The following is a 115,343-nucleotide window of genomic DNA, read 5'->3' on the forward strand; positions in this document are numbered from 1 at the left end:
TTCTCCCAGAATGGTCTCTTGCAGCGTGGTGGGAATCAGCGAGACCTCAAAATAATTCTGTCCCAAGGCGCTGACGGTAAGCGACGTGCCGCTGACAGTAATGGAGCCCTTGTGCACCACATAGCGCGAAAGTTGGGGCGGCAGGCTGAAGCGAAAGACTTCCCACCGTTCGCCTGGGGTACGGGAGATCAGGGTGGCCACTGCGTCGACATGCCCTTGCACGATGTGGCCGCCGAAGCGCCCGCCGGCGGCCATGGCCCGTTCAAGGTTGACGGCATCTCCCAGCTGTAGCTGGCCGATGCTGGAGCGATCGAGGCTTTCCTGCATCACGTCGACACTGAAACCAGAGTCGTCATAATCCGTAACAGTCAAGCACACACCATTGACGGAAATGGAGGCGCCAGGGGTGGCATCCTCCATCACCCGAGTGCAGGCGATGCTCAACCGCACAGAATCTGTGCCGTGGTCAATGGCGGCCACGTGGCCGATTTCTTCCACTAGTCCGGTAAACATTTATTCCTCTCTGTCTATGAGAAGCCGGTGAGCCTGCGGCGAACGGGCGATGAGCAGCACGTCGGCACCAAGCACTTCGCTCGATTCAAGCACAAAGCGTTTCTGCTCGGAGATCGTTCGCGCCAACCCACCCCCGCTGATGCCGCGGCCGGAACCAAGCAGAGTGGGCGCGGTATAAGACTCCAGCGCATCCACCAGCCCAGCGCGGAGCAGCGAGCCCGCAAGGCTGGCACCGCCCTCGACGAGTACATCCACATGCCCACGCGCGGACAGATAGTCCAGTAGCTCCGGAATGCTGGCGCAGCGGTGGGCCCCACGTTGCGCGAGGTGGCTGTGCTCCGGCAGAGCACGACTACCCACCACGATCGGTTCGGGCTGATGGGAATACTCGCCGCCGTCCTCGGGGCGGGCGTTCAGCCGTGGATTATCGGCAAGCACCGTACCCGTGCCCACCACGATGGCATCGCGTCGAGCGCGGTCGGCGTGCACCCTGCGCCGCGCAACTGCCCCCGTGATCCACTGGCTGGTGCCATCCTCGGCGGCGGTGAACCCATCGAGCGTGTGCGCCACTTTGAGCGTGATGTGGGCTCGCCCCAGCCGGGTGCTGAGCAGCCACGGTACTAGCGGCTCGCTACGCAACTGCCCATGCTGCACCACCTTCACTCCAGCTGAACGCAGCCGTTCGGCCCCGCCACTGGCCACCGGGTTGGGATCGGAGTGAATATAGTGCAGCTCCGCGATGCCCGCCTGCAGTAGAGCCTCGGCACACGGGCCGGTACGCCCCGTGTGATTGCACGGCTCGAGGGTGACATATGCACAGCCGCCGTAGGCGGCAGCGCCGGCGGCCAGCAGTGCCTCGATCTCGGCGTGGTGCCCTCCTGGTGGCTGCGTGGCACCCTCGCCGAAAATGGCGGTGCCGGTGGCGTCGGTGATCACACAGCCCACCGCCGGGTTAGGTGCGGTGGTGCCCGCGATTGCGCGGGAAAGCTCGGTGGCGCGGCGCAGCAGTGCCGCAGGATCTAGCTGGTGCACTGACGCAGGCTTAGCGGGCCGCGGCGGCTAGGTCCCGGAGACGATCGACCTCGGCATCGGGATCCTCGGCACCGAATACCGCGGAGCCGGCCACAAACGCATCACAGCCCGCAGCGGCAGCCTGCTCGATGGTGTTGGCGCTGATGCCACCGTCGATCTCGATGAGCGTGGGCAGGCCACGCGAGTCGATCTCCGAGCGCAAGGCGCGGACTTTCTCCAGCTGCTCCGGCATGAAGGATTGGCCACCGAAGCCTGGCTCCACGCTCATCACCAGCACGAGGTCGAAGTGCTCGAGATCGCTGAGCAGCGGCTCGATCGGGGTGCCAGGGCGAAGGGAGAAACCGGCCTTGATGCCGTGGGCATGGATCTGCCGAGCCACGGCCACCGGATCGTCTACGGCCTCGACGTGGAAGATAATGCAATCCGCACCGGCCTTGACGTAGGTGTCGATCCACGTCTCGGGGCGCTCGATCATCAGGTGGACGTCTAGGTGGGCATCGGTGTGGTCATTGACATTGGCGGTAATGCCCGGGCCGAAGGAAAGATTGGGCACAAAGTGACCGTCCATGATGTCCACGTGCAGCCAATCGGCGTTGGCCACGCGATCGATCTCGGCACCAAGGGCGGTGAAATCTGCAGCAAGAATGGAAGGGGCGATGATCGGGGTGTTCATGCCCTCGATCATACGACACCCCTAGGACACACTCTTTTTGCGCACCACCGCGCAGAACATCGCATCGGTGCCGTGGCGGTGCGGCCACATCTGCACCGAGAGGTGCTCACCCACATCAGCCATGGGCGCAACGAGCTGGCGGGCATCAACCTCTTCCAACTCGGGATGGCGCTCGAGGGCCTGATCCACGATCTCTCGGGTCTCACGTACATCGGGTGAGCAGGTGGAATACACAATCACTCCCCCTTCGCGCACCAGCCCGATCGCGGACTCGAGCAATTCGGCCTGCAGCTGGGTGAGCTCAGCGATATCGGATTCGGTTTTGGTCCAGCGGGCTTCGGGGCGACGCCGTAGAGAGCCCAACCCAGAACAGGGGGCGTCGACGAGGATGCGATCATAGCCCGAACGCAGCCCCGGGCTGCGTCCATCAGCCTGGTGCACACGCACGGGCAGTCCCTCGGTGGCACCGCGCACGAGCTTGGCCCGGTGAGCGGCGGGCTCCACGGCGTCGACGGTAGCGCCGTCGATACCAGCAATTGCGGCAATCAGCGCGGCCTTGCCGCCAGGGCCGGCGCAGAGATCCAACCAGCGGCCAGTGTCTGTGCCTTCCAGCGGGGCTTCGGTCAAGGCCCGGGCGATCAGCTGGCTGCCTTCGTCTTGTACCGCGGCGAGCTTTTCCTTCACCGGCGGGCACTCGGCGGGATCCCCCTCGGGCAGATAGACCGCATAGGGACTATAAGCACCCTCCTCCCCGCCGCTGATGAGCGCTAGTTCCTCGGCGCTGATCTGTCCGGGCTTGGCCACAAGGTGCACGATGGGACGCTGGGAATCAGCCGCGAGGGCTTCCTCTAGCTCCGCGTTGTGCTCCTCGGAGTCGATGCCGAGGGCAGTGGCAAAGGAGCGGGCGATCCAGGTGGGGTGTTGGGCGCGAAAGGCGGTGCGGGCAATGCCCATGCTGGGGCCGGCCTCGTCTAGCCAGTGCTCCCGGTCGGAACGGCTGATGGTGCGCAAGGTGCCGTTGATGAATCCGGTGGCGCGCTCGTGGCCGAGGCCACGGGCCATGCGCACCGAGGTATCAAGGGCCGCGTGCGCCTCCACGCGGGTAAACAGCAGCTGGTAGGTACCCAACTCGAGCACGGCGAGCAGCTCAGGAGTGATGTCCTTAAGCGGCCGTGCGGCAGCGCGGGTGATGATGGCATCCAGCACGCCGCGGGCCCTCAAACTGCAATAGGCCAATTCGGTGGCGAAAGCGGCATCGCGGCCGGTGAGCGAGTGCTCTCGCAGCAGATTCGGCAGCACGAGATTGGCGAAGGCATCATCGCGGCGCACCGCCATAATGGTCTGTAGGGCCACAATGCGCGCCGCATCCACCTCGTGTTCACGCAACGCGGCCGCCTGCTGGCGCGAACTCAGCCCGCCACCGCTTTGCTTGGGCCCGCGCCGTTGCTCGCGGCCCCTACCTCGGCCCGCATCACGTGAGTGCGAGACCACAGGCCCGCGATCCTGACGCGCCGGACCACCAGCTCGCCCGCCACGAGCACGGCCTCCACGCTGCTCCTGCCGGGTGCCACGCGATGATTGTTCTCCGCGCTGCTGACGCTTGTCACGCCCAGTGCCCGTTGAGGTCTTCTTTGCCCGCGATCGGAAACCTCCGCCACTGCTCATCGCCACTGCATCCCTTCTGCATCTACTGCCTGCACGCCACGCGCCCACGCGGTGGCCTCCATCATCTTTTTGCCCGGCATTTGCACCTTCTCCACCACGAGTGGGGTTGTGCCTGTGCCGAGGAAGACGGCCTTCTTCGTGATTGCCACCGCCCCAGGCGCCAGGGTGGGTGCCGCGTCGGCATCCTCAGCGAGACGGGCCGCACCAATCTTGACTCGCTGTTCTGCCTCGTTAAGTACCCACGCACCGGGGGCGGGGGTGAAGGCGCGGATCGCGCGATCGATCGCCATCGCAGGCTGCTGGAGATCCAACTTCGCGTCGTGGGTAGTGATCTTGGGCGCATAGCTAGGCTCGCCCTGCTGCTCCCGCGCCTCCAGTGCTCCTGCCTCCAGCCCATCCATGGTGGCTACGAGCAGGTCAGAACCGGCGTAGGCAAGGGTGGTGAGAAGTTCATCGGCGTTGTCATGGGCGCCGATGCGCTGCGTGATCGTGCCCAACACCGGCCCGGTATCGAGCCCCTGAGTAATACGGAAGGTGCAGGCGCCGGTGATGTCATCTCCATGCAGGATCGCCGACTGCACCGGAGCGGCACCTCGCCAGGCCGGAAGAATGGAAAAGTGCAGATTCACCCAGCCATGCGGGGCCAGGTGGAGGAGATCCTCGGGGATGAGCTGCCCATAGGCCACCACCGGGATGCACTCTGGGGCCAGCTCTTCCAACCGTTGGCGTACCGCGCGGCCGTCCTCGCTATCGGCTTTCAAGGTGGCCGGAGTAAGAATCTCAATGCCACGTTCAGCGGCCAGAGCCGCCACCGGCGAGGGCTGCAGCTTCTTGCCGCGGCCGCGCCGCGCATCCGGCTGAGTGATCACGGCGAGCACCTCGTGCTCGGAATCGAGCAGCCTGGTCAAGGCCACAACGGCGGGTTCTGGGGTGCCGGCAAATACTAGGCGCATGGGCTGAGAGTATGTCCTTGGGGTCGTGGGGTTCGCGGGGATCAGTTATGCGTCGATAAGCATAGTGCAGTGCTGAGACACTGCGGGTTTAGAACCACTCGGAAGCGCGGATCTCCGCCATGGCTTCCTTGCGCAGCTGCGGGCTGAGGCGGGAGAGAAAAAGCACCCCGTCGAGGTGATCGGTTTCGTGCTGCACGCAGCGCGCAAGCAGCCCAGTGGCCTCGAAACTGATCTCCTCGCCGTTGAGGTCGAGGCCTGTACAACGGATGCGGGCGGAGCGCTCGACATCCTTGTGCACCCCGGGGATGGACAGGCAGCCCTCGTTTCCCAGCTCGGTGGCATCATCAAGCGCCTGCCATTCGGGATTGATCACCACCCCGCGGGCACCGGGGGTTTCGTGCGAGCAGTCGTAGACGAAAATTCGCTGCGTAATCCCCACCTGATTCGCTGCCAGCCCCACACCGTGGTGTTCTTCCATGGTCTCGAACATGTCCTCAGCGAGGGTACGCAATGACTCATCAAAGGTGGTGATCTCGTCGGCGCGGCTGCGCAGCACCGGATCGCCAAATAAACGAACCTCGCGAACGGTCATGATGCGGCGTGTCTCCTTAGGGTGTGAAGCAGGAACTAAAGGGTTGTGACTCCCCCACTATAGGCACGCGGTCGCAGCGCTGTGGTCGGCAGGCTATCGCTATGCCACAAGGTGCTGTGCGCTTATCGACGCCGTCGTCCAACGACACACACCCACCGCCTCTGGCTGCTGTGTGCACCAGCCACAACGCGATGGGTGAATGATTCCTTATATATAGGCCCTGTGGCGCTTTCCTAGCTGTGGGCCAACTGCTCGCTTTGGGCGGGGGTGATGGCCGCGATCGCGGAGGCCGCAACGATGCCGCTCGTGCGCTCGAAACGCAGCGGCTCGGGTACGCCCGCCGCCTGTGCTGCGGCCTGCAACCCAGCTGTACGCGGGGCGTGGCTATCTTCTGGGGCCTTCGCGGAGGAGTGGGAATGGGCGATCGCGAACTGGATGGCCTTGGCCACTAATCCGGGTTTGTTCACCTGCGCCCAAGAGAGCATGCGGGCAACACCATGGGTACTCATGCGCGCGGCGCGCTGTGACAGCTTCATTGTTAAGTCCTTACTCTGTGTGGGCACGCACTGCTTGAACAATGCTGTTGACTTCTTCATAGGCGGCCGTGCGGTCACGTTCCACAAGGCCGATGCGGGTGCGGCGGTCGAGCACATCATCGACTGTCAGCGCCCCCTCGTGGGTGACGGCGAAGGCGATTTCAGCGCGGGTGATATCCAGCCCGGCGACGCGATCCAGCGGGCGCTCGATCTCAGCCTCGGCCACCACCGCCGGGGCTTCATAGCCATAACGCTCCACCAGTGAGGCGGGCAGCTGGGCGAGATCGGCCTTGGCCACCCGCAACATCGCTGGGTGGTTGGGCGCACCCACATAGGGCAGGCTGCGGGTGCGGCAAGGCCCGGCCCGCAGGCCCTTGCGCTGCAGGATCTCATCGATGGCTTCTTCCGCCATGAGCCGGAACTCAGTGTATTTGCCACCGACGATGGAGATCAGCCCATTGGGTGCCTCGATGGTGCTGTGCCGGCGGGAAAGATCCGCGGTGCTGCCGTCTCCGCCGGTGTCGATCAGCGGCCGCAGGCCGGTGAAGGCGCCGATCACATCCTTGCGAGTGAGCTTGGTGCCCAAGCCTCGGTTGATGGCCTCGAGGATGAACTCGATGTCATCCTCTGGGGTGGGTGGTACATCCGGGATCGGACCCGGGGTGTCCTCGTCGGTCAAACCAATGTAGACGCGGTCGAATTGCTGCGGCAGCAAGAACACGTATCGGGAGATGGATCCGGGCAGCGGCACTGTGAGCGCGCCGGTGGGGTGCCCCACGGTGGCGGCATCCACCACAATGTGGGTGCCGCGGGAGGGGCGCACCTTGATCTCTGGGTCCACCACGCCCGCCCACACACCAGTGGCATTAACCACGGCTTGGGCAGAAATGCTGAATTCGGAGCCATCGAGGCCATCGCGAATGGTTACTCCCGTGCCGTGGGCCTCAATCACCTCGGCCTGGGTGATAATGCGCGCTCCCTCCCCGGCAGCAGTGCGGGCCACGGCTGTGACGATGCGGGCATCGTCGATCATCTGGCCGTCATAGTTCACCCACGAGCCGTGCAGCTTGTCGGTCGAGGCGGTCGGACACAGCGAGAGGGTCTCCTTCTTGCCTGCAAACCGAGAGCGCGGCAGCACCGAGGAGCTGGTGCCAGCGGCAATGCGCAGCATGTCACCCGCAATAAAGCCCATGCGCATGGCTGCTTTTTGCACCAGGTTGGTATCAGCTCCCAGCAGGGCCACCTGCGGAAGTGCGCGCACCAGGTGGGGCGCGTTATGCTCCATGAGCAGCCCGCGCTCCTTGGCGGAGTGCAAGGCGATACCTACCTCGAATTTGGCAAGGTAGCGCAACCCGCCGTGGGCCAGTTTGGAGGACCAGCGGGAGGTGCCGAAGCCGAGATCGCGCCGCTCGAGCAGCACAGTGTTCAGTCCGCGGGTGACAGCATCGAGTGCGATACCGACGCCGGTAATGCCACCGCCGATGACCACGAGGTCGATGTCTGTGGGGTTAGACGTGAGATAGGCGATGTCTTCCGCACGACGAGCTGCGTTTAAGGCAGTGTTCATGGCAGTAAGTACCCTTCTAGGATGAGTCGCAATTCTTGGTCCCAGGTGCCGCTGGGTTGATGGGCCCGAAGGATCGGGGCGAAGATTCGGGAGCTGAGGGCGGAGTGCTGCAGCATGGAGCAGCACATGGTGGCCAGAGCGTGCGCGCTGCGCGGGCAGATGGTTTCTGGGGCCTGCTGCTGCACCGTCTCGATCATGTGCTCAAGGGTGGCGATGATCCTGATCTGCGATTCGCCGAGCCGCCGGAAGAAGTAGGTGCCCAATAGCTCGGGTTGCTCCTCCACGATGGTGGTGATCACTGGGTGCACAGCCACCATGCGTGCTGCTTCGAGCAGGGCGTCTACCAGCTGCGGGCCGGTGGCGGGCTGGCGCTGCACCGACATTGTGACGTCGATGAGCTCGTGGGTGAGCAGCTTGCTGATCACGGCGTCTTTACCGGAGAAGCGCGCATAGAGCGTGGGGCGCGAAATCTTGGCCCCGCGGGCTACCGCGGACATGGTGGTTCCGCGAATGCCCGACTCGAGCACGAGCTCGCGGGCGGCCTGCATAATCGCCTGGTCAATATCGATCCCCATGGCCTCATTGTCCCCCGCCGCTCCACGGGGGTGTCAACAACACGCTCTTTACATGTTTTAGGTTGAGGGGAATTAATCGTCGATAAGCACCTGCTCACAGTACTTCTACACGAGTAGGCGTGATCTTTACACACCCCGCTCTGCGCGGCCTGTGGGCGGCTACACCCTCTTTCGGGGCCGTGGGAGCGCTTGTAGCGTGAGCGATATGAACACTCTGCCCACTCCCCCCATGTCCTTTTCCATCTGGGGTACTGAACAGGAAGCCAAGCCACTCAGCGCGAACCTGCAGTCGCTGGTGAGCAAGGTTGTCGGTTCCACCACCCCCCGACCCGCCCCGGCGCAGCCGGATGTGAAGATCACCGATTCAGCCCTCACCACCGCCCAGATCGAGCAGCTGGCAGAGATCGTGGGCTCCGGCTTCGTCACCCAAGTTCGTGAGCAGCGCATCCCCCGCGCCCGCGGCAAGTCCTACTTCGATCTGCTCGATTGGCGCGAGGATGCGGTGATCGATGTGCCGGACGCTGTAATCGCCCCAGCCACCAACGAGGAAGTCCTAGCCATTTTGCAGTGGTGCACCGAGCACCGAGTGGCCGTGGTTCCCTTCGGTGGCGGCACATCCGTGGTTGGCGGTGTCTCGCCCCTGCGCGGCGAGTTCGACGCGGTACTCAGCCTGGATCTGGCCCGCTTCGATGCCATCGAGAATGTGGACACCATCAGCGGCGAGGCCACCTTGGGCTCCGGTATGTCCGGCCCCCAGGCGGAGATCGCACTGGCCGAGCACGGCCTGCAGCTGGGCCACTTCCCGCAGTCCTTCCCCTACGCCACCATCGGCGGGTTCGCCGCCACCCGCTCCTCTGGCCAAAACTCGGCCGGCTATGGCCGCTTTGATGAGATGGTGGCCTCCATGGAAGTGGTGACCCCCACCGGCATCACCACCGTGGGCGATGCCGCACCAGCCTCCGCTGCCGGCCCAGACATCAAGGAGATCTTCCTCGGCTCCGAGGGGGCATTCGGCGTGATCACCAAGGTGCGCTTGAAGGTGCACCCCATCCCCGAGGCCAAGGAGTACGAGGCCTTCGTGTTCGATGACTTCGCCCATGGCGTCGCCGGGGTGCGCGCGGTGGAACAGCAGGGCACCGGCCCCACCGTGATTCGCCTCTCGGATGAGATCGAATCCGCCACCAACCTCACCTCCACCGACTCCATCGGCGAGTCCGACTCTGCCGCACCGCACGGCTGCCTCTGCCTGACCATGTACGAGGGCACCCGCGAGCATGTGGCCTCCCGTCACGAGGAAACCCGCAACCTGCTTCTGTCCATGGGCGCCACCTCGCTCGGCGAGGGCCCGGTACGCAAGTGGGAAAAGGGCCGCTTCGGCGCCCCGGTGCTGCGCGACGCCCTGCTGGATGCCGGTGTGCTGTGTGAGACCTTCGAAACCGCCACCACCTGGAGCAATGTATCGGTTCTGAAGAAGGCCATCACCGCCGCTGTTACCGCCTCCTTGGGTGATGGCGACTCTGTGGCTCTCGTGCTCTGCCACGTATCGCACGTCTACCACAATGGCTGCTCGCTGTACTTCACCATCCTCGGCGCTCAGAACGAGAAGCCACTGGAGCAGTGGGGCACGGCCAAGCGGGCGATTTTGCGGGCCATTACCGACAATGGCGGCACCATCACCCACCACCACGCGGTGGGTAAGGACCACGCCGGATTCATGGACAAAGAGGTTGGCGAGGTGGGCCTTGGGGTGCTGCGCGCCATCAAGAAGCACCTCGACCCGGCCGGCATTCTCAACCCTGGGAAGCTGCTGCCATGAACGAGATCGGCATCTATCAACGCGAGATCTCCCGGGTAGCGCTGCTCACCAACCCCGCCGCCGGCAAGGGCTTGGCGAAAGCGAAGGGCGCGATCGCCGAGCGCCGCTTTAATGAGCTCGGCATCGATGTGGTGAGTATCGCCGGCGCCACCCCAGCCGCCTCGGCAGAGCTGGCCCGCGAGGCCGTGGATTCCGGCGTGGATGCGCTGGTGGTGTGCGGCGGCGATGGCCTGATCAATCTAGCGCTGCAAGCCCAGGCCAACACGGATGTCCCGCTCGGGATTATCCCTGCGGGAACGGGCAATGATCACGCCCGTGAATACGGTCTGCCCCTCGATCCGGAGAAGGCGGCCGAGCTGATCGCCCGGGGTGTGTGCCTGCGCACCGATCTGGGCGTGATGCGCACCGATGAGGGCCGCGAGCGTTTCTTTGGCACCTGCGTGACCCAGGGCTTCGACTCTATTGTCACCGAGCGGGCGAACACCATTTCTTGGCCCAAGGGCTCTGCCCGCTATGTGGTGGCGATTCTGCTGGAGTTTCTCAAGTTCCACTCGATCCCTTGCACGATCTATCTTGACGGGGAGCTGGAAATCGATGAGCCCATCACGCTCGCCGCGGTCGGTAACACCCGCTCCTATGGCGGCGGCATGAAGATTTGCCCCGATGCCATCCACAGCGACGGCCTGTTGGATCTGACCGTGTTGGGGCGGATGAATCGCTATAACGTGTCCAAGAAGTTCCCGCGCATCTACACCGGCAATATTCGCGGCGTAGATGGGGTGCACCAGTATCGGGCGAAGACGATCCGCATCGAAATGCCAGAGATGCCCGTCTACGCCGATGGCGACCGCTTCGATCTGCTGCCGATCGACTACTCCGTGGCCCCCAACGCCGGCTTCTACCTCATCCCCACCCCCTAGCCGCCTCAACCCACTCCCCCTCCCGCGCAGCAGTCCGCTTCTGCAGGAGGGGGTGTGTGCTGCGCTTATCGACGCTCACCTCAGCCCACCCGTCGTCGTGCTCAGCTCCAGGACCTCGTCCCCCGCCGAGGCGTGTGCGGGCCCCTAGCTGCATGCTTTTCCCCACCCTCAGCTAGGCCCACCGTTAGGCCCACCGGCCACCGGTGCGGATGCGGAATAGCTGCTCTGGCAGGTGCTCCTGCTAGCTCACTCAGCACAAGACACCCCACCATCCCCGAGATTCATCGGGAAACAGTGGGGTGTTGCTTGAGGCTGGCCGCCGCAGTTAGCGGGCGGTGACGAGTTCGGCCTCCTCGTCCTCCGGAGTGGTGCCGTCCTCGGATTCCATCACCGCGGGGCGTTCGCGCCGCTTGACGATGAGTACCGAGATGATCAGGCACACGATGGTCATCACCAGCAGCAGGAAGGCGGAGCTGAGATAAAACGCCCCCGTGTCCCCTTCGACTGCACCGATGAAGAGGTTGCGCGCATAGGTCATGGGGTGAATATCGTGCAGCAGCCGCAGCGGCTTCGGGGTGAGCTGGATGGGCCAGACGCCACCGAAGCTGAACACACCATAGGCGAAGAACCCGAGGGCGAGGGTGCCACCGATGAGCCTGCCGAAGGCGATGCGCAGCAGCTGGAAGAAGGCGGTGCCGTTGGCGGCCAAGATCACCAGCCCGAGGGCAAAGGCGGTGCGGTTATCCACGCTAAAGCCCAACAGGGTGCCCAACCACGTGAGCAGGAAGAGCAGTGCGGTGTTCGCCGCGGCAACAATGGCGAATCCGCCGAGGACCTGCCAGAGTGGCCGGCGGTGAGAATAGCGGCCCAAGATGTGCGGGGCGAGCATACTCACCAGCACCATCATGAGGAAACCGAAGACCAGGATGAGGATGAAGGTCACACCACCGGAGAGCTGCTTGGAGGTGGGATCATTCAGATCCTTCAGCTCCTGGACGGGGTTCTGGTAGTCCTGCGAGTACACAACCGGCACGGCCATCTGATGCGAGGAGGCCTGGATATTGCTGATGGAGGGCGCTTGCTCGGAGCCTTCCACAAGCCCAGTGCGCAGCTGGGTGGTGCCGTCCTTGAGCTGGCGGACGCCGTCGTCAAGCTGATAGGTGCCATCGAGCATCTGGCCCATGCCCTCATCGAGCTCTACTGAGCCCTCACGCAATTGGGTGGTGCCGTCCTTGAGCTGCAGCACACCGGAAAGGTACGGGGCGTTGGGGTTATTCAGGTTGTAGCTCATTTCGGCGGTGCCGTCTTTGAGCATCTGCAGCTGGTTGGCGATGCCATCGGGGTTGTTATTGTCCAACCCCGCCACGATCTCTTGGAGCTTGTCGGCTTCCTTGTTCAGCTGGAAGGTCCGCAGCACACCAATCATGGGTTTGAGCTGCTCAGCGGCTGCACCGGCTTGGCGGGCGAGCGGGATGAGTTTATCGGTGAGTTGGCCCACGCCATCGTCGATTTGAGCGGCGCCGTCGCCGAGCTGGCCGGTGCCGTCGACAAGCTGGGACAGCCCATTATCCAGCTCTGCGGCGCCATCACGCAGCTGGCCGGTGCCATCTTTGAGTTGGTGGGCGCCATCGATGCCCTGCTCGGTGCCGTCTTTAAGCATGGTGGCGCCGTCGTCGAGCTGCACCGCACCATCGGCGGCCTCGTTGAGCCCGTCGCCGAGCTGGTTCATGCCGTCTAGGATCTCGCTGGAATAGCCCTCGGTGATGCCGGATTGGATTCCCGCTTGAATGCCTGGGATCAGACCGGAGGTGAGCAGCGGGGTGTTGGTGCCGTAGTGGTCGTTGTAGGAGATCACCACCTCGGCCTGACGGGGCTTATCGTCAATCACCGTGGCCACCCGGTCGGAGAAGTCGCGGGGAATGGAGATGGTGGCCATGTAGGTGCCTTCCTTCATTCCCTTATTGGCGGCGTCGGCGGAGACGGTATCCACGTTGAGGTAGCTGGTGTCCAGCAGACCCTTTTCGATATCGTCGCCGAAGCTGACCTTCTCGCCCTCCTGGGTGGTGCCCTCGTCTTCGTTGACCAGCGCGATTTTCACCTCGTCGAGGTAGTGGGAGGGGTCCCACATCGACCACATCCACGCCGCAGCTACCAGCAGTGGTGCAACAAGCACCACCACGATGGCAGAGCGGATAGCAATGCGGCGCTTCCGGCCGTACAGCGGGGGCTTGATTCGCCTTGTTTTCATTAGTGTTCTCGCCTCTACAACTCGCAGCGGACGGATGTCTCGGCGCGAACCCAGCAGCAGCCCGTGGGCGAGGAGCTGTAGTCGCACCGGGCTCTCACGGCGTTAAACCCACGTCGATGGCGGGTGCGTCGCTGTGTGACCCGGTACCACCACATCCCACACGATTCGGCTGGGGTGCGCACCGTTGTACTAGAAACACTCCCCTCCCAATGCGGGTAGCCCGTGCGGGTGCCGCATCCGGTGACGATTGCTCGCGGTGTCCACCACGCGCGGGCGCATCTGCGCACGTCAGATATGGGGGCGTTGTCTTAAATCCGAGGGTATAGAGCAGGGTAGGTGCTGGACAGGTGTTCTTTACACCTTTACCCAAATAGGTACGCACCGAGGGGTAGTGGAAGCGTCGGCGCAGGTCAGGTGCAAGTGTCTGGCACTGAATTGCCGGACAGTACTACCCCCGCACCCTTTACAGGTGGCGGGGGTAACCAAGACGATTCTCTTGGTGAAAGCGCCACACTTTCTGGCGCGGTGTGCTACGGATTACAGCCCGCTGCAATCAGGGCAGAAACGCGCAGGCCGATGGTTTAGCGGGGATCCTTCAGCCCTGAACCCTCGGGGGCATGAGCGGGATCCGCACCAAGGCTGATCTGGCGGTTTTCGGCATCGACAAACACCACGCGCGGGGCGTAGTCACTGAGTTCCTCCGCATTGAACTGGCCATAGCCGATGATGATCACGAGATCGCCAGGGCCGATGAGGCGCGCAGCGGCGCCATTGATGCCGATGATTCCGCTCCCCTCTTCGCCCGCGATGGCATAGGTGGTCAGCCGGGCGCCGGTGTCGATATCCACGATGTCGATCTGTTCGCCCTCATAGATATCCGCTGCGGCCATCAGGGCGCTGTCGATGGTGCAGGATCCGACATAATGCAGGTCAGCCTGGGTGACGGTGGCCCGGTGGATCTTTGATTTCAACATAGTGCGTAACACGAAGCGATAAGCCTACACCGCCATATTCGCCGCGCCTATGCGCTGCGCTTATCGACGCCACCCTCACACCCGCCACTACCCGCCCCCATAGGTGATCCGCGCTGCATTCACCCCGCGTGCAGTGTTTAGATTCGCCCCACTAGAACTATGATGAGTCAGCATGGGTGATGCAGTAAGTAGTGAGACCTATACGCCGCGACAGCGCACGCGCTATCGCCAACGCCTCATGGACGATTTGGAGGTGTTTGACCGTCACCTCCAAGACGCCGAGTTCATCAACGAAGGCACCATCGGCCTCGAGCTCGAGCTGAACCTCGTGGATGAGCAGATGCAGCCCTCGCTGTGCAACGATGCCGTGTTGGCTGAGTTGTCGGATGAGTACCAGTCGGAGATCGGCGCCTACAACGTGGAGCTGAACCATCTGCCGCTGTCCATCGCAGGTACCGGCTTGCAGCAGCTGGCCGATGGCCTCAACGAGCGGCTCGGTATCGTACGCGACGCCGCAGCTACCGCTGGGGCCGAGGTGGCCATGATCGGCACTCTGCCGAGCGTGACCACAGACTTTTTGCGCGGGCCGAAGTGGATGACCTCCGAAAACCGCTATAAGGCGCTGTCTCACGGCATTCTCGAATCCCGTGGCGAGCTGGTGCGCATCGAGCTTGAGCGCCAGGAGCGCTACAGCGAGGAATTCGAGGACATCGCACCGGAATCCACCTGCACCTCGATCCAGCTGCACCTCCAAGTGGCCCCGGACCGTTTTGCCGACGCGTGGAACGCCTCCCAAGCGATCGCCGGGGTACAGACCGCGCTGAGCGCGAACTCTCCCCTTTTCGCAGGCCACAAGCTCTGGCACGAATCCCGCATTCCGGTCTTCGAGCAGTCCATCGATACCCGCACTCCAGAGCTGATCCACCAGGGAGTGCGCCCGCGCGTGTGGTTCGGTGAGCGATGGATCACCAGCGCCTTCGATCTTTTCGAGGAAAACGTGCGCTACTTCTCCCCTCTTTTGCCCGAGGACCGCGTGGAGGCCGGCACCCCGGTAGTCACCGACGGCAAACCAGGCCTGCACTATCTGAGCATGCAGAATGGCACCATTTGGCGGTGGAATCGCCCGATCTATGATCCCAACACGGAACTGGCGCACATCCGCGTGGAAAACCGCCTGCTGCCGGCGGGGCCAACGGTGGCGGACATCGTGGCTGATGCTGCCTTCTACTACGGCATGGTGAAGTTCTTGGCCGATCAAACCCGTCCGGTGTGGTCGCGTTTGCCCTTTGCCGATGCGGAGCGCAACTTCTTTGCCGGTGCCCGCAATGGCCTCTACGCCAGCATGGCGTGGCCCACCTTCGGCACCATGTGCGTGGCGGATCTGGTGACCGAGCACCTGCTCCCCCAAGCCGAGCAGGGTTTGAGCCAACTGAAGGTGGATCAGAACCTGATCGATCACTATCTTGGCATCATCGACGGCCGCGCCCGCAGCCGCCAAAACGGAGCCACGTGGCAGCTGTCGGCGCTCGACAATGCCGTCTCGAGCATCATCGCTGAGACCGCCCGTTCGCGCCCAGCGGGTCAGCCGCACGGCGATTACCTCAACGCCCCCGATTCGCCGGTGCGCCGCGAGGCTATCGCGCAGATGCTCAAGGCATATATCCGCAATCAAAAGACCGGAAAGCCGGTGCACACCTGGTCCACCACCACCTCCTGATCGCCCCCCACCCAACGGGGGCGAGGCGCTGAGCTGCAGCTTTAACCTACGAATGCGTAGTGTGAGCGATCTTGCAGCTCAGCGCGCTGACTGGCGGCCTACACTGGGAGGGTGTGAGCTGTGTAAAGAAATTCCGGTCCTGTCTATCCTCCGATTCCAAGCCGAACTCGCCGCTGCGCTCTGCGCTCTGGGCCGGTGTGTTCGGCTTCGCCGGCACCATGCACTTTGTGCACCCGCATAACTTCGATGAGATCGTGCCGGAGGCTATCCCCGGTACCAAGCGGCAGTGGACCTACGCCAGTGGCGTAGCCGAGCTGGGGCTTGCCGGCGCTATCGCTGCCACCACCATTGCCCCAAGCCTGCGCCCCTACCAGAACAAAGTGGTGGCTCCTGTTGCCGCGGCTTTTCTCGCTGCCGTGTGGCCGGCAAATATGAAGATGGCCTGGGATTGGCGCGGAGAAAAGCCGCTGAAAAAGGCCATCGCTTTCGCCCGCGTTCCCGCCCAGATCCCCATGATCAACTCTGCCCGCAAGCTCGGCTCCTAGCCGTCTCCCCCTTATATTTGCCCGCCATAACCATGTGGCTTCAGCCGTCGCTGTGAAGAGAGCATCCTCCTTCCAGCGGCGGCTGAGCGCATTACAGGCCTCGGCGGCATCCCCAAGCTAGCCAGCAACACCTCACACGACATGCGTTGCCATTACCCCCGCCTGCGCGATCATCGTCTTAAGGGTCTTTGGACCTGCGTAGAATTTCTTAGCTAGTGACCCAGATAGATCGACATCGCGCCCCGTGTTTTCTCGGCATTGCCTAACCCAGCCCGGGCGCACCGGGTGGGGCGCGACATACATGAAGGGATCAACGATTCACCATGTCCTTGAGCCAGTCCCTAAAGGCAGTTCTTGCTAGCGCCTGCGCCTGTGCCCTGGCGCTGGCTGGCTGCTCCTCCTCCGAGTCCGACTCCACGGGCGAGTCCGCGGGCTCGGCCGATAGCAGCGCCACCGCTGAAGCCTTTCCCGTCACCCTCGCTGCCGGCCGCGACGGCGAAGAGGTGACCATCGAGAACCAGCCCACCGCGATCGTCTCGCTATCGCCCACTGCCACCGAAACGCTCTTCGCCATCGACGCTGGGGAGGCCGTGGTGGCCGCCGATAGCTACTCCTATTACCCGCCGGAGGCACCTACCACGGATCTGTCTGGGTTTACCCCCAATGCCGAGGCGGTGCTGGAATACCAGCCGGATCTGGTGGTGGTTTCCCAGGACTCCAATGACATCGTGGATTCACTCACCGCAGCGAAGGTTCCGGTGTTGGTGATGGGCGCGCCAGATGATCTCGACGGCGCCTACTCCCAAATGGAGCAGCTCGGCGCTGCCACCGGCCATGTGGCCGATGCTGCCTCCGTGGTAGCGGAAACCACCCGCGCCATCGAGGATGCTGTCGCCGAGGTGGGCGATAAAGCCAAGGGCCGCAGCTACTACCACGAGGTGGATCCCAGCTTCTACACCATCACCAATGACAGCTTCCTAGGTGATATCTACTCCCAATTCGGCATGACCTCCATCGCCGCAGACGGCGATAACCCCTTCCCGCAGCTCAACCCAGAGGCCATCATTAGCGCCAATCCGGATGTGATCTTCCTAGGTGATGCCGGCGAAGGCGGCGAGAGTGCCGCATCGGTGGCTCAACGCCCGGGCTTTAACACCATCCCTGCAGTGAAGGATGATGCCATCGTGGAGCTGGATCCGGATCTCTCCTCCCGGTGGAGCCCGCGCATCGCGGACTTCGTGCAGTCGCTCGTGCCTACCCTCACCGCACTACCCGCACCCGCCCACAGCTAGACGCTCACCCTCAACTATCTCGACCCAATGAGACGCTCCCTCACTGCCCCGCACCTAGCCGCCGCGGCCACGCATATCGGTGTGGCGGTGATTGTGTTGTTGGCCAGCATCGTCCTAGCCGCAGCCACCGGGCCGAGCTCGATTGGGATGCGCACCCTTCTCGCTGGGCTAGCCGATACTCTTCTTCCTCACACACCGCAGTGGGCGCGGGGCGGCGCGGAGCAGCAGGGGTTTATCATCTTCACCCAGTTGCGCTTGCCCAGGGTGGTGCTAGGTGTGATCGTGGGTGCAGCACTGGCGATCGCAGGCGCTGCGTTTCAGGCTGTATTGCGCAACCCGCTGGCCGATCCCTATCTCCTCGGGGTGTCCTCGGGCGCTGGGCTGGCCGTGACCGCCTGCATTGCGCTGGGGGTGGGCTCGGGTGTGATCGCTTCTCAAGCGATGATCGCCGGCGCGGGGTTTATCGGCGGCATCGCCGCGGTAGCTGCCACGCTCATTGTCAGCCGCTCAGTAGGCCGCGGTCACGATCCTCTGGTGGTGGTGCTCGCCGGAGTGGCGGTGGGCGCGCTGTGCAACGCGGTGCAAACCTTCCTCCAACAGGCTCACGACACCACGCTACGGCGAGTCTATTCTTGGATGCTCGGGCATCTGGCCACCTCCTCGTGGCTCGATATCGCCATTATCGCTGTGCCGATTATGAGCTGTATCGCTGTGCTTATCGCACTATCGCGCTATCTCGATGCTTTGTTGCTTGGCGACGTCGAGTCCGCGGCCCTGGGCCTCAACCCCGAGCGGGTGCGCCTGCTGGTCATCGCGGTGGCGACCTTGTGCACCTCCTGCGCGGTGGCAGCCAGTGGACTCATCGGCTTTGTGGGGCTCGTGGTGCCCCACGTGGTAAGACTGATCGCAGGGACTACGCATCAGCGTTTGCTACCTCTAACGGTGCTTTACGGCGCGGCGTTTGTCGTATGCGCCGACACCCTGGGCCGAAGCGTGCTCTCCCCTGCCGAGGTGCCCATCGGAGTGGTCACCGCCTTCGTAGGCGCCCCCTTCTTCCTTGTCCTGCTGCGTCGGAGCCGCTCATGAGTACTCCTGCCCTCGATTTTCAGCAAGTAGGCATCCGCCGTGGTGATCGCCCGATCCTCAGCGAGGTAAACCTGACCCTGCCCGCCGGCGGGTGGCTGAACATCATCGGCCCCAACGGCCAAGGAAAAAGCACCTTGCTTCACACCATTGCGGGTTTAAACCCGTGGAAACCTGAGGGCGATAACGCCCGCGCGGAGGTGTTTGGCCAGCCGGTATCGTCTCACCGCTCAACCATGGCAAAGCTGGTGTGTCTCTGCCCGCAACGCCCCACCGTGCCGGAGGGCATGAAGGTGCGCCGCTATGTCGAACTCGGTCGCCTGCCGCACCAGGGACTCCTAGGGCGCAGCGACGCCGAAGATGAGCGCGTGATCGACGAAGTGATGCAGCGGCTTGATGTGTCAGGCTTTGCCGAGAGGTATCTCACCGAGCTCTCCGGCGGCGAACTCCACCGCGTAGTGCTGGCCAAAGCGCTGGCCCAACAGCCCCGCATGCTGCTGTTGGACGAGCCCACCGCGGCGCTTGATATCGGTCGCGCCCAAGAATTCCTCGAGATCGTCGATTCCTTGCGGATCTCGACCGGGCTCACGGTGGTGATGACGGTGCACGATCTCACCCTCGCCGCGAGCTACGGCGATCACCTGGCGGCGCTGTCCGGCGGCCTTGTGTATCGCTCAGGCAGCGCGGCAGAGGTGATCACCCCTGAGATGATCGCCGAGGTGTACAACGCCACCGTGACGGTGATCGATGGGCCCCATGGACCGGTGGTGCTGCCGCTGCGTCGGGCGATGAGTGGGCGTCGATAAGCGTGCTACTTCCACGCATCCATCGCCCGAAGTGCTTCTGCTGAGCCCACGGCATCGGTGGTAATCACGGAGATCGTGCCATCGGTTTCCACAATCATCGCCGCGATTGCCGTCAAATCCCCCTGCCCAGCTGAGCGCGCCGCCTGGTAGATATCGGCCGCACCCACCCGCGCTTTCTTCATCCCGTCCTGCACCATCTGGCCCTCTCGCACCACCACGATTGGATCGGCGGTGACGATCTCGCGCAGCGTCGAGGAATGCCGAATCGCTCGAGCCACTACATATTGCAGACCCAAAAGAATCGCGATCGCCACGATGCCCGTGGCGTAGCTGAGGTCTTTGGTGACCATCGCCGTGGACAGAATCGAACCAATAGCCACCGTGACGAGAAAATCGAAGGCATTGAGCTTCGCCAGCGAACGCGCACCCGCTACCCGCAAAAACAGCAACAGCGTCGCGTAGCTGGCGGTACCCACCGCCAAGGCACGAATGATGGGAAACCAAGAATCAAACCACATAGACCTCAGTGTGCCCGAATAGACATAGCCTGTGCGACATCACCCCACCGCAATGGCGCTAAAGCCGAACCTCGTGTGGGTCAACCAACTCGAAACGCTGCATTACCACCGGGGTGCGATCAGTGAGCCGCCACGTAGGATCATTGAGCTCGGCGCGCAGCTCCTCGGACTCCCAGAACAGCCGATGCGCCCGCTCCCACTCGGCGATAGTACGATAGCCTTCGCCTTCGTCGATGCAGTGCTGCAGATCCACCTCGCTTAGAGCCACCACCCGCACCTCGGTGGTGCGGGTGACACACACCGGCTGCTCATCGCTATCGACTACCAGCTCATAGCTGCCAAGCAGATCATGAGGATCCTGCCCGTCGCGCTGATACTCCACCAACAAGCTAGTGGTGGCAGTTTTCTCACCGTTGAGGATCGCCGCCACGAGGCCATCGCGCACGGGACCGGGAAAGGCGTACTCGCCCACGGGGATACGGCCGCGAAGAGACTGCAGGGCGGAACGGGAGGTTAAGGCGGGCTGGGATCTGGAAGCTTCGGTGGTCACAGGCCCCATTGTTTCATAGCGTGGGGCGCACGAGGGTTCGCACACGTGGGCGAAGCAGCTACAATCGTGGACGGTTCCGCCCCAGAGTTATATGGGGTGGCTTCTTTCGTCGCTGCGCGGTGTACCCGCGCGCGTTCGTGGGTGACTCGCGCAGTACTAACTGGCGAGAGGACCACAGCGACAGGAAGGAGTTGTTGATGGCTCAAAGGCCTGAAGGCAAACCCGGTCGAGACGAAGATAACCCCGGAACCAGCCGAGATAACAGACTCACGCTGGCCACCGAGGTTCTACACTTCTTGACCGCAGTGGTGAGGCTCGTTGCAGCGATCTTCACCTAGGGTCTTAGTACCCGACACCCTCCCAGTGTTGCAGCACTGCGGGGGTGTTTTTAGTACCAACAAGGCGAGAAACCAGCCTTGCTGTTAGCTACGAGTATAAGACCCGTCCTTCCAGCGGTGCAACGAAAACCCGCGCGGACATCCCGCCCACCTCGTGTGCGAGCGCGGCACTGCAGGTGCTTTCAGGGGCTTAGCTTTCAAGGGCAAAGCCGCCATGCTTTAGGCGCCATCGCCCTCCTTGCGCTCTGATGCGGCCTCCTCTGCGGAGTCATCCTCACCGAGCTTAGCCGCACCAAGCGCACACAGTCGGATGAACCAGTGGAGGGTGAAGAGGATAAGCAGCAGCATAGTTGCAGCCCAAAGCAGAGCAATAAGAGTGAAAAAACCATCCCACTCCTTTTTCACCGCTACCACTCCGATTCCATATACAAAGACTGCTGTCAGGGCTGTTTTAAATACCCGCTTCAGCGCCGACTTATGCTTGCGACGGCGCCGCTCGAGCGTAGTTTCGTTGAGTTCCGCCGCTCGCTGGTGCTCTTTGAACTCTTTTTCTTCGGGGAATGCTACAGCGAACGCCTCAGCTAGGTGTTTATCGTCCTGCTCCTCGTCGAGGTTTTCCTCCTCATCCTTGGGTCTCTCTAGGACGGCCTCTTCGTCGTCCTCATCGTCTTCATCCCAATCGACATCTTCCTCGGCATCGGCGGTGTCCTCCCACTCGTCCCAGTCTGGTTCCTCATCGTCATCATCCTCAGACACAGAAGCATCGGAACGCTTCCGCAGCTGCTCGGCGAAGGAGCTCGTGCCCCACTGGTCATCACCGGCTAAAGGTTGAGCAGGCTGTTCGGTGTCGTGCTCCTCCTCGGATACAGCCCGGCGCGCCCGCGATCGAGGTGTGGTGTCGCTGGTGTTCTTCTCCGCTTGGAGTCTGGCGATCATTGCAGCGAAGGGTTCTTTGCCTTCGGGGTTGTCGGTGCTGGCGTGGCTACCGGAGGTGGAATCCTCTCCGTCTTGGGTGTCGTTGGCTTTTTCGCTGTGGGCCGAAGAGTTAGCGTCGCCGTCGCTGGGCAGGGAGAAGCGTTGGGGCGTGGCGTCGGAGATCACGCCCTGGGAAACCGAGTCCCCAGGTGCTGATCGGAAAGCTATCCGGTCCTTTTTAGTTGCTTCTTCGCTGTGTGTGTTATCACTTCTCCACTGCTCGTCGGGGCTGGTCCGGAAATGGGCGCCTTGGGTGTGGGTGGTGTCGTCCACGGGTGTGTCTTCTGTCTCGGAGAGTGCCTGCCATGCCGGAGCGAAGTCCCAAGCCGCGGTGGCGTAGGTGAACTCTGGGGCGCTGTCATCCCAGGCTTGTACAAGCTCTCCGCGGGCGAGGGCGTCGAGGAAGGCTTCGTCGTCGAGATCTTTTACGTTTTCGATCAGCTCTGGCTTGTCGTCTAGTTTGCTTTCGGCCCAGGCGGTGAAGTCTCGGGCGAGGATGAGTGGAGTGCCGTAGCGCAATGCGAGGGAGTTTTTGCCGTCTTTCGTCTCGGTGTCGTCGGTAACGAGGGCGTCGCAGCGGGTTTTGGACACTGCTTGTTTGTATTCCAAGCCGAGGGATCGGCATAGCTCGTCGAGCACTGGGCCGTGTGGGCGGAGTTCCCCGTGAACGTAGGTGGAGCCGCGAAACGCCACGCGTGCGCCTTCGTTGAGCAAAGCGGCTGCTTGCTGCGGGGTGAGAATCTGCTTCCCTGCCGGGGCTGTGGATGGTGCCTCCGCGGCGTTGTCGCGAGCAAAGCTGTGCTCGTCGTTGCCTGGTTCCTTCTCGTTTGAAAGCTCAGCCTCCCACGCTTCGTCCCACTGCTTGTCCCAGTTGCTCTCCGAGCCGAAGTCCCAGTCGCCATCTAGGGGCTGGGTGAGTGCGCTGGGCTTGCTCATGGTCTCCACCCGCATGGGCGCACCTAGGCCTTGATGCACCTCGGCTGGAGTTTCGTTTTCGCCGCCGGGCGTCTTGGTGGCGGTGTTGTCGCACCAGCGGTCGAAGGCGGCGAGTTCAATGATGGGGATCCCGAATTCGCGGGCGCGCTTGGCTTTGCGGGACGTGGAGCTGGGGTCGCGGGCGATGAGTACATCGCATTTTTTGCGGGAAACTCCGAGGCGGAATTCCAGCTCGCGAGCTTTGCAGAGTTTGTCGAAGTCGCTGTCTGTGCGTTTATCCTCGCTGCTGTATCCACAGCCGCTAAACGCCACTCGGGTGCCTGGAGTAAACAGGGTGTCTAGGTCGATGGTGCGGGGATCGACCTCGGGGAGCTCGATTTTTGCACGAGTGTTGGGGCGGGTTCGATCGAGGACCTCTCGGCGAAGGGCGTGGTCCCACACCCCGCGAGAGATCGCCCAGGCGGACAACAGCTCGGCGGTTTCTACAACCTCGTTGGGATCTTTGGCCCTGATGCTGCCTCCGAAGCAGCTAGCCCACGCATTATCGGAGTCAGTCGCATGGTTGTGGTCTAGTTTCATCGGCTGCTGCTCGGCCCAAACGGGCTGATACACCGCGCCTTCGGTGTGCGGGTTAGCCGGTGGTACTAGCAGGCCACGTTCGATATCCATGTCCCCGCGCTTGTAGCGTTCGTACATCTCCAAGCACCGCTCACGCAGGCTCGCATTTTCGAGCGTGATACCAAAGTCGGCGCAGTCGTATCCCACGCCAAGGTTAATGGCAAGGCCGCGCTCTTGGTGCCGAATGGCCCGCTCCAATACCGCGAGACGATCACCGACCACGAGCCCGCCAGCGGCTTGGCGAAGCAATAACGGCCAGAAGTCGCTGAGATCGGGTGCGAGGGCAAGTCCGCGTGGCGGCACCTTCATGCGGGCGCCGAATTCCCCAAGATCACAGTTGGGGTTGATCCAGCTACCAAAGTCCGCAACGATCTTGCCCTTGTTCGCAATCACCACGTGCATACGAGCAATGTGTTCACGAATGCCCAAGCTCACCCCGTCGAAGGCGATGAACACAAGTCGTTCGGGGTTCACGCGGGGGCTGAGGTCTCGGCGAACGCGCCGCATCACCGCGTTGCTGGCCTGCAGGTGCTTCGGTGTCACGGGGCTGCTAAAGCGCAGATGCTCCATGTCCACTGCCCGCGACAGCGCCACATACAATTGCCCGTTGGCTCCCATGTGATCGTGCAGATCGATCACACACCGAGGGATGGTTTTCCCTTGCGCTTTATGGATCGTCATTGCCCAGGCCGCCACCACTGGGAACTGGGTGACACTACCCACCGTTTCGCTCGCTAGCCGGCCATCGCGCATGATCGGCCGTGTTACGTTCCAACGGTGGCGTTGTATCTCCACGGTCTGCCCGGAGTGATCGAGCTGCACCGAGATCACCGCATCGGTGGCGTGGGTTACGGTGCCAAAGCTGCCGTCCTGGAAGCGCCCTTGCGTATCGTCGATCAGCATCATCACCCGCATACCGCGGCCATAGCGCAGCTCGTCTACCCCGCCGAAGGATTCCGCGCTCGCGGATCCCTCATAGGCCGCCCGCGATGTCAGCACTGGTCCAGCGAGGCTATTGAGATGCCGGTTATTGATCCGGTTCACTGTGCGCCGATAGGAACTCAGCGTCACCCACTGATCAGTATCGTCCTCATCGCGCAGCACGAGGGTATTCAACGCCGCAAGTACTCGCGGCCCCGCAGACCCCTCGCGGATCTGGTTGAGGATTTCCACGAACGTAGCATCGCTGTGGCGCCACACCTTATTCAGCGTGATCCACTCCAGCTGCATTCGCGCGTACACCTCAGAGGAGAAGAAATAAGGCGTATCCCAGTGCTTAAGAAAATCCTCGCGCTCGTTATCGCGCACCACCGGCGGCAGTTGCAACAGATCACCGACGAGCACCAGCTGTACCCCACCAAAGGGTTGCTTGTTCTCCCGCACCATGCGCAGCGCACGGTCCATCATGTCGAAATGATCGGCGCGCACCATGGAGATCTCATCAATCACCAGCACATCAATTGCGGCGAGGGTCTCCTGCACCGACCGTGCCGGCCGCCACGCCCCACCAGGCTGAACATCTTCCACACTGGTATAGGGCCGAAAACCAAAGACTTTATGAATGGTGTAGCCATGCACATTCCGCGCCGCCTCACCCGTTGGCGCGGTTACCATCACCGAGGTAACAGAATCCGCTCCAACATCTGTGGCGCGGTTGAGTTGCTCGAGATACAGGTTGAGCAGCGTAGACTTTCCGCTCCCAGGTTTGCCACTGATCAACACGTTTCTTCCCGCGCGCATCGCATCGAGCGCATAATGAAACTCAGCGGTCATAGTGATCGACATGCATAACACTTTCTGGCCAAAGTAAAACAACGCAGAGATTGATTTTAATCTCTTATCGCCACCCTGCCTGGAAAATCAGCCACGTTTTCCTGCCTGCGTGAGCGCTTTTCGACGCCTCCTCCCCCACAACCCCGCGCCCCACGAATTCCTAGCACCGCGTAGACACCGCGCGCTGCCTCACGTCCTTAGTCACGATCCTCCCCACGCTGGAACCAGATAGCCCCATCGGCGGATCGTGTTTTTTAAGCGATCCACCAGCGCATAGCCCGCGCGCGGGGTGCTAACGCCTATATACTGCTGGGGTATCCACGCCGCCCAGATAATCAGGAAGTGCCCTATGGATCTCTCAGATGTCACGACCTACTCGAAGAAGAGACTGTCCATCGTGGAGTCTCGGCTCTCTGCCCATAAAGAATTCAACCCAAGCCTTCCCGATGCAGACACCTTCGCTAAGTGGATGAGCTGGGCAGTGCCACAAAACCAATACACCGACGGAGTTCCACACGCTCTGAGCACTAAACTCGGCGGCACAAAGCGTTCAGCCAATTACGAGATGGGCGATATCCTCTGCCTTGATGAAGACAATCCAGACTACCCATGGAAGGCAGGCTTGATCAGTCTGATCTTTCCCATTCCCGTACATGCGTTACCGCCGCGGCAGCCCAGTGAGAATCCCTACCGCACCCAGGTACCAGGAAGCGGTTGGCATTGGGGGCGCTACCGGGGCACCAGCATCTTCGGCAGCATTCAGGACGGCAAGCAGGCAGTGCATAAGCACTTGGGATCTGGGGTGGAGCAATACTTCAACTCACTAGCATCCATGTTCGGCGAGGAGCCCAGCGCCGAACACATGACTGCTGATGCCTTTCCATTCCTTGATTCCTCTCCATTGACCTCAGAAGAGCTCGGCAGCGAAGATTTAGCAGAACTTCAAAATCACCTGCGCGACCGAAAATTCCCCGATGCTCACAGCACCCAGGATGGCTCGAGCCCCGAGGTACTCAACTACGTGCGCACTTTCGACCACGGGGCACCTGCAACCACATGGACATTGCGCACCGCTAACAACCCCTCAGTACGGTATAAACCTCTGGAATTGACACCCGAAATCAACGGGCATGTGGAACTGCGCGCCCTCGAGTTTCTTCAATTCAACAAGATCAAAGACTCCAGGCCCTGCGCAGACGGCGATACCGCCCAAGAGATAGCCCAGGCCTTTCTCGTCTGCCACCTGCAGTGCACAAATCTCACACACGCTGGACTGCGCATGGTCTCCACGATGCTCGACCGACCCCGCAACGGCACCACGATCCGAGACGGTCACGGCCCTGGTGTGATCATCGGCCCCTACGTGAGTCGAAGAGATACTACCCGCTCATTCACTGAAGCTGGTTCAGAAGACGAGCGCGAGGGCTACGCCCAAGGCTTTCTCCGAGACCTCTTTTCCATCGCCATCGACTCGATGGATAGCTACTTCCCCGAGGATAAACAGGACCTGCCCCTGTATTTCAGTCCAGGCGGTTTCATCTCATCTCGGCGTCACAGTGCAGAGTCATCTACTACGGAGAAATTCCGAGAGACGATCATGCCGTTGCGGATCATATCTCTCATTCCTAATGATTCCGCAGCAACGATGTGCGAGGAGGTTCAGGCCTGCATCGATGACAAGAGTCTCGATCTTCCACCGGGCGGTGACTATGAAGAACTGTGGTGCGAGGCTTGGGCAGAATCCATTATCAACGCCCAAGACCGCTTCACCCATGAGCTGAAGTCTTTGGACTCTTCTGCAGCACAGCATGAAGAAGTAAGCTCGTTTGCCAATTGGTGTTTCCGCTCGAGTTCGACATGCATGGTGGGGATCAAGCGACAATCAGATCTGCAGCACGATCTCTTCTTCGCAGGTCTTTGCCAGACTCGTTTCGTTGACGTGGGTCTGCTCGCCATGCGGCAATACCTCGGTCTGGTGCGCTTCCACAATCGCATGGAAGACGGAATTTATGATTTCCGCTCCTCACGCACCACTGATTCCGACCTCTCTGGTTTAGCGGTCGACGCCGAACGGCTCAAACGCGCAACCGACACATTCGATCTACTCACCCTCGATTACCTTGGCTTCCGAAACAAGGTGTGGCAACGCACCATCCCTAAGCGTTCCTTCGCTACAGCCCTGTTGCATGTGCTGCAAGATAGGCTCGGTGTCACCTCCCTGTCCGAGGAATTCGACAAGGAGATGGAGCTGCGCAAATCCATCCTCCAATCCCGTTACGATCGCGAGATGCTGCGTATCCGTGAGCGCGACGAGAAGCAAAGACGCAGGCAGCAACAACGTCAGAACGAGGCGGCACGCACGACACAAGTCATCTTCACTGTTGTCGCTTTAATTATTGGTGTTGTCCCCGCTTTCGAGTTTCTGCCACTTCCAAGCAATGACTCAGGAAACTGGGAAATTTTCCTCATCCAATTGGCACTAGCTGGCTGTCTCTGCGCATTCGTCTACTACTACGCGAAGAAAAAGAAAGACACGCCCACCAGCGGTGATGACACTTAGTCGAACACCTCGACCTCGCCGAGTGCCGAACCAGCAATCACGGATGTCCAGTCACCATGGTGCACCAGCCACACGCGCTCGGCTGGAGCAAGGGTTGCCAGCGCTGCTCGCTGGAAACCCTGAGACAGTCCACCACGCAGAGTCGAGCCTAAACAAAGAGCAGCCCTCATCCAGCGCCCCACCGAGAGCACGGCCAAGCTCCGGCATCCAGTGGCTAGCCGTAGTGCTGAACATTAAAGTGCTCCAGCACGGGAGACACAGCGGCGAACATCTCTCGGTCAGGGGTGTAGTCGCTACCTGAGGACACAAAACCCGCAGCGTAGAGCTTGTCGTCAACGATGGCGACTGCAGGACCGCCCGAATCTCCATGATCGGCTGGTGCATGGGCCTCGAACATAAGATCACTCACACCCTCGCGATAGTCGCCACAACTCAAGCCAGTGATCCAACCGAGCCGGCATATCTGGGGGCGGACATCATCCATCTGTTCCACTGTCAAGGATCCCACCAGCTTCGCTTTAAACGGTGGCGACAGGCGCCAAGCGGCCTTGACGTGAGTGACGTCAACCAAAGTCCAATCCGTCTTCTCTAGGGAGAAATCCGAGGCCACAACCTCACCAAGGAATGCCTTCTGGCCGGATCGATCCTTGGCGTAAATCTTATCGCCTTCATCCCCGCAATGGCCGGCGGTGATCATCAACTTACGACCGTTTTATGCCCAAAGAACCCCGCGGAACAACCACTGCCGGCGGTTTCGTTGAACACCTTTACACTGGGTACCACTGTGGGAGACTCAGACAGCCACTCCCAATTAGAACTGTTGTGGTAGCGTACCTTGCCCTCTAGCAAGGCCTCGGGTTACTTTTCGATTCTTGTGCCATCGTTCGGATCGAAGTTCTAGCTCGGACTTGCGGCTGAGGTCTCTGGACTCGGCGGCCCCTTCGTGGTGGAGGTGATGGTGGTGGTCCTTGTCGGCTTGTTCGACGTTGACTCGACTGAACTGCCGGATCTACTCGGCGAATCAGCCCCTCAGGCTGCGAGAGTTAGCACAAGTGCAGCCAATGCAGCCAGCACAGGGGCCCGATTCAGCGAGTGGCGAGTACTGGAGTATCTTTCAGCAGCCAAATTAATCACGGTTTCCTTCACATAAAGGGAACACACTCGAGAACTTTGATTCTGATCAAAGTTTCCCCATAAGAAAACGGCACATCGCCAGATTTTCCACAGAAGAATACCAGATAATTTGTCTAATACTCAGGACTAAGTAACTGTTCTCTAGTTTGTACCACGGGGTTTTGAAGTAGGTTTCATGCTTTGTTTGGCGTCACCGGCGCCCCTTCAGGCGGCAGTACCTTTGGATACTTCCTCCATGTCCCTTCTCCTGCACGCAGACTCTCACCTGATCCCTCGACGTTGGCGCGCTCACCACCAGCAACTGCTCGACCACTATTTCGGGAACTGTCCCCCACATTGTTAGCCGCGGACACTGCACCACCAGCTGCTCTCCCAGGAGCTGGATCCCAGTGTCCGTCCACGAGTTTCTTTTGGCACACCCAGCCGAGACCAAACAGTCCCGCGCCGATGACTGCCACGAATACGAGACCGAGCGCTCCACCGCCGCGAGAGCTCCAGCCAAGCAGCAGTCCAAGCCAACCGAAGTCGGCGTCGCCGAAGGTCGTGTTCTCATCTCCGAATGCTCCAAGAACGCCTAGCAGGAACGCTGGCAGGAACGTGATGAGTAGACCATTGGCGAATGCGCCGCAGACTGCACCGCGCCGGCCACCAACTGCATTGCCATACACCCCTGCTGCTCCACCGGTGAAGAAGTGCGGCACGAGACCAGGCAGAATCAGCGCGACTCCGAAGGCAGGGTTAAGCCATGCGGAGAGCACACCGAGCCCTACAAGCCCACCAACGAAGGATGAGATGAATCCGACGAGCACTGCGTTCTGGGCGTAGGGGAATACGATTGGTGCGTCAAGGGCTGGGATTGCGCCAGGAACCACCTTGGCGGCGATTCCTTGGAAAGCGGGGACCAGTTCACCCAAGATGGTGCGGACACCGAAGAGAATCACGGCCACGGCTACGCCGAATTGCAGGCCTTGGGTCAGTGACTGCATGAGGTAGTTACCTACTCCGGTCGCACCATCAGGGAAGGCGGTGTAGGCCTCTTCGGTGCCTGCTCTCACAATGAACAGCACTGCGAGCACGACGTACATCAGTGCCATCGATAGCGCGGTGGCCACCATGGAGTCGCGCAGGAATCGAAGGCCCTCTGGAAGATTGAGCTCCTCTGTGGAGGGCGATTGTTTCCGTCCGCGTCCACCTACGGTTTTTGCCACAGCACCTGAGAGCACGTAGCCGGCTGTGCCGAAGTGGCCGATGGCAATGGAATCATCCCCAGTTATCTTCCGCGTCCATGGGTGTGCGATCGCTGGCAAGGACACCATCACAACGCCCAGCAGGAGCGCCCCTGCTATCACCACGACCCATGGTGAATATCCGGCCGGGACAAGCACCATCACTAGAAGTGTTGCCATGAATAGCACGTGGTGTCCGGTCAAAAACACGTAGCGCATTGGGGTGAAGCGTGCGAGTAGGAGGCTGACAACGAAGCCCAAGATCATAATCCACGCGACTTGTCCGCCGAACTGATCTTGCGCGATGCCTACGATTGCTTCATTAGTGGGCACCACTCCGTGTGCGCCTGTGGCTCCGGCGATCATGGTGCCGAGCGGCTCGAGCGAGGCGGTCACAAGGCCCGCCCCTGCTCCAATAAGTAGGAAGCCGAGTGTAGCTTTGATGGCCCCACCCAGCACGGTGCCGATCCCTCGGCCCATCGCGGCCAAACCAGCCGCGGTGATGATACCGATGAGGAATGCGGGGACAGACAGGATTTCGTTAACGAGGAAGTTCGCTACATCTAGCGCTATCTGGGTCAATGAGCTCATTGATTGTGCTTTCCGGTACCTAGTCGTCTCATTCTCACGCTGTTAAATGTCGTAGAGCGATCGCAGCGCGGTGTCTACTTGCTGTGTTGATGTGAAGTCATCGATCACGTATACAGGCACGCCCACATCTCCTAAGGTGGCCGCGATTGCTCCGGAGGTGAGAAGGAAGTCTGCTTCCCCAGCGCGCCCCTTGGCTGAGATGGTGTCTGTGGCTTCCACGGTGAGATACGGCGTCCAACCCCATTGGTCGAGTACCTGCTCGAGTGTGTTTTTGAGAAAGAGTGACGTGCCGAGACCGTTGCCGCAGACAGTAAGGATCTTCCCCTTGGAGGGCACGGAGTCCTCGGATGGGGTGTGTTGTCTTGGTGGATGCGCGGCTGATTCGCTGGTGGTGGCGTCGTAGCGAGGCTCGCCGCTGAGCAGGGATCGCAGTGTGTTGTCGTTGTCGGCGTTGGTGAGTTCTTCGCGGCGAGTGCCTAGCAGCGTGGCGAGCTACTTCATGGCCGCTAGGTGGGCGCTGGAGTCTGTGGCAGCTAGGGCCGCGACGACGCGTACAGGGTCGTTGGTGGTGTGGCCGAAGCGTAGGGGTTGCTCCAGTCGTAGCCACGCGAGTGCAGTGTGGCGTACAGAGTCGCTGGGGCGAGCGTGGGCGAGCGCGAATCCCGGCGCGAGCACGATGTAGGGACCATTGTCCTCCACGCTGCGCACCATCTGTTCGGTGTAGTCTGCCGTGCTCGCGCCCGCTTCTTCGAGTAGGCGTCCGGCGGCACGGATGGCTTCTCGCCAGTCTCTAGCCTCGCCGTGGAATGCTGTGGCTTGTGGTACGAGCAGCGTTCCTAGGTGTCCCATGTGCTCTCCCTTCCTTATGCCTCTGAGGCTTAGGCTATATCACTGTTGAGCACATGCTTGTCGACGTTCACAGCCAGTCCACGCTTTTTGCCCAGGTTCAACCCTTTTGGGTGTGGAACGATGCTCCTTCTGCCGCACAGCTCACAGGATGAGCTTGCGGGCATGCTGGATGCAGCGCGCCTCGCGGCGCTAACGTGCACGCGAACGACCACGCCCGTGGCACGCCGATCCGCAGGGCTTAAAGGTTCGAAGTTCCACGCTCCAGAAACCATGAATCGGGTGATGCCACCGCAACGATTGCACCCCATGGGCGCTGCTCTCCCCTGCTCCAGCGTGGATCTGGGTGCCCCAAGGCCGCCGATAGCGCTGTGGAGAAAGGGGACGCCTTGGTTCTTTTGGCGCTGATGTTAGCGCTCTAGTGCACTGATCCAGGGCTGCCGGCTTGTTGCAGGTTCAGGCTCAGTACTTCGCCTGTGGGACCGAGCAGCATGCGCAGCACAGTGTTCGGATCAGCGCTGAGCGTCCAGTGTGCCTCGGTGGGGTTAATCCAGCGCAGGTCCTTGAGGGGGATAGATTCGCAACCGCGGAGGCATGCCTGCTGCAGCATCTCGCGGCGGGCGCTGCGTTCCGTGTCGAGGTCCATGTTGAGGGCAAAGAGCTCATCGGCCAAGCTGTCGTCCCAGCTGTGGATGAGGCGTTCAACCTTTCTGGCTGTGGCGCGCGCATGCTCGCTGACGGAAAATGAGTCCACCACTGGGCGCACTCCTTTGAAGGGTTTTCTGCCCCGTTGATAGTCGATTTCGTCAAGCCAGGAGTAGAGAATCTCTTCGGCGTATTTCTGGGCCGGGTAGTAGGTGATGTTGCCGGCGAGCACCACGCCGAGCTCCGTGGCTGGGTGCCACAGCATGTGGGAGCCGAAGCCGGGATAGCCGCCAGAGTGAAATACCACCTGGCCATATTTTTCGTCCTCGCGCACGTGCAGCCCATAGCCGTAGGCATCTGCCACCGCGCGCCCCTTGATGGTTGTGGCCTTCTCCAGGTTGACTGTCTGTTGCTGCTCGTTGAGCACTGCTGACCAGCCTGTGGTGGGGTCGTTCCAGGCAGCAATCATCCGCTGGACCCAGCAGGCGAGATCGTTCATGGTGGTGCACAACCCGCCGATGGGCGAAAATGCGCCAGGCCCTGTGGGAGTGACCTCGATCATCTCGTTCGGGCGGAGGCGGTGCAGGCCGGTAACGGGGATGTGGGAGGTGGCGTCGAAAAGCGAATGCTCTAGCCCGCTGGGGCGCAGGATGTGCTGCTCGACGATCTCGGTAAACGAACGCCCCGTGGCGTATTCGATGGCGCGGCCGATTAGGGCATAGCCCAAGTTGGAGTAGATATAGGTGCTACCGGGGGCGGCGGTGAGCATCAGTGGCGAGGTGACAAGGGTAGTGAATTCCTCGCGACTCATTGATTCGACGCGATCAGCCCACACATCATCGGTGGGAAGACCGGAGGCCATGCTGAGCAGTTGGCGGATCGTGGTGGCGTTGATGCTTGAGTCCGCGATGGGTATGAACTGCCCCACTGTCGTCTCGAGGGTGACGGGGTTGGCGGCAGGGATGAGGCCGTGGATAATGCCGAGCATCGCGCAAGCGGTGAAGGATTTCGTGATCGAGGCGACACGGAAGATGTCATCGGCGTTGTCGGCGGCGGGAATGTCTCGGCCGTTGATCAGCGCCCAGCCGGTGTGGGTGGCACCGGTTTCCTCCTTCGAGCGAGCAATGATCGCCGCGGCGCGCTCGGCGAGTGTCTCGGGAGTGGGAACAGGTGCGGTGGTGGGGATACTGGAATCCATGGCTCTCCTTAGAACTTAGCCGTGATCGCGGGTGGTGCCGGTGGTGCGGCGGTGCAGCTGATGGTAGCTATCGCCCAGCATCGCTGTGAGCGCGTGATGATCCTCCAGCTTGGAAGAGCCCACATACAAAGCGCCGCCGAGCAGCAGCCACACGCCGAGAATGATGTATTCGGCAGGCCAGACTAGCGAGGCGGGAGTACCTGGTGCCAGTGCCCACACCACAATCAAAATCGCACCGATCGCTCCGACGGCAGGCAGCCATGTCAGCGCTGACACATAGGGACGCTGCATCTGGGGATACTTTCTGGGCAGGGCATATTTGGCCCACACCACCATCAGCCACACCACGCCGAGATACACTCCGCCGGTGTCGAGGAACCACACCACAGCCCCTGGCCCCAACCATCCAAGAGCGAGGGTGACGATAGTGGTAGACAACAGCGCCACCGTAGGAGTGCCGTGCACTGGGTGAACGTGTGCGAGCACGCTGGGCAAAAGCTGGGCGCGCCCCATGGCCATGAGGATGCGCGAGGAGGCCACGAACAGCCCAAGGAAGCTTGTGAGCAGCCCCAAGATAGCGATAGCGTAACCACCCATGGCGAGGGTGGGATGGCCCGCCTCGGTGAAGGCAGAGATGGTGCCGAGATCCAGCTCCGCGGTGTGCTGCCACGGATGAACCCAGGCAGTAGCGGCAAGAACTAGGAGGTAGAAGCTGCCGGCGCCAAGAACTGTCACCAGCACGGCCACACCGATGCGCTTGGGCGGAAGATCGGCGTCCTCGGCTAGTACCGCCACCAGCCCAAAGCCAGCGAGGAAGGTCATGGCGGGGATAACAAACCGTAGCGCGTCGCTCAGCGCAGAAGAATCGGCATTGAAGGCTGGGAAGAAGTTCTCCGGCGAGCCGGTGCCGAAGCCAACCACGATCAGGGCCGCGCCGACGAGGATGATGCCGACAAACAGCAGCATCTGGACTTGAGCGCCGAGCTTCACCCCGAACCAGTTAAGAGCCAGGTAGATCAGCGTGAGCGCTACCCCGATGAGTAGCACGGGAAGATAGACAGTCTCGCCGTTGATCTCATAGAGCGGAATGGTGTTGATTGCGGGAATGAGCCTACCCAGCAAGAAACCGAAGGCGGTGACATAAAACGCGAGGGAGGATACATAGGCCCCCAGCAGCATCCAGCCGGCGATGAAGGCCGCCCCGCGTCCGAGCACGGTATAGGCGAAAACCACTTCCCCACCGGCCCGCGGAAACGCGGTGGTCAGCTCCGCATAGGCGATGGCCACACACGCGGCCAAACCGCAGCCGATGGCAAGCCCCACAAGTACTCCGCCGGCACCATAGGCGGCGAAGAACTTGGAATTGGTATAAATCCAGCTCGCCCCCACCACTCCGGCGACACCGAAGGCGATGAGCTGCCAGAGGGACAGGCTCTTTTTTAGTTCATCCATATTGTTTCCTCACACACGTGGGTTCACAGGCTTCGGGGCATCCCCCACAGAGGTGGGGTGCGTGGTGCCGTCCCCTTGGCAGCAGTTCTAGCAAAAGCCGAGCTCACCTGCACCGTGGGTGCGCGCTTGGGTGGGGGTTGAGCGGCTGGGAGGTGGCGTCGAAAAGCGGGCGTGGGAATCCCACCAGATGGGCGGAGCTTACTGCTACGCTGGGCAGCATTATTCACTTCCGTGACGCGGCTCACCAATTGCCCGTCAAGTGTTTATACCCGACACACAGAGAGGACGTGGGGCACACCATGCCAATCCGCCTGAATGATGACCTTGATCAGATCACCGATCGCGCCATTGCTCGAGCGCAGCGGTGGATGCGCGAAACCGAGACCGCTTCGGTCAGTAAAAGGGAAGCTAAAAATACCGCGCTGTTATCTGAGATGGTGCGCTCTGAAGGCGGCATTGATTTCACCATGGGATTCGTGGACCGGGTGGCGCGGCCGGAGGACAACGCAGTCTCGGCGCGGGAGCTCAACAGGCTGGCTAGCCCCCTCGATTCGCAGCGGCGCGCGAAAACCGCCATCCCGGATTTCATGGGCGTGGTGAATAAGTCGCTTATCACCGCCGGTTCCCTCCTCGCCCCGGCGATGCCGCAGGTGGCCATGCCGATCGCACGCACCAAGCTGCGCCAGATGGTGGGCCACCTGGTTTTTGATGCCCAAGGCTCCAAGCTGGATAAGCTGCTAGACCGCGCCGCCGAGCAAGGCTTTCAACTGAATGTGAATCTGCTCGGCGAGGCCGTGTTGGGCGAAAAAGAGGCTGATCGACGCCTCGAGCGCACCCTTGAGCTACTAGAGAATCCGAAAGTCACCTACGTCTCCATTAAGGCCTCCGCTGTGGTTTCGCAACTGAACCACTGGGACTTTGATGGCTCGGTAGCCGCGCTGAAGGAGAAAATCCGTCCCCTCTACCGCGCCGCCAAAGCACGGGCCGATCGCCCCTTCATCAACCTCGACATGGAGGAATACAATGACCTCGAGCTCACCCTGCGGCTGTTTACCGAGCTGATGGACGAGGAGGAATTTCAGGACCTCGAAACCGGCATCGTGATTCAGGCCTATCTACCGGACTCAGTAGGCGCGCTCGAAGAACTCGTCACCTTCGCCCGGGCGCGCGTGGCGCATGGCGGGGCCCCCATTAAAGTGCGCATCGTCAAAGGCGCGAACCTCTCCATGGAGCGGGTAGAAGCCGAGATGCACGACTGGCCCCAGGCGCCGTATATGAGCAAGGCAGAAGTGGACGCCAACTACCTGCGCCTGCTGGACTATGTGCTTGATGAGGATAATGCCGACGCCATTCGTATCGGTGTAGCCAGCCACAATCTCTACACCCTGGCCACCGCCATCGAATTGGCCGAAAAGCGCGGCGTGACCCGGCAACTCGACATCGAAATGCTGCAAGGCATGGCCCCAGCCCAAAGCCGCGTTGTGCAGCGCGACGCCGGGCGGATCATCCTCTACACCCCCGTGGTGCACAAAGAAGACTTCGACGTGGCCATCTCCTACCTCGTGCGCCGACTGGAGGAAAACGGCGAGCCGCAGAACTTCATCTACGCAATGTTCGCCCCCGACGTGGAAGGCCCCGATAATCGCACCCCACTCGAGGAACAGCAGCAGCGCTATCTCGACGCGGTGCGGCAACGCTGGGAGGTGCGCGATAGCGCGCGGCGAACCCAAAACCGCACGGAAGAGACCGGCACCTACCACCCCGGCGGGCCAGGGCAGTTCTACAACGAGCCCGACACTGACCCCGCCCTGCCTACCAACCGCGAATGGGCCCTCAATGCGCTCGCCCAGGATCCCGGCGCGCCTGTGTCCGCAGAGATCACCGATCCCGCGGAGATCGACAAGGCCGTGGCCACAGCGAAGCAGGCGCACCGCGGATGGGCTGCGCTATCCGGCGCCGAGCGGGCCGAGGTGCTTGATCGCGCCGCCGATGCCCTGGCCCGCTACCGCGGCCGGCTGATCTCCGTGGCGGCACACGAGGCGGGTAAGACCGTGGATCAGACCGACCCAGAGGTTTCCGAGGCGATCGACTTCGCCCACTACTATGCGGAATCTGCCCGCGCTATCGACGCCCATAGCGGCGCGAAGTTTAGCCCCTATCCCGTGGTGGTGGTGACCCCTCCGTGGAACTTCCCCATCGCCATCCCCATGGGTGGGGTATTTGCCGCCCTGGCCGCCGGATCGGCCGTGATCATCAAACCCGCACCGCAAGTACTCCGCTGCGCCGAGGTGGCCGTGGAAGCGCTGCGCGAAGCGGGCATTGGCGAGGACATTCTGCAGTTGGTCAACGCCGACGAAGGCGAAGCCGGTAAGCGGCTGATCTCGCACGAGGATGTGGACTCGGTGATCCTCACCGGCGCCTCCGACACCGCAAAGCTGTTCCGCTCCTGGAAACCCGAGATGGTGATCAATGCCGAGACTTCGGGAAAGAACGCACTGATTATCACCCCGGCCGCCGACCCAGATCTCGCCGTGTCGGATCTTTATCATTCCGCCTTCGGCCATGCCGGCCAAAAGTGCTCCGCGGCCTCACTCGCCATCTTGGTGGGCAGCGCCGGCGAATCCGAGCGCATCATCGGCCAGCTGGTGGATGCTGTATCCACCCTCAAGGTGGGTGTGGGTACCGACATCTCCACCACCATGAACGGCATCATCGAAGCACCTGGGGAAAAACTCCTCCGCGGACTCACCACGCTTGAGCCCGGTGAGCGCTGGCTGATTAAGCCTCGCAAGCTCAACGAGGAAGGAACACTGTGGAGCCCCGGTATCCGCGATAACGTTCAGCCAGGCTCCTGGTATCACACCCACGAGTGCTTCGGTCCTGTCCTTGGCATCATGCGCGCCCGCAACCTAGACGAGGCCATCGAATGGCAAAACTCCACTGGCTACGGCCTCACCGGCGGGCTGCACTCTCTCGACGAGGACGAGATCCAGCAGTGGGTCGAACGCGTGGAAGTGGGCAACGCCTATGTCAACCGCGGTATCACCGGCGCGATCGTGCAGCGGCAATCCTTCGGCGGCTGGAAGAAATCCGCCCTCGGTTCTGGCGCCAAGGCAGGCGGGCCCAACTACGTAGCCCAGCAGGGCGTGTGGAGCGAAACTGCGGCCGTCGACGTACCACCGGTATCGCTCAATCCGACCATCAACCGGGCGCTGCGTGATATGCGCGAACGCGCCCACGATAAGCGCCTCGACCTCAGCGCCGAGGACCTCGAGTGGCTGCAGCGCGCCGCATGTTCCGACCAGTACTGGTGGGAGCAGGAATTCGGCCGCAGCCACGACCGCGCCGGGCTGCAATCGGAGGCCAATATCTTCCGTTACCGGCCGCTGCTGGAGCCGCTGCAGGTGCACCTCGGCGAAGGCTGGGCGCTGCGGGACCTGCTGCGCATCCACCTCGGGGCGCTCCGTACCGGCACCACCGTGGTGGTCACCGGCGATGCGGCCGCCGTGGCCGAAGCCCGCGCCGCTGGGCTGCAGGCCGAAGAGACCGAGCGGGTGGCGCATCTGCGGGTGCGGGTGCTTGGCGATGCCAGTATGGCGTTACGCCAGCAGGTTGTTTCTGCGGGTGCGAGCCTGCTGGAGGCGCCAGTGCTCAGCGATGGGCGCCGCGAATTGCTGCCGCTGCTTCTAGAGCAGGCCGTATCGGTCACCACCCATCGTTTCGGGCATCTGATTCCTAACCCGCTGGGATAACCCCTAGCAGGCGAGCGGGCCGTGTACTCCCCGGTTGCACTGCCCGCACGCCATATGAGTCCTATGATAGAGCTACTCGCACGGCTCAACCCGCCAAACGTTCTCGCGCAGCACTTATAGCTTGATGCTTAGGATCGGATCCTACCCATATCCCCTCGGTGCTCTAGCAAGGACATTTCATGGTTGACATCCCCAATCTCTCCCAAAATGCTACTGTAGGCGGCACCGCCGCTGGCCTCGTAGTGTCTAGCACGCTGGCTTTCCTCTCTCGTAAAGCAAAGCCGCCCCTCGAGCTTTTCGTGATCGATAACGACCGCGCCTTCCTTGTTAACAACTGTTTTCGCACCGTTATCTTTGGCGATTCGTTCGCAATCGAAAAGGGAAGTGACATGCTCTTCCCCGTCGATGGGTTCAGGGGGAGCATTAGGGATATGCGGTGCTCCCCAGGAGATGGATTGGTAGTTGGTTGTGCAATCAATTTGGGAGAGAGTCTCTCGCTCACCTTCAAGCCTATCCTTTGGGGGCGACCCAAGTCCACGAAAATCTACCGCAGACAACAGAACGAAACCCAGCTAGCAGAAGTGATGGTAGTGCTCGAGAAGACCATGGCGTCACCATGGACCCCTCGTGGAATAGCAAAGAAGCTTCACAAGCACCGGAACTTTGAGTTTGGGCACTCTTCTCGTTTGCTGGGCTGGAAGCTCATCGAGCTACCTCTAAAACCTCGCTAGAAAGCACTGGGCGGCGCATACGCCAAATATTCGCGGGAAGAAGAAGTTTGCACTGAGCCCGCGACATAGCGGAACCGCCCCGCTAGATCTGCTCCCCGCGCGCCTGCTTGGCCAGGCAGGTGGCCCAATCGATCACCAGTAGTTGCTGCCGGCTCAGCCCGGTTGGTTCGCTGGGTTCAATCAGCTCGCCCAGATAGGCCTCCGGTTGGGCATGAAGAAGTGCGGCGGGATCAGGTGTCTCGAGATCGCCTTCTGCGCTGCTGCGTAGTAGCCCCATACCAAGCCCGGTGGTGGGCATCTGCTCGCTCAATAGCAGTCCGAGAACACCCGCGCCGAGAACAAAGCCTGGTAGATCCTGGGCGAAGCTGGAGAACTCGGTGGCAAAGATGTAGAGATAAAACGCCACGATGCAGCCTAGGCCGAGGATCTTTACTCCGAGATACACCAGCACATTGCTCACATAGAGTGCGCGCACCTCGCGGTGCTGCCACACCACCTGGGAGTAGCGCAGGAGGATGGCACCGGCGCGCACAACCACCGCGAGGCTGAGTGCGCCAAGGATGATGAGCGCGGAATCCCCGATTTCTTCGATATCGATGATCTGCACCTGTTCGCCCTGGCCGGCAATCGCAGAGACCACTGGGGTATAGCCCAGGCTGTAGATGATGAGCACGGCGAGAATCCATGGGGCACGAGGTGCTAGGAGGCAACGAATGCTGGCTAAACGCCGGCTCAATCCCCTCTCATCGGCGGCAAACAACTGACGGTGCACGGCTGTGGGAGTAATGAGCCGATGGAGTTGCTCCTCACCCTGGCGGCGGGCCATAGAGGCGAAAACATCGGTGAGTCTGTCGAATTGATGCAATAGCGGCACGGCGATCGACAACTGCGCACCCTGGCCGAGGATCACCGAGATGAGCTTTTGCCCAATGAGGTTGCTGTCTTCGATAGTGAGCACATAGCAGGCGGAAGCCAGCAGCCCGAGGCCGAGATTGATGAGTGTGATCAGCCGCCAGCCTTGGACCTCGTTGGTGAGGTGTTCGAAGCGTTTGAGTACCGCGGCACTCGGCTCGTGGAGCTGGCGTAAATCCCGCTCATTGTCTTTGAACCAGCCCAGCGAATAGATCGTGTTGGCGATCGCGATGGCCACCAGGATGGCCATGATGGCAAAGTACTCGGCCAGCCCCATCTTGATGCCAAGAGCAAAGCGTCCATCGTTGAGATAGATGTTGAGTGCCACGAGCAGCACCACGGCCACCGCATACAACTGGACGAGGCGCAGGAACTCCTTCAGATACGTCACAGCAAGGCAGCTTAGCGTCGAAAATGCTCAGATTCGGTGTTGCCCAGTGCCGGTGGTTTATATTCATCCAGATGCTATGCGGCTAGATTTTTCGTGCCAGACAGCGGGGAATTTCTCAGCTAAGCTCAGCTGAGTACTTCTGCCCTGCAATGTTTGGGAGGCGAGGCGTGTGGCTATCCGGCAGTTAGATCGAAAACGTATTGAGAAATTCTGCGAGAAACTCAACCACCCCGCGTACTTTAATGAGATGTACTTCGAGGTGGACTTTCACGGCCACCGCTACGCCGATCTCATGGAAGTCGAGCCACCTTTTCCTGGCGTCACCCCAGGCGATCGTTTTCCTCTCGCGCGGCTGCGCTACACCTCCACTACTGATCTGTGGGAGCTGTATTGGGTTGATAGCAACGATCGTTTTCACCGCTATCCAGATACGCCCGCCACTCCGCACGTACAAACATTGCTCGACTTTCTCGCCGGCAGAACCGATCCCATCTTCTTCGGCTAGCTCTCAAAGCCACCGCCCCATTAGCCGATGCGCAGCGGGCCCACCTGAACGCGCAGCGGCGGGTCCTCGGACCGCACCTCTCTTTTGATCTGGCCAGCCTTGAGAATCCGCCCCAGCTGCTGGGCGGGAAGACCGCCGCGGATAATCATCCGCTCCGGTGGACCGAAGGTGCGCTCATCCCACTCCCCCGGCAGATGCACCCCAGGGGGAAGATCCACCGGCCCGAGCACCTCAAGCTCCTCGGGCAGCTCCAATAACTCCACGAAACGATCCAAGCTGGCGCGCCCACCATCAATCACCGCCATGGTGGTCACAGGCGGCAAATGCACTTCGGCGCGTTCAGCAAGCTCACGCTGCGCGGCACCAATCGGATCCCAGCGCAGCAGCGCCTGCACCACCGGCACATCCTGATCGGCCACCACGATTAGCTGACCGTCCATGTCCCGCGAATCCACCAGCCCTGCAAGCCGCAGCCAGCTGGCTAGTGCCTCTTCACCGGCGCGTAGATCCTGCTTGCTCAACAACCCCCACGTATCCAGCAGCACACCCGCGCCATAGCGGCCGCCAGCCACGCGCGGCTCGGATCCTGGGGTGGCCACCACGATGCTCGGGCCCGGCTCGATCTGATCAACAATCTTCTCCCCGCTGGATGTCACCACCCGCACCCCGCTAAACGCGCGTCCTAGCTCCTCGGCGGTGCGATCAGATCCAATCACCACCGCCCGGATCTCTGTGGAGCCGCATTCAAGACACTCATGGTGGGAATCAATACGCCCACACCACCGGCACTGCGGAGACACCGCGACACTCGGATCACCCCCAGCGGGCAGCTCGAGCGGGCCATTACAGTGCCGGCAGCGGGCGGCGGCGCGGCAGCGTCGACACGCAAGCGTAGGCGCATAACCCTTGCGGGGTACTTGCACCAGCACCGGCCGATTCGACTCCAGGGCGGCACGCACCGCCTGATATGCCCTGCTGGGAATCCTTCTGCTGCGCGCCAGTGGATCCCCACCTCCGCCATAGGCGGAATCGCCGGTGGCCATCGTCAATGGTGCGGCCTGCCTGATGTGCCCGCGCTCGCCGGCGCAGTCGAAAGCCCAGCCGCGCTCGACCATCAGCTGCACCTCGGCGGTACGGGCAAAGCCACCCATGATCAGCGCGCACTTCTCTTGAGCGGACCGCGTGCTCAGAACCTCTCGGGCGTGCCAATACGGGGCGCGAGGATCGACTAGATTCTCATCGCCATCGAACATGATCGCCGCTAGCCGCAGGTCCTTTACCGGGGCGAAAGCCGCCGAACGCGTACCGATCACCAACCGGGCCTGGCCGTTAAGAATGGAGAGAAAACGGCGGTAGCGGGCCTGCGGGCCCAGCGTGGAGCTCAAGGTGGTGATCTGCTTGGCCGATACCAACTCGCGCACCGCCGCCTCGAGCCGATCGAGAGCACGCTGATGCGGCACCACCGCCAAGGCCCCATGGCCAGCGAGAACGGTGTGCACCAAGGCCGCTGCGAGTTCTGCCGCCCAATCGCCATCTGGGTTGACCTGCCAAGCGATGCGCGCCGGCTTTCCCTCCTGCACTGCAGAAAGAAACGCCTGGCCGCGCACATAGCGATCCCACGCGCTCAGATCCGGCTCAGTGGCGGTACCCAGCTCCTCCCACGGGGTGCTGAAGTCTGTTTTCTCCGCGGCGGCATGGCGATGAGGCACCGCCGCCCGGATCACATCAGAGCGACACCCCGCATAGCGCTCGGCGAGTTTGTCCACCAGCGCCTGGGTGCGCGGCGGATAAACCACCTCAGGCGAGATGACCCGCTCGATATAGCGCAGCGAGCCCTGATGCTCGGAAGTGGCGTGACGGGAAATCAGGATGGCATCCACCAAGCGACCCCCGAAACGAACCCGCACCTTCACTCCGGGCTGGGCGGCGGCGGAATCGGCCTCGCTGAGCCGGTAATCAAAATAGCGATCCAAGTGGATGAGCCCTAATAAGGGCAACACCCGCGCCACCGGCAGGTTCTCTGCTGGGGTGCGCGGGTGGGAAGCCATGCGGGAGATTCTAGTCTAGATTCCCGCCGCGGCGCGTAACTCCTCCACACGGTTGGTGTGCTCCCACGGGAAGTCCACATCGGTGCGGCCAAAGTGGCCATAGGCGGAGGTGTCCGCATAGATCGGGCGCAACAAATCCAACTCGCGGATGATCGCCGCTGGACGCAGGTTGAACACCTCGGACACGGCGTGCTGAATCTGCTCGTCGCTCAACCCGTGCTTGGCGGTACCGAAGGTCTCCACATACAGTCCCACCGGGGCGGCACGGCCAATGGCGTAGGCCACCTGCACCTCGGCCTTATCGGCCAAACCGGCGGCCACAATGTTCTTCGCCACCCAGCGCATGGCGTAGGCACCAGAGCGATCCACCTTCGAGGGATCCTTACCGGAGAATGCACCACCGCCGTGGCGAGCCATGCCACCATAGGTGTCCACGATGATCTTGCGGCCGGTCAGGCCCGCATCGCCCATCGGCCCGCCCAGCACGAAAGAGCCCGAGGGGTTGATAAGCACAGTGAGCTCAGAGCTGAGGAAGCTCTCCAGCCCAGCATCGGCGATCACCCAATCGATCACCTGCTCACGCAGCTGCTCGCTCAGCCACTCCTGGGTAATGTCCGGGTCGTGCTGAGTGGAGATCACGATGGTGTCGATGTGGCTCGGATTGTCCGCCTCGTCATAGGCGAAGGTCACCTGAGTCTTGCCATCGGGGCGCAGATGAGGCACGATCTGCTCCTTGCGCACCTGGGTAAGCCGGCGTGACAAGCGATGCGCCAGCGCGATCGGCAGAGGCATATACTCATCGGTCTCATTGGTGGCGTAGCCAAACATCAGCCCCTGATCACCCGCGCCGGCGTGATCATCATCATCCTGGGAGGTGCCGCTGCGCACCTCCTGGGAGGTGTCCACGCCAAGTCCAATCTCGGCGCTCTGCTCACCGATAGCTACCGTGACACCACAGGTGGTGCCGTCGAAGCCCACTTCGGAGGAAGTAAAACCGATTTCCTTCAGCTTGGTGCGCACCAGCTGCGGGATCTCTACATAGCCGCCACAGCGCACCTCGCCCACCACATGTACTAAACCGGTAGTCACCACGGTCTCCACCGCTACCCGCGAGTGCGGGTCTACCTCGAGCATGGCATCGAGAATGGTGTCTGAGATGGCGTCACAGATCTTGTCCGGGTGACCTTCCGTCACCGACTCGCTGGTGAATAGTCGAGTATCTTTCGCTGCGCTGGTCATAAAAAACAAACATAGACTAAGCGGTCTAATTAAGCAATTAACGCAGTCTGGCGCGCGGCAGCGGCAGATCCGCCCTAGCCGCGCAGGGCGGTGACCCCATCTAGGATGCGGTGAGCCACCAGCATTTTGCTGCCCGCGGAGATGCTGGTGTGGCTGCCATCGGCGCCGAGCAGCCAACCCTCGTTGGTATCTTGGCCGAAGACCCTGCCGCCGCCGACGTGGTTGACCATGAGCAGATCCACGCCCTTGCGCTTGAGCTTCTCCTCCCCGAGCTGCAGCGGGGTATGCTGCGCATCGCCAGTTTCAGCGGCAAAGCCCACAAGGGTGGTGCCAGCGTTTATAATCCCCTCTCGGCGCTGGCGTACAAGGCCGGCGAGAATATCAGGGTTTTGGGCCATCTCGATGGCTGCTAGCTGCGCATCAGCGCTACCCTTTTTCATCTTTGATTCCGCTCGGGTAGCGGGGCGATAATCTGCCACCGCGGCGGCCATAATCACCACATCAGCGCCGGGGGCTTCTGCATCCATGGCGCTGTGAAGCTCCGCAGCCGAGGTGATGTGAAGCATCCGGGCGCCCACCGGCTCCGGCATGGCATCCACTGCCCCCACCACCAGGGTCACCTCTGCCCCGCGCTGCGCGGCTGCTGCCGCGAGTGCATAGCCCTGACGGCCTGAGGAGTGATTGCCAATAAACCGCACAGGATCAATCTCTTCTCTCGTCCCTCCGGCAGAGATCAGCACCTTCACCCCTTCCAAATCCCGGGGAGGCGCACTTGCCTCCTCGGCGACACTGAATGCAAAGGCAGTGATCTGCTCCGGCTCGGGCAAGCGCCCTGGCCCACTGTCGCGGCCGGTGAGCCTGCCGTGGGCTGGCTCCATCACCGCAATGCCACGCTCGCGCAGTACTGCCACGTTCTCGCGGGTGGCAGGGTTGTTCCACATCTCGGTATGCATGGCTGGGGCCACCACCACCGGACACGTAGCCACCAAACAGGTGGCGCTGAGCTGATCATCGGCCATGCCGGCGCGCAGCCGCGCGAGGAAGTCCGCGGTAGCGGGCACCACCACTACGAGATCGGCCTGCTGGCCCACCATCACATGCTGCACCTTATCTACGTGCTCAAACACATCGGTGGCGACGGGGTTTCCGGACAGGGCCTCGAAGGTGGCGGCGCCAACGAACTTCAAGGCATTGCGGGTGGGCACCACCCGCACGCTATGACCGGCCTCTGTGAAGGCGCGGATCACATGGCAGGCCTTATACGCGGCGATCCCGCCGGTCACACCAACGACGATGGAGAGTTTCTCGCTCGAGCTCATAGGCTCCAAGGGTAGCCCATGGCTGTTGCTGGGCTGGCTGCGGGCAACACAAAACCCAGCACGCGCCCGCAATAGCTGGGGCGTACTGGGTTAGCTTCAGGGCTGCTCGCCGTGCACACTGGGCCCGCGCACTCGCTAGCCGCCTCGGCGGGTAGGTAATGCTAGGCCGCGATGAGTGGAGGCTTTTCTAGCCTTCCTCGTGGTGCAGCATTCCAGCGTCGATCTCGCGCAGGGCGATGGACAGCGGCTTCTCGCCTGCTTCCGGGGTGACGAGCGGGCCGATGAATTCGAAGACGCCCTCGTCCGCCTGCTGGTAGTAGCTGTTGATCTGACGAGCACGCTTCGCCGCGAAAATGGCGAGGGCGTACTTGGAGGACACATGGTTCATAAGGCTGTCGATGGGCGGTGCGGTAATGCCTACCGGATCATCGAAAACAGACTCATTGCCTGTGGTTTCGTTGCTCACTGTCATCCTTTATCTGGATTGCTATCTGTAAAAAGTTCTTCGTAGCACCATACTGCTCACCGCGGCCACCTCGCCTTGATGCATGGAGGCGACACGGTGCCACAGCCGGCGGCTAGTGGCCGGTGAGGAGCTGGCGAATAGCCTCGACTGCTGCGTCCACGTCGTCGTTGACCACCACGTGGTCGAACTCGCTTTGGGCCTGAAGTTCCTTGCGCGCCGTGGCGAGCCGGCGATCAATCACCTCTTGGGACTCGGTGCCACGACCGGTCAGGCGATCGACCAGCACCTCCCACGAGGGCGGGGCGAGGAACACGGTGGTTGCCTCGGGCATGGACTTCACGATGTTACGCGCACCTTGGAGATCAACCTCCACGAGCACGGGCCGCCCGGCCGCTAGGGCCTCGTTCACCGGCCCGGCAGGGGTGCCGGAGCGCTGGATTCCGCCGTGAATATCCGCCCACTCGAGCATCTCCCCTTTATCGATCGTGTCATTGAACTGATCCATCGACACGAAGAAATAGTCTTGACCATCCACCTCGCCGGGGCGAGGAGCACGGGTGGTCATGGAGACGCTGAAGTACAGCGAGGGCACGTCCGTGCGCAGGCGATGAACCACGGTGGATTTACCCACCGCAGAGGGACCAGCCAAAACGACGAGGCTGGGCTTCGGGTTCTCGCCGGTCATCTGAATTAGTCCTCAGAGAAGCCGAAACGCTCGAGCAGGGCGCGACGCTGACGGTCACCCAGGCCACGCAGACGGCGGGTCTGAGCGATCTCGAGGTCCTCCATGATCTCCTTGGCCTTGACCTTGCCCACCTTCGGCATAGCCTCGAGGAGAGCGGAGACCTTGGTCTTGCCAATGATCTCGTTGTCCTGGGCCTGGTCCAGAACTTCCTTAAGGTTGGTGCCGCCGCGCTTCAGCTTTTCCTTCAGCTCAGCACGGGCCTTGCGGGCCTCAGCAGCTTTCGCGAGGGCTTCCTTGCGCTGCTCGTCAGTCAACTTGGGAAGGGCCACGTTGGTTCCTCCGATTCGTAGGCGATTAATTACTTGGCTATCTTGTTGAACCCACCCCAGCACAGTCGGGCTGTGCAGAGTGGATTCCATGAAGCTCGCATCAGTCTAGCACTACTTGGACAAAAGCCAAGGTGACAGGCCGGGCCCGCCAAGCGCTATCCTCCACGATAACGCTTCTAGCTGGGGATTCCCGGAAATTGAGCGGCCAGTTCGGAAACGGCCGTTTCTAGGGCTTTCACGCTCGGACCGGCCTGCAAGACCCCACGAGAGACGTTGGGAAATGCCAGGTGTGTCATTTGCTTCGCGAGCTTATCGACGTCCTCCTGAGCGGCCCCCTGAGCGCCCACACCGGGCATCAAGATGGGCCCGTTGAGCGCCGAGAGATCTGGGGCGCGATCCAGGGTGGCGCCCACCACGACCCCCACGTTGCCTGCGGCGCCAGACGAGCGTCGAGAAGCATTGCATGCTGCGGCCTCATCCACGATGTGCTGTGCCACAGACAGATCCTGATCCTTCTGGGCCCGCTGAATGCTTGCCCCCTCCGGGTTGGAGGTGGCGGCGAGCACGAAGAGCCCCTTGCCCTGCTCGGCGTAGTCCAGGGCCGGAGCCAAGGACCCAAAGCCCAGATAGGGCGAGACTGTGAGCGCATCCACCTCCAGCGGTGAGCCCGGGCGCAGCCACGCATCGGCATAGGCCGCCATGGTCGAGCCGATATCGCCGCGCTTGGCATCTGCTACCACGAGGGTGCCGGCCGCTCGCAGAGCAGCAATAGCTTCCTCTAACACGGCATAGCCGGCCGCGCCATAGGCCTCAAAGAACGCGACCTGGGGCTTGACCAGTGCCACGGTGCCGGCGAAGGCCTCCACGCAGATGCGAGTGAACTCGCCTAGCCCTGCGGCGCTGCGCTCCAGCCCCCACGCATCCAGCAGGCCAGGGTGGGGATCAATGCCCACGCACAGCCGGCCGCGTTCGAGAGAGACCTGATGCAGCTGGGATCCGAAATCGCTCACTTACTCCCCCACCTTGGCTGCAATGTTTTCGTGGTTGAGCTCCTGCAGCGGCAGGATGCTCAGCTCGTTCTCGCGCAGCGCCTCGATACCCTGCACCGCGGCGGTTACGCCCTGCACGGTGGTTACCAGCGGCACCCCAGCGCTCACGGCGGCGGCGCGGATATCGTAGCCATCGTGACGGGCACCGGCAGAGCCGGCGGGAGTGTTGAGGATCAGATCCACCTCACCGGCGGTGATCTTGTCCACGATGGACAGCTCCTCGTTGCCTTCTCGCACCTGGCTGGCCTTGGCCACTACCTCACACTCGATGCCATTGCGGCGCAGCATGTCGGCGGTGCCCTTGGTGGCCATCATCTTAAAGCCGAGCTTGGCCAGCTGCTGGATCGGGAAGTTCAGCGTGCGCTTATCCCGATTGGCCACGGACACAAACACCGTGCCGGAGGTCGGCAATGCCCCGAAGGCGGCATCCTCGGCCTTGGCGTAGGCTGCGCCGAAGCTATCGGCCAGGCCGATCACCTCGCCGGTGGACTTCATCTCCGGGCTGAGCAGCGAGTCCAGCATGGAGCCATCTGGGCGGCGGAAGCGGTTGAAGGGCAGCACGGCTTCCTTGACCGCAATCGGCGCATCCATGGGCAGCGAACCACCATCGTGGGTGGTGGGAATGAGCTTTTCTTCCTGCAGCTCGGCGATGGACGCGCCCATCATAATGCGCGCGGCAGCCTTAGCCAGCGGCACACCCGTCGCCTTGGACACAAAGGGCACCGTGCGGGAGGCACGCGGGTTGGCCTCAATGATGTAAAGGGTGTCATCCTTCAGCGCGTACTGCACATTCATCAGGCCCTTGACACCAATACCGTGGGCGAGCGCCACGGTGGACTGGCGGACCTTCTCAATGTCCTCAGCACCCAGCGTCATCGGCGGCAGTGCACAAGAGCTATCACCGGAGTGAATTCCGGCCTCCTCGATGTGCTCCATGACTCCACCGAGATACACCTGCTGCCCATCGCAGAGCGCATCCACATCGATCTCAATGGCATTGTCTAGGAAGCGGTCCACCAGCACCGGGTGCTCATTGGACAGCTCGGTAGCGCGGTTGATGTAGTCCTCGAGGGTCTGCTCATCGTAGACAATCTCCATGCCGCGACCACCCAACACATAGCTGGGACGCACCAGCACCGGATAGCCGATGCGGGCCGCCACGTCGCGGGCCTCGGCGAAGGAGGTGGCGGTGCCGAACTCGGGAGCCGGCAGATCAGCCTTGGCCAGCACCTCACCGAAGGCGCCGCGATCCTCCGCCAAGTCGATGGCCTCGGGGCTGGTGCCCACCACCGGCACGCCGGCGTCGCGCAGCTTCTCCGCCAAGCCCAGCGGGGTTTGGCCGCCGAGCTGGACGATCACACCGGCCACAGTGCCGGACTGGCACTCGGCGTGATAGACCTCCATCGCGTCTTCAAAGGTCAGCGGCTCAAAGTAGAGGCGATCGGCGGTGTCGTAGTCAGTCGAGACTGTCTCAGGGTTGCAGTTGACCATGATGGTCTCATAGCCCACCCGCGATAGCTCCAGCGCGGCGTGCACGCAGGAGTAGTCGAACTCGATGCCCTGACCGATACGGTTCGGACCAGAGCCGAGGATGATCACCTTCTCCTTCTCGGTCTGTGGGCTCACCTCGGACTCGGCGGCGGCATCAAACTCATAGGACGAGTAGTGATACGGGGTCTTGGCCTCGAACTCGGCGGCACAGGTGTCCACCGTCTTAAATACCGGGCGGATCCCCAGCGACCAGCGCAGCGAACGCACGCCCTCCTCACCGGCAAACTCCGGGCGCAGCGCCGCGATCTGCTTATCGGACAGCCCGTAGTACTTGGCCAGGCGCAGTAGCTGCTCGGTGAGCACAGGGGCGTCGATGAGCTGCTGGCGTAGATCCACCAGCTGCTGAATCTCGGCCAGGAACCAAGGGTCGATACCGGAGGCCTCGTGCACCTCCTCGATGGTTTTGCCGCCGCGCAGCGCCTGCTCCACCTCGTACATCCGGCCAGCCACAGGCCGCTTGAGGGACTCCAGCGCCGCATCGGCATCAGCGAAGCGATCAGGCGAGGTCCAGAACCCAGCGTCCTTATTCTCCAGCGAGCGCATCACCTTATTGGTGGCAGCCGCGTAGTTACGGCCCAAGCTCATGGCCTCACCCACCGACTTCATGGTGGTGGTGAGCGTGTCATCAGCGCCGGGGAATTTCTCGAAGGCAAAGCGCGGAGCCTTGACCACCACATAGTCTAGGGTGGGCTCGAAGGCGGCGGGGGTTTCGCCGGTGATGTCGTTGGTGATCTCATCGAGGGTGTAGCCGATGGCTAGCTTGGCGGCGATCTTCGCGATCGGGAAGCCGGTAGCCTTCGATGCCAGCGCCGAGGAGCGCGAAACGCGCGGGTTCATCTCGATGGTGATGATGCGGCCGTCGTGGGGGTTAATGGCGAACTGGATGTTGCAGCCACCGGTGTCCACGCCCACCTCGCGAATGATGGCGATACCCTGATCGCGCATCTTCTGGAACTCGCGGTCCGTGAGCGTCATGGCCGGAGCCACGGTAACGGAATCGCCGGTGTGCACGCCGAGAGCATCGACGTTTTCGATCGAGCAGATGACCACCACGTTGTCATCGCCATCGCGCATCAGCTCCAGCTCGTATTCCTTCCAACCGAGGATGGACTCCTCGATGAGCACGTTGGCCTCTGGGGAGGCAGCCAATCCGCCGCCGGCGATGCGCTCGAGATCATCGTTATCGAAGGCCAGACCGGAGCCCAGCCCGCCCATGGTGAAGGAGGGGCGCACCACGACCGGCAGACCCAGCTCGGCCACTGTCTCGTGCACCTCGTCCATGTTGTGGCACACGCGCGAGCGTGCGGACTCGCCGCCGATCTTGGCCACGATGTCCTTAAACTTCTGGCGATCCTCGCCCCGCTGAATCGCGGGGATATCGGCACCGATGAGCTCTACGTTGTACTTCTCCAAGCTGCCGCGGCGATCCAACGCGATGGCGGCGTTGAGAGCAGTCTGCCCACCCAGGGTGGCCAGCACCGCGTCGATCGGGTGGCCTTCCTCGATCTCTTTGGCAAAGATCTTCTCAATGTAATCAGGGTGGATTGGCTCTACATAGGTGTGATCAGCGAACTCGGGATCAGTCATGATCGTGGCCGGGTTGGAGTTGATGAGGGTTACCCGCATCCCCTCCTGCTTGAGCACGCGGCACGCCTGGGTGCCGGAGTAGTCGAACTCGCAGGCCTGGCCGATCACAATGGGGCCGGATCCGATAACCAGGACGTGATTGATGTCAGTGCGCTTCGGCATTGTCTGTATTCCTCTTTCTCTTCCTGGTGTGCTTAGTTCTGCTCGTTGCTGGAGCTACCGGCGGTGCTCTTGGCGGCAATGTCTTCGGCCACCAGCTCGGCGAACTGGTCAAAGAGCGGGTTGGCATCATTCGGCCCGGCGGCGGCCTCGGGGTGGTACTGCACGGAGAAGGCACGCCCACTCTTCAGCGCCACGCCCTCGACCACGCCATCATTAAGGCAGGTGTGCGTGACCAGTGCGGGGCCATAGGCGGTGTCGAATTCTTGGCCTGCCTCGCCTTCGAGGGCGAAGCCGTGGTTTTGAGCGGTGATCTCGATGTGTCCCTGCACGTGGTTCTTCACGGGGATGTTCACGCCGCGGTGACCGAACTTGAGCTTGTAGGTGTTCATACCGAAGGCGCGGCCCAGGATCTGGTTGCCAAAGCAGATACCGAAGATCGGCACGTCCTTGTCTAGGAATTGCTGCACGATGCCCACCATCTCATCGGCGGTGGCGGGATCACCCGGGCCATTGGAGATAAACACTCCGTCGGGGTTGAACTCCATGGCCTTCTCGAAGGGATAGTTCGCCGGCACCAGCACGGTGCGCATTCCGCGGGCCAGCAGGTTGCGCGGGGTATTGGACTTAATGCCCATGTCATAGGCCACCACGGTGGCTTTCACCTCGCCGGTGGGCTCGAGGATCTGCGGGGTGTCCAAGCTGACATCGGCGGAGAGGTTTGCCCCTTCCATGTCTTCTTGCTGCTCTACCCGGCGCACCAGCTCCTCGGTGTCCAGCAAGGCGTCTTCGCCAGTAAAGACCCCCGCCTTGATGGAGCCGTAGTTACGCAGGTGGCGCACGATGGCGCGGGTGTCCACGTGCTTAATGCCCACCAGCCCCTGGGAGATCATCTCTTCCTCTAGGCTGCGGCGGGCACGCCAGTTAGAGACAGTGTGGGAAAGATCGCGGATAATCAGCCCAGCGATCCAGATCTTGTCTTCGCGGGACTCGTTATCCTCATCGTTCCAGCCGGTGTTACCGATCTGCGGGGCGGTCATCACCACCATCTGCTTGTGGTAGCTGGGATCGGTCATCGTCTCCTGATAACCGGTCATGGCGGTGGTAAACACGGCCTCGCCAAAGGCATTGCCTTCGGCGCCGAAGGCAAGCCCGCGGTAGGTGTTGCCGTCGGCGAGCACGAGCACTGCGGGCCGGGTGCTGGCCTCAGAGGGGGTGGTCTCAGTAGTCACTGTGTGAGGGCCTTTCGAAAAAATGTGTTTTTAAAGCTGTAGGTATAAAGCTCGGTGTGCGGTGCGGGCGCGACGAGGCGGGTGGAGGCTCTCGCCGCGGCCGCTGTCTAGCGCCGTGTGTAGGTCAGTGCGCCACGCAGGATCGTGTGGGTGACTTGGGCGTTAAAGTCCATGCCCTCGTAGGGGGTGTTATCGGCCTTGGAGTCCATCTCCTCGCCGCGGGCGGTCCACGGGCTATTCGGGTTCACCACGGTGAGATTGGCGGGCTCGCCTACTGCGATGGGGCGGCCATGGCCGGGCAGGCGAACGATCTCGGCGGGCTTTTCACTCATCACCTTCGCCACGAAGCGCCAATCGGCCAGCCCAGATTCCACGAAGATCTGGTGCACAATCGCCAAGGAGGTTTCCAAACCCAGCATGCCGTTTTTGGCCTCGGAGAACTCGCAGCACTTCTCCTCGGAGCCGTGCGGGGCGTGGTCGGTGGCCACGCAATCGATGGTGCCGTCAAGCAAGGCGTCACGCAGCTTCTCGGTATCGGACTTCTCCCGCAGCGGCGGGTTGACTCGGTCCCGGCCGTCGAAGTTGCGCAGGCGAGCGTCGTGAAGCAAGAGATGGTGCGGTGTCACCTCGGCGGTGAGCGGAATGCCGCAGTCCTTAGCCCAGCGCACGAGCGTGACGGTGCCCTCGGTGGAGGCGTGACAAATGTGCATGCGGGCACCGTAATCGCGGGTCATGATGGCGTCGCGGGCCACGATGGATTCCTCTGCCACGCGCGGCCAGCCGCGCAGTCCCAGCCGAGCGGCCATCTCCCCCTCGTGTGCCACCGCACCTTCGGTGAGGCGGGCGTCCTCGCAGTGCTGGGCGAGCAGCACGTCCTGGCCCTTGGCGTATTCCAGGGCTCGGCGCATCACCTGGGGGTTGTTCACGCACACCCCGTCATCGGAGAACATGCGCACCTTGGCTGCGGAGTTGGCCATCATGCCGAACTCGGTGAGGGTTTCGCCCTTGAGCCCCTTCGTGATCGAGCCCACCGGGTGCACATCGCACAAACCAATCTGCTGGCCCTTGAACCACACGGACTCGGCGATGACCGGCTGGTCCATCACCGGCTGGGTGTTGGCCATGGTGAACACGGCGGTGAATCCGCCCTTGGCGGCTGCTGCGGAACCGGTGGCAATCGTTTCGGTATCTTCTCGGCCTGGCTCGCGCAGGTGTACGTGAATATCCACCAGCCCGGGCAGGAGCACCGAGCCGGCGGCGTCGATACTGCGATCGGCCTCGGTATCAGCCGGGGCGTCCAAGTTGGCGATCACGCCATCGCGGATGAGGACATTAACGGGCTCGCCTTCCCCATAAGGGCGGGCGTTGCGGATGAGCAGGGTGCCCTCGGCGGCAGGCGCGAGTTCCCCAGTGGCAGGATAGGTGGTTTCTGTACTCATTGACTGTCTCCTTCGGGGGTTTACTCGCGGGGGCTTCCCTGGCCGCAGAGCAGGGTAAAGAGCACGGCCATACGCACGTGCACACCGTTAGACACCTGCTGCAGCACGGCTGTCTGCGGGGCGTCGGCCACATAGTCGTTGATTTCCATGCCGCGCAGCATCGGACCAGGGTGCATCACGATGGCATCGTCTTTCAGCTGGGCCAGCCGAGCCTTGCTCATTCCGTAGAGGGTGGCGTATTCGCGGTGCGAGGGGAAGAACCCGCCGTTCATGCGCTCTTGCTGCACGCGCAGCATCATGACTGCATCCTTATCGGCCAGCACCGGATCCATCTCATAGGACACGGTCACCGGCCAGCTCTCCACCCCGAAAGGCAGGAGCGTGGGCGGGGCCACCAGGGTGACCTCCGCACCCAAGGTGGTGAGCAGATCCACGTTCGAACGCACCACGCGGGAGTGCAAGCAATCGCCCACAATTGCGATCTTCTTGCCCTCGATGCTGCCGAGTCGCTGACGCATCGTTACCGCATCCAGCAGGGCCTGGGTGGGGTGTTGATGGGAGCCATCGCCGGCGTTGATCACGCTCGGACCCTGGCCGCCCGGGGCTACCCAGCGGGCCAACTGCTCCGCCGCGCCCGAGGCGGGGTGGCGAATGATGATCGCATCCGCCCCCACAGCACCAAGAGTCAAGCCGGTGTCCTTGAGCGATTCGCCTTTCTTCACCGAGGACGAGGAGGCGGAAATATTAATCACGTCCGCGCTCATCCACTTGCCCGCGGTCTCAAAGGAAGAGCGAGTGCGGGTGGAGTTTTCATAAAAAAGAGTGAAGATGGTGCGACCACGCAGAGTCGGCAGCTTCTTAATCTCGCGGTGAGACAACAGTTCCAGGAACTTGTCCGCCTCATCCATGATGGACAGGATCTCGTTTTTATCGAGGTCCTCAATAGAAAGCAGGTGTTTCATTAGCCTCTAGCTCACTAGGTTCTCGAGAGCACGTGCTCACCGCGGCGGCGTGGCTGACGCTCCCGCGGCAGCAGCGCTACTCGCGGGTGGTGGCGGATTCGCCGGATTGAGAAATACGGGAGATCTCCACGGCGTCCTTGCCGTCAATCTCCTCAAGCAGTACAGTCACGCCCTCGTTGACGGAGGTGGGAAGGTTTTTGCCCACGTAGTCCGCGCGAATGGGCAGCTCACGGTGGCCACGATCCACCAGCACCGCCAGCTGCACACAGTGCGGGCGGCCAATATCGCGCAGCGCATCCAAGGCGGCGCGAATGGTGCGACCGGAATAGAGCACATCATCCACCAACACCACAGTGATGCCATCGATACCGGCATCGGGAATGGTGGTGGGCTCGAGTGCGCGATGCGCTCGATGGCGCAGATCATCGCGATACAAGGTGGTATCGAGCGTGCCTACGCTCACGGCGACACCCGAGAATTCTTCAATCTTGGCCGCCAAGCGCGAGGCCAGCGGCACTCCCCCGGAAGGAATACCCATGAGGCACACCTCTGGGCGTGCGGATTCCTTCTCAGCATCAAGTGCTGTTTTTTCAATAATTTGGTGCGCGATGCGCGCAATTGTGCGTCCGACATCATCGGCGCTCATTAATTGCGTTGCCATCGTGACCTCCTTCCCCGCCTCTCTGTGCGGTCCGTTAAAGGATGTCATCAGACACCGCGACTGCTTATATATACAGCCACTGAATCCTATGAACTTTATCGCCTACACACCTTAGCACTAGCCCGCCAGCACCACTAGGCCATCAGTGCCGGCGCTAACCCCACTCAAGGGCACTGCGCTTATCGACGCTCACCTCGGCCAGCATCACCGCCGCAGACGAGAGAAGAATCTCATGGCAGTGTCCGGTTGTCTCCGTATAATCGACACACATACACTCACCGCCGCTTCTAGGAGGTCACCAGCCCACGTGGGTATTTCAACCGAGCACGTTCTTCCCTTCCCTCGATCAGATGTGTGGCAGTGGCACACCCGCCCTGGGGCGGTGGTGCGGCTGACCCCGCCCTTCGTGCCCATGACCCCGGTCAAACAAGCCTCATCTTTGGCTACCGGAACCACCGAATTTTCGCTTCCCGCTGGGCTGAAATGGGTGGCTAAGCACGATCTGGCCGGCTACCACGAGGGGCGGCAATTTACCGACGTGTGCGTGAACGCCCCCATGCGCGTGCTCTCGCAGTGGCGCCATGTGCACGCCTTCGCCGACGACCCCGCCGGCACCCGCATTACCGACACTGTGCATACTCGCTTGCCCGGCAGCTTCCTCGAAGCCGCCTTCGCCTACCGGCAACACCAGCTGCTCGAAGATCTCACCCGCATCCAAGAGTTTCAGTCCATCGAAGGCGCGCCAGCACAACCGCTGACCATCGCACTTACCGGCTCCGGTGGCTTAGTAGGCACCCATCTTGGCGCCCAGCTGCGTACCGCAGGCCACACCGTGATTGAGCTCAAGCGCGGCAGCGATCTGGCCCCTGGGCAGCGCCGCTGGCACACCACCCTGCCGGATGAAGACCTACTCGAGGGCGTGGATGTACTCATTCACCTCGCGGGCGAATCCATCGCTGGGCGCATGAGCGAAACCCACCGAGAGAAGATCCGCCACTCGCGCATCACCCCGACCCGCCGTTTGGCGGAGTTGGTTGCCGCCTCCAAGACCTGCACCACCATGGTGGTGGCCTCCGCCGTGGGCTTTTATGGCCCCGACCGCGGCGACGAGCTGCTGGATGAAAACGCCGAGCGTGGCGAAGGCTTCCTCGCCGATGTGGTTGCCGATTGGGAGGACGCCTGCGCCCCGGCACGCGAAGCGGGTGCCCGCGTGGTTAATCTGCGCACTGGCCTCGTCATGAGCGCCGCCGGCGGCATTCTGCCCGGTTTGCGCGCAGCCTTCGCCGCTGGGCTGGCCCCGCAGGTGGGCACAGAGGGCGGTTATCTACCGTGGGTGAGCATCGACGATCTCACCTCCATGTACATCCGCGCCGCCCTCGATCCGCAGATGTCTGGACCCTTCAACGCCACCGGCCCTGCACCTGTGCGCTCGGAGGAGTTCAGCGAGGCCCTGCAGGGGGCGATGCACCGCAAGTTCGTGGTGCCGATTCCGGCAGTGGCACCCAAGCTGGTGATGGGCCCCATCGCCTCCGAGGAGCTGCTGATGACCTCCCAAAACGCCGTGCCCGCCAAGTTTGAACAATTGGGTCACCGATTCACCCACAACCTATTGCCCGAGGCCTTTGCCCACGAGCTCGGCGGAGAGGCGCTGTTGAACACCGCCTCCACCTCCGAGGCTTAAGATCCCGGTCGGGCGATAGACGCCCGAGCATTTGTCCCCTCCCGCACAGTATCGCTACCTAAGGAGCTAGACGGTGGATTCTGCCGACACCCCTGCCGACGAACAGCTACTCATGCCCATTACGATCGAACGCGTGGCCGCGGTGCTCCGCGAGCAAGAGCTCGAGTTCGACACCATCGAAGGCGCCGTCCGTACCGGATTTTATGATGCAGCCATTGGCATCGTGGTGCACGAGGGCACACTGCTTCTCGACGCCCGCTGGCGCGGCGAACCCGCACCCGAGCAGGGCAATGAACTGCTGCAGGCTGCCCACGAGTGGAATGTGCTAGAGATCAAACCCACCATGTATGTCGGCGCCGCCTCCAGTGAGGAGGGCGGCGTGGAGGTGCACATGCAGCGGGCCTTGCCGGCACTCAATAACGCTGGAGGCTACACCCACAATCAGCTGGGTCTATTCGTAGTTTCTTTTTTCACCGCCACGGCTACCGCCTGCGACTATCTCGCCGCATCCTTCCCCGATCTCGTCACCTGGGAGCGCCCCCACGCCGAGCCCGCCCCGGATGCCACCGAGGAGCCCACCACCACCGAGACCACCACCGAAGAAGGAGACGACCGTGCCTGATCTGTCCGCCGTCACCTATGCCCGCGTCAAAGAGATTCTCTCCCACGTTGATATTGAGCTGGAAGATATCGACCTCAACGATGTCGGCCATGCCCGCCTCAATGGCATCGACACCTTCATCGCCGTGTTGGATAACCAATCGGTGATCGTGCGCGCCGACCATCCCTTGGAAACCATGGACGGCAAGTGGTTCGCCGCCTGCAACCACTTCAACGCCAGGCTGCACGGGGTAAAGGCCGTGGTGGCTGTCTCTGGTGAGACCCACGGACTGCGCACCGAATCCGAGTTTCCTGTCTCGGCCTACATGAGCGACGCCCAGTTGAAGGAATCCCTCGAAATCCGCATCGATTTGGTACTCGCCGGTATGAAGGCGTTGCAGGATCTCGGGGATAAGTGAGCTGAGCTATCGTGGCGCGCCGATCCCACCCCGCAGCACTACGCATCTTTGAGGCCGTGCACGCGTGGCTGCGTAGCGTGCGGTTGCCGGTGAACTTTGGCCACGAGTCCTTCCTTGTCACTCTCGATCGGGCGATGGTAGAGATCACCTACGATCCCTATCGTGATGCATTGGTGGTGCATGGAGTGTGGCGCGAGCGTGCGGCCGTAGATAAGCTCGACCGGCTCACCAACTTTGTGGACTTTTGGAATATTCACCGCATCCAGCCGATCGGCTACATGATTACCGATGAAGACGCCACCCTTGGCATGGGCTGTGTGATGCATCTACCGGACGCCTCTCAGTGCAGCGAGACCGATCTTGGCGAGGCAGTTGATCACTATCTCGCCATGGTGGATGTTTACTACATCGAGGTGGAGCATTTCCTTCCCGATGTGTGCGGGGCTATCGATCAGCAGCACCGATTCATGCTGCGCCCATCCGCCATGCCGATCGTAGAAAGCCCACCCCTATGAGCGTGACCTTCCTGCACCTCTCCGAGGTGATCGCCGCCCGAGGCCGCATCATTGGCCGCGATAACAGTATCCGCTTCTGTCTGCCCGGCCACCCGATGGTGTTTCACGCCTACCTCCGCCCGCCAGGGATCATGTTCATCAGCGCCCGCGAAGCACTGCGTCCCAGCTACAGCGCCGAGCAGCGCCGAGACGCCGTTCTTGCGGCCAACGCCTACCATCAAGAGGGCCATCACGCGAAGCTGGGTATAGGCCCCACCACCCGCGGCGAGGAGCTTACCGCCATTGCTACCGCCGCCATCTTTCTTGTCGACTCCCTCGATTCATCCGGCCTCGAACGCCATGTGCTGCGCTGCTGTTTCGATGTAGCCGATGCCCTGCACTGGCTGAGCCAGACCCTAGCTACCCCCAGCACCGTAGAGGCCCCGCCATCCGAGTGGATGCCGCCGGTACTCAACGGCCCGTGGACCGAACCCGATTCCGAGGAGTAAACCCCCGAGACAGCATCACACCGCCGACGGCGCTGCTTAAGGCCCGTGCGGCGGTGTGTTTCTACGCCTAGTTGAGATGGAAAGAAGCTACTGTGGCTGCTCCTCCTCAGCAGAGCTGTCCTCGGTGGCAGCCGCGGTGTCATCCGCATCGAGTGCAGCGCTCAAGGTGTGCGCATCCACCTGCTCGCTTTCCTCCACAGCTGCTACCCCGTGTTCTTCCTCCCACGAGTCAGCCACATCCTCAGGATTAACGGGCACAGGTCCTTCGAGCTCAGCGTTGTCACGCTCGATCTCTTCTGCGGAGGACGGCCCCTCATAGGTCTCCTCGTCTGTGGTCTCCTCGGCTGCGGGCTCGAGCTCCTCGGCTTTGATGGCATCGAGGTTCGTTGCCACCGCGTCCAACACCGCGTGGATATAGGGCGAGGCCTGAGGCGTGGAATATTCACTTCCCAGCTCCACGCCTTCCACCACTGCGGTGCCGCGCGGCACGTCAGGATTGTAGAGCAGCTCCCACCCGGAAACACGCAAGATGGCCCGATCCACTGCCGGCAGGCGATCCAGCTCCCACTCGGCGGCAAGGTAGCGTTCGATGATCTCATCGATGCGGTCGAGCTCTACTGCGACACCGCTGACGATCTCGCGAGTATAAGGCTTGATCGGGGCCACGCCCGAGTCGCGGTCACGCGACAGCGTCGAACGCTCCTCCACCAGAGCCACTGGGTCACGATCGCGGGCCTCGGCCTCGAAGAGGATGTCAACGGCGCGACGACGCGCCTTGTAGCGAGTTCCCCGCCGCTTGAAGTCAGTCACAGTCGCCTCAAAAACTTCCTGATAGTGAAAACACGGCACACGCCCCGCGGTGAATCCCCGCGAGACGTGCTAGCCGAAGAGTATATGGGTGATTAGTTGTTCACGCGGGAGAGGTACTCGCCGGTGCGGGTGTCCACCTTCACCACATTGCCGGTCTCGAGGAACAGCGGCACCTGGATCTCAGCACCGGTCTCGAGGGTAGCGGGCTTGGTGCCGCCGGTGGAACGATCGCCCTGCAGGCCCGGATCGGTGTGCTCAACCTTGAGCTCCACAGCAACCGGCAGATCAGCGAAGAGGGCCTCACCCTCGTGGAAGGACACCTGCACGGGCATGTTTTCCAGCAGGAAGCGGGCGGAGTCACCGATCAGGTGCGGCTCGAGCTCAACCTGCTCGAAGGTCTTATCATCCATGAACACGTAGGCAGAGCCGTCGTTGTACAGGTAGGTCATGTCGCGGCGGTCCACCAGCGCGGTCTCCACCTTCACACCGGCGTTGAAGGTCTTATCCACGGTCTTGCCGGAGACGACATCCTTCAGCTTGGTGCGCACGAATGCGGGGCCCTTGCCCGGCTTAACGTGCTGGAACTCGATAATCTGCTGCAGCTTGTTATCGATCTTCAGCACAAGACCATTCTTGAAATCGGCGGTAGTTGCCACGTGTTTAGCTCCTTCGGGGCCCGCGCCCAACGACCGCGGCTAAGACGAAGAACCAAGATGTCCTCCGCACCCGCCGCGCGGCGCGAGCACTCAACAATATGAAAGCGTGTACTTGACCAAACCAGACTACACCACGGTGAGCTGCTTGCTCACCTTGGTAATAATCTCAGGCTCGCCATCGGTGATGATGAGGGTATCTTCGATGCGCACCCCACCCTTGCCGGGAACATAAATACCAGGCTCGATAGTGAGAGTCATGTCCTTGGCCAGCACCTCCGTGCGGCCCTGGGCGGCGGCCGGTGCCTCGTGCACATCTAAGCCCACGCCGTGGCCGGTGGAGTGCACGAAGTATTCACCATAACCGGCGTCCTCGATCACTTCGCGGCAGGCGCGGTCAATATCGGCGAGCTTAGCGCCGGGCCGAGAGGCCTCTACCCCGGCAAGCTGGGCCTTGAGCACGATCTCGTAGATCTCGCGGGCGAAGTCGGTGCACTCGCCGATCATGATCGTCCGGGTCATATCCGAATTGAATCCACGGTCGTGGGCGCCGAAATCGAAGGTGACGATATCGCCAACTTCGAGCACTCTATCGCCGGCGCTGTGATGGGGCTTGGCAGAGTTCGGGCCAGAGGCGACGATAGTGTCAAAAGACACCCGCTCCGAGCCGAGCATACGCATGCGGTATTCCAGGTCGGCGGCAATCTGGCGCTCGGTACGGCCCGCGGCAACCTCGCCGGCTGCCAACATGTCCACATAGGCCTGGGAGGCCAGCGCGGCCACCTCGCGTAGCCGCTGCTTTTCTACATCGTCCTTTTTCAGCCGCAGCTCTTCGATAATGCCGCTGACCGGAACCAGGGTGACATCCTCGGGACAGGCCTTCTCGAGCGCCTGCAGCTGAGAGACGGTGATGTAGTCCGCCTCATAGCCCACGCGGCGATGCCCTTCTACCCGCTTGAGTAGACCAGTAGCGCAACGACGTTCCAGCACCGCCTCGATATCCGGAACCTCTTCCGCGATTTGGGTGGTGTAGCGGCCGTCGGTGGCGATGCGGGCGGTGAGGTCCTTATTCACTAACAGCGCCGCGTTGGATCCGGAGAAACCGGAGAGATAGCGCACGTGAGTGAGGTGGGTGACCAGCATGACGTCAATGCGCTGGCTATTTAACTGGGCGGACAGTGCACGGCGGCGGGTGAGGAAACGGGTATCGCTCAAAGACATCTATGTAAGGCCCCTCTCGGCGTAGTCAGTTATGGTCTCGATCTAGCTCAACTCTAGGTGATGCACTCGGCCAAAAACTCCAGAGCGAGCTCGTAGCCTTTCACTCCCAGCCCAGCTATTACGCCTAGGGCGATGGGGCTGAGATAGGAGTGTTGGCGGAAAGGCTCGCGGGCGTGCACATTCGAAATATGAACCTCCACGAAGCCTCGGCCATCAGCGATCTCGGCAAGAGCATCACGAAGCGCCACCGAGGTATGGGTGAACCCGCCGGGGTTAATGATGACCGCTGCCCCACGATCGGCGGCGTCATGCACCCACTCGATCAGCTCACCCTCGTGATTAGATTGGCGGCACTCAACCGCAAGGCCCAGCTCGTGGGCGCGGGTGATGATCCGCTGCTCGACGTCGACAAGCGTGGTGGTGCCATACACTTCAGGTTGGCGTTTGCCCAGACGGTTGAGGTTCGGCCCGTTAAGTACTAGGACGTCCATGCCACCACCTGCTCATAGGCGCCGCGAAGCTGCTCGTCGGTGGTGTCGTCGAGCCGGGTGGTCTGAGCCACCCCAGTGAGCCCGACGAAGCGGATGCTGCCGCCGCGGTTCTTTTTATCCTTGCGCATGCCCGCGAGCAGTTGATCAAAGCTGGCGCCGTTGTAGCCAGTGGGCAGCCCCACGCTGGAGATGATCGCGCGGTGGCGCTCGACCTCCGCTTCGGCAAGCTCGCCGCGGATGTGACTCAGCGCAGCCACAAACATCATGCCCACAGCTACCGCGTTGCCGTGGCGCCAACGGAAGTTCTCGTTCAGCTCCACAGCATGGCCGAAAGTGTGGCCATAGTTGAGGATCTCGCGCAGGTTGGATTCCTTCAGATCAGCAGCCACCACTGCGGCTTTCACCGCCACAGAGCGGGCGATAAGCTCAGGCAGATGGCCATTCGGGTCCAAGCAGGCGGCTGGGTCTGATTCGTAGAGATCCAGAATCTTCGGGTCACGAATAAAGCCGGTTTTGATGATCTCCGCCGAACCGGCGATGATCTCCTCCCGCGGCAGACTCTCGAGACAGTCAAGATCAATGAACACCCCAAAAGGCTCGTGGAAAGCGCCCACAAGGTTCTTCCCCGCCGCGGTATTGATTCCGGTTTTGCCGCCGACGGCTGCGTCGACCATCGCCAGTAGCGTCGTGGGGCAATGAATCACCTTGATACCGCGCATCCACGAGGCGGCGATAAAACCAGCGGCATCGGTGCAGGCGCCGCCGCCAACAGAGACCACCACGTCGCGGCGGGAGAATTCGAGCCGACCCAGCTCGTCCCACATGCGGCCGGCCTCGGCAAGGGTTTTTCCGGCTTCGGCATCGGCTAGCTCCAGCTGATGCACCTCGATACCGGTGGCGCTGAGGGCGGCGTCGATACGCGCCGCAATGGCGTGTACGGGCTGCTGGTGAATGATCGCCACCTTGCGAGCATCTGCGGCGCTACGTACTAGCTCGGTGAGCGCAACGGCAATGCCGTGGTCGATAACAACCTCATAGGGCGAGGCGCCGTTGACAGGAATGGAACGCATGATTGTCCTTTGCAGCTAGTGGCTAGACGCTGGGCTCGGGTTCGCAGACGGTCTCGAGATAGGCGAGCACATCTGCCACCACCCGCTGGGGGCTGCGCTCATCTGAGCGGATCCGGAAGGTGGCCACATCCTTGTAGTAGCCGAGGCGCTCATCGTAGAGCTGCTGGTAGCGCTCGCGGAGATCGCCTGCTTGGAGGATCGGGCGGGAGGAATCCTGGCTGGTGCGGCGAACGCCTTCGTCTACGGAGACATCGATCCACACCACCGAGTGGTTATCGAGCGCGGCACGCACCGAGTCGGTGACCACTGCCCCGCCGCCGAGCGAAACGATGGCGTCTTGATCCAGCGCCTCGGCGATCACCTCGGCTTCAAGAGCACGGAACTGTTGCTCGCCGAGCCGGGAAAAGACCTCCCCGCAGGACTGACCCTCGCGCTCGGCGATCATCTGGTCAGTATCCACAAGGGGGATGTTCAGCGCCCTAGACAAGCGGCGGCCGATGGTGGATTTCCCCGCCCCAGGCAGGCCAACGAGAACAACTCGAGGGGTTCCCATGTGTTTCTAGAACTCCAATCGCTTAGCAACGCTTTCGGTATAAGTATCGACATTTCGCTTGGTCTCAGCAAGCGAGTCGCCGCCGAATTTTGCCAGCACAGCACGGGCAAGAACCAGAGCGACCATGGCCTCGGCCACCACCCCTGCGGCCGGAACAGCACACACATCTGAGCGCTGGTGAATGGCGGTGGCAGCATCGCCAGAGGCCATATCCACCGTCTGCAGGGCGCGCGGCACCGTGGAGATCGGCTTCATCGCAGCGCGCACGATCAGCGGCTGGCCATTAGTCATACCGCCCTCCAGGCCACCGGCCCGGTTAGAGAGGCGATCGACCCCGTCCTCGCTGCGCACCATCTCATCATGGGCGCGCGACCCTGGGCGCACAGCCTCGAGGAAACCATCGCCGATCTCGACACCCTTGATGGCCTGAATACCCATGATGGCTGCGGCCAGCTGCGCATCGAGGCGGTCCTCGCCGGAGATATAGGAACCCAAACCAATGGGCAGGCCGTTGACCACCACTTCCACGACCCCGCCAAGCGTATCGCCGGATTTTTTCGCCTGATCGATGCAGGCGATCATGGACTTCTCGGAAGCCTTATCGGCAGCGCGCACTGGGGAGGCATCGATCTCATCTAGCTGCTCGAAGCTGGGGGTGGGACCCTGATAAGGATCGGATTCACCGATCGAGATCACGTGGGAGAACACCTCCACGCCGATGGTTTCCCGCAGGAAGTTACGGGCCAGCACCCCCAAGGCCACCCGGGCTGCGGTTTCTCGCGCAGAGGCGCGCTCTAGCACCGGGCGGGCCTCGTCGAAGCCGTATTTGATCATGCCGGCGAAATCAGCGTGGCCAGGCCGCGGACGGGTGAGCTTGGCGCCCCGCCCGGAGGACAAGGCCTTCTGTACCTCGGGATCGCTTTCATCCAAGGGCGCGGCGGACATGATGGTGGTCCACTTGGGCCATTCGGTGTTGCCGATCATGATGGCGATCGGCGCGCCCAGGGTCTGCCCGTGGCGCACCCCGGTGAGCAGCGAGAGCTCATCGGCTTCGAACTTCATGCGTGCACCGCGGCCATAGCCGAGGCGACGGCGAGCGAGATGCGCCGAGATCTCCTCCACTGTGATCGGCACACCCGCAGGTAGGTGTTCCATGGTGGCGATTAGGGCTTGACCGTGGGATTCCCCAGCTGTAGTCCATCGAAGCATGCCCCATATTCTTGCACGTCGAGTGCGGGTACATGCACATCTACCCCCGTTTAATTTCCCCGCCTTAATGCTCAGGCACCAAGCGCCACAACTACGAGCGTGGCCGCCACCATGCCCGGCCCGTGCGGCACACGTCCGCGGGGCGTGGGGGACGGCGTGTTGCTGAGGTGGTTCAAGGTGGCGTCGATAAGCGTGAGAAGTGCCGCCCCTGCGATCACCCAGGGCAGCACAAGTGCACCCTGAGCTGCAGCGATAATGCCGAGAGAGGCGGCGAGTTTAACGTCTCCCCCGCCGATGCCCCACCGACGCCACCATGCGAGGCCATAGCATCCGGCCCACAGCGCCCCACCCCACCACGCACTGGGATACAGCACCAGTGCCAAGATCAATGCAGTGCCAGTCAGTGCATTGGGCAGACGAGCGTGGATGCGATCCCACCCGGCCACGACGATGAGCAGCACACACAGTGCGCTCATACCGAGATAAGTGATGCCGCCATGTGCCGCGACAATAATGTCCCCCACAATCTCCCCCAAGATCTGTGTCTGTATCCACCCCTCACGGAGAAGGGGCTAAACATTTAGCGGGCGCAGGCGATCTCCGTGGCCGGCACTCCCGTTGCTTCTGCTAGCGCGGCCACCATCGACTCCCGTGGGGCGGCCACGCCGGTGAATTGCTCGAATTGGCTAAACGCCTGGTGGGCAAGCATGCTCAGCCCACCCACACACGCCATGCCCCTTTCGCGGGCGAGCGCAACGAGCGGGGTGGGCCAGGGATCATAGATCACATCAAACACTGGGGCTTGGGCTATGAGTTCCTCCGCACCCGCCACCACCGCGGCGGGCACCGTGGAGATCACCACGGCGCTGCGGCGACAGACCTCGGCGATGTCTCCGGTGTGCTCCCAAGACAGCCACCGCACGGGTGCGGCGCTTAGCTCTTGCAGCTGCTCGGATTTATCGCTGCGGTTGATCACGGTGATCTCCGCGGCCCCAAGCTCGCCTGCGGCATAGACAGCTGGGCGGGCTGTGCCGCCACCACCGATGATCACCACCGGCTGATCGGCGATGTCTACCCCCAGCACTCCGAGCCCGCCGTGGATTCCTTCCACGTCGGTGTTATCTGCCCGCCAGCCGGACTCGGTACGCACCAATGTGTTGGCCGAGCCGATGGCACGTGCCCGCGGGCTGAGCTCTGCCGCATGGGCAGCGGCTTCGAACTTGCAGGGCATTGTCACCGACAACCCAGCCATGTCGGGGTTCTGAGCGGCCTCAGCCATCAGCGCTGGAAGCTGCTCGGCGGTGGCCTCGCGGCGGCCATAGCTCCACTGGCTCAACCCAGCGGCCAGATAACCGGCGTTGTGCAACACCGGAGAGAGCGAATGATCAATCGGGGATCCAACAACTGCTGCATAAGGCATGTGTGCCATTGTCTCCCCTAGCCCACACGGTGTCCACACAACTCCCGCGCGCGGGGGCGCTAGGCGCAGGAGCCGTGAGGCGCAGCGCGCTAGCAGCAGGCCCGTGAGGCGCAGCGCGCTAGCAGCAACGACGCCATGCCGCGCTCCCAAATGCATCGGCGCACCGCCCATACTCCAAGACACAGCACTATTGACGCACAGCACCCGCCCCCGAAGCTTTCGGGAGCGGGTGTGCATCAAGGCCACAACTCGAGCGTCAAGGCCGCAGCCGCAGCGGCGGTCGACCGTGTCGCTAGGGCGCCTCCGGCGCGGGCGGCGCTTCCGGTGCCGGGGGTTCGGCCGGCTCCGGGGCCTCACGGCCGCTGTCGAGCACGCCGTTGTCGATTGCGCGCTGGGTGTCGGCCTGGTGCTGCTCGAAGTTGTCGTTGAACACGGTGGTGCCGTCCTTGTCCACGGTGACGAAGAACAGCCAATTACCCTCGGCCGGGTTTTCCATGGCCCGCAGCGCCTCCTCGGAGGGCGCAGCGATCGGGGTTTCCGGCAGGCCTTCCTTGGCGTAGGTGTTCCACGGGGTCACGCGGGCGCGATCCTCATCGGTGGTGGCCACCTCCACCTCGGGCAGGCCGTAGTTCACGGTCGAGTCGAACTCAAGGCGCATCGGCTCATGGAGACGGTTGAGGATCACTCGGGCCACCTTGTCGAAGTCGCCAGCCGGGGCCTCGCGCTCCACCAGCGACGCAGCGGTGAGTAGCTCGTAGGGGCTCAGGCCAATGGCTTGGGCGCGGGCGACAATGTCGGTGTCGTTGTACATCTTGGTCGAGCGGCTCACCAGATCCTTAAGCACCGCGGTGGCATCGGCCTTGGGGTCGATCACATAGGTACCGGGGGCGATCAGCCCCTCGAGGCGCTTAGGATCCTCGCCGCGGGCGCGCACCGGCTCAATGGCCCAGGAGGGCACTCCCAGCTCTTCCAGGTTGGCGGTGGCGGCAGCCTTTTCCAGATCGGGAAGCTTGATGCAGTCGCCGGCCTGGTCCTCGCAGCTGATGCGGGAGATTTCAGAGAGAATACCCAGGCGGGTATCGCCTCCCACAACGCGCACATCCATGAGGGTCTGCCCGCCGGGCACCTGCAGTGCCTCGGCCTTATTGGCCGGGTCCACCAACGCCGCCACGGCGGCTTCGGCACTCATCTGCCCCTGCAGGCGATAGAAGCCGGGCTGGATATTAGCGGCGTCGGGGTTAGCGCCTGCCGCCTTTTGGAAAGCACCATTGGATTTCACAATGCCGCGATCGACCAGCTCCACTCCGAGTTCGGAGACGGTCTCGCCCTCGTTGATCTGCACCAGCTCGATCTCGCCGTTGCCGTCACCGGCATAGTCGGCCAAGCTCGGTGGATTGGCGCGCATCACAGCGATGTAGATGATAGAGCCGATGATGAGCAGCAGAGAGGCGACCAAAATGGCCACACCGCGCTGGCGCCTTTTGACATACACCGGTTCCATGCGCCGACCACGCTGGGCTTGAGGACGTTGAGCCATAACTTGTTTGTGCCTCTCACATTCTTCACTACTCACTCTCGCGGCTTAGGCGCTGAGCGCGCGCATCGAGCCACGATTGCAAGATTTCCACTGCAGCTGCCTGATCAATCACATCCCGACTCTCCCGCGTCGATCGCCCCGAGGCGTGCAAAGCCTGGGTGGCCACGACGGTGGTGAGGCGCTCATCGGCGAAACGCACCGGGATCGTCTTCCCTGCGCGGCTGAGTCGCCGGTTAATCCGGAACGCGATTTCCTTGGCATGCTTGACTGACTTGGAGCCATGTCCCTTGAGATCGCGGGGCAAACCCACCACGACCTCCACTACCTGACCGTCCTCGATGATCTCGATCAGACGATCAATATCTGCTAAGTCTCGCCCCCCGAAGCCGGTCTGGCGCCGCACGGTCTCCACCGGCATCGCCAGCGAGGCATCGCGATCCGACATAGCGACACCAATGCGCGCCGTCCCAACATCTACGCCGAGCCGTCGGCCCGCCCCGGGGTCATCGACCCCAGGCTCATCGGGAGTTGGTTTATTGGCCATCCGCATCTTTCTATCTTCACAACGGGCATTGAGCACATAGCTACACCTACAATGTAGCGATTCGTGACCGTTTAGTGATAAATATCCCCGCGTGTCTCGCCTAGCAGTATGGCTTTTCGACGCCAACCTCCCCCATCCCACCCCCACTGTTTCAAGTTTCAGAGCTTGACTTATGGGCCTGTCGGGCCCGTGGTGACGGGAGGTGGCGTCGAAAAGCCACGCGCCTAGAAAAGCAGAATCACCCATCCCCTAAACCGGGATGGGTGAGAGGGACGATATAACCCCTTTAGGCTTCGAGCTCTGCGTGCACCGCTGCGAAACCGGCCTCGATTCCAGCGGCATCCGAGCCAGACCCCTGAGCCATATCCGGCTTGCCACCGCCACGGCCGCCAATGTGGCTACCGAAGAGCTTCACCAGCTCGCCGGCTTTGACCCCGTTGGAGACAGCCTGGCCAGTCGCGGCGACGATGAAGGGCACCTTGCCGCCATTATCGCTAGCTAGCACCACCACACCGGCGCGCTCACCGAGTCGATTCTTCAGATCGGAGGCCATCTCGCGCAGGTCGCCACCCGAGAGGCCGTCCGCCAGCTGGGCGGTGATCAGCTTGAAGGAGCCCGCCGGACGGGCCGAGGAGAGAATCTCACCAGTCTGAGCGGCCAACTGCTGCTTGTGCAGCTGGGCGATCTGCTTCTCGGCGGCCTTGAGCTTCTCAGTAAGCTGCGCGATGCGCTCGGGCAGCTCCTCGCTCGGGGCCTTCAGCGAGCTGGCCAGACCAGCGGCCAGCGCCCGCTCGCGGGAAAGATAGGAGAAGGAATCCAGCCCCGAGTAGGCCTCGATGCGGCGCACCCCGGAGCCCACCGAGGACTCACCGAGCACGGCCACTGGGCCGATCTGAGAGGAGTGGCTCACGTGGGTGCCGCCACACAGCTCCATGGAGAAAGGACCACCGATCTCGACCACGCGCACATTGTGCCCATAGTTCTCGCCGAACAGCGCCATCGCCCCCATGGCCTTGGCTTCGTCCAAGGTGGTCTCGATGGTGTTCACTTGATAGTCGGTATCCACTGCCTGGTTGGTGATGTGCTCGATCTGCTGCATCTGCTCCGGGCTCAGTGCCTGAGTGTAGTTGAAGTCGAAACGCAGGTAGCCGGGCTTGTTCATCGAGCCAGCCTGCACAGCCGTGGGCCCAAGCACCTCCCGCAGCGCGGCGTGAATGAGGTGAGTAGCGGAGTGGGCCTGGCGGGCGGCGTGACGCCACGCCGGATCCACCGCGGCGTGCACTTGGGTGCCCACCCCCAGCTCCCCGCCGAGCACGCGGGCCTTGTGCACCCACAGTTTCTTGCCGATCTTTTGCACATCGCTGACCTCAAGATCAGCCGAGCCGGCCGTGATTCGACCACGGTCACCCAGCTGGCCACCGGCCTCCGCGTACATAGGCGAGACATCGAGGATCACCTCGACCTCCTCGCCCGGGGTGGCGGCCTGAAGCAGCTGGCCATCACGGATCAACCCCAGCACGCGGGACTCGGCCTCGAGGTTGTCAAAGCCGACGAACTCAGTCGGGTGCTCATCCACGAACTCGCGATAGACGGACATGTCGGCGTGGCCGTGCTTCTTGGCCACGTTATCGGCCTTGGCGCGGGCACGCTGCTCGGCCATGAGCTGATCGAAGCCGGCACGATCCACCTCCAGCCCCGCCTCGGCGGCCATCTCGAGGGTGAGGTCGATCGGGAAGCCATAGGTGTCGTGTAGGGCAAAGACCTTATCGCCAGACAGGCTGGTGGCACCGTTAGCGCGTGCCTCAGCGGCGGCGTTATCGAATAGGTGGGTGCCGGATTCCAGCGTGCGCAGGAAGGCCTTTTCCTCGTTGGTGGCCACCTGCAGGATGCGGGCGCGGGCCTCGGCGATCTCCGGATAGGACAGCTCCATGGTGTCCATGATGGTGTTCATCAGCTGTTCCATGGTTTCGCCGGTAGCACCCAGCAGCTTGGCAGAACGGATGATACGTCGCAGCAGGCGGCGCAGAATGTAGCCGCGCCCCTCGTTGCCCGGGGTCACGCCATCGAGGATGAGCATCATGCCAGTGCGGGAGTGATCGGCGATCACGCGGAAGCGGATGTCGTTCTGGTCGTTCTCGCCGTAGCTGGCGCCGGTGAGATTCTCGGCCACCTCGATCACCGGGCGCAGCAGATCGGTCTCGTAGACATTGTCCACGCCCTGCAGGATGCAGGCGACGCGCTCGATACCGAGGCCGGTGTCGATGTTCTTCTTCGGCAGCGGGCCGAGGATCTCGAAGGAATCCTTGCCGGTGCCCTCGCCACGCTCATTCTCCATGAACACGAGGTTCCAGATCTCCATGTAGCGGTTATCATCCGCCACCGGGCCGCCCTCTTGGCCGTACTCTGGGCCGCGGTCATAGTAGATCTCCGAGCACGGGCCGCAGGGTCCGGGAATGCCCATGGACCAGTAGTTATCCGCCATGCCCAGACGCTGGATGCGCTCGGCGGGCACGCCGATCTTCTTGTTCCAGATCTCGGCGGCCTCGTCATCGTCCAGATACACCGTCACCCACAGCCGCTCGGGGTCGAGGCCGTAGCCTCCCTCGGACACATCACCGGTCAGCAGCTCCCAAGCGTGGGTGATAGCGCCTTCCTTGAAGTACTGGCCAAAGGAGAAGTTGCCGGCCATCTGGAAGAAGGTGTTGTGGCGGGTGGTGATGCCCACCTCCTCGATATCGAGGGTGCGCACACACTTCTGGATAGAGGTGGCCGTGCCCTGAGCAAAGGGTGGGTTTTGCTGGCCCAAGAAATAGGGCTTAAAGGGCACCATGCCGGCGTTCACAAACAGCAGGGTGGGATCGTCAAGAATCAGCGAGGCGCTAGGCACGGCCTCATGGCCTGCCTTCACGAAGTGCTGCGTAAACCGCTCTCGGATCTCATGAGTCTGCACGAAAAAATTCCTCGCTTCACCGTGGTAATAGTGTCAATCTCTGGGTTACTTTACTCGTTAGCCGCGCACGATCCTGCGCAGGCGACCGATAAAATCATACAGGCGCTTTTCCGCACCGTGAGTGCTCGGCTCATAGTAGACGGCATCGTCCAAAGCCTCGGGGATATAGCGCTGGGCCACTACCCCGCGGGGGTCGTCGTGCGGATAGCTATAGCCCACCGCATTGCCCAGCTTCTTCGCCCCCTCATAGTGACCATCACGCAGGTGCTGCGGCACGGGGTAGTTCTTTCCTTCGCGCACATCCTGAAGCGCCTTATCGATCGCCACATACACCGCATTGGATTTGGGCGCGGTAGCCAGATGCACCACGGCTTGGGCTAGGACGATGCGCCCCTCCGGCAGCCCAATCAGCTGCACCGCCTGGGCGGCGGCAGTGGCAGTTGTCAGCGCGGTGGGATCGGCCATGCCGATATCCTCACTCGCGGCGATCACCAGCCGACGGGCAATGAAACGCGGGTCTTCGCCCGCATCGATCATCCTGGCCAAATAGTGCAGGGCCGCATCCACATCCGAGCCGCGAATCGATTTGATGAAGGCACTGGTGACGTCGTAGTGCTGGTCCCCATCGCGGTCATAGCGCACGATCGCGCGATTCACGTTGTCTTTAATGGTCTCAACGGTGAGCGTGCCGCCATCCTCTACCGCTTCGGCGCAGGCCTCAAGATAGGTGAGGCTGCGTCGGCCATCGCCGCCGGCAAGCAGCACCAGTTGCTCGAGTGCGTCATCCGCAGCGCTGATCCGCCCGCCGATGCCGCGTTCATCACTCAAGGCCCGGGTGATGAGCTCTTTAATGGAGTCATCCTCGAGCGGGTTGAGCTGCAGCAGCAGCGAACGAGACAACAGGGGCGAGACCACAGAAAAACTCGGATTCTCGGTGGTGGCGGCCACCAACAGCACTGTGCGGTTTTCCACCGCGGCCAGCAGCGCGTCTTGCTGTGTTTTAGAGAAGCGGTGCACCTCATCGATAAAGAGCACGGTCTGCTGACCGTGGATGAGGCGACGGCGGGCCTCATCGATGACCGCTCGCACCTCCTTGACCCCGCTACTCAATGCAGACAAGGCCACAAAATGCCGGCCGGTGGCGGCACTCACCAGAGAGGCAATGGTGGTTTTCCCTGTGCCGGGTGGGCCATAAAGAATCACCGAGGCATCGCCGGAGCCCTCGACGAGCCGGCGCAGGGGCTTACCGGGGCCTAGCAGGTGGTCTTGGCCGACCACCTCGTCCAAAGTGCGCGGACGCATCCGCGCCGCCAATGGGGCCGCGGCACCGGGGTGGAAATAATCCTGCGCCGAACTACCGGCACTGAGGTTCGCACCGCCTCCCACTCCGCTCGCGGGCGCTCCGGTGTCAAAGAGGCCATCTTGGGGCATCGTTTTAAGTACCTACTCCTAGTGGGTGCTATGGCGCAGCGACTCGGCAAAGTCGGCGCCTACGAATCGATCGATGACATGTTCAGCGAAGCTCACCACGGCTGGGAAGCGTGGATCATCGGAGCGCTGAGCGAAGCGAATGAGCGCATCGAAGGTTTCGTAGATGTCGATCTTGGCAAGCCGTTCCAGCTCTGCGGTGTCATCGAAGGAATCGAGCATCTGCTGGGCAGACCAGCCCAAGTTGGTGTTGTGCGCCGAATCGTCCATATCGAGCCCCTCGGGGTTGATCTGGTCGAGCACATTGAGCGGGCCGAAGTTGAGATGCCAAATCGAGAGCACCGCCCAGCCCACGAGGGCAGTAACGATGCGCGCGCGCAGCCGCTCGGGGTTGTTCACGTTCGGCCACATGGTGCTTACCTCTTGGCGCCAGGCCTCCACAAAGAGATCAGCTTCGTGGTCGCTGAGTCGGTGGGAGAACACGAACTGTGGGAACCCGGCCACCACGCAGGCGACGTCGAAGGTGGCATCACGGAAACCCGCCCACTCGTAATCCAAAAACTCGGGACGCTCGGAGTAGACGATATTGTCCGGGGAGAGATCGAAGGGGGTAAAGGCCCGGTGTTGGCCAGAGACCAGCCGACGCTGAGCCTCGGTAGCGAAGCGTCGTACCGCTGGATCGATGTGCACACCGTGGCTTTCTAAAAACTCCATGCCGGAGGTGATCCCGGTCTCCAGCGCCTCGTCGCGGTAGCCGGCATGGCTGGCATTGGCCCCATGCTTGGACACCATGCGGCGAAACAGGATGTCGAAGTCTTGCTCGTGATCCGCCGAAGCCGAGTGCAAAAGACCCAGCGCCCGGCCGAGCCGCCGTAACAGGGCACAGCGCTGATCCGCATCGGCTCGGTCCATCAGATCGGCAAAGGTGTCTACATCGCCACAGTCAGAGATCACCAGCAGCCGCTCGTCCATGTCATAGGCTAGGAGCACGGGCCCTGGCCGCACGTCATTGGGCAGCGAGGTGGTGAACTGATAGGCCACCACCTCCCGCAGAAAGCGGGTGGGATCAAGAGGATCATCTGAGGACGGCGAGTGCTTGACCACCACCGTGCGCTCTTGCAGATAGGGCGAGGGGGTGAGCTTCAACCGCAGCACAGTGGAGCTTCCCGAACCTTCCAGAATCTCTGCGCCGATCAGCTTGAGAGAACCGCCATACCGCTTGCACAAGAGCTTCTCTGCGCGAGCAACCACGTGCTCGTGGATCTCTTCAACGGCCGCGGTGGGTGTGATAGTCGCCGACATGGGCGTGGCCTCTCCTCGGTGGGATTGTTAAGTTTAAAAACTATGGTGTTGATCGACGGGCCCGGTTGTCTCTGGGCCCGCATAGGCGGTACAGACCGCGCGCCTGCGCCGCTAAAGATATCGGCACTGTGGCCGAAGCTAACTTGCTGTCCATATGGCACAGCACACAGGCTTGGGCTATGTGTGTCATGTGCACCATTGTGCCTGAGCAGCCGGCTCACCGATAGTGCTGGGGCGATTATCACAGCCCTTACACAGGGCCGTGACGCACGCACCTATCGCTTCTACCGAGGCTGCCGCTAGCTCGCGGCGCCGCAGATCCTATCCGCCTCTGATTCCTCGGCCGCGTACCGGCTGATGTGAACCGCGCGCATGCAAAAGCGAGGGCGCTGAGCCTGCCGCACACTGTGCACGAGACTGCCACCCTCGCTGAGCGCTAGCTGAACCCACACCAATGGTGGCGGGCCCGCCAGTGACGGTGCGGGTTAGGACTGGGTGTCCTTCTTCGGCTTGGCATCGATACCCGATTCTTTGCGCTGCTGCGCGGTGATCGGTGCCGGCGCCGCAGTGAGCGGATCCACGCCGCCACCGGACTTCGGGAAGGCGATCACGTCACGGATGGACTCCACGCCAGCCAGCAGGGAGACAATGCGGTCCCAGCCGAAGGCGATGCCGCCGTGCGGCGGAGCGCCGAATGCGAAGGCGTCGAGCAGGAAGCCGAACTTCTCTTGGGCCTCCTCCTCGCTGATGCCCATCACCTTAAACACGCGCTCCTGCACGTCGCGGCGGTGGATACGGATGGAGCCTCCGCCGATCTCGTTGCCGTTGCAGACGATGTCATAGGCGTAAGCGGTGGCCTCGCCTGGGTTCTCGTCGAAACTATCGAGCCACTCGGGCTTCGGCGAGGTGAAGGCGTGGTGCACGGCAGTCCACTTGGAGTGGCCCAAGGCTACATCGCCAGAGGCGGTGGCATCCGCGGAGGGCTCGAAGAGCGGGGCATCGACGACCCAGGTGAAGGCCCAGTCGCCGTCCTTGATCAGCCCCAGCTTCTCAGCGATCGCCCCGCGGGCCGCACCGAGCAGCGCACGGGAGGACTTCGCATCGCCTGCAGCAAAGAAGATGCAGTCGCCCGGCTTGGCGCCCACGTGCTCGGCGATACCGGCACGCTCGGCGTCGGTGATGTTCTTAGCCACGGGGCCGGCGAGCTCGCCGTCCTCGCCCACCAGAATGTAGGCAAGGCCCTTGGCGCCGCGCTGCTTGGCCCATTCCTGCCAAGCATCGAGCTGGCGGCGCGGCTGCGAGGCGCCGCCGTCCATCACCACGGCACCCACATAGTCGTTCTGGAACACGCGGAAGGTGGTGTCCTTAAAGAACTCGGTGCACTCCACCAGCGGAATATCGAAGCGGAGATCCGGCTTATCGGAGCCGTACTTCTCCATCGCTTCCTTGTAGGTCATGCGCGGAATCGGGGTGGAGATCTCGTAACCGATCTCCTTCCACAGCGCCACGAGAATGTCCTCCGCTAGGGCGATGACATCCTCCTGGTCCACGAAGCTCATCTCCACGTCCAGCTGGGTGAACTCCGGCTGGCGGTCAGCGCGGAAATCCTCATCACGGTAGCAGCGGGCGATCTGGTAATAACGCTCCATGCCGGCAACCATGAGCAGCTGCTTAAACAGCTGCGGCGACTGCGGCAGGGCGTACCACGAGCCCGGCTTGAGGCGCGCCGGCACGAGGAAATCGCGGGCGCCCTCTGGGGTGGACTTGGTGAGGGTGGGAGTCTCGATCTCGATGAAGTCATGGCTATCGAGCACCTTGCGAGCGGCGCGGTTGACATTCGAGCGCAGCTTCATCGCGGCGGCCTGGCTGGAACGACGCAGATCCAAATAGCGGTACTTCAGACGGGCTTCCTCGCCCACCTCGCCGGAAGAGGAGGCATCCTCAATCTGGAAAGGCAGGGCGGCAGCCTCGTTGAGGATCTCCAACTCAGAGACGTTAACTTCCACATCGCCAGAGGCAAGGTTCGGGTTCTCGCTGCCCTCCGGGCGCGGCTCGACCACACCGGTGACCTTGATGCAGAACTCGCTGCGCAGCTTGTGCGCCTGCTCAGCCACCTCGGACTCACGGAAGACCACCTGCGCCACGCCGGAGCGGTCGCGCAGATCAATAAAGATCACACCACCGTGATCACGGCGACGCGCGACCCACCCGGTCAGCGTCACGGTGCTGCCCGCGGTCTCTTTCCTCAAATCCCCTGCACAATGTGTACGCAACACTGAAGGCTGTCCCTTTCCTTTACATAAATATGTAGATCCGTGACGAGTGTACCCGTTGGTAGGGACATTCTCGACACCACCCCTACCCCACGCTTGTCGACGCCAACCACCTCACCACCTTCCCGAAGCGCCAGTATGCAGCGAAGTGGCGTCGATAAGCGCTGAGAGTGTGAGAATATATACGCATGACTTTTCGTAAAGACGTCACCAGCGAGGGAAGCCGCGCCCGCACCGGCGGCGGCGGTAAAGCGGTAGCGCTCGGTGGCGGCGGTATCGGCACCTTGCTACTCGTGGGCCTGTATCTGTTCATGGGCGGAGATATCGGCAGCCTGGGCCAGCTCGCCGGCCCAGAACAACAGCAACACAGCGATGGCGGTGGATTGGATCACTGCCGCACCGGCGAGGATGCCAATAAGCACGACGATTGCCGCGTGATGTTTACTGCCCTGTCGGTCGATGATGTGTGGCGCGAGCAGCTACCTGCCCAGGCAGGCATCGACTACACCGAACCCACACCCGTCCTCTTCGAAGGCGCCACCCAGTCCGGCTGCGGTGTGGCCCAATCCGCCACTGGGCCGTTCTACTGCCCGCGGGATAACTCCGCTTACTTCGACACCTCTTTCTTTAGCCAGCTCGACCAGCTCGGCGGAGACTCCGGACCTCTGGCGCAGATGTATGTGGTCGCGCACGAATACGGCCACCACATCCAGAACCTAGAAGGCACCCTCGGGTTGAGCGACTACAACAACCCTGGGGCGGAGTCGAATGCGGTGAAGATCGAGCTGCAGGCCGACTGCTACGCAGGCTTGTGGGCGCACTATGCCGATAAGGGCCCCGATGCCTATCTCGAGCCCATCACCGAAGAACAGGTGCAGCAGGCCCTCGACACGGCCCGCGCTATTGGCGATGACAACATCCAGGAACACTCCGGCCGCGAAGTCCAGCCCGACAGCTGGACCCACGGTTCCTCGGCTCAGCGCCAGCAGGCGTTCATGGATGGCTACAAGAGTGGCTCGATGGCCACCTGCGACACCCTCGATCGCGGCGGCTACACCAGCTAACACCACCGCCGCCGCACCTTTTGCCCGAGCTGCCATCTGCCCGAAGGATGACCCGCCATGAGTGAGCACCCCCATCAGCGCGACAGCGAGCCCGTACACCGCGCCCACCAGTTCATCGCCGCGTTCAATGACATCGAGGCACATTTCCGCTCAGTGTTGCAGCCCAAAGGCCACGAGGCCTTCGGCTCGATGGCGCGGCGCATGGCCAACCAGGGCGCGATCACCTCGGGGCAGCTGATGGAGCTTGAGGCCTTTGTGGATCTACGTAACGCCATCAGCCACGGCCCCTATCGCGACGGCGAACCTATCGCCGAGCCACGGGCCGACATCGTGGCCGCGATCGAAAAGCTCAAAGGTGTGCTCCTCAGCCCGCCTCGTGTAGTGCAGGTGATCCAGCAAAGCACTATCTATAGCTTCACCCCGCACAGCCTGCTGTCGGAGGTGTTTGACACCATCAACACCAAGGGCATTTCCCAATACCCCATCTATCGCGATGGCGCCTATGAGGCGCTGCTGACCACCACCATGGTGGCGCAGTGGCTAGCCGATTGGTCTGCCCGTCGCCTCAACGACGAAACCGTGCCCGCGCTGGGGGATGTGACCGTAGGCGAGGTCATCGAGTTCGCCCACAGCCGCGAGCTGCGCGATTACGCTGTGTTCGCCGCCGCCGATGTGGACGCCGCCACCGCCGTGAGCATGCTGCGCCACCCCAAACTGCCGCGAGTGCTGATCGTGACCGAACACGGCAAAAAGTCCGAAAAGCCCATTCGGATCATTGGCGCCGCCGATGTGATTACCCTGCTCGACGCGCTCGAAGAGTTCTAGCCGCCAGGCTCTGAGCTGGGCTACCCTAAGAAACCATGCCGTCTCTGCTCGTGATCTCCGCTGGGCTATCGTCGCCTTCCTCTACCTTGGGTTTGGCGCGCCGCATTGGCGCCGCCACCGAACACGCCCTCGCACAGCAGGGCCATAGGCTTGAGCTCTCCGAACTAGAGGTGCGCACCCTGGCTTTCGATTTGGCGTCCTATATGACAGAGGGTTTCCAGCTCAGCCCCGCGCTTCACGACGCTCACCGCCGCGTCGAACAGGCCGATGGGCTGATCATCGCCACCCCGATTTTCACTGCCAGCTTCTCTGGGCTGTTGAAGATGTTCGTGGACTCCCTGCCACGCACTGCTGTGGCTGGCACCCCCACCACTCTTGCCGCCACTGCGGGCAGTCCTCGACATCTGCTCGCCGTGGACTATGCCCTGCGCCCGCTCATTACTCATTTAAAGGCCAGTGTGTTGCCCACGGCGGTGTTTCAATCGACCGATAGCGAGGATTCCGCTGAGTTTGTCGAACGCATCCAGCGTGCCGCCGCGGAGCTTGCAGGAGCCCTTGCTACCGTCCCCTCTCCCGCTGAACGCACCGCTGATCTCGGCTCAAAACGCTGCGACACACAGCCACGAACTAGCGTCTGACATACCAGATACCCACCCCCGCCCCTAAGTGCCTTTTGCCTGATCAGATACCATTCTCGCATACCAGACCAGAGGGTAGTTTCAGGCGCGTTTATGTGATGTAGCCCGCAATAGACTAGGCACTATGACTATTTCAGCGGTTGATCTTTTTAGCATCGGCATCGGCCCGTCATCCTCCCACACCGTCGGCCCGATGCGCGCTGCCTTGCAGTATGTTCAGCAGCATCAGCCCCAGGCCGTGGACATCACCCTCCACGGCTCCCTTGCCGCCACCGGCCACGGCCACGGCACCGACCGCGCCACGCTGCTCGGACTGATGGGCTACGAGCCGGATACCGTCCCCGACGAAGTGGAGCCCGCCCCCGGTGCAGACGTGCCAACCACCGGCACCATCACCTCCATCCATGGCCCGATGGACTATCGCATCGTCTTCGATAACGCGCCCTTGCCGCAGCACCCCAATGGCATGACCTTCCAGCAGCTCGACGAGCACGGCGAGCCGCTCGGCGCACCGCAGCGCTACTTCTCCGTCGGCGGCGGCTTCATTCTCCGCGAAGACGAGATGGAAGAGATCTCCACCCTTCCCGCCGGTGCCGCCACTGCCGGCCGCGAGGGAGATCAGCCCTACCCCTTCACCACCGGCAACCAGCTGCTAGAGCAGTGCGCCACCCACGACATGTCGGTCGCGTCCGTGATGCTGGCCAACGAAGCTCAGCTTCACAAGGAACGCGGCGGTGCCGACTATGTGCTCGGCCACCTGGATCGGGTGTGGCACACCATGAGCGAATGCGTGAAACGCGGTGTCACCGCCACCGGTGAGTTGCCCGGAGGGCTACGGGTGCGCCGCCGCGCCGCCGCCATGCTCGATCGGATCGTGGCAGAGAAGAAAAACGATGATGGCGACGCCCTGAGAGCTATGGAGTGGGTGAACCTCTACGCCCTCGCGGTGAATGAGGAAAACGCTGCCGGTGGGCGCGTGGTCACTGCCCCCACCAACGGCGCGGCCGGCATCATCCCCGCGGTGATGCACTACGCACGAGACTTCCGCGTGGATTTCACCCAGGACACCGCCCGTGAGTTCCTGCTGGCCGCGGCGGCAATCGGGCTGATCATCAAAGAAAACGCCTCCATCTCGGGCGCCGAGGTGGGCTGCCAAGGCGAGGTGGGCTCTGCCTCCTCCATGGCGGCAGCCGGGCTTGCGCAGATCATGGGCGGATCTGCGGCCCAAGTAGAAAATGCCGCAGAGATCGCCCTCGAGCACAACCTCGGGCTCACCTGCGACCCCATCGGCGGTTTGGTCCAGATCCCCTGCATCGAGCGCAACGCCATCGGTGCGGTGAAGTCCATCAACGCAGCGCGTCTCGCCTGCTTTGGCGACGGCCAGCACTGGGTATCCCTCGACGATGCAGTCAAGACGATGAGCGATACCGGCAAGGACATGCTCTCGAAGTATAAGGAGACCTCCATGGGAGGCCTCGCCGTCAATATCGGCCTGAAGGTCAACCGAGTCGAGTGCTAAGCCCGCCACGCTAGGCCTACAGCACCGAGCGCACAACACACGGCGCTGCCCCGTGATGGGGCAGCGCCGTTGGCTGAGAGGAATGAGTTAGGGGCGCAGGGCCTGGCGCAGGTGCTCGACCAAGGCACCGGTGGAAATCTCCTGCTGCTCGTGGCTGCGGAGATCCTTCACGGCCACCACATCGTTGTCCAGCTCACGATCGCCGATCACCAAGGCGAAAGAAGCTCCGGCGCGATCGGCACCCTTCATAGCTCCCTTCAGACCACGATCACCATAGGACATGTCCGCCGAGATACCCGCCACGCGCAGCTCATTAACCAGCCCCGCGAGACGACGCTTAGCATCTGCACCCATGCCGACACCAAAAACATCCACGCGCGCGCCGGTGGTCAGGCTCACGCCTTCTGCCTGCATGGCCAGCAAGGCGCGATCCACGCCCAGGCCGTAGCCAATACCGGAAAGATCCTGCCCGCCGAGCTGCTTCATTAGCCCGTCATAACGGCCGCCGCCACCGATACCCGACTGGGCGCCCAGGCCATCGTGTACGAACTCGAAGCAGGTCTTGGTGTAGTAATCCAAACCGCGTACCAAGCGGGGGTTGATCTGGTAGGACACACCCATATCATCCAAGAGACCGGTGACAGTTTCGAAGTGCTCCCGGCACTCGGGCGAGAGATAATCCAGCATCAACGGCGCATCCGCGGTCATCTCCTTGACCTCTTCGCGCTTATCGTCCAGCACGCGCAGCGGGTTGAGCTCAGCGCGCTGACGAGTGGCCTCATCCAGCGGCAGGGCAAAGAGGAACTCCTGCAGCTTCTGCCGATAGGCGCCACGGCAGGTGGCATCACCCAAGGAGGTGATCTCAAGCCGGTAGCCGCTGAGCCCGAGGGCACGGAAGGATCGATCTGCCAAGGCCACTACCTCGGCGTCGAGGGCAGGATCATCCACCCCGATGGCCTCCACACCCACCTGCTGCAGCTGGCGATAGCGCCCAGCCTGGGGGCGCTCATAGCGGAAAAAGGGACCCGCGTAAGCAAGCTTCACGGGCAGCTGGCCGCGATCGAGGTTGTGCTCGATCACCGAGCGCATCACCCCAGCGGTGCCTTCCGGGCGCAGCGTGACAGAACGACCACCGCGATCTGGGAAGGTGTACATCTCCTTGCTCACCACATCCGTGGACTCTCCCACGCCGCGAGCGAACAGGCCGGTGTCTTCAAAAATCGGCAACTCAATGTGCTCATAGCCCGCCCGATGCGCCTCGGCGACCAAGGTGTTTTGCACAGCCTTAAATTCAGCGGAGTGGGCCGGAACATAATCCGGCACGCCCTTGGGGGCGGAAAATGCCTTGAGTTTCTTCGATTCAGTCACGGATGACAGTGTATATCAGGCCAAGAATGGATTGGACTTCAACTCCGCGGCCATCGTGGTCTCCGGCCCGTGGCCGGGAAGCACGTGCAGCTCAGCCTTGAGCTTGGCGACCACGGTGGCCAAGCTGTTTTTCATAGCGGCCGTGTCCGAACCTGGCAGGTCAGTGCGCCCGATCGAGCCAGCAAAGAGTACGTCTCCGGAGAAGCACACCTTCTCGCCGACGAACAGAACCGAGCCCGGCGAGTGCCCAGGCGCGTGGCGCACTGTGAAGTTGGCGCCACAGATAGTGATCTCCTCGGCGTCGTGAAGATACTCCAGCGAGTCCGGATAGGGCATGGAGGTGGCGTCGAAAAGCTCGCGGGCCTGCTCAGACACCCCCGATCCGTCTTTGAGCATGCCAGCATCAGCGGGATGAATGTAGACCGTGCAGCCCAGCTGGTTGGCCACGGCGGCGGCGTCGCGGGTGTGATCAATATGGCCATGGGTGAGCAGCACCTGCTCAAGGGTGAGGCCCGTGTCCTTGAGGTGTTGGGTGATCGCGGGGGCAGCGCCGAGACCCGGATCGATCACGGTGGCGCGCTCGCCATCGGAGACGATATAGCAGTTGGTCTGGAAGGGGCCGGTGACCATCATCGCAAGATTCATGCCCACCATCTTAGGTTGCTGGCGGTACCACGCGGGCGTGGCGATACTCTAAACTGTCTTCAGTTAGCACGGAATCTATAAGCACATGAGGCTAGGTGAGCACCCAATAATGGAGAGCAATAAGAAGCGTCGCGAGGAGTCGATGCGCGCCCTCGAGCGTGAGATCAAGTCCCGCGACCGGAAAGAAAAGACCCAGCCGTTCGGCGTGGCGCTCGCCTCGCTGGCGGTGATCGGTCTGGCTACCGCCGGTATCTACTGGGCTTCGACGCACGAAAGCGACGACCAGGTGGAGGCCTCCGAGGAGACCAGCACCTCCGAGGCAGTGGATCAGGACATCACTCCTCTCGCCACCCAGCGCACCACCCCGCTGGATGAGACGGTCACCTGCTCCTACGAAGATTCTGGGCGCGAAGCAAGCCGCGAGGTTTCCCTACCGAATCAAGACGATGTGCCCGCCCGCGGCACCGTGACCGTCACCCTCGACACCAGCCAAGGCCCGATCGGTATGCAGCTGGATCGTTCCGTGTCGCCGTGCACCGTCAATGCCGTGGAGCACTTGGCCAAGGAGGGCTTCTACGACGACACGATCTGCCACCGCATCACCACCTCTGGCATTCACGTGCTGCAATGCGGTGACCCCAGCGGCGAAGGCTCCGGTGGGCCGGGCTTCCAGTTCGCCAACGAGTTCCCCACCGACGAGGCCTCCGAGGAGGCCAAGCAGCAGCCGGTGAACTACCAGCGCGGCACCATCGCCATGGCAAACAGCGGCCCGGACACCAACGGCTCGCAGTTCTTCCTCAACTACGATGATTCCCCGCTGCCGCCGATGTACACCTACTTCGGCACCATCGACGAGGCTGGGCTGAAGACCCTGGATTCCATCGCCGAGAAGGGCGCCGCCGACGGCGCATCCGATGGCGCCCCGGCTGAAGAGGTCAAGATCTCCAAGGCCACGGTGAGCTAGGGCCCTGATCGCGCCCCGCCTTTCGGCCAGATGACGAACGGCCCACAAGAGCCTTCCCCTGAATCACACGGGGTTAAGGCCTGTGGGCCGTTGTTCTTGTGGGCGCTGGATGGCCACGACCGCCACCCGGCATGTCCACCGCCTAGTGCAGCCGTAGCCGCCAGATTCAGCGAGCCACCTGGCGCAGCTAGCCGCCGGAGGTCACACGGTAGACATCGAAGACGCCTTCGATGTTGCGCAGGTGGTTCATCAGCGATCCCAGCTGCTTGGAGTCCGACACCTGGAAGGTAAAACGCAGCATGGCCACGTGGTCATCGGCCACGCGGGTGTTCATCGCCGTCACTGTCACCTTCTGCTCCGCGATCACGCGGGTGACCTCCAAGAGCAGACCGTTGCGGTCGAGGGCCTCGACTTGCAGCGTGGCGGCGAAGACCGTGCCGGTGGATTCCGAGGCCCATGACACCTGGATGAGGCGCTCGGGCTCGTCCTTGAGCTTCTCCGCGTTGGTACAGTCCGCCCGGTGCACGCTCACTCCGCCACCGCGGGTGACGAAACCGAAGATGGCATCGCCTGGCACTGGGGTGCAGCACTTAGCCAGCTTCGCCATCACATCGGGGCTGCCCTCAACGAGAATGCCGGTGGAGGAATCCTTGCTCGCGCGGTTCTTAGAATCCACCAGCTCGTGGAAGGGGGTGCGCGCCGCTAGGGCGTCCTCGGCGTCATCGGCGTCGCCGAAGGCCGCCATGAGCCTATTGGTTACGTGCCGCGCCGAGACCGAGCCATTGCCGATGGCCGCATAGAGCGCGTCTACGTCTTGATAGTGCAGCTCCTCTGCCACAGCACGCATAGACTGCGAGGTGATCAAGCGGTGTAATGGCAGCCCACCTCGCTGCACCTCGGTGGCGAGGGCATCGCGGCCTAGCTCCACGTGCTCCTCGCGGCGCTCCTTCGCAAACCATTGCCTGATCTTGGCCTTGGCTCGCGGAGAAGCGACAAACTTCTCCCAGTCCTGGCTCGGACCGGCCGTTTGATCCTTAGAGGTAAACACCTCCACTCGGTCGCCGGAATTGAGCTTGGTTTCCAGCGCCACGAGCTTGCCGTTGATTTTGGCACCGATGCAGCGATGCCCAACCTCGGTGTGGACCGCATAGGCGAAGTCCACGGGTGTGGCCCCCAGCGGCAGGTTCACCACATCGCCCTTGGGGGTGAACACAAAGATCTGTGTGCTTGTCAGGTCATAGCGCAGCGAGTCGAGGAACTCATTCGGATCGGCGGCTTCTTTTTGCCAATCCAGCAGCTGGCGCATCCACGCCATCTGGTCCAAGTCAGCCTTATCGCCTTTGTGCGAGCCCTTGGTTTCCTTGTAGCGCCAGTGTGCCGCGATTCCGAACTCGGCGTTGTAGTGCATCTCATGGGTGCGGACCTGCACCTCAAGGGGTTTCGCTCCTGGCCCCATCACGGTGGTGTGCAGCGACTGATACACCCCGAAACGCGGGGCGGAGATGTAGTCCTTGAATCGGCCGGGCATGGCGGCGTAGAGCGAATGCACCGCACCGATCGCGGCGTAGCAGCTATTGACATCATCCACCAGCACCCTGATGCCGATGAGGTCGAAGATCTCATCAAAGTCGCGGCCACGGACGATCATCTTCTGATAGATCGACCAGTAGTGCTTTGGCCGCCCCATCACCTCGGCGTGGATGTTGTTGTCCTTCAAGGTGGCGGTGAGCTCGTCGATGATCTGGGTAATGTAGCGATCCCGCGAGGGCGCGCGATCGGCCACCAGCCGAACGATCTCTTGATACTTCTTCGGATAAAGGATGGCGAAAGCCAGATCCTCAAGCTCCCACTTCACCGAGGCCATCCCGAGCCGGTGCGCCAAAGGCGCAATCACCTCGAGGGTTTCGCGGGCCTTCTTTGCCTGCTTCTCCGGCGGCAAAAAGCGCATGGTGCGCATGTTGTGCAGCCGGTCGGCCACCTTGATCACCAACACGCGCGGATCGTGGCTCATGGCCACGATCATCTTGCGGATCGTCTCCGCCTCCGCGGCCGCCCCCAAAGCCACCTTGTCCAGTTTGGTCACCCCGTCGACAAGACGCGCTACTTCCTCACCAAAGTCGCGGGTGAGGTCTTCCAAGCTGTAGTCGGTGTCCTCCACCGTGTCGTGCAGGAGCGCCGCCAACAAGGTAGTGGTGTCCATGCCGATCTCGGCGGCAATGGTGGCCACCGCCAGCGGGTGGGTGATGTAGGGATCACCCGACTTGCGGAAGACTCCCTCGTGCAAGCGCTCGGCAGTGGAATAGGCCCGCTCCAGCTGGGCCACATCAGCCTTCGGGTGGATCTCCCGGTGGATACTGATCAGCGGCTCAAGAACAGGGTTAGCCTTGACCCTGCTGCCGGTAAGGCTGCGGGCCAGCCTGGCAGACATGCTGCGGACACTGACTTGGCTGCGTCCAGGTTTGTTTTCCGGCATAACGATAAGTCTATTAGATGAACCTAGGCGATATCCCCATTGTTGAGCACAACCAAGGGAAGATCCTCCAGCTTCTCCCGCCCGCCGAGGCCCTGAACCTCCAGTACGAGGGCATTGCCCACCACATTCGCACCGACCTGCTCCAGCAGGCTTCGCGCCGCGCACAGAGTGCCCCCGGTGGCGAGGACGTCGTCGACAAGCGCAATCTTGCGCCCTTCTAGATCTACGCCGCTGCCCGGCACCTCGAGCGCCGCCGAGCCGTATTCCAGCTCGTATTCGGCGCTAAAGACCGGCGGCGGCAATTTGCCCTTCTTGCGGATCGCGAGCACCCCGATCCCTAGCTTGTAGGCCACGGCTGAGCCGAGCAAGAAACCTCGGGCATCGAGACCGCCGATCATTTCCGCGCCCATGCGCTTGACGGCCTCGGCGAGCTCATCCACGATCACCTTCAGCGCTTCGCCATCGGCAAGCACCGGGGTGAGATCTTCAAACACCACCCCTTCGGCGGGGAAATCGGGCACATAGCGGATGCGCTCAGCAAGGGCTTGGCGGGCGGTTGCGTACGACATGGCTGTTGGGGTGGCCTTCCTGTCAAAAGCTGGCACAAGCGAAACCTCGTGCAGCCGGCACCAAGGGTGCGCGGGGTGAATCAAGCATAAAGTTGGGCACAACCTCTACGAACCCGAAGCGGCCACAACAGTCAACCCGGACTCTCATGCACGAAGCGCATGGCGCCTCGAGGTATCCGGTGCAGATTATGAGACCTGCCAGCGCGACATGTTCCAGCCGATACCGGCTCGCGAGGTGTTAGGGATTACGTTACCCACCGACTTATCCACCACAAACGTGCGGGGTTGGGCAGCGAGCGGAATGGAGGGGATCTCGTCCCACAGCCGTTCCTCCGCATGACGCAAAAGCTGGCTATTATTCGCCGGAGCATTCACCGAGGCGTACTCGGTGCGGGTGTCTACCGCTACCAAAATGGCGTCGGCTTTGCCCTCCACGTCGGCGGGACCGCCCCATTCATTGCTCGCGGTGCGCGGCAAATCCCCCAAGTCGTTGGTGATATCGGAAACATCCTCGATGGTGATGCCCGCCTCGGAACAGCTAGCAGCGATCGCCTCTACGATTGCTTTCTTCCGGGGATCCGGCGCTGTATAGCCGATGCGGATGGTCGCGCCCTCTAGCTCCTGCCGAGCTTTGCCAATATCGGTTCCGAGATTACGGTCGGATATATCGCGGGTGTTCTCGAACGTCGGGGCGATCGCCGGACTCAGCCTGGTGCCCACCGGTGGTACGTCCACGCCCGAGTATTCCGAGGACAGCCGAGCAATCTGGTGCTGATCAACACAGGCGGCAAAACCACGGCGTTTCTCTGGGGTGGCCAACACGCCAGCATTCGCCAAGTTCAGCTGTTCTATCAGCTGCCCCACTTCGCGGGTGACCTCATAAGGGTTGGAGGTGTCATTGCGATCCACCCAGTCGATCGAGGAGGCATTAACCATATCGGCGATCTCGAGCGAGTTTTCCTCGGCCTTGGCCACCCGATCCACTCCCGAGGGATAGACCACGATCTTATCGAGCGAGGGGGCGTCTCCTGCGTAATGCGGGTTGGGCACCAGCACCACCGAGCCATCCTCAAGCACCTCAGAAATCTTCATGGGGCCTGAGGAGGCGTGCAGCTCGGGGCGGAAGTTTTTAAGCAAGAAGGTATCGTTCCAGGCTTGGCCGATCTTCTCCATCGCCGGCGCATCGCCCGAGTCCAAGGCCCGCCACATGTCCTCTTCGCTCATCTCGGCCGCGCGAGCAATGATGTGCGAGGGCAACACGGTGCCGGGACCAAATAGCTGCCGCCAGCGAGAGCCAAACTTGTCCTTGAACTGCACGGTGAAGGTTGTGGAACCGTGCTCACACTTCACGTCGGCCACCTGCTGCATCAGCGGGTTATAGGCCTTGAAATAGGCCTCCTCGGTGGCGGCTTTGAAGGAGAGATAGAAATCATCGCAGGTCACCGGCTCCCCATCGGAGAAGGTGGCGCGCTTATTGATGGTGTAGATGATCTGCACGCTCTCCCCGGGCAGCGCCTGCCCCTGAGCGAGATCCATATTCGGGATGGTCTGCCCCTGCGGGCCGTGCACGAACACCGGCGGATACAGCCGCGAAGCTAGCTGCTCTGCGTTGGTACTCGCCCCGATCGTAGAGGCCGCATTGGTGGTCACCAGCGGGGTGTCCACGGCGTAGCCGAACACATCCTGCGGTGGCTGCTCATCCTCGGAGCAGCCCGCCAGCCCGAGAGCCCCCACGGCCAGCATCACGATCACACCCCGCAGGGTTGTTCGTGCACTCATCACGGTGTCCTTCACTTCTTGTGTGCTTATCGACGCCCACCCGCTGCCACAGCGGGCCTCGGCGCCAGAGCTACACCACCTAGTGGGTGGTGGGCCGCCAGCTCAACGCTTCGGGCTGTCCGAACTCGGAAGACTCTGGTCGATTGACCTTGCGCGCAGGTGCGGCGGTGGTGGTCTCCGGTTCCTCCTCTTCGCCGGCACGGTAACGCTCCACCGAGGCAGTGTGCTCACGCACCTGAGAGGTACGGTTTTTCATGGTGACCAGCAGCGGTGCGGCGAGGAAGATCGAGGAGAGCGTGCCCTGCACCACGCCGATCAGCTGCACCAGTGCAAGATCCTTGAGGGTGCCCACGCCGAGCATCCACACAGCCACCACCATCAGCGAGATGATCGGCAGAGCCGAAAGCACCGTGGTGGAAATCGAACGCATCACTGTTTGGTTGATGGCTCGGTTTGCCAGCTCGGGATAGGTGCGACGCCGCGAGGACGTAAACCCAGCGGTGAGTTCGGACACCTTGTCGAAGACCACCACTGTGTCATACAGCGAGAAAGCCAGCACAGTGAGCAGGCCGATCACGGTGGCCGGGGTGACCTCGAAGCCGATGAGGGCGTAGACGCCGGAAATCACGATCGCATCGACCATAATGCAGGCGATCGCGGCCACACCCATCAGCTTTTCAAAGCGCAGCGCGATGAAGCCGAAGACCAAGGCGAGGAACACGCCCATGGCCAGCAGCATGCGCTTGGTGATCGTCGAGCCCCACGATTCGGACACGGTGGAATCGCCAATCGCATCTGGGGAGGGCTCGCCCTGAGAGTCCTTCGGTTTGAAGGCGTCATAGAGCGCCACACGAGCATCGTTGATCTGATCATCGCCCAGCCGCTCGGAGGTGATCTCCAGGATGCGGGCATCGCCGGAACCGACGATCTGCACCGCATGCGGATCCACCCCAGTGGCATCTTCGAAGACCTGCTCCACCTGGGTCTCATCCAGATCGCCAGCGGGCATATTCATCTTGGTGCCGCCTTGGAAATCGATGCCGAGGCTGAAACCTCGGATAGCGATCGAGGCGAGGGCGACCAAGATAACGATGGCGGCGATGGTGTACCAGCGCTTGCGTTTGCCGATGAAATCGACACCGCCCTCACCGGTGTAGAGCCGCTTAAACATAGAGGTATCACTCATGGTTACTTCTCTCCTGCCGCATCGATTGGGCCGTTGCCGGCGATAACCTCATTGGCATAGGGCGACGAGTGGGTGGAATCGGCTGCGGCACGCTCATCGCGCACCTTCATCACCGCACCGAAGCCATTACGGGAGGGCTTGTTGAACCACCGACGGCGGCTTGCGAGCAGCACCAGCGGGGCGGTGACGAGGAAGGTGACCACCAGGTTGAAAATCGTGGTGAGACCCAAGGTGAAGGCGAAGCCCTTGACCGAACCAACCGCAAGTACGTACAGCACGATGGCTGCGATGAGCGAGACGGTGTTACCGCTCAAGATGGTGCGCTTGGCGGACTGCCAGCCGCGTGGCACTGCCGAACGGAAGGTGCGGTTATTATCGCGGATCTCATCCTTGATGCGCTCATAGAACACCACGAAGGAGTCGGCGGTGGTGCCCAGACCGATGATCAAACCGGCGATACCGGCGAGATCCAAGCTGTAGCCGATCCAGCGCCCCAACAGCACCAAGGCACCGTAGACGAGAGCGTTGGCAGCCACAAGGGTGAAGATCGCCAGAGCGCCGAAGACGCGGTAGTAACTGAAGGCGAAGATCGCGATGAGTACCAGGCCCACGATTCCGGCGATTAAACCGGCCTGCAGCGAGGCGGTACCCAGCGAGGGCGGAATCGTCGTGGTGGTACCACCCAGTTCGCCGTTTTCACCGGCGAAGCTCAAGGGCAAAGCGCCGTAGCGCAGGTTATTGGCCAGCTCGGTGGCTTCCTTCTGCGAGAAGCTGCCGGTAATTGAGGTCCCGGATCCCACAGGGGTGGCGGATTGGATCACCGGCGCAGAGATGATCTGGGAGTCTAGGGTGATCGCAATCTGCTGCTGCAGATACTTCTCGGTCAGCTTCGCCCAGGTGGACGAGCCCTGCTCACCGCCGGAGGACTTGAAGGCGAAGTTGATCTCCATGGTGTTGCGCTCAGGATTGAAGCCACCGGTGATCGGCTGGGAAGTATCGATCTCATTACCGGTCAGGCGCTTGCCATTGACCTCATCGGTTTGCCCCTCGAGCAGCGGGACGGCGTCGAGAAGCATCACATCGCCGATGCTGGGATCACAGGCCACCAAAGGCTTCGTTGGATCATCGGTGCCGGCGAGCGGGTCTAAGGTGCCAGGCTGGGAGCGATCCTCCTGTTGCTCGCACACCATCAGCTGGCGGGCGGCCATCTGGCGGGCGAGATCATCGGACTGACGGTCCTCGCGCAGCACCTCGAGTTCCTTATCGCGTTGATCCGCCTGCTCGAGGGAGTTCTTCGCCTCTGCCGGCGGGTTCTCCGTGACCTTCGGAGCGTTGAATGTCTTCTTCTCCCCCACGAGCTGCTCGGAGTTATCGGAGAGCGTCTTGGCGACATCGTCGAGAACCTTCTGGGCGTGCTCCTTAGTGCTGGCGCCAACGCTGACCCAACGATTAGCCATGGTCTCCAGTGCCGCGAGGTTATCCTCCGGTGAAGGCATATCGGTGGGAGTGAGCACCGGGCGGAACATCAGCTGCGAGGTTTGGGACAATGCCTTAGCCTGCGCGGTGTCCTCACCGGGCACGGAGATTACTAGCGTGTCACCATCAGTGATCACCTCGGCACCGGAGACGCCCATGCCGTTGACGCGGTTTTCCAGAATGGTGCGCGCCTGGGCGAGCTGCTCCGAAGTGGGATCCTGGCCCTGCGGAACCAGGGTCACTCGGGTCCCGCCTTGGAGATCAATACCCAACTTGGGAACGGGCCTGCGGTCTCCAGTGAAAAAGACCAGTGCATAGACCACTACGAGAATCAGCGCAAACACGCCGATTGCCCGCTTTGGCCACGCCGATGGTCCCAGCTGCGACCGCTTGCTGCGGGATGCCACGAACGTTTCCTCCTCCAATGAACACAATGAGGCTCACCTCGAACCGACCGGGCCCGAGCCCCTCATCAACCGGCGTGAATCAGCCGCCATCGCAGCCGAATACCCAGCGGTGGCGGTTGCGCGCCGCATCCACAGCGCGCGCAGGTCATTTGACCATAGTACGACATAGGACACGCCCCCACTGAATCAGTTGGCAGTGGAGGCGGTGAATCAAAATGAGGCCCTAGCCGCGGCGGTTATCAGGCGAGCCTTCCCAATCTTCGTCGGCGTGCTCGGGGGCTGACGTGCGGGGCGCCTCTGGCCGCAGCTGCTGCTCGAGGTTTTCGGGTTGCTCGAGGTTCTCAGGCTGCTGAGCCTCGGAGGGCTCGGTCCTTGCCGGCTGGTCTGCTGGGGCCGATTCTCCGCCCGTAACGGGCGTGGGCTGGCCGGTGGCAGGTTCGACTTTGCGCACGATGGCGATCAACTCGAAGGTAGTGACCACACCGTCGGCGATCTCAAGGTCCACGGTGTTTTCGGTGCGATCTCGGACGATGGCGTAGAGACCGGCGCTGGTGACCACACGATCACCGGGGCGCAGGGATTCTTGCACTTGGCGGATCTCATTGAGCCGCTTGCGCTGGGTGCGCATTTGCAAGAAGGCGGGCAGCAGGAACAGCGCCAAAATGATGAGCAACAATACAATCGACATAGTGCCTACCAGTGTGCCAAACTCTGCGGCCCCGAACAACGATGCGCACACCCGCCGGATCCGCCCGCGTGGACGCAGCCGATGGAAGCACGCACGGTTAAAACAGCCCCACGGTGCCTTCCGGCGGTTCCAGACCAATGTGGCGCCAGGCGGCTGCGGTGGCCACCCGTCCCCGCCCGGTGCGGCTGACCATCCCCGCCCGCACAAGATAGGGCTCGCACACTTCCTCCACCGTGGAGGGCTCCTCCCCCACGGCGATTGCGAGGGTACTTACCCCCACTGGGCCGCCGCCATGGCCTTTAATCAAGGCGGTGAGTACTGCCCTGTCGAGCCGGTCCAATCCCATGTCGTCAACATCGAAGACCACTAGTGCTGCCTGCGCAGCGGCCAGGGTGATGTGGCCATTGGAGTGCACATCGGCGTAGTCGCGCACTCGACGCAGCAGGCGATTAGCGATACGCGGGGTGCCGCGAGAGCGTGAGGCGATCTCGTGGCCGGCATCTTCATCAATGCTCACCCCCAAGATCTTTGCTGCGCGCATCACCACGCGGGTGAGATCATTCGGTCCATAGAATTCCATTTGGGCGGTAAAACCGAAGCGGTCACGGAGTGGGCCGGTAAGCATGCCGGACCTCGTGGTGGCCCCAACCAGGGTGAAGGGAGCGAGTTCCAAGGGAATAGAGGTGGCCCCAGGCCCCTTGCCCACGATCACGTCGATGCGGAAATCCTCCATAGCCATGTACAGCATTTCCTCTGCCGGCCGAGCCATACGGTGGATCTCATCGATAAAGAGCACATCACCTTCGGTGAGGTTGGAGAGCATGGCCGCTAGATCGCCCGCCCGCTCCAGCGCCGGCCCGGAGGTCATGCGCAGATTGGAATTCAGCTCTGCGGCGATGATCATCGCCATGGTGGTCTTGCCCAGCCCGGGCGGGCCGGAGAGGAGCACGTGATCGGGTGCCACTCCCCTACTTTTCGCCCCGCCGAGAACCAACTCAAGCTGCTCGCGCACTTTGGGCTGGCCGATGAACTCACCGAGGCTTTTCGGCCTCAGATTCACTTCATCATCGTGCTCCCCCTCATTGAGCTGGGGGCGTACGGCAGAATCCGGCGGGCGCAGCGCCCCTTCGGGGAGCTGGAACTCGGTCTTTTCCACATTCGGCATAGCGCGGGTTGTCCTTAAAAAAGAGGGTCGTTAACTCTTCTAGCCTAGTGAGCGCTCAGTGTGGCCAAACAGGCGCGCAACGCGGCAGACACACCCAGATCTGGCTGCTGAGCCAGCACACTCGCCACGGCCGCATCCGCATCCTTACGGCTAAAGCCGAGATTCTCAAGGGCCTCGGCCACGTCCTCAGCAACTCCGCCGGAGATCGCTGGGGAATCCACCTGCGTTTGCTGGGGGTGGGGGCCGACAAAGGGTTCGACCTTTTGCTTCAAATCCACCACCATGCGCTCGGCGGTGCGCTTGCCTACACCGGGTATTTTTTCCAGCGCCGCGGCATCATTGCGGCTGATGAAGCCTGCCAGCTCGGCGGGAGTGGCCATGGCGAGTGCCGCCAAAGCCAGCTTCGGGCCCACTTTGGAAACTGTGCACAGCAGGTGAAAGAATTCCTTTTCCTCGCTGTTGGCGAAGGCGAAAAGCTCCATCGAGTCCTCGCGCACGATCTGGGAGACCACCACGAAGCACTCCTCGCCAGTGCGCATCTCACCGAGGGTGCGCGGGGTGGCGCTGATGGCATAGCCCACTCCGGCGCATTCGATAATCGCGCCAGTCAGGCCGAGATCAATACAGGTTCCGCGCAGGGATGCGATCATGAATGAGAACTCCTTTGGTGTTGCTTGGCCAGTTCCGCCTGATGCATCAGGGCCGGGGCGCGCCAGCAGTGGCATACCCCCAGTGCGAGTGCATCGGCGGCATCGGCCGGCGAGGGCGGTTCCGCCAGCCCGAGAATACGGGTAATCATGGCAGTCATCTGTTTCTTATCGGCACGCCCGTTGCCGGATACAGCCTTTTTCACCTCTGAGGGGGTGTACATGTGCACGGGAATGTGACACTCCGCAGCCGCGAGTACGAGCACGCCCACCGCATGGGCGGTGTGCATCACCGTGGATACGTTTCCGCGTTCGAAGACGCGCTCGATGGCCACCACGTCCGGATCGTAGTCCCGGATCCACTCTTTCACCGCTTGGCTAAGCTTGAGTAGCCTCTCGGTCAGCTCATCCTTCGCCGGGGTGCGCACCACCCCCACTGCCACGGGATATACGGCCCGACCGCGCCCTGCTTGCACGACGGAGAGCCCGCAGCGGGTCAACCCCGGATCAATGCCCATGACCCGAAGCCCCTCAATGGCAGTTGCAGCGCGCACCCTTGCCTCCTCCTCGATGTCTTCAGACCATGTTTAGCACATTTTTTCGCACCAGCCTGCATTCCCCCTGCATCGGCCTGCTGCTGCCTCCCCTAGGGTTGCCCGTGCGCGCCGTCATCGCCCCAGTGCACAAACGCCCCAACCTCCGCGGCGGCTGCGGAGACGGGGCGTAGAAGCAGGCGCACGGGTGAAGGTGGCCTGCGAGGTGGCGTCGTTAAGCGTCGAGCTGAGCGGCGACCTCGTCGGAGATATTGATGTTGGAGTAGACGTTTTGCACGTCATCGGAATCCTCGAGCAGATCTACCAAGCGCAGAATCTTGCGGGCGAGATCCACATCGGCCTCGACCTCCACGGAGGCACGGAAGTCCTGATCGGAATCGTCCACCTTGATGTCGTTGTCCTCCAAGGCGGCGCGCACGGCGCGGGTGTCAGAGGGAGAGCACACCACCTCGAACTTCTCGCCGAGGTCATTGACTTCTTCGGCACCGGCATCAAGCACAGCCATGAGCACGTCATCCTCGCTCAGCTCGCCCTTGTCCAACACCACCACACCGACACGGGTAAAGAGGTAGCCCACCGCGCCGGACTCGGCCATGTTGCCGTTGTTCTTGGACATAATGCTGCGCACCTCAGAGGCCGCACGGTTGCGGTTATCGGTGAGGCACTCGATAAGAATGGCCACGCCACCAGGCCCGTAGCCTTCGTACATGATGGACTGCCAGTCGGCGCCGCCGGCCTCTTCACCGGAGCCACGCTTGCGGGCGCGCTCAATATTGTCATTAGGCACCGAGGCCTTCTTGGCCTTACGGATCATGTCATCGAGGGTGGGGTTCGCTGCCGGGTCGCCACCACCGGTGCGGGCAGCCACCTCGATGTTCTTGATCAGCTTGGCAAACTCCTTGCCGCGCTTGGCGTCATTGGCGGCCTTCTTGTGCTTGGTTGTTGCCCACTTTGAGTGGCCGGACATAGCGTTCCTCTTCTCTCTAGCTAGCGTGCATGGTGATCTAACGTTAGTAAGCGGTTTATCAGTATAGCGTTACTGCCTCAGGTGCCTGGTGAGGCCTTCCTGTGCGGCCACGGCCACCAGCTGGCCTGCCTGGTCATAGATTCGACCCTCACACAAGGACCGCCCCGCACCAGCCGCTGGGGAGGTCTGCACATAGGCCAGCCACTCATCCACTCGCACTGGGCGCAGGAACCACAGGGCGTGATCCAACGACGCCATCTGCAGCGCGGTATCTGGGTGCCGCACCTGAGCGGAGGACAATAAGGTGGCGTCGGAGATATAGGCCAGGGCGCAGCGGTGGAACAGCTCGTTATCAGGCAGCTGCACTCGGGTATCGCCGCCCGTGCCCGCGGTGCAGCGCATCCACACCACCTGGGTGGCTGCGTGCCTCAACTGATCATCGAGCCGCTCGCGGCTAAGCACGCGGATGTCCCACTCCGGCCATTCGCGATCGAAAAACGCAGCCCGGCGGGATTCGGCAGGGGTAATCTCCTCTGGGGCAGGCAGCGGCGGCGCGGACTGATGGTGGCTGATTCCGCTATCAGCCACGTGGTGAAAACTCACCTGCATGCTGCACAGCAACTGGCCCGCTTGGCTGAGGCTGACCATCCGAGAGTGAAAGGAGCGCCCCTCGCGCAGCCGCTGCACCTTCAACACGCTCGGCTGCGACGGATCGCCCGGGGCCAGAAAGTAGCAGTGCAGCGAGTGCGGAAGAAACTCGGGATCCACAGTGGCCCCAGCCGCTGCGAGCGCTTGGGCAACATGCTGCCCGCCAAAGGTACGCCCCAGAGACGACGGCACCACAGCCCCCTCGTACTCATCTGGTGCGATCTGGCGAAGATCACACATCTGCTCGGTACGACTGGGCTGTGGTGAAAGGTGCATGAGCGCCGTGTGTTTCCTGCGGGCCGTGTACTGGGTTTACCAGCCGCGGTCGGCCATGCGCTGCTGCTCGGTGAGGTCATCGCAGTTGATGCCCACCATGGCCTCGCCGAGAGAGCGAGAGACCTCCGCGACCACGCTGGCGTCGTTGTAGTGCTTGGTGGCTTCCACAATCGCCGAGGCGCGCTTCTCTGGGTTGCTGGACTTGAAGATGCCCGAGCCAACGAACACGCCCTCAGCGCCGAGCTGCATCATCATCGCCGCATCGGCCGGGGTGGCCACACCGCCGGCGACGAAGAGCGTGACGGGCAGCCGCCCGGTGGAGGCGGTCTGGCACACCAAATCATAGGGGGCCTGCAGCTCCTTGGCTGCGTGGTAGAGAGCATCCTCGTCCAAGCTTGCCAAGGCGGCGATCTCGGAGCGGATCTTGCGAATGTGGGTGACGGCGTTGGAGACATCGCCGGTACCGGCCTCACCCTTGGAACGGATCATCGCCGCCCCCTCGGCGATGCGCCGCAGCGACTCGCCCAAATTGGTGGCGCCGCAGACGAAGGGCACCTCGAAGCGGTGCTTATCTACGTGGTGGGAGTAGTCGGCGGGGGTAAGAACCTCAGACTCATCGATCCAGTCAATGCCCAGTGCTTGCAGCACCTGTGCTTCCACAAAGTGGCCGATGCGGGCCTTTGCCATGACGGGAATGTCCACGGCCTTTTGAATCCCAGCGATCATGTCCGGATCAGACATCCGGGACACGCCGCCATCGCGGCGAATATCGGCGGGAACGCGCTCGAGGGCCATCACGGCCTTTGCGCCTGCCGCCTGGGCGATTTCTGCCTGCTCAGGGGTGACCACGTCCATGATCACGCCGCCTAGCAAATTGTCGGTGAAGCCTGTCTTCACACCTTTGGATTCTGCCACTGGGAAGAACCAACCCTTCTTGAGTCGCTCGAACAACCTGTGGCAGCTAATGCTAGCTTTTGTCTCCCGTATCGCGGGAAACCTTTTCCATAATGGGGGTAGCGAGCGGTAATTCTACGTACTGCGGCATGGGGGCTCGCCCACCGAGCCGCAGAATGCGCACGAGGGGCCTAATCCTTAGAGCACGGGTATCAACCACCGCGTCGTTATAGAAGCGATGGGTCAGCTGCACCCGCACCGCCGCGTCGCTGATCGGCCGCGGCAGCGCTACTGCGGGGTGGGCCTCAACATAGCTCTGCAGGGCCTTGATGAGTTCTTTTTCCTTTTCCACCCGCGGCGCCACATCTCGCGGATCCAGCGGCTCACTTTGTGCGGCATAGGCCTGGGCAGCCAACGGTTCAATGCTGGCGGCAATCACAGCGGCTCGCATATCAAGCGCCGCCTGTAGGTTCACCAGCGCCGCATCCAGCCGAATATGCATCCTATTCAGCCGCTGGGCGGTAAATACCGCCCACAAGACGATCGCGGTCAGCACGATCGCCAGCAGCACAGACACAGTGCTCATCCCTCAAACCTTTCACTTCAGTTTCACGGAGGTGCCATCAGCAACAGCCTCATAGACGTGCACGATCTGGGTGGTCACCGTGTCCCAGTCATAGCTGGCAGCGCGCGCCGCCCCAGCTTCCACAAGGCCTTTCCGCAGAACGGGTGAATCGATGAGACGACGCAACTGTGCTGCCAGATCCGCGGCACTGCCATTAGGAAAGAGCAGGCCGGCGGGTGTATCGCTGTAGGCATCCGTCACGGCGGCAAAAGCCTCGAGGTCGCTGGCGAGCACCGCGCATCCGGCGGCCATGGCTTCTACGAGCACAATACCGAAGCTCTCCCCGCCAGTATTAGGCGCCACATAGATATCGGCGCGGCCCAGAATATCGGCCTTCTCCGCATCGGAGACCTTGCCCACATAGCGCACCCCCGGCATAGGCCGCTGGGTGCCCGCACCAATCACGGTGCAGCTAAAGGGCCGGTCCAGTTGCGCCAATGCGCGCAGCAAAATATCGAGCCCCTTGCGCGGCTCGTCCAACCTGCCAAGGAAGACGATGTTGGGCACGCCCGCAGCGCTTGTCGACGCCACCTCCCCGTCCCCAACCCCACGCTGCTCACTGTCCACCTGGCGGGTGCAGTGTTCCTCGTGGCGGCTGCGTGCCGCAGCGAAGTGGCGGGTATCCACCCCGTTGGGGATGAGTACCGGATCGCCTCCGAGCTGTTCTACCTGCCAGCGCCGAGCGAGCTCAGAGACAGCGATTCCTCCGCGGATCTTTTCCAACAGCGGCCTGAGCACCGGCGTGCCGAGCTTAAGCAGAGTCGAGCCGGAGCTCGAGGCGTGGTAGGTGGCCACAATGGGGCCGTGGGCGAGCCGCAGCGCCGCCATGGAGAAGCTGGGCGAGTTGGGCTCATGAATATGGAGCACATCAAAGTTGTTGTCGTTGATGAAGTTTTTTAGGCTCGTGCTCACCTGTGGCCCAACAGCGATGCGAGCCACAGAACCGTTATAGGGAATGGGCACGGCGCGGCCACCGCGAACCACCCAGTCCGGCACCTCCGCCGCACTGGTGGCGGGTCCGATGGCGCGCACATAGTGCCCACGCTGTTGTAGCGCCTGCCCCAGATCCAGGATGTGGGCCTGCACCCCGCCTGGTTCATCGAAAGAATAGGGACACACGATTCCGATACGCATCTAGCTGCCCTCCCCTCGTGGTGCATCGTCTAGGCCAGATGGGCGGGCAGCATCTGCCTCGTGGGGCTGCTGCTGGGCGCGGCCACGGGCCAGGCGATGCGGGTCGAGATCGGCCAGCCACAGCGGCTGCAGCATGTGCCAGTCGTGGGGATGTGCGGCGATATTGGCTTCGAATCCTTCGGCGATGCGCTGGGTGGTGGACTGCACATCATCCACCTCGAGCGCCTCGGACACCCGCAGGCCCCAGTTCGAGGAATCGGGATAAAAGCTATGCACCACGTGCAGGCTGGCGCCGGTGTCCATGGCCAGACGGGCCGGCCCGGCAGGAAATAGGGCGGGCTCGCCGAAAAACTCCACCTCTACCCCGCTAGCGCGTAAATCCCGCTCACCCAGCAGGCAGACCACCCCGCCGCGAGCGAGGGTGTTCTTCAGCTCTTCGTAGGGCCCATGACCGCGAGCGTCGCGGTGCGGGAGCACGCGGAAGCCGAGACTCGTGCGATAGTCCACGAAGGCCTCATAGAGCTCTACTGGTTCAAGCCGCTCCGCGACGGTGGTGAAACTGCCATTGCGGTGCACGAGCAACACCCCAGCCATATCCCAGTTGCCGCTGTGCGGCAGAGTAAGGATCACTCCTTTACCCGCAGCGAGTGGCTCAAGCAGATGATCGTAGCCCTCGACCGACTCATCAAGAACGCGCACCAAGCTCGGATCGGAGGCTATACGTGGAAGCCGGAAGGCCTCCATCCAATAACGGGTATACGAGCGCATGGATGCGCGCATGAGGGAAGGACTCACCTGACCGGAGCCCAGGACACGCTCGAGATTGCGGCGCAGCTGCGCCGGCTGACGGCCCCGCCGAGAGGCGATATCCGCACCAACGGTGGCGATCACTCGCGCACCAAGCTCAGGAAGCCGCGAAAGCGCCGCCCAGCCAAACATGTAGCCTGCGGCCGCCCAATGGCGTTGTCTTAAGGAGTGGCGCAGGCGGCTCCATGGGGTCATCGTGGGGCTAGCTCCTCACACGGCATAAGGCCGCGCCGGGCACGGCCGTGCCTGTGCCGACGCTGCGCGGTGGTTTCACATTGCGGTTCTCACTAGGTGACTTAGCGGTTCCTCGGGGTGCTGGCCCCGGCGGGCGGGGCGATAATGTCCTTGCCATGGGCGGAGGTGGCCGCCATGGACAGCCGCTGGATCACGGTAAATACTGAGCCTACCGCCAGCACCCAGATAGCCACATCCACGGCATAGGGTACGCCGAAGCCCTGCAGGCCGATGCCGACCAAGCCGATGATGAGCCGCTCGGGGCGCTCGATCAGCCCACCCACCATGCTCAGGCCACTGGCCTCACCTCTGGCTTTGACGTAGGAGATCACCTGCGAGCAGACGAGCACCACCAGGGAGGCGACCACGAGTGGTTGGGGCGCATCGTAGCTATAGATCAGCCACCAAGTAATCGCGGCGAAGAGGGCGCCGTCGGTGAGCCGGTCGCAGGTGGCATCGAGGGTGGCGCCGTATTTGGTGCCTCCACCCCGCAGTCGGGCCATGGTTCCATCGACCATGTCGAAGGCCACGAACAGGCCCGAGAGCACAGCGGCGGCCACCAAGTGACCGGTGGGGATCAAGATCACCGCCAATAGGGTGGAAACCACCGCCCCGAACACGGTGACCACATTCGGGGTGAGGTTCCACTTCACAAGTTGAGTGGCGATCGGCTCCACCACCACGGCGGCGGGTTTGCGTCCATGCACGCTAAGCATCGCTATCGGCCTCCCAGGCATCGGCGAGTAGCTGGCGGGTATCGCGGAGTAGCTGCGGCAGCACCTTGACTCCATCGATCACTGTCATGAAGTTGGAATCGCCGCTCCAGCGCGGCACCACGTGCAGGTGGAGGTGCTCGCCCACCGAGCCGCCCGAGGCGCGGCCTAAGTTGAATCCCACATTAAAAGCGTGCGGAGAAGACACGGCCTTAATCACCCGCACCAGCTTCTGAGCGAAGGCCATGAGTTCCGCGGTTTCCTCCACGCTCAGATCCTCAAGGTTGGCCACTTGACGGTACGGCACCACCATGGCGTGCCCCGAGTTATAGGGGTAGAGGTTAAGCACGCAGTACACCAGTTCACCGCGGGCCACGATCAGCCCGTCTTCATCGCTCATCTCAGGGATGGCGAGAAAGGGATTGCGGGGCGAGTGCTCCGCGCTACCTACACCGGCGTCCTTAATATAGTTCATCCGGTAGGGCGCCCAGAGCCGCTCGAGGCGATCTGGAATCCCCACCCCAGAATCCGTATAGGAGCCTTGCGGCTGCATCTTTGTGTTAGCTTGCCGTTCCACGGAACTCCTCAATGAGTTCTTTGCTCGGCTGGGCGTTGATGCGCTGGGCCACCCAGTTACGGATCACCATCACCGCCTCCTCCACCGGCACCCCGTTGACCTGGGAGCCGTCGAGGAAGCGGAAGCTTATGGCATTCGCCTCGACATCGCGGCCACCGGCCAACAGCATGAAGGGCACCTTGCCGGTGGTGTGGTTGCGGATCTTCTTCTGCATGCGATCATCCGAGGTGTCCACCTCGGCGCGGATGCCTGCCTGGCGCAGGTTGGCGCACACATCCTCGAGATAGCCGGAGAACTCATCAGCCACCGGGATACCCATCACCTGGTGCGGGGCCAACCACGCGGGGAAGGCACCGGCGTAGTGCTCGAGAAGCACGCCGAAGAAACGCTCGATCGAGCCGAAGAGGGCGCGGTGAATCATGATCGGCCGCTTCTTGGAGCCATCGGAGGCGGTGTATTCCAAGTTGAAGCGCTCGGGAAGGTTGAAGTCCAGCTGCACGGTGGACATCTGCCACGTGCGGCCAATGGCGTCGCGGGCCTGGACCGAAATCTTGGGGCCATAGAAGGCGGCACCGGCAGGATCGGGCACCAGCTCCAGCCCCGAGCGGGTGGCCACGTTCTCCAGGATCTGGGTGGAGCGCTCCCAGATCTCATCCGAGCCCACGAACTTCTGCGGATCCTTGGTGGATAGCTCGAGGTAGAAATCGTCGAGGCCGTAATCCTTCAGCAGGGAGATGATGAAGTCGAGTACGCGAGTCAGCTCATCTTCCAGTTGGTCTTCAGTGCAGTAGATGTGCGCATCGTCCTGGGTGAAGCCGCGGGCGCGGGTGAGCCCGTGGATCACGCCGGACTTCTCGTAGCGATACACCGTGCCGAATTCGAACAGCCGCAGCGGCAGCTCGCGGTAGGAGCGGCCACGGGAGGCGAAGATCAGGTTGTGCATCGGGCAGTTCATCGGCTTGGCGTAGTAGTCCTGCGGGGGCTTGACTACCTCCCCGTCCTCCGAGTATTCGCCGTCGAGCTGCATGGGCGGAAACATGCCATCCGAGTAGAAGTCCAAGTGGCCGGACTTCTTAAACAGATCACCCTTGGTCAAGTGAGGAGTGTTGACAAAGGAGTAGCCGGCGCTGATGTGGCGGCGCCGGGAATGCTCCTCCATCTCCAGACGGACAATGCCGCCGGCGGGGTGGAACACGGGGAAACCCGAACCGATCTCATCGGGGAAGCTGAACAGATCCAGCTCGGCGCCAAGGCGACGGTGATCGCGCTTCTCGGCCTCGGCGAGCATGGTCTGATACTCCTCCAGCTTCTCTTTCGACTCCCATGCGGTGCCGTAGATGCGCTGCAGACCCGCATTGTTTTGATCGCCTCGCCAATAGGCGGCGGAGGAGCGGGTGAGCGCGAAGGCCGGAATGTATTTGGTGGTGGGCACGTGGGGCCCGCGGCAGAGGTCGTACCATTCGACATCACCGGTGCGGGGATTGCAGTTGGCGTAGCTGGTGAGCTCTCCGCCGCCAACCTCGGTGGCCTCATCCGAGTTCGGATCCACATTGCCCTTGTCCTCGATGAGCTCCAGTTTGTAGGGCTCGTGCGAGAGATCCTCGCGAGCATCATCCTGAGAGGCGTAGACCCGACGCTCGAATTTCTGCCCCTGCTTGATGATCTTTTTCATGCGCTTTTCAATGCGCTTGAGATCCTCGGGCGTAAAGGGCTCGGCGGCGTCGAAGTCATAGTAGAAGCCATTGTCGATGGCGGGGCCGATGCCCAGCTTGGTGCCTGGGAACTCGGCCTGCACTGCTTGGGCGAGCACGTGAGTACAGGAGTGGCGAATCACGCCACGGCCTTCCTCGGAGCAGGCGGGCACGGGGGTGAACTCGGTGTCCTCGGTGGGCACGAAGGACAAATCGCGCAATGTTCCCTCGGGATCCTTCGCCACCACAATGGCCTCGGGGCCCTTGTTCGGCAGCTCGAGCTCGCGCATCGCCTGGCCCACAGCCTGGCCGGCGGGAACGAGGAAGGGATCCACCTGGACGTGGACCGGGTCTGAAATACTCACGTTCTTCGTGCTCCTCACACATCTTGTGCCCCGGCGACATACCTGGTCGCCAGGGCGTTAGCTGGGCGAATGGGGTATCCGCCCAGACGTTGTCTCTCTAGCTCGGGAGTTTCAAGCGCCGTAGAGGCAATCGTCGATAAGCATTGCTCTCTCAGACGCCTGCACACACGTCTGCGAGGTATCTTACCCCGTGGGCTTAGGATTCCAGCAGCCCCCTGCCCCAATAATCATCCTCAGTGGTGCCCGGGAAGATGAAAAACACCGAGGACCCAATGTGGGTGATCCACTGGTTTAGCCGGTCACCCTCATCGAGGCGCCGCTGGATCGGGGTGAATTGTTCATCCGGATTCTTCTGAAAACAGATGAACAGCAATCCCGAGTTGGACAGCTGCTCCGAGCCGGGCTCGGGCTGGAGATCATAGCTGTAGGGGCGGCGCAGAATCTTCTGGTGCGGCTTATCTGCCGGCGGATGCGAACGCGCCATATGGCTCATCGGATCGATCACCGGCAGCCCGTATTTATCGGTGGCCTCAAAATCGGCGGGAGTGTGCTCGTCGCCGCCCGTCAACGGCGCACCGGTATCGAGAGTGCGCCCCACCGAGACTTCGCGGGAGCCGCGGTCTAGGATCTCCCAGGTATCGATGTTCATCGCGATCCGCCGCAGCACCATGCAGCTGCCTCCGCGCAGCCACTCTGGGCCCTCATCGATCCACACCTGCTCCGCGTAGTCTTCTTCGGTACGCGGATTGACAGTCCCATCGATCTGACCAAATAGATTGCGTGGGGTGGTATCGGCGCTCATTGCGCCATCAGCATTGGAAAAACCTTGCTGGATCCACTTCACCGTCACGTAGCGATCCCCGGCGCGCACCATGTGCCGCATCGCGTGCGCCACGGTGAGGTTGTCATCGGCGCAGATCTGCAGCACGATATCGGCCTCGCCCCACTTCGGATCCAGCTTGTCTCGCGAAAAAGCTGGGATTGGGTGCAGCCATGATGGGCGCAGCTCGGGTCGGCCGATGATGTCGAAGAAGCGCTCCCCTACGCCTGCGGTAAAGGTGAGATTCGCGGGTATCTCGGCGAGTTCTTCCTCAAGATCCCCTAAGGGCGCTTCGCCTCGGCTTAGTCGCCGGGCATCCATGGTCCACAGGCGAAATAACCGCCGCATGTCGTCGATAGTGCTGCCCGGTCGCACCGTGAAGGCACACACCGAGACCTGCGCTTGTTCGGGGGTGGCGATTCCCGCCTGGTGTTCGCCATCGAATTCTACTGTGGCATGGCGCAAACGGGTGCTCACGTCTTTGTTCTCTTCAGCGGATGCAGTGGCGCGATCCTCAGTGCCACGGGCACAGGAGGCCAACCCAGCCCCCGCCGCCATCACGGTGGCGCCGCTGAGAAAGGCGCGGCGATTCACCCCAGCCGAGCCAGTCCCCTCCGCTGCTGCGCAGTGGTCACGATCCTCGCCGTCAGGCTTGCCATGAGCCATCACGAATTAAACACCATCCTCTTCTTATCTGGGTTGGCGGTCCCGCATGTATGCCTCTTGGAATGACACAGACGACGAGGCCCTCGTTGCGGGCACGCTCTACAACCACAGGGGCATGCTCGATGAGGAGCACTGACCCTGCTGTATTCACCGCGCTTGGGCGCAGGCTTATCGACGCTGCCTCCCCGCCCACCAACGTCGTTGGCAGATAGGGAAACCATCGGGCCGAGATACACCCCGTGGCGGCAGCATGAAGGGCGCCTACCTTCAGAGGCCACGCCGCGAACCAGATCCACGATCTGGCGCACCGTCGGGCACGGCAGGCGCCCCTTCTTCAACGATGAGAGTCACAGCACCCGCGACGCGGAGTGGACGCCGGTGCTTACTCTGCTTTTAGGAGTGGTTGTGATCCATTCCGTTGTGGCCCTCCACGCCACCGTCCGGGCCGTAGCTTTCTTCACCAGAAGCAATGTCGCGCACCTCCACGTTCTTGAAGGTGTAGGAGGTGCCATCCTCGAGGGTGATGGTGACGGTGATGGTGTCACCGGGCTCGATGGCCTCATCATAATCCATGATCATGAAGTGGTTGGCGCCCGGCTGCAGCGGGGATTCACCCTGGGCTGCGATCGGCAGACCGCCCTCGAGCTCACGCATCACCCCATCGCGCACCTCGTGAATCTCATTCTTCGGCGCACCGAGCGAGGTGGAGAAGGAGGAGACCACGATGTCCTGGTCGGTGTTGTTCACCAAGGTGCCGAACACGGCGGTCATGTCCTTATCAGCCGGCTTGGCCTTGACATATGCGTTGAGGAACTCCACCTCCTTGGCCGAGGTCTCGGACGTGGTCTCGGTGGACTCCGAGCTGGTGGCGCTAGTGGAGCTCACCGAGGGGTTATCGGTGGGATCCTTTGGCATGTCAGAGTCCTTCTGCAGCTCCGGGGAGCATGCAGCAAGGGCCAGGGAGCCGGTTGCGAGCAGAGCTGTAGCAACTGTGGCGAACTTACGGGTAATCACTGAGAGTTTTCCTTTCTCTTGCTGAACATCAGGATGCCCCCGATGATCACGGCCAGCAGCACAATGCCGCCGCCAATGAACATCATCGGGCCGGAGCTTCCTTCTGAAGAGCTTAGCGCGTCGTTCTCGGAAGACTGGGCATTCTCCGAGACTGTGTCCGTGGTCGGTGCGGAGTCGTTCTCACCGGTGTCCACACTGAAGGTGGTGCCGCCACGGGTGGCGTGACCATCGGAGGAAGTGATCTGGAATCCCACGAGATAGTTGCCGTCACCGGGGTCGAGATCCTCGGGCAGGGTGATGGTGACCATCTGCTGATTCAGCTCGGGCTCGCCCTGGTAGAGAATCTCGCCAGTATCCTCATTACTCACCGCTACGCGGTTAAAGGTATCGAGGGGGATGGCGGAAAATTCCAGCTCGATGGTGTGCGGAAACTCGCTCACCGTGGAACCGTCCTCCGGGTTGGAGTTGATCACCACGTCATGCGCTGCGGCCACCGGTGCGGTAGCCACTGCGGCCACCGCACCCATCGTCAGCCCCAACGAGGCGAGGGCCACCCGGGCGTTCGCGGGGCGGGCTAGACGTCCTCGGCTTCTGCGCATACACCATTCTCCTTAACTACCGACACTGCGTGTTGTGCTTCCACGACAAGTATGGCGCACCAGCCGTGCCGCCTGTCCACCACCCGCATATTGGGACGTGAGTCAGACTAAGCCTGCGCCATACGACGCTGCACTCACCGCCGCGTGTGTCCACTTGGGTTGCATGACCACAGGCATCCGGCGACGCCAGCTGAAGGCATCAGGCTCTATAGGCACTAGTCGCGAGCTAGTACTGGATAGTTCCCACCCAAGACGCTGTGATGATCTAGCTCACAGCTACATTGCTCCTGAGCTCGCATTCGAGCGTGATCGCAGCATCCCTGCCCTACTCCCCCAGGTAGGTTTTGAGCGCCAGAGCGAGGGCGAAAAACTGGTGCCCATCGCTCAGGTCCGCCTGGAGCAGACGCTCGATGGTGGCGATGCGGGAGTACAGCGCGGTGCGGGAGACATGCAGCTCTGCGGCCGCCGCAGAGCGCGAGGTGGGATGGTGCACCAACACCCGCAGCGTCGAGAGCAGATCTGAATCATTGCGGGCGTCGTGGATTAATAATGGGCCGAGGGTGGACTCGGCAAAGGCTTGGGCCCGCACATCGCCATGCAGATCAGTGATCACCTCGGCGGCCTGTCCACGCCTTAACCACCGCAGCTGCACCCGTCCTTGAATCTCTTTATGGGGCAGGCTACTGAGCCGGTGCACCGCAGCACCTAGTTCCACCGGTCCGCCAAGCCCGCTGGCAATGAGGATTTCTGCCTTAGCTCGCTCGCCGGCCGCACCGCCCTCGGTGCGGCTGATAATCATCTCCACTGCCGCGGCGAAAGCCTGCGCCACCTCTACGCTGCTACCCTCGCCGCTCGAAACTTCAGTGGAGAGGGCACACACCATTCTGTGCGGATGCTGCGGGTGCTGGGCCACCAGCACTTGGGCACCCCGCACACCCGCAGCTTGGGCTAGGGCTGTGCGAATCTCCTCTACCGGCGGCACCGTGTGGCTGCACCGCAGCTCGAAGGCGCTCAAGTAACGATCAACGGTATCGAAGCCGGCGGCGGAGAGAACCTCGGCTTGCCCACCGACGGTGGTGAAACGATTATGTGCCAGCCTTTCGAGGCAGGTGCGATCAATCAAGTCATTCCACGTGGTCGAGCGGGTGGAGCTGAGCCGATCGATGGCCAAAGCCATCGCAGCGTGGCGAAGAATATGCGCCGATAGTTCCCTATCTGCCAATCCGTCGCGGTACCACAACCTTCCCCAGTGGTGCCCGCGGGCTTGTATGTCCACGCACTCCCATACCACCGTGGGCTGGTTCGCCTCACTAACACGCACCGGATCAGCGATGAGCCCCTGCTCGGCCACCTCGGCCGCCCAATTCCGGGAGCGCGGCTCCCACTCCCGCAGCAGTTCCGAGGGCAGAGTGTGCCCCTCGGCGTACACCACTACGCGGTGGTGACGATCTTCCAGCACCACCGGCCGATCCAGTTCGCGGCAGGCTTGGGTAACGATCTGCTCAGGCGGGGCGCCATTGTAGGTCAGGGACCAGAAGGTTTCGCTGATGCTGTGCAGCTGGGCGACATCTCTGGAACGCTGCGCCAGAATGCGGGTATGCACCGCCTCGGTGAGCTCGACAAAGCGCAGCTCCTCCCTCACTTGGATCAGGGGCAGCTGGTGGCGTCGACACGCATCCACCATCTCTTGCGGGATCTCGGACCACACGGTGCCCAGCTCTACCACGAGCCCCGCTGCCTCCGCGGCCGCGAAACGATCAATCTGTTCCCCCAAAGACTCAGGTGAGGACTGCAGCCCCCTGCCGGTGGTGAGCAGTAGCTCGTGGCCGTCAATGAGGTGACCGGTGCGTGGCGATTCCGCCACATGCACCCACCGCACCGAGTTGGTCAGCCGGGTCTGCCCGCTGAGAATCTCGGGGCGAGCGCGCTGCATCAACGGCAAGGCGATCACATCAGCCACAGTGACGGTCGTGCTCATCAGCACCCCTTTTCTCATCATCACCGCCAGTGGCGGCAACCGGACTCGTCATTGCTGGCCAGTGTAGAGCGAAACCCTCATGCAGCCAGCCAGCCCTGCCCCCTCCTCACAGCACTCGGTGCCCGCTCTACGCCTAAGCGGCCGGCATAGCTGAGTGAACACAGTGTCCAGAGCTTGATGGGATGCGGAACATGTTGCGCCTTCTCCCCACTGCGCTTCCCGCCTTAAATGGAAGACACAGCCGCTTATCGACGGCTCGATTGCACCTACTAGGACAAGGAGGATCCCCATGGCTGATGCAGTATTTCACTCGTGGTCCGCACAAGACCTAATCGATCCGATTACCGTGGTCAGCGGCGAAGGAAGCTACTTCTACGACGACACCGGCACAGCATATTTGGACTTCTCCTCCCAGCTGATGAATGTCAATGTCGGCCACAGGCACCCCACGCTAGTGCGGGCGATGGAAGAGCAGCTGAACACACTGCCCACCATCCAGCCCGCGGTGCGCACCCCTATCCGCACGAAGCTGGCCGAGCTCATCGCCGATGCCGCGCCGGGCGAGCTTAATTACGTGTTCTTCACCAATGGCGGCGCGGACGCAAACGAAAACGCGGTACGCATGGCGCGCGAACACACCGGCCGCAGCAAGGTGCTCTCGGCCTACCGCTCCTATCACGGGGCAACCTCCACCGCCATCTCTCTTACCGGCGATCCGCGCCGGTGGGCAGTGAGTTCGGGGGACAGCTCGGTGGTGCACTTCTTTGGCCCCTATCTCTACCGCTCTGCCTTCCACGCCACCACGGAGGAAGAGGAGTGCGCCCGGGCTCTCGAGCACCTCGAGAATGTCATCCAACTCGAGGGCCCTGACACCATCGCCGCGATCATCTTAGAAACCGTAGTGGGCACCAACGGCATTCTCGTGCCGCCGGCTGGGTATCTGCCCGGGGTGCGGGCTCTCTGCGATAAGTACGGCATTGTCTACATCGCCGATGAGGTCATGGTGGGATTCGGCCGGACCGGAACGATGTTCGCGGTGGAGCACTTCGACGTGACCCCAGATCTCATCACCTTCGCTAAGGGGGTGAACTCCGGCTATGTTCCGCTCGGCGGGGTGATTATCTCCGAGGAGATTCGCAATAGCTTCGCCACCCGCCCTTATCCAGGAGGACTAACCTACTCGGGCCACCCCTTGGCCTGCGCCCCAGGCGTTGCCACCTTCACCGTATTCGAGGAGGAGGATGTGCTCGCGCACACCCGCACGATGGGCGAGACGGTGGTGCGACCGCGTTTGGAGAAACTCGCCCGCACCTATCCCATTGTCGGCGAGGTGCGCGGACTCGGCTTGTTCTGGGCCATCGAGCTGGTGCGCGACCGCGCCACCCGTGAACCACTGGTTCCCTTTAACGCCTCCGGCCCGCAGGCTGAACCGGTCTCTCGCATCGTGGCCGATATCAAAAAGCAAGGCGTGTGGCCCTTCAGCCACTTCAACCGCATTCATATGGCCCCGCCGCTGAATATCTCGGAGGCCGATCTCCACCGCGGGCTCGATGCCTACGAAGCCGCGATCGCCGCAGCATCTCAGTCCCTAGGAGCGAGTGAGGATCCCCAGCCCACCTCGGCGGTACCGGCCGCGCCTAACGTGGCAGCGACAAGCTAAACCCTTCCCACCACACGCAATGACGCCGCAGAGAGTCGATATCTCTGCGGCGTCTGGTTGCCGTGGGCTGTCATAAGGCGCTTGAAAAACGCCCCCACCACAGCCGATATACACCGAGGCGCCCCGATAGCCTCGAGGCGCCTTAAGAAATAAAAAAGTGGTCCCAGCTGGGATCGAACCAGCGACCTTCCCGGTGTGAACGGGACGCTCTTCCACTGAGCCATGGGACCAGAATTGACGTTGTACTGAAGTGGTCTTCAGCTCGTCGCTTCCGAGTAGATAACCTAGCACGGCTTTTACTGAGAGCACTAATTCGCAGTTCACACCCCCTAAAACCACGCCACACTCCCCGCGCGGACCTAAACGGCACACTCTTCCATGCCACCCTGGCCCACAGCCCAGCCCCTTAACCGAACGCATCAGCAACATCGCACAGCGAGTGATGAGGACACCTGGCTGCGAGCCTAGGGAAAGCGAACCCTCTCCACATTCGTAATGGACACCGGTTGAGCCCTTGCGCATCGTGAGGCCGTGGCTACCCACGCAAGTGTGGAGCCTCACACCACCCACTCATAGTCACACCCATGTAACTTCCACCGACCCCGCCACGGAGGAAGGTAAGGGCGTGCCACATGCAGATTTGTGGTTTCCGTATTAGTCACGCTATTGTTTTCAACGCACCACAGCTCGAAGGAAGTAATCCCCTGAAGGGGCTTAGCACCTTAACGAGTAGGTGGAACAATGCGGATGTAGCGCAGCTGGTAGCGCATAACCTTGCCAAGGTTAGGGTCGCGGGTTCGAGTCCCGTCATCCGCTCTGGTTCTTTTATGGACACCCCTTCTTAAGTGGGTGGCCTATCAAAGATCCCTAGGCTTGCGCGTTTAGCTCAGCGGGAGAGCGCTTCCCTGACACGGAAGAGGTCACTGGTTCAATCCCAGTATCGCGCACGCAGAACAAGGCATTGTTCTTTAAAACACTATGCATGCGGATGTAGCGCAGCTGGTAGCGCATAACCTTGCCAAGGTTAGGGTCGCGGGTTCGAGTCCCGTCATCCGCTCGGATACAACATCCTTTCCCCAAAGGGTGTTCACCTTACACTTAAGGTGTGTATCTTAGATAGATATTAAGTGACACGGTGGAATGGCCGAGTGGTGAGGCAAAGGTCTGCAAAACCTTGTACACGGGTTCGATTCCCGTTTCCACCTCCACTTATGCGCGTTTAGCTCAGCGGGAGAGCGCTTCCCTGACACGGAAGAGGTCACTGGTTCAATCCCAGTATCGCGCACGCAGAACAAGGCATTGTTCTTTAAAACACTATGCATGCGGATGTAGCGCAGCTGGTAGCGCATAACCTTGCCAAGGTTAGGGTCGCGGGTTCGAGTCCCGTCATCCGCTCTCTATCCCATACTCCCGAGTTCTTCCCCTCAAGGAAGGCTCGGGAGTTTGTGCATCTACGCCCCTGCTGTTCTCCAGGCTGGCACAATGGGGCTCATGTCACCCACTCCCCTCTCCCGTTCACAGATACTCGGCACCGAACTCCCCCTGTCCCACCGTGAGGTGCGCGGCGTCGCGATCTCTTCACTCAACGGTGCTGCCACAGTGGAGGGCACCTCTGGTTCCCTCGGCAATGACAACGACACCCGGGTTCTCACTACGCTGCGCGCCTGGGCTGACTGCGTGCTAGTGGGAGCCGGCACCGTGCGGGCGGAAAACTACGGCGGGGTGCGCCTCAGCCCAGAGCAACGTGCGGATCGACTCGCCGCAGGCCAGGCGGACACCCCACCGCTAGCGGTGATCACAGGCTCCGCCGATATGGACACCACCTCGCGTTTTTTCACCGAGGTCAGCGCCTCCCCGATCATCATTACCGGATCGAAAAATGCGGACCGGGTGGCAACATACGAAGCCGCCGGCGCCGAGGTCCTCCTTCTCGATGAGCTCTCGGTGGATACCGCCCTGACCGCCCTAGCCGAGCGCGGCTATCACCGCATCAGCATCGAGGGTGGGCCCAGCATCTATGGCCATGCGCTCGACCATGGGCTCATCGATTATCTTCACCTCAGCATCGCGCCTGTGATCACCCAGATCGATCGGCCGCTCTTTAGCCACCCCGCCCACTCCACCCAGCTCGAGCTGGATGGCGTACACCACGATGAGGACGGTTTTCTCTTCACCCGCTACCGCCTGCCGCGGCCTTAAGCCCCAATCCCGGCGGTCGGTCCCGTCCGATTTTTCCGCCGGCGAGTGGGTGTGCCGCCTGCAGGGTGGCGTCGATAAGCGATTACACTCACTGGGGTGATCGCACCCAATTCCCTCAAGCATCGTGGCCACGTGATCGCGCTCTGGCCGATCGCTGTGCTCATCGTCGCCTACCGCGTGGCCATCCGCGCTGCGGCAGGCGCACCCACCGATGATTTTTCCACCGTGTATTTCGCTATTCGACGCCACCTCGACGGCGTCCCGGTCTATAGCGAGGATTACTCCACCGTGGACCCGCACTACCTCTATAATCCTGGGGCTACGCTGATCCTGTCCCCGCTTGGCTGGTCCACGGACTGGAGCACGGCGCGAATGCTGTTCATCTGTGCCAACGCGCTGGCTATTATCGCCGCGATCGTGCTGCTCTTTCGTCTCACCGGCCGCAGCTGCCGCACCCCGTGGCTGCCCTTGGCCATCGCACTCGCCTTTTGCACCGAATCCGTCATTAACACACTGCTGTTTTCCAATATCAATGGCCTACTTTTGCTGGCATTGGTGGGCTTCTACGTGCTTACCCACGCCTCCAAGCCGTGGATGGCCGGGCTGATCTTGGGCCTTGCCATTGTGATCAAGCCGCTATTTGCCCCTCTGATCTTCATCCCCGTGGTGCTAGTGCGGAGCCACTGGCCCAGCCTGATCGGGGCGATCGGGGTTCCCGTGGTGGCCAACGCCATCGCGATGCGCGTGGTCACCGGCGCGGAGGAATACTTCACGGTGGTCGTGCCCTACTTGGGCCAGGTGCGCGATTATGCCAACGCCTCGCTGCGTGGTCTCACCCTCTACTTCGGAGTGCACCCAGCGCTAGCAATGGCGCTGTGGCTGCTGCTTGCCGCCTTCGTAGGCGCCGGAGTCCTCGCGCTGTTGGCCATTCGCAACAGCAACCGAATCGTGTGGCTTCTCACCACTGGCTCCCTGCTTCTCGTCGGGGTATTCATGCTGTCCTCACTGGGGCAGATGTACTACTCGATTCTGCTGCTGCCGCTCGTTGCCACCGCTGGGCTGCACCGCAGCGTGCTGCACAACCCTTTAAGCATCCTGGCGTTGTTTTTGTTCTACTTCCACTTCCGCACCGATGATCTCGGGGTGTCGTTGTGGGGCTATTTGGTGGGCACCACCATCGGCTTCACCGGCTGGGTATTGCTCATTGTGGTCATTGGCAGCACCGCGGTGAGCTGGCTAGTCTGGGAGCCCAACCGAGCGGCGGCAGTCGCTGGGCGGCTAGGCGATCCCACCTTCAGCCCCACCCCACGCCGCGGCAAGGACCAGCCTGTGCCCGCCACTACCTAGAGAGGAGACTCGCACCATGACTGATTATCGTGCACTCAGCGAGGACGATTGGAAGCGCCGCCTCAACCCCGAAGAGTTTCGGGTTCTGCGCATGGCCGGAACTGAGGCTCCGCACGTCGGCGAATACACCGACACCACCACTGCAGGGGTGTATTCCTGCAAGGCCTGTGGCACTGAGCTGTTTCGCTCTACCGAGAAGTTCTCTTCCCATTGCGGCTGGCCCTCCTTCTTCTCCCCGCTTGCTGGTGAACGCATCATCGAGCGGGAGGATCGCAGCCTCGGCATGGTCCGCACCGAAGTGCTGTGCGCCACCTGCCACTCCCACCTCGGGCATGTCTTCGAAGGCGAGGGCTATGACACGCCCACCGATATGCGCTACTGCATCAACTCCATTTGCCTCACCCTCGAGCCGGAAGGGACTAACAGCGCCGAGGCATAACAGTGAAAGAACTAGCGCAGGCGCACATTCACCGCCACGCCAAGCGAGGAAAATGACACACGCCCAGCAGGGATGAGCGATCATCATCCTTGCTGGGCGTGAGCGTGCGGCCCGCAGGGCCTAGGCAGCTGATACTTCTAGGGCAGCATCCGCACGATCTCTTCGATGTCGGCTACGCGTCGACCGGTAAAGAAGGGGGTCTCCTCCCGCACATGCAGCCGCGCTTCGGTGTAGCGCATGCGGTGCATGAGATCGACTAGGCGGTGCAGCTCGGGGCCTTCGAAGGCAAGCACCCATTCGTAATCGCCGAGCGCAAAGGCCGGCATGGTGTTGGCGCGGACATCCGGGAAGTTACGCCCCGCCATACCGTGCTCGGCCAGGATCTTGCGGCGCTTGGACTCGTCCATGATGTACCAGTCATAGGAGCGCACGAAGGGATACACGGTGATCCAATCGCCCGGCTCCTCGCCCATGATGAAGCTGGGCAGGTGCGACTTATTAAACTCCGCCGGACGGTGCATCCCGTTGCCCGTCCACACCACCTCTGTGAGCTGACCCAGCGAGGTCTCGCGACGGAAACGGTTGTACACCTCCTGCAGCTCCTGATACTCCTCGGCGTGCCACCAGATCATGAAGTCTGCGTCGGCCTGGATACCGCTGATGTCATAGATACCG

At 62.1% G+C, this 115,343-nt stretch carries 97 protein-coding genes, 7 tRNA genes and 1 pseudogene (2 of these 105 only partly in view); 32 read left to right on the forward strand and 73 right to left on the reverse strand.

The genetic code is table 11. From position 1 onward, the window contains the following. The 9 genes from CCICO_RS06085 to CCICO_RS06125 all read right to left on the reverse strand — a co-directional run. A protein-coding gene (locus CCICO_RS06085) for a riboflavin synthase (RefSeq protein ID WP_018019775.1) crosses the window boundary here: on the reverse strand, positions 1–513 show its 5' portion. 108 nt of this gene lie to the left of the window's left edge; only the first 513 of its 621 coding nucleotides appear in the window; it begins with the start codon at positions 511–513; the stop codon falls past the left edge of the window. Further along, the gene (gene ribD / locus CCICO_RS06090) at positions 514–1,545 is read right to left on the reverse strand and encodes a bifunctional diaminohydroxyphosphoribosylaminopyrimidine deaminase/5-amino-6-(5-phosphoribosylamino)uracil reductase RibD (RefSeq protein ID WP_018019776.1); all 1,032 of its coding nucleotides are present in this window, start codon (positions 1,543–1,545) and stop codon (positions 514–516) included. A gap of 10 nt (positions 1,546–1,555) precedes the next feature. Continuing rightward, positions 1,556–2,218: a ribulose-phosphate 3-epimerase gene (gene rpe, locus CCICO_RS06095; protein WP_026161459.1), complete on the reverse strand. Its 663-nt coding sequence runs from the start codon at positions 2,216–2,218 to the stop codon at positions 1,556–1,558. 21 nt (positions 2,219–2,239) lie between these two features. Then, a complete protein-coding gene (locus tag CCICO_RS06100; protein ID WP_083878298.1) occupies positions 2,240–3,883 on the reverse strand; it encodes an RsmB/NOP family class I SAM-dependent RNA methyltransferase in 1,644 nt (547 codons plus the stop codon). Beyond that, positions 3,880–4,836, reverse strand: a complete 957-nt coding sequence (gene fmt / locus CCICO_RS06105) for a methionyl-tRNA formyltransferase (RefSeq protein ID WP_018019780.1) — start codon at positions 4,834–4,836, stop codon at positions 3,880–3,882. The genes CCICO_RS06100 and fmt overlap by 4 nt, the downstream gene beginning before the upstream one ends. Before the next feature lie 88 nt (positions 4,837–4,924). Further along, on the reverse strand, positions 4,925–5,428 hold the full coding sequence (def, locus tag CCICO_RS06110; protein WP_018019781.1) for a peptide deformylase: 504 nt from the start codon (positions 5,426–5,428) through the stop codon (positions 4,925–4,927). Between the two features lie 233 nt (positions 5,429–5,661). After that, complete coding sequence (locus CCICO_RS06115) at positions 5,662–5,964, reverse strand: hypothetical protein (protein WP_018019782.1); 303 nt, start codon at positions 5,962–5,964, stop codon at positions 5,662–5,664. Positions 5,965–5,974: 10 nt separating this feature from the next. Further along, positions 5,975–7,531 (reverse strand): glycerol-3-phosphate dehydrogenase/oxidase, encoded by a 1,557-nt coding sequence (locus CCICO_RS06120; RefSeq protein WP_018019783.1) that lies wholly within the window; start codon positions 7,529–7,531, stop codon positions 5,975–5,977. After that, positions 7,528–8,106, reverse strand: a complete 579-nt coding sequence (locus CCICO_RS06125; RefSeq protein WP_018019784.1) for a TetR/AcrR family transcriptional regulator — start codon at positions 8,104–8,106, stop codon at positions 7,528–7,530. Before CCICO_RS06125 ends, CCICO_RS06120 begins: the two co-directional genes overlap by 4 nt. Before the next feature lie 229 nt (positions 8,107–8,335). Here CCICO_RS06125 and CCICO_RS06130 point away from each other — a divergent pair, with 229 nt between their 5' ends. Continuing rightward, positions 8,336–9,922: an FAD-binding oxidoreductase gene (locus CCICO_RS06130; protein ID WP_018019785.1), complete on the forward strand. Its 1,587-nt coding sequence runs from the start codon at positions 8,336–8,338 to the stop codon at positions 9,920–9,922. Further along, complete coding sequence (locus tag CCICO_RS06135; protein WP_018019786.1) at positions 9,919–10,842, forward strand: diacylglycerol kinase; 924 nt, start codon at positions 9,919–9,921, stop codon at positions 10,840–10,842. Before CCICO_RS06130 ends, CCICO_RS06135 begins: the two co-directional genes overlap by 4 nt. A gap of 325 nt (positions 10,843–11,167) precedes the next feature. On the opposite strand, the gene CCICO_RS06140 is transcribed toward CCICO_RS06135, so the two are convergent. Next, complete coding sequence (locus CCICO_RS06140; protein ID WP_018019787.1) at positions 11,168–13,090, reverse strand: YhgE/Pip family protein; 1,923 nt, start codon at positions 13,088–13,090, stop codon at positions 11,168–11,170. Positions 13,091–13,671: 581 nt separating this feature from the next. After that, positions 13,672–14,076 (reverse strand): aspartate 1-decarboxylase, encoded by a 405-nt coding sequence (gene panD, locus CCICO_RS06145; RefSeq protein ID WP_026161460.1) that lies wholly within the window; start codon positions 14,074–14,076, stop codon positions 13,672–13,674. A 160-nt stretch (positions 14,077–14,236) separates the two neighbouring features. Between panD and CCICO_RS06150 the strand changes: the two genes are divergently transcribed. From CCICO_RS06150 to CCICO_RS06170, 5 genes are all read left to right on the forward strand, one after another. Further along, entirely contained in the window at positions 14,237–15,781 is a 1,545-nt protein-coding gene (locus tag CCICO_RS06150; protein ID WP_018019789.1) for a glutamate-cysteine ligase family protein, read from the forward strand. A 113-nt stretch (positions 15,782–15,894) separates the two neighbouring features. Continuing rightward, positions 15,895–16,326: a DoxX family protein gene (locus tag CCICO_RS06155; RefSeq protein ID WP_244263992.1), complete on the forward strand. Its 432-nt coding sequence runs from the start codon at positions 15,895–15,897 to the stop codon at positions 16,324–16,326. Positions 16,327–16,649: 323 nt separating this feature from the next. Beyond that, complete coding sequence (locus tag CCICO_RS06160; protein WP_018019791.1) at positions 16,650–17,618, forward strand: ABC transporter substrate-binding protein; 969 nt, start codon at positions 16,650–16,652, stop codon at positions 17,616–17,618. Positions 17,619–17,645: 27 nt separating this feature from the next. Next, entirely contained in the window at positions 17,646–18,704 is a 1,059-nt protein-coding gene (locus tag CCICO_RS06165; RefSeq protein ID WP_018019792.1) for a FecCD family ABC transporter permease, read from the forward strand. Beyond that, the gene (locus tag CCICO_RS06170) at positions 18,701–19,507 is read left to right on the forward strand and encodes an ABC transporter ATP-binding protein (RefSeq protein WP_018019793.1); all 807 of its coding nucleotides are present in this window, start codon (positions 18,701–18,703) and stop codon (positions 19,505–19,507) included. Before CCICO_RS06165 ends, CCICO_RS06170 begins: the two co-directional genes overlap by 4 nt. Before the next feature lie 5 nt (positions 19,508–19,512). Here the strand turns inward: CCICO_RS06170 and CCICO_RS06175 are convergent, their stop codons facing one another. The 3 genes from CCICO_RS06175 to CCICO_RS06185 form a co-directional block, all read right to left on the reverse strand. Further along, entirely contained in the window at positions 19,513–20,025 is a 513-nt protein-coding gene (locus CCICO_RS06175) for a DUF421 domain-containing protein (RefSeq protein WP_018019794.1), read from the reverse strand. A 58-nt stretch (positions 20,026–20,083) separates the two neighbouring features. Further along, positions 20,084–20,584, reverse strand: a complete 501-nt coding sequence (locus CCICO_RS06180) for an ASCH domain-containing protein (protein ID WP_018019795.1) — start codon at positions 20,582–20,584, stop codon at positions 20,084–20,086. Between the two features lie 548 nt (positions 20,585–21,132). After that, a complete protein-coding gene (locus CCICO_RS06185; protein WP_018019797.1) occupies positions 21,133–25,227 on the reverse strand; it encodes an AAA family ATPase in 4,095 nt (1,364 codons plus the stop codon). A gap of 337 nt (positions 25,228–25,564) precedes the next feature. On the opposite strand from CCICO_RS06185, the gene CCICO_RS06190 reads away from it, so the two are divergent. Beyond that, complete coding sequence (locus tag CCICO_RS06190) at positions 25,565–27,775, forward strand: hypothetical protein (RefSeq protein ID WP_018019798.1); 2,211 nt, start codon at positions 25,565–25,567, stop codon at positions 27,773–27,775. 214 nt (positions 27,776–27,989) lie between these two features. Here the strand turns inward: CCICO_RS06190 and CCICO_RS06195 are convergent, their stop codons facing one another. The 5 genes and pseudogenes from CCICO_RS06195 to CCICO_RS06215 form a co-directional block, all read right to left on the reverse strand. After that, positions 27,990–28,475 carry a chymotrypsin family serine protease gene (locus tag CCICO_RS06195; RefSeq protein ID WP_301354419.1) on the reverse strand — a complete coding sequence of 162 codons (486 nt, stop codon included), beginning with the start codon at positions 28,473–28,475 and terminating at the stop codon, positions 27,990–27,992. Positions 28,476–29,082: 607 nt separating this feature from the next. Next, entirely contained in the window at positions 29,083–30,726 is a 1,644-nt protein-coding gene (ulaA, locus tag CCICO_RS06200) for a PTS ascorbate transporter subunit IIC (protein WP_018019800.1), read from the reverse strand. A gap of 42 nt (positions 30,727–30,768) precedes the next feature. Further along, a pseudogene (locus CCICO_RS06205) lies at positions 30,769–31,575 on the reverse strand (PTS sugar transporter subunit IIAB). Between the two features lie 415 nt (positions 31,576–31,990). Continuing rightward, the gene (locus tag CCICO_RS06210) at positions 31,991–33,415 is read right to left on the reverse strand and encodes a serine hydrolase domain-containing protein (RefSeq protein ID WP_018019803.1); all 1,425 of its coding nucleotides are present in this window, start codon (positions 33,413–33,415) and stop codon (positions 31,991–31,993) included. 15 nt (positions 33,416–33,430) lie between these two features. Next, on the reverse strand, positions 33,431–34,867 hold the full coding sequence (locus CCICO_RS06215; protein WP_018019804.1) for an APC family permease: 1,437 nt from the start codon (positions 34,865–34,867) through the stop codon (positions 33,431–33,433). A 299-nt stretch (positions 34,868–35,166) separates the two neighbouring features. Between CCICO_RS06215 and CCICO_RS06220 the strand changes: the two genes are divergently transcribed. Both CCICO_RS06220 and CCICO_RS06225 read left to right on the forward strand, forming a co-directional pair. Further along, positions 35,167–38,619, forward strand: coding sequence for a bifunctional proline dehydrogenase/L-glutamate gamma-semialdehyde dehydrogenase (locus CCICO_RS06220; protein WP_018019805.1), 3,453 nt, complete (start codon positions 35,167–35,169; stop codon positions 38,617–38,619). Between the two features lie 179 nt (positions 38,620–38,798). Continuing rightward, positions 38,799–39,350 (forward strand): hypothetical protein, encoded by a 552-nt coding sequence (locus CCICO_RS06225; protein ID WP_018019806.1) that lies wholly within the window; start codon positions 38,799–38,801, stop codon positions 39,348–39,350. A gap of 82 nt (positions 39,351–39,432) precedes the next feature. Here CCICO_RS06225 and CCICO_RS06230 read toward each other — a convergent pair whose 3' ends face one another. Next, complete coding sequence (locus CCICO_RS06230; protein WP_026161463.1) at positions 39,433–40,653, reverse strand: hypothetical protein; 1,221 nt, start codon at positions 40,651–40,653, stop codon at positions 39,433–39,435. Between the two features lie 169 nt (positions 40,654–40,822). Here CCICO_RS06230 and CCICO_RS06235 point away from each other — a divergent pair, with 169 nt between their 5' ends. Next, positions 40,823–41,158 carry a DUF3024 domain-containing protein gene (locus CCICO_RS06235; RefSeq protein ID WP_026161464.1) on the forward strand — a complete coding sequence of 112 codons (336 nt, stop codon included), beginning with the start codon at positions 40,823–40,825 and terminating at the stop codon, positions 41,156–41,158. Between the two features lie 20 nt (positions 41,159–41,178). Here CCICO_RS06235 and CCICO_RS06240 read toward each other — a convergent pair whose 3' ends face one another. The 12 genes from CCICO_RS06240 to pyrR form a co-directional block, all read right to left on the reverse strand. Continuing rightward, positions 41,179–43,206: a primosomal protein N' gene (locus CCICO_RS06240; RefSeq protein WP_018019809.1), complete on the reverse strand. Its 2,028-nt coding sequence runs from the start codon at positions 43,204–43,206 to the stop codon at positions 41,179–41,181. 15 nt (positions 43,207–43,221) lie between these two features. Then, entirely contained in the window at positions 43,222–44,445 is a 1,224-nt protein-coding gene (gene metK, locus CCICO_RS06245) for a methionine adenosyltransferase (RefSeq protein ID WP_018019810.1), read from the reverse strand. A 74-nt stretch (positions 44,446–44,519) separates the two neighbouring features. Beyond that, a complete protein-coding gene (gene coaBC, locus CCICO_RS06250) occupies positions 44,520–45,764 on the reverse strand; it encodes a bifunctional phosphopantothenoylcysteine decarboxylase/phosphopantothenate--cysteine ligase CoaBC (RefSeq protein WP_018019811.1) in 1,245 nt (414 codons plus the stop codon). 187 nt (positions 45,765–45,951) lie between these two features. Further along, entirely contained in the window at positions 45,952–46,236 is a 285-nt protein-coding gene (gene rpoZ, locus CCICO_RS06255) for a DNA-directed RNA polymerase subunit omega (protein WP_156809859.1), read from the reverse strand. Positions 46,237–46,342: 106 nt separating this feature from the next. Beyond that, positions 46,343–46,915 carry a guanylate kinase gene (gene gmk, locus CCICO_RS06260; RefSeq protein ID WP_018019813.1) on the reverse strand — a complete coding sequence of 191 codons (573 nt, stop codon included), beginning with the start codon at positions 46,913–46,915 and terminating at the stop codon, positions 46,343–46,345. Between the two features lie 5 nt (positions 46,916–46,920). After that, positions 46,921–47,244: an integration host factor, actinobacterial type gene (gene mihF, locus CCICO_RS06265; protein WP_018019814.1), complete on the reverse strand. Its 324-nt coding sequence runs from the start codon at positions 47,242–47,244 to the stop codon at positions 46,921–46,923. Positions 47,245–47,420: 176 nt separating this feature from the next. Next, positions 47,421–48,254, reverse strand: coding sequence for an orotidine-5'-phosphate decarboxylase (pyrF, locus tag CCICO_RS06270; RefSeq protein WP_018019815.1), 834 nt, complete (start codon positions 48,252–48,254; stop codon positions 47,421–47,423). After that, positions 48,255–51,593, reverse strand: coding sequence for a carbamoyl-phosphate synthase large subunit (gene carB / locus CCICO_RS06275; RefSeq protein ID WP_018019816.1), 3,339 nt, complete (start codon positions 51,591–51,593; stop codon positions 48,255–48,257). 32 nt (positions 51,594–51,625) lie between these two features. Continuing rightward, positions 51,626–52,822, reverse strand: a complete 1,197-nt coding sequence (gene carA, locus CCICO_RS06280) for a glutamine-hydrolyzing carbamoyl-phosphate synthase small subunit (RefSeq protein WP_018019817.1) — start codon at positions 52,820–52,822, stop codon at positions 51,626–51,628. Positions 52,823–52,929: 107 nt separating this feature from the next. Continuing rightward, positions 52,930–54,261: a dihydroorotase gene (locus CCICO_RS06285; protein ID WP_018019818.1), complete on the reverse strand. Its 1,332-nt coding sequence runs from the start codon at positions 54,259–54,261 to the stop codon at positions 52,930–52,932. Between the two features lie 20 nt (positions 54,262–54,281). Continuing rightward, positions 54,282–55,223 carry an aspartate carbamoyltransferase catalytic subunit gene (locus CCICO_RS06290; RefSeq protein WP_018019819.1) on the reverse strand — a complete coding sequence of 314 codons (942 nt, stop codon included), beginning with the start codon at positions 55,221–55,223 and terminating at the stop codon, positions 54,282–54,284. A gap of 76 nt (positions 55,224–55,299) precedes the next feature. After that, a complete protein-coding gene (gene pyrR / locus CCICO_RS06295) occupies positions 55,300–55,884 on the reverse strand; it encodes a bifunctional pyr operon transcriptional regulator/uracil phosphoribosyltransferase PyrR (protein WP_026161465.1) in 585 nt (194 codons plus the stop codon). A gap of 307 nt (positions 55,885–56,191) precedes the next feature. Between pyrR and CCICO_RS06300 the strand changes: the two genes are divergently transcribed. From CCICO_RS06300 to CCICO_RS06320, 5 genes are all read left to right on the forward strand, one after another. Continuing rightward, positions 56,192–57,565: a TIGR01777 family oxidoreductase gene (locus tag CCICO_RS06300; protein WP_018019822.1), complete on the forward strand. Its 1,374-nt coding sequence runs from the start codon at positions 56,192–56,194 to the stop codon at positions 57,563–57,565. Positions 57,566–57,638: 73 nt separating this feature from the next. Then, on the forward strand, positions 57,639–58,187 hold the full coding sequence (locus tag CCICO_RS06305; protein ID WP_018019823.1) for a type III secretion system chaperone family protein: 549 nt from the start codon (positions 57,639–57,641) through the stop codon (positions 58,185–58,187). Then, positions 58,180–58,584: a YbjN domain-containing protein gene (locus CCICO_RS06310; protein WP_018019824.1), complete on the forward strand. Its 405-nt coding sequence runs from the start codon at positions 58,180–58,182 to the stop codon at positions 58,582–58,584. Before CCICO_RS06305 ends, CCICO_RS06310 begins: the two co-directional genes overlap by 8 nt. 11 nt (positions 58,585–58,595) lie before the next feature. Continuing rightward, positions 58,596–59,099: a hypothetical protein gene (locus tag CCICO_RS06315; protein WP_018019825.1), complete on the forward strand. Its 504-nt coding sequence runs from the start codon at positions 58,596–58,598 to the stop codon at positions 59,097–59,099. Beyond that, the gene (locus tag CCICO_RS06320) at positions 59,096–59,587 is read left to right on the forward strand and encodes a hypothetical protein (protein WP_018019826.1); all 492 of its coding nucleotides are present in this window, start codon (positions 59,096–59,098) and stop codon (positions 59,585–59,587) included. Before CCICO_RS06315 ends, CCICO_RS06320 begins: the two co-directional genes overlap by 4 nt. Positions 59,588–59,674: 87 nt before the next feature. Here CCICO_RS06320 and nusB read toward each other — a convergent pair whose 3' ends face one another. The 15 genes from nusB to aspS all read right to left on the reverse strand — a co-directional run bounded on the left by nusB (position 59,675) and on the right by aspS (position 77,051). Beyond that, positions 59,675–60,397, reverse strand: coding sequence for a transcription antitermination factor NusB (gene nusB / locus CCICO_RS11405; RefSeq protein WP_018019827.1), 723 nt, complete (start codon positions 60,395–60,397; stop codon positions 59,675–59,677). Between the two features lie 92 nt (positions 60,398–60,489). Continuing rightward, positions 60,490–61,053: an elongation factor P gene (gene efp, locus CCICO_RS06330; RefSeq protein ID WP_018019828.1), complete on the reverse strand. Its 564-nt coding sequence runs from the start codon at positions 61,051–61,053 to the stop codon at positions 60,490–60,492. 126 nt (positions 61,054–61,179) lie between these two features. Continuing rightward, a complete protein-coding gene (locus tag CCICO_RS06335) occupies positions 61,180–62,271 on the reverse strand; it encodes a M24 family metallopeptidase (protein WP_018019829.1) in 1,092 nt (363 codons plus the stop codon). 53 nt (positions 62,272–62,324) lie between these two features. Next, entirely contained in the window at positions 62,325–62,762 is a 438-nt protein-coding gene (gene aroQ / locus CCICO_RS06340) for a type II 3-dehydroquinate dehydratase (RefSeq protein ID WP_018019830.1), read from the reverse strand. After that, positions 62,750–63,832, reverse strand: a complete 1,083-nt coding sequence (gene aroB / locus CCICO_RS06345) for a 3-dehydroquinate synthase (RefSeq protein ID WP_018019831.1) — start codon at positions 63,830–63,832, stop codon at positions 62,750–62,752. The genes aroQ and aroB overlap by 13 nt, the downstream gene beginning before the upstream one ends. 22 nt (positions 63,833–63,854) lie before the next feature. Next, entirely contained in the window at positions 63,855–64,385 is a 531-nt protein-coding gene (locus CCICO_RS06350; protein WP_040357706.1) for a shikimate kinase, read from the reverse strand. Positions 64,386–64,391: 6 nt separating this feature from the next. Further along, positions 64,392–65,594 (reverse strand): chorismate synthase, encoded by a 1,203-nt coding sequence (gene aroC / locus CCICO_RS06355; RefSeq protein ID WP_026161466.1) that lies wholly within the window; start codon positions 65,592–65,594, stop codon positions 64,392–64,394. A 71-nt stretch (positions 65,595–65,665) separates the two neighbouring features. Further along, positions 65,666–66,118, reverse strand: a complete 453-nt coding sequence (locus CCICO_RS06360; protein ID WP_156809860.1) for a prepilin peptidase — start codon at positions 66,116–66,118, stop codon at positions 65,666–65,668. A 56-nt stretch (positions 66,119–66,174) separates the two neighbouring features. Then, positions 66,175–67,023 carry a shikimate dehydrogenase gene (locus tag CCICO_RS06365; RefSeq protein ID WP_018019835.1) on the reverse strand — a complete coding sequence of 283 codons (849 nt, stop codon included), beginning with the start codon at positions 67,021–67,023 and terminating at the stop codon, positions 66,175–66,177. 283 nt (positions 67,024–67,306) lie between these two features. Further along, on the reverse strand, positions 67,307–68,551 hold the full coding sequence (mltG, locus tag CCICO_RS06370; RefSeq protein WP_040357709.1) for an endolytic transglycosylase MltG: 1,245 nt from the start codon (positions 68,549–68,551) through the stop codon (positions 67,307–67,309). 28 nt (positions 68,552–68,579) lie between these two features. Continuing rightward, positions 68,580–69,095, reverse strand: coding sequence for a Holliday junction resolvase RuvX (ruvX, locus tag CCICO_RS06375; RefSeq protein WP_018019837.1), 516 nt, complete (start codon positions 69,093–69,095; stop codon positions 68,580–68,582). A 286-nt stretch (positions 69,096–69,381) separates the two neighbouring features. Continuing rightward, positions 69,382–72,045, reverse strand: a complete 2,664-nt coding sequence (gene alaS / locus CCICO_RS06380) for an alanine--tRNA ligase (RefSeq protein WP_018019838.1) — start codon at positions 72,043–72,045, stop codon at positions 69,382–69,384. 57 nt (positions 72,046–72,102) lie between these two features. Then, positions 72,103–73,476, reverse strand: coding sequence for a replication-associated recombination protein A (locus CCICO_RS06385; protein WP_018019839.1), 1,374 nt, complete (start codon positions 73,474–73,476; stop codon positions 72,103–72,105). Positions 73,477–73,494: 18 nt separating this feature from the next. Next, positions 73,495–74,775, reverse strand: coding sequence for a phosphotransferase (locus tag CCICO_RS06390; RefSeq protein ID WP_018019840.1), 1,281 nt, complete (start codon positions 74,773–74,775; stop codon positions 73,495–73,497). Positions 74,776–75,260: 485 nt separating this feature from the next. Then, the gene (gene aspS, locus CCICO_RS06395) at positions 75,261–77,051 is read right to left on the reverse strand and encodes an aspartate--tRNA ligase (RefSeq protein ID WP_026161467.1); all 1,791 of its coding nucleotides are present in this window, start codon (positions 77,049–77,051) and stop codon (positions 75,261–75,263) included. A gap of 185 nt (positions 77,052–77,236) precedes the next feature. Between aspS and ypfJ the strand changes: the two genes are divergently transcribed. The 4 genes from ypfJ (at position 77,237) to CCICO_RS06415 (ending at position 81,094) form a co-directional block, all read left to right on the forward strand. Next, positions 77,237–78,112 carry a KPN_02809 family neutral zinc metallopeptidase gene (gene ypfJ / locus CCICO_RS06400; protein ID WP_018019842.1) on the forward strand — a complete coding sequence of 292 codons (876 nt, stop codon included), beginning with the start codon at positions 77,237–77,239 and terminating at the stop codon, positions 78,110–78,112. 57 nt (positions 78,113–78,169) lie between these two features. After that, positions 78,170–78,937: a hypothetical protein gene (locus CCICO_RS06405; protein WP_018019843.1), complete on the forward strand. Its 768-nt coding sequence runs from the start codon at positions 78,170–78,172 to the stop codon at positions 78,935–78,937. 35 nt (positions 78,938–78,972) lie between these two features. Further along, positions 78,973–79,575 carry a CE1759 family FMN reductase gene (locus CCICO_RS06410; protein ID WP_018019844.1) on the forward strand — a complete coding sequence of 201 codons (603 nt, stop codon included), beginning with the start codon at positions 78,973–78,975 and terminating at the stop codon, positions 79,573–79,575. Positions 79,576–79,699: 124 nt separating this feature from the next. After that, entirely contained in the window at positions 79,700–81,094 is a 1,395-nt protein-coding gene (locus CCICO_RS06415; RefSeq protein ID WP_018019845.1) for an L-serine ammonia-lyase, read from the forward strand. An 87-nt stretch (positions 81,095–81,181) separates the two neighbouring features. Here CCICO_RS06415 and hisS read toward each other — a convergent pair whose 3' ends face one another. Then, the gene (gene hisS, locus CCICO_RS06420; protein WP_026161469.1) at positions 81,182–82,462 is read right to left on the reverse strand and encodes a histidine--tRNA ligase; all 1,281 of its coding nucleotides are present in this window, start codon (positions 82,460–82,462) and stop codon (positions 81,182–81,184) included. A gap of 15 nt (positions 82,463–82,477) precedes the next feature. Further along, positions 82,478–83,116 (reverse strand): MBL fold metallo-hydrolase, encoded by a 639-nt coding sequence (locus CCICO_RS06425; RefSeq protein WP_026161470.1) that lies wholly within the window; start codon positions 83,114–83,116, stop codon positions 82,478–82,480. A gap of 100 nt (positions 83,117–83,216) precedes the next feature. Between CCICO_RS06425 and CCICO_RS06430 the strand changes: the two genes are divergently transcribed. Next, complete coding sequence (locus CCICO_RS06430; protein WP_018019848.1) at positions 83,217–84,071, forward strand: peptidylprolyl isomerase; 855 nt, start codon at positions 83,217–83,219, stop codon at positions 84,069–84,071. Positions 84,072–84,258: 187 nt separating this feature from the next. On the opposite strand, the gene CCICO_RS06435 is transcribed toward CCICO_RS06430, so the two are convergent. From CCICO_RS06435 to ruvC, 9 genes are all read right to left on the reverse strand, one after another. Continuing rightward, the gene (locus CCICO_RS06435; RefSeq protein ID WP_026161471.1) at positions 84,259–86,544 is read right to left on the reverse strand and encodes a RelA/SpoT family protein; all 2,286 of its coding nucleotides are present in this window, start codon (positions 86,542–86,544) and stop codon (positions 84,259–84,261) included. A gap of 23 nt (positions 86,545–86,567) precedes the next feature. After that, complete coding sequence (locus tag CCICO_RS06440; RefSeq protein ID WP_018019850.1) at positions 86,568–87,113, reverse strand: adenine phosphoribosyltransferase; 546 nt, start codon at positions 87,111–87,113, stop codon at positions 86,568–86,570. Positions 87,114–87,299: 186 nt separating this feature from the next. After that, positions 87,300–88,892 (reverse strand): ABC transporter substrate-binding protein, encoded by a 1,593-nt coding sequence (locus CCICO_RS06445; RefSeq protein ID WP_018019851.1) that lies wholly within the window; start codon positions 88,890–88,892, stop codon positions 87,300–87,302. 79 nt (positions 88,893–88,971) lie between these two features. Continuing rightward, positions 88,972–90,078, reverse strand: coding sequence for a protein translocase subunit SecF (secF, locus tag CCICO_RS06450; RefSeq protein WP_018019852.1), 1,107 nt, complete (start codon positions 90,076–90,078; stop codon positions 88,972–88,974). A 2-nt stretch (positions 90,079–90,080) separates the two neighbouring features. Continuing rightward, the gene (secD, locus tag CCICO_RS06455) at positions 90,081–91,961 is read right to left on the reverse strand and encodes a protein translocase subunit SecD (RefSeq protein WP_018019853.1); all 1,881 of its coding nucleotides are present in this window, start codon (positions 91,959–91,961) and stop codon (positions 90,081–90,083) included. 223 nt (positions 91,962–92,184) lie between these two features. Beyond that, positions 92,185–92,649: a preprotein translocase subunit YajC gene (gene yajC / locus CCICO_RS06460; protein WP_018019854.1), complete on the reverse strand. Its 465-nt coding sequence runs from the start codon at positions 92,647–92,649 to the stop codon at positions 92,185–92,187. A gap of 97 nt (positions 92,650–92,746) precedes the next feature. Further along, entirely contained in the window at positions 92,747–93,814 is a 1,068-nt protein-coding gene (gene ruvB, locus CCICO_RS06465) for a Holliday junction branch migration DNA helicase RuvB (RefSeq protein ID WP_018019855.1), read from the reverse strand. 44 nt (positions 93,815–93,858) lie between these two features. Then, positions 93,859–94,464 carry a Holliday junction branch migration protein RuvA gene (gene ruvA / locus CCICO_RS06470; protein WP_018019856.1) on the reverse strand — a complete coding sequence of 202 codons (606 nt, stop codon included), beginning with the start codon at positions 94,462–94,464 and terminating at the stop codon, positions 93,859–93,861. Next, positions 94,461–94,979 carry a crossover junction endodeoxyribonuclease RuvC gene (gene ruvC / locus CCICO_RS06475; RefSeq protein ID WP_040357752.1) on the reverse strand — a complete coding sequence of 173 codons (519 nt, stop codon included), beginning with the start codon at positions 94,977–94,979 and terminating at the stop codon, positions 94,461–94,463. Before ruvC ends, ruvA begins: the two co-directional genes overlap by 4 nt. Positions 94,980–95,044: 65 nt before the next feature. Between ruvC and CCICO_RS06480 the strand changes: the two genes are divergently transcribed. Then, complete coding sequence (locus tag CCICO_RS06480) at positions 95,045–95,188, forward strand: hypothetical protein (RefSeq protein WP_156809862.1); 144 nt, start codon at positions 95,045–95,047, stop codon at positions 95,186–95,188. Between the two features lie 41 nt (positions 95,189–95,229). Here the strand turns inward: CCICO_RS06480 and CCICO_RS06485 are convergent, their stop codons facing one another. The 13 genes from CCICO_RS06485 to CCICO_RS06545 all read right to left on the reverse strand — a co-directional run bounded on the left by CCICO_RS06485 (position 95,230) and on the right by CCICO_RS06545 (position 109,023). Next, the gene (locus CCICO_RS06485) at positions 95,230–95,982 is read right to left on the reverse strand and encodes a YebC/PmpR family DNA-binding transcriptional regulator (RefSeq protein ID WP_018019858.1); all 753 of its coding nucleotides are present in this window, start codon (positions 95,980–95,982) and stop codon (positions 95,230–95,232) included. Positions 95,983–96,051: 69 nt separating this feature from the next. Beyond that, positions 96,052–96,906: an acyl-CoA thioesterase gene (locus CCICO_RS06490; protein ID WP_026161472.1), complete on the reverse strand. Its 855-nt coding sequence runs from the start codon at positions 96,904–96,906 to the stop codon at positions 96,052–96,054. A 36-nt stretch (positions 96,907–96,942) separates the two neighbouring features. Further along, positions 96,943–97,803 (reverse strand): pyridoxal 5'-phosphate synthase lyase subunit PdxS, encoded by an 861-nt coding sequence (gene pdxS / locus CCICO_RS06495; protein ID WP_425265821.1) that lies wholly within the window; start codon positions 97,801–97,803, stop codon positions 96,943–96,945. A 70-nt stretch (positions 97,804–97,873) separates the two neighbouring features. Then, positions 97,874–98,386 carry a hypothetical protein gene (locus tag CCICO_RS06500; RefSeq protein ID WP_018019861.1) on the reverse strand — a complete coding sequence of 171 codons (513 nt, stop codon included), beginning with the start codon at positions 98,384–98,386 and terminating at the stop codon, positions 97,874–97,876. A 12-nt stretch (positions 98,387–98,398) separates the two neighbouring features. Then, complete coding sequence (locus tag CCICO_RS06505; protein WP_018019862.1) at positions 98,399–99,559, reverse strand: glycosyltransferase family 4 protein; 1,161 nt, start codon at positions 99,557–99,559, stop codon at positions 98,399–98,401. After that, the gene (locus CCICO_RS06510; protein ID WP_051067254.1) at positions 99,560–100,561 is read right to left on the reverse strand and encodes a phosphatidylinositol mannoside acyltransferase; all 1,002 of its coding nucleotides are present in this window, start codon (positions 100,559–100,561) and stop codon (positions 99,560–99,562) included. A 101-nt stretch (positions 100,562–100,662) separates the two neighbouring features. Continuing rightward, entirely contained in the window at positions 100,663–101,316 is a 654-nt protein-coding gene (gene pgsA / locus CCICO_RS06515; protein WP_018019864.1) for a phosphatidylinositol phosphate synthase, read from the reverse strand. Further along, positions 101,309–101,866, reverse strand: a complete 558-nt coding sequence (locus CCICO_RS06520) for an ATP adenylyltransferase (protein ID WP_018019865.1) — start codon at positions 101,864–101,866, stop codon at positions 101,309–101,311. Before CCICO_RS06520 ends, pgsA begins: the two co-directional genes overlap by 8 nt. 7 nt (positions 101,867–101,873) lie before the next feature. Beyond that, the gene (gene thrS / locus CCICO_RS06525) at positions 101,874–103,871 is read right to left on the reverse strand and encodes a threonine--tRNA ligase (protein ID WP_156809868.1); all 1,998 of its coding nucleotides are present in this window, start codon (positions 103,869–103,871) and stop codon (positions 101,874–101,876) included. Positions 103,872–104,142: 271 nt separating this feature from the next. Then, positions 104,143–105,324: a Dyp-type peroxidase gene (locus CCICO_RS06530; RefSeq protein ID WP_244263997.1), complete on the reverse strand. Its 1,182-nt coding sequence runs from the start codon at positions 105,322–105,324 to the stop codon at positions 104,143–104,145. A gap of 501 nt (positions 105,325–105,825) precedes the next feature. Further along, complete coding sequence (locus CCICO_RS06535; protein ID WP_018019869.1) at positions 105,826–106,446, reverse strand: copper chaperone PCu(A)C; 621 nt, start codon at positions 106,444–106,446, stop codon at positions 105,826–105,828. Then, the gene (locus CCICO_RS06540) at positions 106,443–107,045 is read right to left on the reverse strand and encodes a copper resistance CopC family protein (protein ID WP_026161475.1); all 603 of its coding nucleotides are present in this window, start codon (positions 107,043–107,045) and stop codon (positions 106,443–106,445) included. Before CCICO_RS06540 ends, CCICO_RS06535 begins: the two co-directional genes overlap by 4 nt. 325 nt (positions 107,046–107,370) lie before the next feature. Next, on the reverse strand, positions 107,371–109,023 hold the full coding sequence (locus CCICO_RS06545) for a PucR family transcriptional regulator (protein ID WP_018019871.1): 1,653 nt from the start codon (positions 109,021–109,023) through the stop codon (positions 107,371–107,373). A 289-nt stretch (positions 109,024–109,312) separates the two neighbouring features. Here CCICO_RS06545 and CCICO_RS06550 point away from each other — a divergent pair, with 289 nt between their 5' ends. Further along, the gene (locus CCICO_RS06550; RefSeq protein ID WP_018019872.1) at positions 109,313–110,683 is read left to right on the forward strand and encodes an aspartate aminotransferase family protein; all 1,371 of its coding nucleotides are present in this window, start codon (positions 109,313–109,315) and stop codon (positions 110,681–110,683) included. Between the two features lie 158 nt (positions 110,684–110,841). On the opposite strand, the gene CCICO_RS06555 is transcribed toward CCICO_RS06550, so the two are convergent. Beyond that, positions 110,842–110,913 (reverse strand) — tRNA-Val (locus CCICO_RS06555). Between the two features lie 513 nt (positions 110,914–111,426). Here CCICO_RS06555 and CCICO_RS06560 point away from each other — a divergent pair. The 9 genes from CCICO_RS06560 (at position 111,427) to msrB (ending at position 114,668) form a co-directional block, all read left to right on the forward strand. Continuing rightward, a tRNA-Gly gene (locus tag CCICO_RS06560) sits at positions 111,427–111,499 on the forward strand. Between the two features lie 59 nt (positions 111,500–111,558). Continuing rightward, a tRNA-Val gene (locus CCICO_RS06565) sits at positions 111,559–111,630 on the forward strand. 37 nt (positions 111,631–111,667) lie between these two features. After that, a tRNA-Gly gene (locus CCICO_RS06570) sits at positions 111,668–111,740 on the forward strand. Between the two features lie 77 nt (positions 111,741–111,817). Next, positions 111,818–111,891: transfer RNA gene (locus CCICO_RS06575), tRNA-Cys, on the forward strand. A 5-nt stretch (positions 111,892–111,896) separates the two neighbouring features. Continuing rightward, positions 111,897–111,968, forward strand: a tRNA-Val gene (locus tag CCICO_RS06580). A 37-nt stretch (positions 111,969–112,005) separates the two neighbouring features. Continuing rightward, positions 112,006–112,078: transfer RNA gene (locus CCICO_RS06585), tRNA-Gly, on the forward strand. A 96-nt stretch (positions 112,079–112,174) separates the two neighbouring features. Continuing rightward, positions 112,175–112,882: a pyrimidine reductase family protein gene (locus CCICO_RS06590; protein ID WP_040357982.1), complete on the forward strand. Its 708-nt coding sequence runs from the start codon at positions 112,175–112,177 to the stop codon at positions 112,880–112,882. Between the two features lie 96 nt (positions 112,883–112,978). Further along, positions 112,979–114,229 carry a glycosyltransferase family 87 protein gene (locus CCICO_RS06595; protein ID WP_018020437.1) on the forward strand — a complete coding sequence of 417 codons (1,251 nt, stop codon included), beginning with the start codon at positions 112,979–112,981 and terminating at the stop codon, positions 114,227–114,229. A 16-nt stretch (positions 114,230–114,245) separates the two neighbouring features. Next, the gene (msrB, locus tag CCICO_RS06600) at positions 114,246–114,668 is read left to right on the forward strand and encodes a peptide-methionine (R)-S-oxide reductase MsrB (protein ID WP_018020436.1); all 423 of its coding nucleotides are present in this window, start codon (positions 114,246–114,248) and stop codon (positions 114,666–114,668) included. 137 nt (positions 114,669–114,805) lie between these two features. Here the strand turns inward: msrB and hemQ are convergent, their stop codons facing one another. Then, a protein-coding gene (gene hemQ, locus CCICO_RS06605; RefSeq protein WP_018020435.1) for a hydrogen peroxide-dependent heme synthase crosses the window boundary here: on the reverse strand, positions 114,806–115,343 show its 3' portion. It continues 167 nt past the right edge of the window; the window shows 538 of its 705 coding nt (coding positions 168–705); its start codon lies beyond the right edge, outside the window; its stop codon occupies positions 114,806–114,808.

Source organism: Corynebacterium ciconiae DSM 44920 (assembly GCF_030440575.1).
Classification (GTDB): Bacteria; Actinomycetota; Actinomycetes; order Mycobacteriales; family Mycobacteriaceae; genus Corynebacterium; species Corynebacterium ciconiae.

Excerpts from the sequence above, each read along its gene's own strand:
- ruvB (WP_018019855.1), bottom strand. The coding sequence starts at position 93,814 with ATGCCGAATGTGGAAAAGACCGAGTTCCAGCTCCCCGAAGGGGCGCTG.
- CCICO_RS06435 (WP_026161471.1), bottom strand. The coding sequence starts at position 86,544 with ATGCCGGAAAACAAACCTGGACGCAGCCAAGTCAGTGTCCGCAGCATG.
- secF (WP_018019852.1), bottom strand. The coding sequence starts at position 90,078 with ATGAGTGATACCTCTATGTTTAAGCGGCTCTACACCGGTGAGGGCGGT.
- def (WP_018019781.1), bottom strand. The coding sequence starts at position 5,428 with ATGACCGTTCGCGAGGTTCGTTTATTTGGCGATCCGGTGCTGCGCAGC.
- mltG (WP_040357709.1), bottom strand. The coding sequence starts at position 68,551 with ATGGCTCAACGTCCTCAAGCCCAGCGTGGTCGGCGCATGGAACCGGTG.
- CCICO_RS06510 (WP_051067254.1), bottom strand. The coding sequence starts at position 100,561 with ATGACCCCATGGAGCCGCCTGCGCCACTCCTTAAGACAACGCCATTGG.
- CCICO_RS06125 (WP_018019784.1), bottom strand. The coding sequence starts at position 8,106 with ATGGGGATCGATATTGACCAGGCGATTATGCAGGCCGCCCGCGAGCTC.
- CCICO_RS06240 (WP_018019809.1), bottom strand. The coding sequence starts at position 43,206 with ATGGCTTCCCACCCGCGCACCCCAGCAGAGAACCTGCCGGTGGCGCGG.
- CCICO_RS06550 (WP_018019872.1), top strand. The coding sequence starts at position 109,313 with ATGGCTGATGCAGTATTTCACTCGTGGTCCGCACAAGACCTAATCGAT.
- gmk (WP_018019813.1), bottom strand. The coding sequence starts at position 46,915 with ATGACCGGCGAGAACCCGAAGCCCAGCCTCGTCGTTTTGGCTGGTCCC.
- CCICO_RS06415 (WP_018019845.1), top strand. The coding sequence starts at position 79,700 with ATGACTATTTCAGCGGTTGATCTTTTTAGCATCGGCATCGGCCCGTCA.
- CCICO_RS06425 (WP_026161470.1), bottom strand. The coding sequence starts at position 83,116 with ATGGTGGGCATGAATCTTGCGATGATGGTCACCGGCCCCTTCCAGACC.
- CCICO_RS06540 (WP_026161475.1), bottom strand. The coding sequence starts at position 107,045 with ATGCGCAGAAGCCGAGGACGTCTAGCCCGCCCCGCGAACGCCCGGGTG.
- CCICO_RS06115 (WP_018019782.1), bottom strand. The coding sequence starts at position 5,964 with ATGAAGCTGTCACAGCGCGCCGCGCGCATGAGTACCCATGGTGTTGCC.
- ruvX (WP_018019837.1), bottom strand. The coding sequence starts at position 69,095 with ATGGCCAATAAACCAACTCCCGATGAGCCTGGGGTCGATGACCCCGGG.
- CCICO_RS06100 (WP_083878298.1), bottom strand. The coding sequence starts at position 3,883 with ATGAGCAGTGGCGGAGGTTTCCGATCGCGGGCAAAGAAGACCTCAACG.
- ruvA (WP_018019856.1), bottom strand. The coding sequence starts at position 94,464 with ATGATCGCATCCCTGCGCGGAACCTGTATTGATCTCGGCCTGACTGGC.
- CCICO_RS06480 (WP_156809862.1), top strand. The coding sequence starts at position 95,045 with ATGTTTAGCACATTTTTTCGCACCAGCCTGCATTCCCCCTGCATCGGC.
- CCICO_RS06215 (WP_018019804.1), bottom strand. The coding sequence starts at position 34,867 with ATGGATGAACTAAAAAAGAGCCTGTCCCTCTGGCAGCTCATCGCCTTC.
- aroB (WP_018019831.1), bottom strand. The coding sequence starts at position 63,832 with ATGCGTTCCATTCCTGTCAACGGCGCCTCGCCCTATGAGGTTGTTATC.
- CCICO_RS06530 (WP_244263997.1), bottom strand. The coding sequence starts at position 105,324 with ATGGCGGCGGGGGCTGGGTTGGCCTCCTGTGCCCGTGGCACTGAGGAT.
- CCICO_RS06120 (WP_018019783.1), bottom strand. The coding sequence starts at position 7,531 with ATGAACACTGCCTTAAACGCAGCTCGTCGTGCGGAAGACATCGCCTAT.
- CCICO_RS06390 (WP_018019840.1), bottom strand. The coding sequence starts at position 74,775 with ATGTCGGCGACTATCACACCCACCGCGGCCGTTGAAGAGATCCACGAG.
- CCICO_RS06210 (WP_018019803.1), bottom strand. The coding sequence starts at position 33,415 with ATGGATTCCAGTATCCCCACCACCGCACCTGTTCCCACTCCCGAGACA.
- CCICO_RS06410 (WP_018019844.1), top strand. The coding sequence starts at position 78,973 with ATGCCGTCTCTGCTCGTGATCTCCGCTGGGCTATCGTCGCCTTCCTCT.
- CCICO_RS06180 (WP_018019795.1), bottom strand. The coding sequence starts at position 20,584 with ATGGGGCCTGTGACCACCGAAGCTTCCAGATCCCAGCCCGCCTTAACC.
- CCICO_RS06485 (WP_018019858.1), bottom strand. The coding sequence starts at position 95,982 with ATGTCCGGCCACTCAAAGTGGGCAACAACCAAGCACAAGAAGGCCGCC.
- CCICO_RS06505 (WP_018019862.1), bottom strand. The coding sequence starts at position 99,559 with ATGCGTATCGGAATCGTGTGTCCCTATTCTTTCGATGAACCAGGCGGG.
- pgsA (WP_018019864.1), bottom strand. The coding sequence starts at position 101,316 with ATGCTTAGCGTGCATGGACGCAAACCCGCCGCCGTGGTGGTGGAGCCG.
- CCICO_RS06130 (WP_018019785.1), top strand. The coding sequence starts at position 8,336 with ATGTCCTTTTCCATCTGGGGTACTGAACAGGAAGCCAAGCCACTCAGC.
- CCICO_RS06430 (WP_018019848.1), top strand. The coding sequence starts at position 83,217 with ATGGAGAGCAATAAGAAGCGTCGCGAGGAGTCGATGCGCGCCCTCGAG.
- yajC (WP_018019854.1), bottom strand. The coding sequence starts at position 92,649 with ATGTCGATTGTATTGTTGCTCATCATTTTGGCGCTGTTCCTGCTGCCC.
- CCICO_RS06135 (WP_018019786.1), top strand. The coding sequence starts at position 9,919 with ATGAACGAGATCGGCATCTATCAACGCGAGATCTCCCGGGTAGCGCTG.
- metK (WP_018019810.1), bottom strand. The coding sequence starts at position 44,445 with ATGACCAGCGCAGCGAAAGATACTCGACTATTCACCAGCGAGTCGGTG.
- CCICO_RS06405 (WP_018019843.1), top strand. The coding sequence starts at position 78,170 with ATGAGTGAGCACCCCCATCAGCGCGACAGCGAGCCCGTACACCGCGCC.
- rpoZ (WP_156809859.1), bottom strand. The coding sequence starts at position 46,236 with ATGACAGTGAGCAACGAAACCACAGGCAATGAGTCTGTTTTCGATGAT.
- CCICO_RS06590 (WP_040357982.1), top strand. The coding sequence starts at position 112,175 with ATGTCACCCACTCCCCTCTCCCGTTCACAGATACTCGGCACCGAACTC.
- coaBC (WP_018019811.1), bottom strand. The coding sequence starts at position 45,764 with ATGAGCTCGAGCGAGAAACTCTCCATCGTCGTTGGTGTGACCGGCGGG.
- ruvC (WP_040357752.1), bottom strand. The coding sequence starts at position 94,979 with ATGGGCATTGATCCGGGGTTGACCCGCTGCGGGCTCTCCGTCGTGCAA.
- CCICO_RS06385 (WP_018019839.1), bottom strand. The coding sequence starts at position 73,476 with ATGCCCCAAGATGGCCTCTTTGACACCGGAGCGCCCGCGAGCGGAGTG.
- CCICO_RS06185 (WP_018019797.1), bottom strand. The coding sequence starts at position 25,227 with ATGTCGATCACTATGACCGCTGAGTTTCATTATGCGCTCGATGCGATG.
- CCICO_RS06220 (WP_018019805.1), top strand. The coding sequence starts at position 35,167 with ATGCCAATCCGCCTGAATGATGACCTTGATCAGATCACCGATCGCGCC.
- CCICO_RS06290 (WP_018019819.1), bottom strand. The coding sequence starts at position 55,223 with ATGAAACACCTGCTTTCTATTGAGGACCTCGATAAAAACGAGATCCTG.
- CCICO_RS06225 (WP_018019806.1), top strand. The coding sequence starts at position 38,799 with ATGGTTGACATCCCCAATCTCTCCCAAAATGCTACTGTAGGCGGCACC.
- CCICO_RS06335 (WP_018019829.1), bottom strand. The coding sequence starts at position 62,271 with ATGTCTTTGAGCGATACCCGTTTCCTCACCCGCCGCCGTGCACTGTCC.
- ypfJ (WP_018019842.1), top strand. The coding sequence starts at position 77,237 with ATGACTTTTCGTAAAGACGTCACCAGCGAGGGAAGCCGCGCCCGCACC.
- aroC (WP_026161466.1), bottom strand. The coding sequence starts at position 65,594 with ATGCTTCGATGGACTACAGCTGGGGAATCCCACGGTCAAGCCCTAATC.
- fmt (WP_018019780.1), bottom strand. The coding sequence starts at position 4,836 with ATGCGCCTAGTATTTGCCGGCACCCCAGAACCCGCCGTTGTGGCCTTG.
- CCICO_RS06365 (WP_018019835.1), bottom strand. The coding sequence starts at position 67,023 with ATGGCACACATGCCTTATGCAGCAGTTGTTGGATCCCCGATTGATCAT.
- CCICO_RS06285 (WP_018019818.1), bottom strand. The coding sequence starts at position 54,261 with ATGAGTACAGAAACCACCTATCCTGCCACTGGGGAACTCGCGCCTGCC.
- CCICO_RS06320 (WP_018019826.1), top strand. The coding sequence starts at position 59,096 with ATGAGCGTGACCTTCCTGCACCTCTCCGAGGTGATCGCCGCCCGAGGC.
- CCICO_RS06190 (WP_018019798.1), top strand. The coding sequence starts at position 25,565 with ATGGATCTCTCAGATGTCACGACCTACTCGAAGAAGAGACTGTCCATC.
- CCICO_RS06500 (WP_018019861.1), bottom strand. The coding sequence starts at position 98,386 with ATGAGCACTGTGTCTGTGCTGCTGGCGATCGTGCTGACCGCGATCGTC.
- CCICO_RS06140 (WP_018019787.1), bottom strand. The coding sequence starts at position 13,090 with ATGAAAACAAGGCGAATCAAGCCCCCGCTGTACGGCCGGAAGCGCCGC.
- CCICO_RS06350 (WP_040357706.1), bottom strand. The coding sequence starts at position 64,385 with ATGGGAACCCCTCGAGTTGTTCTCGTTGGCCTGCCTGGGGCGGGGAAA.
- carB (WP_018019816.1), bottom strand. The coding sequence starts at position 51,593 with ATGCCGAAGCGCACTGACATCAATCACGTCCTGGTTATCGGATCCGGC.
- thrS (WP_156809868.1), bottom strand. The coding sequence starts at position 103,871 with ATGCGCGAGCTCGAGCTGCCGAACAAGGGCCCCGAGGCCATTGTGGTG.
- rpe (WP_026161459.1), bottom strand. The coding sequence starts at position 2,218 with ATGAACACCCCGATCATCGCCCCTTCCATTCTTGCTGCAGATTTCACC.
- CCICO_RS06160 (WP_018019791.1), top strand. The coding sequence starts at position 16,650 with ATGTCCTTGAGCCAGTCCCTAAAGGCAGTTCTTGCTAGCGCCTGCGCC.
- CCICO_RS06175 (WP_018019794.1), bottom strand. The coding sequence starts at position 20,025 with ATGTGGTTTGATTCTTGGTTTCCCATCATTCGTGCCTTGGCGGTGGGT.
- CCICO_RS06490 (WP_026161472.1), bottom strand. The coding sequence starts at position 96,906 with ATGCACCTTTCACCACAGCCCAGTCGTACCGAGCAGATGTGTGATCTT.
- CCICO_RS06165 (WP_018019792.1), top strand. The coding sequence starts at position 17,646 with ATGAGACGCTCCCTCACTGCCCCGCACCTAGCCGCCGCGGCCACGCAT.
- CCICO_RS06545 (WP_018019871.1), bottom strand. The coding sequence starts at position 109,023 with ATGAGCACGACCGTCACTGTGGCTGATGTGATCGCCTTGCCGTTGATG.
- CCICO_RS06170 (WP_018019793.1), top strand. The coding sequence starts at position 18,701 with ATGAGTACTCCTGCCCTCGATTTTCAGCAAGTAGGCATCCGCCGTGGT.
- CCICO_RS06445 (WP_018019851.1), bottom strand. The coding sequence starts at position 88,892 with ATGAGTGCACGAACAACCCTGCGGGGTGTGATCGTGATGCTGGCCGTG.
- CCICO_RS06150 (WP_018019789.1), top strand. The coding sequence starts at position 14,237 with ATGGGTGATGCAGTAAGTAGTGAGACCTATACGCCGCGACAGCGCACG.
- CCICO_RS06440 (WP_018019850.1), bottom strand. The coding sequence starts at position 87,113 with ATGTCGTACGCAACCGCCCGCCAAGCCCTTGCTGAGCGCATCCGCTAT.
- msrB (WP_018020436.1), top strand. The coding sequence starts at position 114,246 with ATGACTGATTATCGTGCACTCAGCGAGGACGATTGGAAGCGCCGCCTC.
- CCICO_RS06520 (WP_018019865.1), bottom strand. The coding sequence starts at position 101,866 with ATGCAGCCGCAAGGCTCCTATACGGATTCTGGGGTGGGGATTCCAGAT.
- aroQ (WP_018019830.1), bottom strand. The coding sequence starts at position 62,762 with ATGGACGTCCTAGTACTTAACGGGCCGAACCTCAACCGTCTGGGCAAA.
- pyrR (WP_026161465.1), bottom strand. The coding sequence starts at position 55,884 with ATGGCAACGCAATTAATGAGCGCCGATGATGTCGGACGCACAATTGCG.
- ulaA (WP_018019800.1), bottom strand. The coding sequence starts at position 30,726 with ATGAGCTCATTGACCCAGATAGCGCTAGATGTAGCGAACTTCCTCGTT.